Source organism: Sphingomonas sp. FARSPH (assembly GCF_003355005.1).
Taxonomy (GTDB): domain Bacteria; phylum Pseudomonadota; class Alphaproteobacteria; order Sphingomonadales; family Sphingomonadaceae; genus Sphingomonas.
Genome location: NZ_CP029985.1, coordinates 507,967 through 618,148 on the forward strand (window position 1 = coordinate 507,967; position 110,182 = coordinate 618,148).

116 protein-coding genes, 1 tRNA gene, 1 other RNA gene and 1 pseudogene (2 of these 119 running past the window's edge) are annotated in these 110,182 nt (G+C 67.9%); 68 read left to right on the forward strand and 51 right to left on the reverse strand.

All coding sequences use genetic code 11. The annotated features are described in order from the left end of the window. Window positions 1-614: the end of a DEAD/DEAH box helicase gene (locus tag DM480_RS02535; RefSeq protein WP_115377408.1), read on the forward strand. 775 nt of this gene lie to the left of the window's left edge; only the last 614 of its 1,389 coding nucleotides appear in the window; its start codon lies beyond the left edge, outside the window; the stop codon is at window positions 612-614. A gap of 56 nt (window positions 615-670) precedes the next feature. Next, window positions 671-937, forward strand: a complete 267-nt coding sequence (locus tag DM480_RS02540) for a hypothetical protein (protein ID WP_115377409.1) — start codon at window positions 671-673, stop codon at window positions 935-937. Window positions 938-989: 52 nt separating this feature from the next. On the opposite strand, the gene DM480_RS02545 is transcribed toward DM480_RS02540, so the two are convergent. Further along, complete coding sequence (locus tag DM480_RS02545; RefSeq protein ID WP_115377410.1) at window positions 990-1,772, reverse strand: crotonase/enoyl-CoA hydratase family protein; 783 nt, start codon at window positions 1,770-1,772, stop codon at window positions 990-992. Between the two features lie 160 nt (window positions 1,773-1,932). Here DM480_RS02545 and DM480_RS02550 point away from each other — a divergent pair, with 160 nt between their 5' ends. Both DM480_RS02550 and DM480_RS02555 read left to right on the forward strand, forming a co-directional pair. Next, window positions 1,933-2,358 carry a PaaI family thioesterase gene (locus tag DM480_RS02550; RefSeq protein ID WP_115377411.1) on the forward strand — a complete coding sequence of 142 codons (426 nt, stop codon included), beginning with the start codon at window positions 1,933-1,935 and terminating at the stop codon, window positions 2,356-2,358. Further along, on the forward strand, window positions 2,355-2,738 hold the full coding sequence (locus DM480_RS02555; RefSeq protein WP_115377412.1) for a PaaI family thioesterase: 384 nt from the start codon (window positions 2,355-2,357) through the stop codon (window positions 2,736-2,738). Before DM480_RS02550 ends, DM480_RS02555 begins: the two co-directional genes overlap by 4 nt. Window positions 2,739-2,803: 65 nt before the next feature. Here the strand turns inward: DM480_RS02555 and DM480_RS02560 are convergent, their stop codons facing one another. Beyond that, complete coding sequence (locus DM480_RS02560; protein ID WP_115377413.1) at window positions 2,804-4,057, reverse strand: PQQ-dependent sugar dehydrogenase; 1,254 nt, start codon at window positions 4,055-4,057, stop codon at window positions 2,804-2,806. A gap of 237 nt (window positions 4,058-4,294) precedes the next feature. On the opposite strand from DM480_RS02560, the gene rimP reads away from it, so the two are divergent. From rimP to rbfA, 6 genes are all read left to right on the forward strand, one after another. Continuing rightward, window positions 4,295-4,891: a ribosome maturation protein RimP gene (gene rimP, locus DM480_RS02565; RefSeq protein WP_115377414.1), complete on the forward strand. Its 597-nt coding sequence runs from the start codon at window positions 4,295-4,297 to the stop codon at window positions 4,889-4,891. Between the two features lies 1 nt (window position 4,892). Then, the gene (gene nusA / locus DM480_RS02570) at window positions 4,893-6,512 is read left to right on the forward strand and encodes a transcription termination factor NusA (protein WP_115377415.1); all 1,620 of its coding nucleotides are present in this window, start codon (window positions 4,893-4,895) and stop codon (window positions 6,510-6,512) included. Continuing rightward, complete coding sequence (locus DM480_RS02575; RefSeq protein ID WP_115377416.1) at window positions 6,512-6,748, forward strand: tautomerase family protein; 237 nt, start codon at window positions 6,512-6,514, stop codon at window positions 6,746-6,748. The genes nusA and DM480_RS02575 overlap by 1 nt, the downstream gene beginning before the upstream one ends. Before the next feature lie 162 nt (window positions 6,749-6,910). Next, window positions 6,911-7,618, forward strand: coding sequence for a DUF448 domain-containing protein (locus DM480_RS02580; protein ID WP_115377417.1), 708 nt, complete (start codon window positions 6,911-6,913; stop codon window positions 7,616-7,618). Then, the gene (gene infB, locus DM480_RS02585; protein ID WP_115377418.1) at window positions 7,615-10,434 is read left to right on the forward strand and encodes a translation initiation factor IF-2; all 2,820 of its coding nucleotides are present in this window, start codon (window positions 7,615-7,617) and stop codon (window positions 10,432-10,434) included. Before DM480_RS02580 ends, infB begins: the two co-directional genes overlap by 4 nt. Before the next feature lie 150 nt (window positions 10,435-10,584). Next, entirely contained in the window at window positions 10,585-10,971 is a 387-nt protein-coding gene (gene rbfA, locus DM480_RS02590; RefSeq protein ID WP_198665881.1) for a 30S ribosome-binding factor RbfA, read from the forward strand. A 360-nt stretch (window positions 10,972-11,331) separates the two neighbouring features. On the opposite strand, the gene DM480_RS17910 is transcribed toward rbfA, so the two are convergent. Next, the gene (locus DM480_RS17910; protein ID WP_157968758.1) at window positions 11,332-11,685 is read right to left on the reverse strand and encodes a hypothetical protein; all 354 of its coding nucleotides are present in this window, start codon (window positions 11,683-11,685) and stop codon (window positions 11,332-11,334) included. Window positions 11,686-11,713: 28 nt separating this feature from the next. Between DM480_RS17910 and DM480_RS02595 the strand changes: the two genes are divergently transcribed. The 6 genes from DM480_RS02595 to pnp all read left to right on the forward strand — a co-directional run bounded on the left by DM480_RS02595 (window position 11,714) and on the right by pnp (window position 17,284). Continuing rightward, window positions 11,714-12,292 carry a thymidine kinase gene (locus DM480_RS02595; protein WP_115380708.1) on the forward strand — a complete coding sequence of 193 codons (579 nt, stop codon included), beginning with the start codon at window positions 11,714-11,716 and terminating at the stop codon, window positions 12,290-12,292. Window positions 12,293-12,336: 44 nt separating this feature from the next. Then, window positions 12,337-13,029 (forward strand): site-2 protease family protein, encoded by a 693-nt coding sequence (locus DM480_RS02600; RefSeq protein WP_115377420.1) that lies wholly within the window; start codon window positions 12,337-12,339, stop codon window positions 13,027-13,029. A 69-nt stretch (window positions 13,030-13,098) separates the two neighbouring features. After that, window positions 13,099-13,506, forward strand: a complete 408-nt coding sequence (locus DM480_RS02605; RefSeq protein WP_115377421.1) for a hypothetical protein — start codon at window positions 13,099-13,101, stop codon at window positions 13,504-13,506. Between the two features lie 42 nt (window positions 13,507-13,548). Further along, window positions 13,549-14,430, forward strand: coding sequence for a tRNA pseudouridine(55) synthase TruB (gene truB / locus DM480_RS02610; protein WP_115377422.1), 882 nt, complete (start codon window positions 13,549-13,551; stop codon window positions 14,428-14,430). Window positions 14,431-14,446: 16 nt separating this feature from the next. Continuing rightward, window positions 14,447-14,716: a 30S ribosomal protein S15 gene (gene rpsO / locus DM480_RS02615; protein ID WP_115377423.1), complete on the forward strand. Its 270-nt coding sequence runs from the start codon at window positions 14,447-14,449 to the stop codon at window positions 14,714-14,716. Window positions 14,717-14,935: 219 nt separating this feature from the next. Then, window positions 14,936-17,284, forward strand: coding sequence for a polyribonucleotide nucleotidyltransferase (gene pnp / locus DM480_RS02620; protein ID WP_115377424.1), 2,349 nt, complete (start codon window positions 14,936-14,938; stop codon window positions 17,282-17,284). A gap of 344 nt (window positions 17,285-17,628) precedes the next feature. Here the strand turns inward: pnp and DM480_RS02625 are convergent, their stop codons facing one another. Next, the gene (locus tag DM480_RS02625) at window positions 17,629-18,003 is read right to left on the reverse strand and encodes a response regulator (RefSeq protein WP_115377425.1); all 375 of its coding nucleotides are present in this window, start codon (window positions 18,001-18,003) and stop codon (window positions 17,629-17,631) included. A gap of 111 nt (window positions 18,004-18,114) precedes the next feature. Between DM480_RS02625 and DM480_RS02630 the strand changes: the two genes are divergently transcribed. Further along, window positions 18,115-18,855, forward strand: a complete 741-nt coding sequence (locus DM480_RS02630; protein WP_115380710.1) for a Crp/Fnr family transcriptional regulator — start codon at window positions 18,115-18,117, stop codon at window positions 18,853-18,855. Next, window positions 18,848-19,825 carry a sensor histidine kinase gene (locus DM480_RS02635; RefSeq protein WP_115377426.1) on the forward strand — a complete coding sequence of 326 codons (978 nt, stop codon included), beginning with the start codon at window positions 18,848-18,850 and terminating at the stop codon, window positions 19,823-19,825. The genes DM480_RS02630 and DM480_RS02635 overlap by 8 nt, the downstream gene beginning before the upstream one ends. Before the next feature lie 41 nt (window positions 19,826-19,866). On the opposite strand, the gene DM480_RS02640 is transcribed toward DM480_RS02635, so the two are convergent. Then, window positions 19,867-20,655 carry a class II aldolase/adducin family protein gene (locus DM480_RS02640; RefSeq protein ID WP_115377427.1) on the reverse strand — a complete coding sequence of 263 codons (789 nt, stop codon included), beginning with the start codon at window positions 20,653-20,655 and terminating at the stop codon, window positions 19,867-19,869. A gap of 166 nt (window positions 20,656-20,821) precedes the next feature. On the opposite strand from DM480_RS02640, the gene DM480_RS02645 reads away from it, so the two are divergent. Further along, a complete protein-coding gene (locus DM480_RS02645) occupies window positions 20,822-21,019 on the forward strand; it encodes a hypothetical protein (protein ID WP_232834095.1) in 198 nt (65 codons plus the stop codon). 72 nt (window positions 21,020-21,091) lie between these two features. Here the strand turns inward: DM480_RS02645 and ssrA are convergent. Further along, window positions 21,092-21,468: a transfer-messenger RNA gene (gene ssrA / locus DM480_RS02650) on the reverse strand. Between the two features lie 62 nt (window positions 21,469-21,530). Here ssrA and DM480_RS02655 point away from each other — a divergent pair. Continuing rightward, the gene (locus DM480_RS02655; protein WP_115377429.1) at window positions 21,531-21,962 is read left to right on the forward strand and encodes an RrF2 family transcriptional regulator; all 432 of its coding nucleotides are present in this window, start codon (window positions 21,531-21,533) and stop codon (window positions 21,960-21,962) included. Between the two features lie 25 nt (window positions 21,963-21,987). Here the strand turns inward: DM480_RS02655 and mscL are convergent, their stop codons facing one another. Then, on the reverse strand, window positions 21,988-22,443 hold the full coding sequence (mscL, locus tag DM480_RS02660) for a large conductance mechanosensitive channel protein MscL (RefSeq protein ID WP_115377430.1): 456 nt from the start codon (window positions 22,441-22,443) through the stop codon (window positions 21,988-21,990). A 130-nt stretch (window positions 22,444-22,573) separates the two neighbouring features. On the opposite strand from mscL, the gene DM480_RS02665 reads away from it, so the two are divergent. From DM480_RS02665 to DM480_RS02690, 6 genes are all read left to right on the forward strand, one after another. Next, window positions 22,574-23,173: a LemA family protein gene (locus tag DM480_RS02665; RefSeq protein WP_405053301.1), complete on the forward strand. Its 600-nt coding sequence runs from the start codon at window positions 22,574-22,576 to the stop codon at window positions 23,171-23,173. A 5-nt stretch (window positions 23,174-23,178) separates the two neighbouring features. Further along, window positions 23,179-24,114 (forward strand): TPM domain-containing protein, encoded by a 936-nt coding sequence (locus DM480_RS02670; RefSeq protein WP_133297770.1) that lies wholly within the window; start codon window positions 23,179-23,181, stop codon window positions 24,112-24,114. Further along, window positions 24,114-24,785 (forward strand): TPM domain-containing protein, encoded by a 672-nt coding sequence (locus DM480_RS02675; protein WP_115377432.1) that lies wholly within the window; start codon window positions 24,114-24,116, stop codon window positions 24,783-24,785. Before DM480_RS02670 ends, DM480_RS02675 begins: the two co-directional genes overlap by 1 nt. Then, window positions 24,782-25,330, forward strand: coding sequence for an NUDIX hydrolase (locus DM480_RS02680; protein WP_115377433.1), 549 nt, complete (start codon window positions 24,782-24,784; stop codon window positions 25,328-25,330). Before DM480_RS02675 ends, DM480_RS02680 begins: the two co-directional genes overlap by 4 nt. Before the next feature lie 178 nt (window positions 25,331-25,508). Then, on the forward strand, window positions 25,509-26,231 hold the full coding sequence (locus DM480_RS02685) for an alpha/beta hydrolase (protein ID WP_115377434.1): 723 nt from the start codon (window positions 25,509-25,511) through the stop codon (window positions 26,229-26,231). Further along, window positions 26,228-27,067 carry a hypothetical protein gene (locus tag DM480_RS02690; RefSeq protein ID WP_115377435.1) on the forward strand — a complete coding sequence of 280 codons (840 nt, stop codon included), beginning with the start codon at window positions 26,228-26,230 and terminating at the stop codon, window positions 27,065-27,067. The genes DM480_RS02685 and DM480_RS02690 overlap by 4 nt, the downstream gene beginning before the upstream one ends. Window positions 27,068-27,187: 120 nt before the next feature. Here the strand turns inward: DM480_RS02690 and DM480_RS02695 are convergent, their stop codons facing one another. Then, on the reverse strand, window positions 27,188-27,913 hold the full coding sequence (locus tag DM480_RS02695) for an SIMPL domain-containing protein (RefSeq protein ID WP_115377436.1): 726 nt from the start codon (window positions 27,911-27,913) through the stop codon (window positions 27,188-27,190). 82 nt (window positions 27,914-27,995) lie between these two features. Between DM480_RS02695 and DM480_RS02700 the strand changes: the two genes are divergently transcribed. From DM480_RS02700 to DM480_RS02715, 4 genes are read left to right on the forward strand one after another with little or no spacing between them, the layout of a single operon-like run. After that, window positions 27,996-28,454, forward strand: a complete 459-nt coding sequence (locus DM480_RS02700; RefSeq protein ID WP_232834096.1) for a VOC family protein — start codon at window positions 27,996-27,998, stop codon at window positions 28,452-28,454. Between the two features lies 1 nt (window position 28,455). After that, on the forward strand, window positions 28,456-29,193 hold the full coding sequence (gene gloB, locus DM480_RS02705; RefSeq protein ID WP_115377437.1) for a hydroxyacylglutathione hydrolase: 738 nt from the start codon (window positions 28,456-28,458) through the stop codon (window positions 29,191-29,193). Between the two features lie 40 nt (window positions 29,194-29,233). Then, entirely contained in the window at window positions 29,234-29,635 is a 402-nt protein-coding gene (locus DM480_RS02710) for a hypothetical protein (RefSeq protein WP_125471451.1), read from the forward strand. Beyond that, on the forward strand, window positions 29,632-30,048 hold the full coding sequence (locus DM480_RS02715) for a hypothetical protein (protein WP_232834097.1): 417 nt from the start codon (window positions 29,632-29,634) through the stop codon (window positions 30,046-30,048). The genes DM480_RS02710 and DM480_RS02715 overlap by 4 nt, the downstream gene beginning before the upstream one ends. On the opposite strand, the gene hslU is transcribed toward DM480_RS02715, so the two are convergent. From hslU to DM480_RS02745, 6 genes are all read right to left on the reverse strand, one after another. Further along, window positions 30,029-31,321 (reverse strand): ATP-dependent protease ATPase subunit HslU, encoded by a 1,293-nt coding sequence (gene hslU / locus DM480_RS02720; protein WP_115377439.1) that lies wholly within the window; start codon window positions 31,319-31,321, stop codon window positions 30,029-30,031. The two genes, DM480_RS02715 and hslU, sit on opposite strands and share 20 nt — an antisense overlap. A 109-nt stretch (window positions 31,322-31,430) precedes the next feature. Further along, the gene (gene hslV / locus DM480_RS02725; RefSeq protein WP_115377440.1) at window positions 31,431-31,991 is read right to left on the reverse strand and encodes an ATP-dependent protease subunit HslV; all 561 of its coding nucleotides are present in this window, start codon (window positions 31,989-31,991) and stop codon (window positions 31,431-31,433) included. Between the two features lie 104 nt (window positions 31,992-32,095). Next, complete coding sequence (locus DM480_RS02730; RefSeq protein WP_115377441.1) at window positions 32,096-32,371, reverse strand: 3TM-type holin; 276 nt, start codon at window positions 32,369-32,371, stop codon at window positions 32,096-32,098. Next, a complete protein-coding gene (locus tag DM480_RS02735) occupies window positions 32,368-32,907 on the reverse strand; it encodes a glycoside hydrolase family 108 protein (RefSeq protein ID WP_115377442.1) in 540 nt (179 codons plus the stop codon). The genes DM480_RS02730 and DM480_RS02735 overlap by 4 nt, the downstream gene beginning before the upstream one ends. Before the next feature lie 160 nt (window positions 32,908-33,067). Beyond that, window positions 33,068-34,249, reverse strand: a complete 1,182-nt coding sequence (locus DM480_RS02740; RefSeq protein WP_115377443.1) for a M24 family metallopeptidase — start codon at window positions 34,247-34,249, stop codon at window positions 33,068-33,070. Beyond that, entirely contained in the window at window positions 34,246-35,484 is a 1,239-nt protein-coding gene (locus DM480_RS02745) for an NAD(P)/FAD-dependent oxidoreductase (protein WP_115377444.1), read from the reverse strand. The genes DM480_RS02740 and DM480_RS02745 overlap by 4 nt, the downstream gene beginning before the upstream one ends. A gap of 173 nt (window positions 35,485-35,657) precedes the next feature. Between DM480_RS02745 and DM480_RS02750 the strand changes: the two genes are divergently transcribed. The 4 genes from DM480_RS02750 to DM480_RS02765 all read left to right on the forward strand — a co-directional run bounded on the left by DM480_RS02750 (window position 35,658) and on the right by DM480_RS02765 (window position 40,754). Beyond that, the gene (locus DM480_RS02750) at window positions 35,658-36,308 is read left to right on the forward strand and encodes a GntR family transcriptional regulator (RefSeq protein WP_115377445.1); all 651 of its coding nucleotides are present in this window, start codon (window positions 35,658-35,660) and stop codon (window positions 36,306-36,308) included. Window positions 36,309-36,417: 109 nt separating this feature from the next. After that, window positions 36,418-36,975 carry a PAS domain-containing protein gene (locus tag DM480_RS02755; RefSeq protein WP_115377446.1) on the forward strand — a complete coding sequence of 186 codons (558 nt, stop codon included), beginning with the start codon at window positions 36,418-36,420 and terminating at the stop codon, window positions 36,973-36,975. Beyond that, entirely contained in the window at window positions 36,956-40,390 is a 3,435-nt protein-coding gene (locus DM480_RS02760) for a chemotaxis protein CheB (protein WP_115377447.1), read from the forward strand. Before DM480_RS02755 ends, DM480_RS02760 begins: the two co-directional genes overlap by 20 nt. Further along, window positions 40,383-40,754 carry a response regulator gene (locus DM480_RS02765; protein ID WP_115377448.1) on the forward strand — a complete coding sequence of 124 codons (372 nt, stop codon included), beginning with the start codon at window positions 40,383-40,385 and terminating at the stop codon, window positions 40,752-40,754. Before DM480_RS02760 ends, DM480_RS02765 begins: the two co-directional genes overlap by 8 nt. An 87-nt stretch (window positions 40,755-40,841) precedes the next feature. Here the strand turns inward: DM480_RS02765 and DM480_RS02770 are convergent. Then, window positions 40,842-40,918, reverse strand: a tRNA-Pro gene (locus tag DM480_RS02770). 201 nt (window positions 40,919-41,119) lie between these two features. Between DM480_RS02770 and yajC the strand changes: the two genes are divergently transcribed. From yajC to DM480_RS02790, 4 genes are read left to right on the forward strand one after another with little or no spacing between them, the layout of a single operon-like run. Further along, window positions 41,120-41,458 carry a preprotein translocase subunit YajC gene (gene yajC, locus DM480_RS02775; RefSeq protein WP_115377449.1) on the forward strand — a complete coding sequence of 113 codons (339 nt, stop codon included), beginning with the start codon at window positions 41,120-41,122 and terminating at the stop codon, window positions 41,456-41,458. Next, entirely contained in the window at window positions 41,458-43,050 is a 1,593-nt protein-coding gene (secD, locus tag DM480_RS02780) for a protein translocase subunit SecD (RefSeq protein ID WP_115377450.1), read from the forward strand. The genes yajC and secD overlap by 1 nt, the downstream gene beginning before the upstream one ends. A gap of 15 nt (window positions 43,051-43,065) precedes the next feature. Then, a complete protein-coding gene (gene secF / locus DM480_RS02785) occupies window positions 43,066-44,037 on the forward strand; it encodes a protein translocase subunit SecF (RefSeq protein WP_115377451.1) in 972 nt (323 codons plus the stop codon). 5 nt (window positions 44,038-44,042) lie between these two features. Next, on the forward strand, window positions 44,043-44,414 hold the full coding sequence (locus DM480_RS02790) for an Mth938-like domain-containing protein (RefSeq protein WP_198665882.1): 372 nt from the start codon (window positions 44,043-44,045) through the stop codon (window positions 44,412-44,414). On the opposite strand, the gene DM480_RS02795 is transcribed toward DM480_RS02790, so the two are convergent. Together DM480_RS02795 and DM480_RS02800 are read right to left on the reverse strand one after the other, a co-directional pair. Then, window positions 44,396-45,580: a glycosyltransferase gene (locus DM480_RS02795; protein ID WP_115377452.1), complete on the reverse strand. Its 1,185-nt coding sequence runs from the start codon at window positions 45,578-45,580 to the stop codon at window positions 44,396-44,398. The two genes, DM480_RS02790 and DM480_RS02795, sit on opposite strands and share 19 nt — an antisense overlap. 36 nt (window positions 45,581-45,616) lie before the next feature. Next, window positions 45,617-46,441: a class I mannose-6-phosphate isomerase gene (locus DM480_RS02800; RefSeq protein ID WP_115377453.1), complete on the reverse strand. Its 825-nt coding sequence runs from the start codon at window positions 46,439-46,441 to the stop codon at window positions 45,617-45,619. Window positions 46,442-46,536: 95 nt separating this feature from the next. On the opposite strand from DM480_RS02800, the gene DM480_RS02805 reads away from it, so the two are divergent. After that, complete coding sequence (locus DM480_RS02805; protein WP_115377454.1) at window positions 46,537-47,484, forward strand: outer membrane protein assembly factor BamD; 948 nt, start codon at window positions 46,537-46,539, stop codon at window positions 47,482-47,484. Between the two features lie 1,182 nt (window positions 47,485-48,666). Further along, on the forward strand, window positions 48,667-50,325 hold the full coding sequence (gene recN, locus DM480_RS02810) for a DNA repair protein RecN (RefSeq protein ID WP_115377455.1): 1,659 nt from the start codon (window positions 48,667-48,669) through the stop codon (window positions 50,323-50,325). Window positions 50,326-50,625: 300 nt separating this feature from the next. Here the strand turns inward: recN and DM480_RS02815 are convergent, their stop codons facing one another. Beyond that, on the reverse strand, window positions 50,626-51,603 hold the full coding sequence (locus DM480_RS02815) for an SDR family oxidoreductase (RefSeq protein ID WP_115380720.1): 978 nt from the start codon (window positions 51,601-51,603) through the stop codon (window positions 50,626-50,628). Window positions 51,604-51,725: 122 nt separating this feature from the next. On the opposite strand from DM480_RS02815, the gene DM480_RS02820 reads away from it, so the two are divergent. From DM480_RS02820 to DM480_RS02840, 5 genes are all read left to right on the forward strand, one after another. After that, a complete protein-coding gene (locus DM480_RS02820) occupies window positions 51,726-52,025 on the forward strand; it encodes a hypothetical protein (RefSeq protein WP_115377456.1) in 300 nt (99 codons plus the stop codon). A gap of 42 nt (window positions 52,026-52,067) precedes the next feature. Continuing rightward, complete coding sequence (ligA, locus tag DM480_RS02825) at window positions 52,068-54,215, forward strand: NAD-dependent DNA ligase LigA (protein WP_115377457.1); 2,148 nt, start codon at window positions 52,068-52,070, stop codon at window positions 54,213-54,215. Window positions 54,216-54,422: 207 nt separating this feature from the next. Beyond that, complete coding sequence (locus tag DM480_RS02830; RefSeq protein ID WP_115377458.1) at window positions 54,423-57,806, forward strand: TonB-dependent receptor; 3,384 nt, start codon at window positions 54,423-54,425, stop codon at window positions 57,804-57,806. Between the two features lie 110 nt (window positions 57,807-57,916). Beyond that, on the forward strand, window positions 57,917-59,029 hold the full coding sequence (locus DM480_RS02835) for a sensor histidine kinase (RefSeq protein WP_115377459.1): 1,113 nt from the start codon (window positions 57,917-57,919) through the stop codon (window positions 59,027-59,029). Continuing rightward, window positions 59,026-59,829: a LytR/AlgR family response regulator transcription factor gene (locus DM480_RS02840; RefSeq protein ID WP_115377460.1), complete on the forward strand. Its 804-nt coding sequence runs from the start codon at window positions 59,026-59,028 to the stop codon at window positions 59,827-59,829. The genes DM480_RS02835 and DM480_RS02840 overlap by 4 nt, the downstream gene beginning before the upstream one ends. Window positions 59,830-59,864: 35 nt before the next feature. Here the strand turns inward: DM480_RS02840 and DM480_RS02845 are convergent, their stop codons facing one another. From DM480_RS02845 to DM480_RS02895, 11 genes are all read right to left on the reverse strand, one after another. Further along, a complete protein-coding gene (locus DM480_RS02845) occupies window positions 59,865-60,227 on the reverse strand; it encodes a response regulator (RefSeq protein ID WP_115377461.1) in 363 nt (120 codons plus the stop codon). Between the two features lie 113 nt (window positions 60,228-60,340). After that, a complete protein-coding gene (locus DM480_RS02850) occupies window positions 60,341-60,487 on the reverse strand; it encodes a lmo0937 family membrane protein (protein WP_017978775.1) in 147 nt (48 codons plus the stop codon). Window positions 60,488-60,669: 182 nt separating this feature from the next. Further along, a complete protein-coding gene (locus tag DM480_RS02855; protein WP_115377462.1) occupies window positions 60,670-61,464 on the reverse strand; it encodes an inositol monophosphatase family protein in 795 nt (264 codons plus the stop codon). Continuing rightward, a complete protein-coding gene (locus tag DM480_RS02860) occupies window positions 61,457-62,806 on the reverse strand; it encodes a TldD/PmbA family protein (RefSeq protein ID WP_115377463.1) in 1,350 nt (449 codons plus the stop codon). The genes DM480_RS02855 and DM480_RS02860 overlap by 8 nt, the downstream gene beginning before the upstream one ends. A 99-nt stretch (window positions 62,807-62,905) precedes the next feature. Continuing rightward, window positions 62,906-63,259 (reverse strand): DUF3140 domain-containing protein, encoded by a 354-nt coding sequence (locus DM480_RS02865; RefSeq protein ID WP_232834098.1) that lies wholly within the window; start codon window positions 63,257-63,259, stop codon window positions 62,906-62,908. A gap of 64 nt (window positions 63,260-63,323) precedes the next feature. Further along, window positions 63,324-64,739: a hypothetical protein gene (locus tag DM480_RS02870; RefSeq protein ID WP_198665883.1), complete on the reverse strand. Its 1,416-nt coding sequence runs from the start codon at window positions 64,737-64,739 to the stop codon at window positions 63,324-63,326. A gap of 113 nt (window positions 64,740-64,852) precedes the next feature. After that, on the reverse strand, window positions 64,853-66,259 hold the full coding sequence (lpdA, locus tag DM480_RS02875) for a dihydrolipoyl dehydrogenase (protein WP_115377466.1): 1,407 nt from the start codon (window positions 66,257-66,259) through the stop codon (window positions 64,853-64,855). A 4-nt stretch (window positions 66,260-66,263) separates the two neighbouring features. Then, a complete protein-coding gene (locus DM480_RS02880; RefSeq protein WP_115377467.1) occupies window positions 66,264-66,704 on the reverse strand; it encodes a hypothetical protein in 441 nt (146 codons plus the stop codon). Next, entirely contained in the window at window positions 66,704-67,102 is a 399-nt protein-coding gene (locus tag DM480_RS02885; RefSeq protein WP_115377468.1) for an acyl-CoA thioesterase, read from the reverse strand. Before DM480_RS02885 ends, DM480_RS02880 begins: the two co-directional genes overlap by 1 nt. Window positions 67,103-67,106: 4 nt before the next feature. Continuing rightward, on the reverse strand, window positions 67,107-67,301 hold the full coding sequence (locus DM480_RS02890; RefSeq protein WP_115377469.1) for a hypothetical protein: 195 nt from the start codon (window positions 67,299-67,301) through the stop codon (window positions 67,107-67,109). Between the two features lie 22 nt (window positions 67,302-67,323). Next, window positions 67,324-68,670 carry a pyruvate dehydrogenase complex dihydrolipoamide acetyltransferase gene (locus DM480_RS02895; RefSeq protein WP_115377470.1) on the reverse strand — a complete coding sequence of 449 codons (1,347 nt, stop codon included), beginning with the start codon at window positions 68,668-68,670 and terminating at the stop codon, window positions 67,324-67,326. A gap of 109 nt (window positions 68,671-68,779) precedes the next feature. Here DM480_RS02895 and DM480_RS02900 point away from each other — a divergent pair, with 109 nt between their 5' ends. The 6 genes and pseudogenes from DM480_RS02900 (at window position 68,780) to DM480_RS18420 (ending at window position 71,792) form a co-directional block, all read left to right on the forward strand. Continuing rightward, a complete protein-coding gene (locus tag DM480_RS02900) occupies window positions 68,780-69,235 on the forward strand; it encodes a universal stress protein (RefSeq protein WP_115377471.1) in 456 nt (151 codons plus the stop codon). A 142-nt stretch (window positions 69,236-69,377) separates the two neighbouring features. Continuing rightward, complete coding sequence (locus DM480_RS18055) at window positions 69,378-69,542, forward strand: hypothetical protein (RefSeq protein WP_157968759.1); 165 nt, start codon at window positions 69,378-69,380, stop codon at window positions 69,540-69,542. Window positions 69,543-69,601: 59 nt separating this feature from the next. Continuing rightward, complete coding sequence (locus tag DM480_RS02905) at window positions 69,602-70,924, forward strand: M20/M25/M40 family metallo-hydrolase (RefSeq protein WP_115377472.1); 1,323 nt, start codon at window positions 69,602-69,604, stop codon at window positions 70,922-70,924. Between the two features lie 113 nt (window positions 70,925-71,037). After that, the gene (locus DM480_RS18680) at window positions 71,038-71,430 is read left to right on the forward strand and encodes a hypothetical protein (RefSeq protein WP_269801930.1); all 393 of its coding nucleotides are present in this window, start codon (window positions 71,038-71,040) and stop codon (window positions 71,428-71,430) included. A 73-nt stretch (window positions 71,431-71,503) separates the two neighbouring features. Further along, window positions 71,504-71,623 (forward strand): annotated as a pseudogene (locus DM480_RS18415) (histidine kinase); the annotation flags it as partial. Window positions 71,624-71,639: 16 nt separating this feature from the next. Beyond that, complete coding sequence (locus DM480_RS18420) at window positions 71,640-71,792, forward strand: hypothetical protein (RefSeq protein ID WP_232834219.1); 153 nt, start codon at window positions 71,640-71,642, stop codon at window positions 71,790-71,792. A 31-nt stretch (window positions 71,793-71,823) separates the two neighbouring features. On the opposite strand, the gene DM480_RS02915 is transcribed toward DM480_RS18420, so the two are convergent. The 5 genes from DM480_RS02915 to DM480_RS02935 form a co-directional block, all read right to left on the reverse strand. Then, window positions 71,824-72,126 carry a hypothetical protein gene (locus tag DM480_RS02915; RefSeq protein WP_115377473.1) on the reverse strand — a complete coding sequence of 101 codons (303 nt, stop codon included), beginning with the start codon at window positions 72,124-72,126 and terminating at the stop codon, window positions 71,824-71,826. A 205-nt stretch (window positions 72,127-72,331) separates the two neighbouring features. Continuing rightward, entirely contained in the window at window positions 72,332-73,438 is a 1,107-nt protein-coding gene (locus tag DM480_RS02920) for an RcnB family protein (protein ID WP_115377474.1), read from the reverse strand. A 152-nt stretch (window positions 73,439-73,590) separates the two neighbouring features. Beyond that, complete coding sequence (locus DM480_RS02925; protein WP_115377475.1) at window positions 73,591-74,073, reverse strand: GAF domain-containing protein; 483 nt, start codon at window positions 74,071-74,073, stop codon at window positions 73,591-73,593. 46 nt (window positions 74,074-74,119) lie between these two features. Beyond that, complete coding sequence (gene arfB / locus DM480_RS02930) at window positions 74,120-74,515, reverse strand: alternative ribosome rescue aminoacyl-tRNA hydrolase ArfB (protein WP_198665884.1); 396 nt, start codon at window positions 74,513-74,515, stop codon at window positions 74,120-74,122. Beyond that, window positions 74,515-75,162: an RluA family pseudouridine synthase gene (locus DM480_RS02935; protein WP_115377477.1), complete on the reverse strand. Its 648-nt coding sequence runs from the start codon at window positions 75,160-75,162 to the stop codon at window positions 74,515-74,517. Before DM480_RS02935 ends, arfB begins: the two co-directional genes overlap by 1 nt. A gap of 48 nt (window positions 75,163-75,210) precedes the next feature. Between DM480_RS02935 and DM480_RS02940 the strand changes: the two genes are divergently transcribed. Further along, a complete protein-coding gene (locus DM480_RS02940; RefSeq protein ID WP_115377478.1) occupies window positions 75,211-75,981 on the forward strand; it encodes a M15 family metallopeptidase in 771 nt (256 codons plus the stop codon). A gap of 134 nt (window positions 75,982-76,115) precedes the next feature. Here DM480_RS02940 and wrbA read toward each other — a convergent pair whose 3' ends face one another. After that, the gene (gene wrbA / locus DM480_RS02945; RefSeq protein WP_115377479.1) at window positions 76,116-76,718 is read right to left on the reverse strand and encodes an NAD(P)H:quinone oxidoreductase; all 603 of its coding nucleotides are present in this window, start codon (window positions 76,716-76,718) and stop codon (window positions 76,116-76,118) included. 64 nt (window positions 76,719-76,782) lie between these two features. Further along, a complete protein-coding gene (locus DM480_RS02950; RefSeq protein WP_115377480.1) occupies window positions 76,783-77,520 on the reverse strand; it encodes a pirin family protein in 738 nt (245 codons plus the stop codon). A 116-nt stretch (window positions 77,521-77,636) separates the two neighbouring features. On the opposite strand from DM480_RS02950, the gene DM480_RS02955 reads away from it, so the two are divergent. After that, complete coding sequence (locus DM480_RS02955) at window positions 77,637-78,560, forward strand: LysR family transcriptional regulator (protein WP_115377481.1); 924 nt, start codon at window positions 77,637-77,639, stop codon at window positions 78,558-78,560. A gap of 51 nt (window positions 78,561-78,611) precedes the next feature. On the opposite strand, the gene DM480_RS02960 is transcribed toward DM480_RS02955, so the two are convergent. Next, window positions 78,612-79,016, reverse strand: a complete 405-nt coding sequence (locus DM480_RS02960) for a hypothetical protein (protein WP_115377482.1) — start codon at window positions 79,014-79,016, stop codon at window positions 78,612-78,614. A gap of 449 nt (window positions 79,017-79,465) precedes the next feature. Here DM480_RS02960 and DM480_RS02970 point away from each other — a divergent pair, with 449 nt between their 5' ends. From DM480_RS02970 to DM480_RS02980, 3 genes are all read left to right on the forward strand, one after another. Then, window positions 79,466-80,575, forward strand: coding sequence for an AI-2E family transporter (locus tag DM480_RS02970; protein WP_115377484.1), 1,110 nt, complete (start codon window positions 79,466-79,468; stop codon window positions 80,573-80,575). Window positions 80,576-80,698: 123 nt separating this feature from the next. Continuing rightward, window positions 80,699-81,394: a response regulator transcription factor CtrA gene (ctrA, locus tag DM480_RS02975; protein WP_115377485.1), complete on the forward strand. Its 696-nt coding sequence runs from the start codon at window positions 80,699-80,701 to the stop codon at window positions 81,392-81,394. A gap of 107 nt (window positions 81,395-81,501) precedes the next feature. After that, window positions 81,502-82,185 carry a hypothetical protein gene (locus DM480_RS02980; protein ID WP_125471453.1) on the forward strand — a complete coding sequence of 228 codons (684 nt, stop codon included), beginning with the start codon at window positions 81,502-81,504 and terminating at the stop codon, window positions 82,183-82,185. 8 nt (window positions 82,186-82,193) lie between these two features. Here the strand turns inward: DM480_RS02980 and DM480_RS02985 are convergent, their stop codons facing one another. Beyond that, window positions 82,194-83,882 (reverse strand): amidohydrolase, encoded by a 1,689-nt coding sequence (locus DM480_RS02985; protein ID WP_115377487.1) that lies wholly within the window; start codon window positions 83,880-83,882, stop codon window positions 82,194-82,196. A 45-nt stretch (window positions 83,883-83,927) separates the two neighbouring features. Here DM480_RS02985 and DM480_RS02990 point away from each other — a divergent pair, with 45 nt between their 5' ends. Together DM480_RS02990 and DM480_RS02995 are read left to right on the forward strand one after the other, a co-directional pair. Further along, on the forward strand, window positions 83,928-84,629 hold the full coding sequence (locus DM480_RS02990; RefSeq protein WP_115377488.1) for a DUF4163 domain-containing protein: 702 nt from the start codon (window positions 83,928-83,930) through the stop codon (window positions 84,627-84,629). A 47-nt stretch (window positions 84,630-84,676) separates the two neighbouring features. Further along, the gene (locus DM480_RS02995; protein WP_115377489.1) at window positions 84,677-85,918 is read left to right on the forward strand and encodes a threonine ammonia-lyase; all 1,242 of its coding nucleotides are present in this window, start codon (window positions 84,677-84,679) and stop codon (window positions 85,916-85,918) included. Between the two features lie 88 nt (window positions 85,919-86,006). Here DM480_RS02995 and DM480_RS03000 read toward each other — a convergent pair whose 3' ends face one another. Then, entirely contained in the window at window positions 86,007-86,252 is a 246-nt protein-coding gene (locus DM480_RS03000; RefSeq protein ID WP_115377490.1) for a hypothetical protein, read from the reverse strand. 234 nt (window positions 86,253-86,486) lie between these two features. Here DM480_RS03000 and DM480_RS03005 point away from each other — a divergent pair, with 234 nt between their 5' ends. Further along, window positions 86,487-87,248, forward strand: a complete 762-nt coding sequence (locus DM480_RS03005; protein WP_115377491.1) for an arginyltransferase — start codon at window positions 86,487-86,489, stop codon at window positions 87,246-87,248. 63 nt (window positions 87,249-87,311) lie between these two features. Here the strand turns inward: DM480_RS03005 and DM480_RS03010 are convergent, their stop codons facing one another. Both DM480_RS03010 and DM480_RS03015 read right to left on the reverse strand, forming a co-directional pair. Beyond that, window positions 87,312-88,304 carry a cell wall hydrolase gene (locus tag DM480_RS03010; RefSeq protein WP_232834099.1) on the reverse strand — a complete coding sequence of 331 codons (993 nt, stop codon included), beginning with the start codon at window positions 88,302-88,304 and terminating at the stop codon, window positions 87,312-87,314. Window positions 88,305-88,419: 115 nt separating this feature from the next. After that, entirely contained in the window at window positions 88,420-90,447 is a 2,028-nt protein-coding gene (locus DM480_RS03015; protein ID WP_232834100.1) for a protein-disulfide reductase DsbD family protein, read from the reverse strand. A 72-nt stretch (window positions 90,448-90,519) separates the two neighbouring features. On the opposite strand from DM480_RS03015, the gene DM480_RS03020 reads away from it, so the two are divergent. Beyond that, window positions 90,520-92,226 carry an alkaline phosphatase family protein gene (locus DM480_RS03020; protein ID WP_115377493.1) on the forward strand — a complete coding sequence of 569 codons (1,707 nt, stop codon included), beginning with the start codon at window positions 90,520-90,522 and terminating at the stop codon, window positions 92,224-92,226. Between the two features lie 216 nt (window positions 92,227-92,442). Then, window positions 92,443-92,778: a hypothetical protein gene (locus DM480_RS03025; protein ID WP_115377494.1), complete on the forward strand. Its 336-nt coding sequence runs from the start codon at window positions 92,443-92,445 to the stop codon at window positions 92,776-92,778. 46 nt (window positions 92,779-92,824) lie between these two features. Here the strand turns inward: DM480_RS03025 and DM480_RS03030 are convergent, their stop codons facing one another. After that, window positions 92,825-93,766 carry a right-handed parallel beta-helix repeat-containing protein gene (locus tag DM480_RS03030; protein WP_115377495.1) on the reverse strand — a complete coding sequence of 314 codons (942 nt, stop codon included), beginning with the start codon at window positions 93,764-93,766 and terminating at the stop codon, window positions 92,825-92,827. Between the two features lie 169 nt (window positions 93,767-93,935). Here DM480_RS03030 and DM480_RS03035 point away from each other — a divergent pair, with 169 nt between their 5' ends. Beyond that, window positions 93,936-95,135: a cation:proton antiporter gene (locus tag DM480_RS03035; protein ID WP_405053280.1), complete on the forward strand. Its 1,200-nt coding sequence runs from the start codon at window positions 93,936-93,938 to the stop codon at window positions 95,133-95,135. 23 nt (window positions 95,136-95,158) lie between these two features. Here DM480_RS03035 and metH read toward each other — a convergent pair whose 3' ends face one another. The 4 genes from metH to DM480_RS03055 all read right to left on the reverse strand — a co-directional run bounded on the left by metH (window position 95,159) and on the right by DM480_RS03055 (window position 100,944). Next, window positions 95,159-97,759 carry a methionine synthase gene (gene metH, locus DM480_RS03040; RefSeq protein WP_115377497.1) on the reverse strand — a complete coding sequence of 867 codons (2,601 nt, stop codon included), beginning with the start codon at window positions 97,757-97,759 and terminating at the stop codon, window positions 95,159-95,161. A gap of 112 nt (window positions 97,760-97,871) precedes the next feature. After that, window positions 97,872-98,918 (reverse strand): homocysteine S-methyltransferase family protein, encoded by a 1,047-nt coding sequence (locus DM480_RS03045; RefSeq protein ID WP_115377498.1) that lies wholly within the window; start codon window positions 98,916-98,918, stop codon window positions 97,872-97,874. Between the two features lie 119 nt (window positions 98,919-99,037). Beyond that, window positions 99,038-99,979 carry a methylenetetrahydrofolate reductase [NAD(P)H] gene (gene metF / locus DM480_RS03050; RefSeq protein WP_115377499.1) on the reverse strand — a complete coding sequence of 314 codons (942 nt, stop codon included), beginning with the start codon at window positions 99,977-99,979 and terminating at the stop codon, window positions 99,038-99,040. Next, on the reverse strand, window positions 99,976-100,944 hold the full coding sequence (locus tag DM480_RS03055) for an ArsR/SmtB family transcription factor (protein ID WP_115377500.1): 969 nt from the start codon (window positions 100,942-100,944) through the stop codon (window positions 99,976-99,978). Before DM480_RS03055 ends, metF begins: the two co-directional genes overlap by 4 nt. Window positions 100,945-101,046: 102 nt before the next feature. Here DM480_RS03055 and DM480_RS03060 point away from each other — a divergent pair, with 102 nt between their 5' ends. From DM480_RS03060 to DM480_RS03075, 4 genes are all read left to right on the forward strand, one after another. Then, window positions 101,047-101,397, forward strand: a complete 351-nt coding sequence (locus DM480_RS03060; RefSeq protein ID WP_115377501.1) for a hypothetical protein — start codon at window positions 101,047-101,049, stop codon at window positions 101,395-101,397. An 89-nt stretch (window positions 101,398-101,486) separates the two neighbouring features. Then, complete coding sequence (locus DM480_RS03065) at window positions 101,487-101,693, forward strand: hypothetical protein (RefSeq protein ID WP_115377502.1); 207 nt, start codon at window positions 101,487-101,489, stop codon at window positions 101,691-101,693. Further along, window positions 101,690-102,643 (forward strand): aldo/keto reductase, encoded by a 954-nt coding sequence (locus DM480_RS03070; RefSeq protein WP_115377503.1) that lies wholly within the window; start codon window positions 101,690-101,692, stop codon window positions 102,641-102,643. Before DM480_RS03065 ends, DM480_RS03070 begins: the two co-directional genes overlap by 4 nt. Before the next feature lie 58 nt (window positions 102,644-102,701). Then, on the forward strand, window positions 102,702-103,769 hold the full coding sequence (locus DM480_RS03075; protein WP_115377504.1) for a GTP pyrophosphokinase: 1,068 nt from the start codon (window positions 102,702-102,704) through the stop codon (window positions 103,767-103,769). A 169-nt stretch (window positions 103,770-103,938) separates the two neighbouring features. Here the strand turns inward: DM480_RS03075 and DM480_RS03080 are convergent, their stop codons facing one another. From DM480_RS03080 to DM480_RS03095, 4 genes are all read right to left on the reverse strand, one after another. Further along, window positions 103,939-105,531 (reverse strand): isocitrate lyase, encoded by a 1,593-nt coding sequence (locus DM480_RS03080; RefSeq protein ID WP_115377505.1) that lies wholly within the window; start codon window positions 105,529-105,531, stop codon window positions 103,939-103,941. Window positions 105,532-105,666: 135 nt separating this feature from the next. Continuing rightward, window positions 105,667-107,058, reverse strand: coding sequence for a helix-turn-helix domain-containing protein (locus DM480_RS03085; protein WP_115377506.1), 1,392 nt, complete (start codon window positions 107,056-107,058; stop codon window positions 105,667-105,669). Between the two features lie 227 nt (window positions 107,059-107,285). Beyond that, window positions 107,286-107,675, reverse strand: a complete 390-nt coding sequence (locus DM480_RS03090; protein WP_115377507.1) for a type II toxin-antitoxin system death-on-curing family toxin — start codon at window positions 107,673-107,675, stop codon at window positions 107,286-107,288. Continuing rightward, on the reverse strand, window positions 107,672-107,899 hold the full coding sequence (locus tag DM480_RS03095; protein WP_115377508.1) for an AbrB/MazE/SpoVT family DNA-binding domain-containing protein: 228 nt from the start codon (window positions 107,897-107,899) through the stop codon (window positions 107,672-107,674). The genes DM480_RS03090 and DM480_RS03095 overlap by 4 nt, the downstream gene beginning before the upstream one ends. A 75-nt stretch (window positions 107,900-107,974) precedes the next feature. On the opposite strand from DM480_RS03095, the gene DM480_RS03100 reads away from it, so the two are divergent. Further along, complete coding sequence (locus DM480_RS03100; protein WP_115377509.1) at window positions 107,975-108,937, forward strand: cation diffusion facilitator family transporter; 963 nt, start codon at window positions 107,975-107,977, stop codon at window positions 108,935-108,937. Between the two features lie 32 nt (window positions 108,938-108,969). Further along, window positions 108,970-109,638, forward strand: coding sequence for a hypothetical protein (locus DM480_RS03105; protein WP_115377510.1), 669 nt, complete (start codon window positions 108,970-108,972; stop codon window positions 109,636-109,638). Window positions 109,639-109,679: 41 nt separating this feature from the next. On the opposite strand, the gene DM480_RS03110 is transcribed toward DM480_RS03105, so the two are convergent. Then, window positions 109,680-110,182, reverse strand: the 3' portion of a protein-coding gene (locus DM480_RS03110; RefSeq protein WP_115377511.1) for a 3-hydroxybutyrate dehydrogenase. 283 nt of this gene lie beyond the right edge of the window; 503 of the gene's 786 nt are visible here — the last part of the coding sequence; its start codon lies beyond the right edge, outside the window; the stop codon is at window positions 109,680-109,682.

Sequence of the window (110,182 nt, forward strand, 5' to 3'; positions counted from 1 at the left end):
GCGTCGTGAAGCTGCTCGCCGGCAACGGCATCGCGGCCAATGCGATCCATGGCAACAAGAGCCAGGGCCAGCGCGAGCGGGCACTCGGCGAGTTCAAGGACGGCAAGACCAAGGTGCTGGTCGCCACCGACATCGCGGCGCGCGGTATCGACGTTTCCGGCGTCAGCCACGTCGTCAACTTCGAACTGCCAAACGTCGCCGAACAATATGTCCACCGCATCGGGCGCACCGCGCGCGCGGGCAACAGCGGCATCGCCATCGCCTTCTGCGCCGATGACGAGCGACCGTATCTGAAGGACATTGAGAAGATCACGCGCCAGAAGGTGACGGTGCGCCCGCTGCCCGACAATTTCACCGGCCTCGCCAACGAGATCAAGGCCGCGCGCGTCAAGGCGATCGGCGCGGACCCCGCACCGCGCGCCGACCTGCCCCGCCAGCGCCAGCTGCCCAAGCCGCGCGCGACGCATGCGCCGACCTCGACGCGTGACTATGCCAACGCCAGCAGCCGCAACCGGCAGGGACGCGGCGGCAGCGGCGGTGGCGGCGGCCGTGGCGGTCGCGGGCGCGGCGGTCAGGGGCGCGGCGGCGGCGCCGGCGCGGGCGCGGCCCGCTGATCGGATGACGGACCCGGCCTCCCTCCTCGTGCATTGACGCCGCGAGGAGAGAGGCCATGGACATATCGACCACCCCCGTCGCCGAACGCATCGCCCGCGTGCTCGCCGGCCAGCGGATCAGCGCGAACGCCAACGGCGACGCCGAATCCGCCGCGCACGCGGTAGACGCGGCGTGGCGCGACTATCTGGGCGATGCCCGCGCGGTGCTACGCACGCTGCGCGAACCCGACCGGGCGATGGCCGCCGCCGGCGATCCTGCGGTGTGGGAGCGCATGGTGCTCGCCGCGATCGAGGAATCGAAGCCGGAAACGGTGGTGCTGTAGCGCGCCGTTCAATCCGTCACCTCGGCCTTGGAGCCGGGGGACAATCGCGGCGTCAGTCAACGAACATCGCCGCACGCTTTTGCATGTTCGCCATCACCTGCTCGATCTGGTTGGGCGTGCGGATCACCTTCAGCTGCTCGTCGCTTTCCGCGCGCAGCGCGCCGGCCGCATCCGTGTCCGCCGCCACATTGTACAACCGCTTCGCCCCGCGGATCGCGTGCGGATTCCGGCCTGCGATATCGCGCGCCAGCGCCATCGCCTCGCCCAGCGGGTCCTCGCTGAGCCGCGTCACCAATCCGAAGCCAGCCGCCTCCGCCGCATCGAATTCGCGCGCGGTATAGGTCAGCTCGCGCAGCACGTCGTCGCGCGCCAGCGTCCGCCACAGCGCGATGCCGCCCATGTCGGGCACGATCCCCCAATGCAATTCGCGGATCGACAGCCGCGTCGCCGGATGCGCCAGCCGCACGTCCGCGCCGCTCGCGATCTGCAGGCCGCCGCCCAGCGCGACGCCGTGCAGCGCGGCGATCACCGGCATCGGCAACTCGCGCCAGCCCCAGGCGACATATTGCGCCAGATTGGCGATGCCGTGCGTACGCGTGTCGAGGTCGATGCCCGATCCGCCGCTCGCCATCGCCGCCATGTCGAGCCCCGCGCAGAACGCACGCCCATCGCCCGACAGCACGACGCAGCGCACGTCGGTACGCGCCTTCAGGTCGTCGATCGTCGCGGCGAGCGCGGCGAACATCGCCGGGTCGAGCGCGTTCATCTTGTCCGGCCGCGCCAGGCGGACGTCGGCGACATGATCCGCGATGGTCACGGTTACGCGCTCGGACATGTGTTCCTCCCTTTTCCGTTCGCCCTGAGCTTGTCGAAGGGCTGCCCTTTCCTTTGCAGGGAAGAACACGGCTTCGACAAGCGCAGCCTGAACGACAGGGGGGAAATCCCTGCCCGTCCCCGCATTGCGCCACGGACCGCGCCGTGTAGAACGGGCGCGAATGAGCGGGTTCGACATCAAGCGGTTCACCGCGCGCGGCTTCGGCGGGCATATCGGCCGGCTGGGCATGGCCTATCACGACAGCGGCGACGACTGGGTGGCGCTGGCGCTGCCCTATGCCGACGATCTGATCGGCGATCCGGCGACCGGCGTTATCGCATCGGGGCCGATCGTGACGATGATGGACACCGCGACCAGCCTTGCGGTCTGGGTCAGGCTGGGCCGGTTCGTGCCGCAGGCGACGCTGGACCTGCGCGTCGACTATCTGCGCCCCGCGACACCCGGCCGCACGGTGATCGGCCGCGGCGAATGCGTGAAGCTGACGCGCTCGGTGGCGTTCGTCCGCGGCGTCGCCTACGACGCGGACATCGGCGACCCGCTCGCGCAGGTCGCGGGCACGTTCATGCTGATGGACAGCTGGTCATGAGCCTGCCGCCCTATGCGCGACTGCTCGGCGTGACGCTGGAGCCGCGGGGCGCCGCCGCCCCGCTCGTCGTCATGCCGTTCGGCGACGACGTGCTCGGCCGCCCCGGCTTCCTGCACGGCGGCGCGATCGCGGGGCTGCTGGAGATCGCGGCGATCGCCGCGCTGCGTCACGCGCTTGAGGCGGACGGCGGCGGCCGGATCAAGCCGATCGGCGTCACGGTCGACTATATGCGCGGCGGCCGCGACAAGCCGACCCGCGCGGAAGGCATCGTTACCCGGCTCGGCACGCGTATCGCCAATGTCGACGCGCTGGCGTGGCAGGACGATCGCGACAAGCCGATCGCGCGCGCGCAGATGAACTTCCTGATCGTGCGCGACTGACCGTTCCGGTGCGCTCCTGCGTATGCAGGAACACGGAGGGCCGTTTTCATCATTACGTGGGCTGTTTACCTGGCCGTCAACCGCAGCAACCGTCCACCCGATCCCTTGCCGCCATCCTCCAGCAGCCAGAGCGCGCCGTCCGGCGCCTGCGCGACGTCGCGGATGCGCGTGCCCATGTCCCACTGGTCCTTCGCCGTCGCCCTCGCGCCGTCCAGCGCAACGCGGATCAGCGACTTGTCGGACAGCGCGGCGATGAACAGCGACCCCCGGTATTGCGGGAACATCGCCCCCGAATAAGCGATCATCCCGCCCGGCGAGATCGACGGATTCCACCACAGAACCGGCGCCGCGAAATCGGGACGGCTGGGGTGATCGGGGATCGGCTGGCCCGAATAATTGTCGCCGTTCGACACCACCGGCCAGCCGTAATTGCGTCCCGGCTCGATCAGGTTGAGCTCGTCGCCCCCCTTCGGGCCCATCTCCTCTTCCCACAAACGGCCATCATCGGTGAAGACGAGGCCATAGGGATTGCGGTGGCCGCTGCTCCAGGTCATCGCCCGCACGCCACCTTTGGCATAAGCGGGATTGCCGGGCCACGCCTTGCCGTCGAGCGTCAGGCGCAGGATCTTGCCGAGCGCCTGTTCCGGATCCTGCGCGGGCGAGAATCGCTGCCGCTCGCCCGAAGTCAGGAACAACGACTTGCCGTCGGGCGCAAAGGCGATCGTCGCGCCATATTGGCCGCCAGGGCCGTCCGAACCCGCGCGCCAGATCACGGCGACGTCAGTGAGCGACGGCGCGGCGCGGTCGCCCGCGGTGTGCAGGATGCCGCGGGCGAGCGCCAGGCTGCTGCCGCCATTCGGGCGCGGCTCGGCGTAGGACAGGTAGATGGCGTGGCTGGTCGCGAAGTCCGGCGCGATCGCGACGTCGAGCAAGCCCCCCTGCCCCCCTTGCGCGACGACCGGAACGCCGCTGGCGGGAAAGGTTCGGCCATCGGCGAGCCGCAGCATCAGCCGGCCGACCTTTTCGGTGACCAGCAAATCGCCGCTGCCGGGAAGGAAAGCCATCGCGAACGGCGCGTCGAAACGGCCGATCTCAGCGACCGCGAACGGCGGCGGCGTCTTGGGCAGGTTCGCGCGCCCGGTCGTCGCGGGGACGTTGCGGATCGACGGATCGCGCGGCGCATTCGCCGGCACCGGATCGTTGGACCCGGCGGGCTGCGGCCCCTGCGGCCCCTGCATCGCGGCAGGCGCGGCCTGCCGCGGCTGGGCGGAACAGGCGGTGCCGATCATCAGCAGGGCGAGCAGGCTGGCACGGGTCATTCGCGGGTCTCCGACAGGACCAGAGAATAACTGCCCGCGCACGCATGAGTTGCCGGCCAAAGCCCGAGGGGCGTTGCCGGCTTGCGCCGGAGGGCGGGTCGGCGTATATGGCGCATGTCTTCTCTTACATCGTCAGGTGAAAGAGGCTGCGGGGCTCCCTCCGCGGCGCGGACAGCGCACATCCGTTACACGTCCAACCCCCATGTCCACCCCCCCCCCCGCCCAACCAAGGTCCTCATGGTCGATATCGCCCTTCTCACCCAGCTGATCGAGCCCGAAGCGAAGGCGCTCGGCTTCGACCTCGTGCGGGTGAAGATGTTCGGCGGCAAGTCCGACCCGACGTTGCAGGTGATGGCGGAACGGCCCGCGACCGGCCAGCTGACGATCGACGATTGCGCCGACCTGTCGCGCCGCATCTCGGACAAGCTCGACGCGCTGGAGGCCGAAGGCCGCGATCCGATCCCGGACGCCTATCGCCTCGAAGTCTCCTCGCCTGGCATCGACCGCCCGCTCACCCGCCCGCAGGATTACGCCAACTGGGCAGGGCACGAGGCGAAGCTGACGCTCGCCGAGAAGATCGACAACCGCAAGATCCTGACCGGCGACCTCGTCGGCATCGAGGGCGAGAACGTGACGATCGACGTGCGCGGCTATCGCCCGATGACCGTCGCGCTTGCGCAGATCGCCGACGCCAAGCTGACGATCACCGACCGGCTGATCGCCGCCACCGCGCCGCTTTCCACGGACGGCGCGGACGAATTCGAGGAGGCGTCCGACGACACGGACGCCGCCGACACCAACGACAATGATGCCCTCAAGGAAGGACACGCTTAAGATGGCCAGTGTTGCCACCGCCAACCGCGCGGAACTGATCGCGATCGCTAATTCGGTTGCGTCGGAGAAGATGATCGACAAGGCGATCGTCATCGAGGCGCTGGAAGAAGCGATCCAGCGCGCGGCCAAGACCCGCTACGGCATCGAGAACGACATTCGCGCCAAGCTCGATCCGCAGACCGGCGACCTGCGCCTGTGGCGCGTCGTCGAGGTGGTCGAGGCGGTCGACGACTTCTTCAAGCAGGTCGACGTCGCGCAGGCGCAGAAGCTGCAGAAGGGCGCGGCTGTCGGCGACTATATCGTCGATCCGCTGCCCCCGATCGAATTCGGCCGCATCCAGGCGCAGGCGTCGAAGCAGATCATTTTCCAGAAGGTCCGCGATGCCGAGCGCGACCGCCAGTATGAAGAATTCAAGGATCGCCAGGGCGAGATCATCACCGGCGTCGTCAAGCGCGTCGAGTTCGGCCACATCGTCGTCGACCTCGGTCGCGCCGAAGGTGTCATCCGCCGCGACCAGCAGATTCCGCGCGAAGTCGTGCGCGTCAACGACCGTATCCGCTCGCTGATCCTCAACGTCCGCCGCGAAAACCGGGGCCCGCAGATCTTCCTCAGCCGCGCGCACCCCGATTTCATGAAGAAGCTGTTCGCGCAGGAAGTGCCCGAAATCTACGACGGCATCATCACCATCCAGGCCGCCGCGCGTGATCCGGGCAGCCGCGCCAAGATCGGCGTCATCAGCCGCGATTCGTCGATCGACCCCGTCGGCGCCTGCGTCGGCATGAAGGGCAGCCGCGTCCAGGCCGTCGTGCAGGAAATGCAGGGCGAGAAGATCGACATCATCCCCTGGTCGCCCGATACGGCCACATTCGTTGTCAACGCGCTGCAGCCTGCGTCCGTCAGCCGCGTCGTGATCGACGAGGAAGAGGACCGGATCGAGGTGGTCGTGCCCGACGACCAGCTTTCCCTCGCGATCGGTCGCCGTGGCCAGAACGTCCGCCTCGCCAGCCAACTGACCGGCAAGGCGATCGACATCCTGACCGAGGCCGATGCCAGCGAGAAGCGCCAGAAGGAGTTCGTGCAGAATTCCGAGATGTTCCAGAACGAACTGGACGTCGACGAGACGCTGGCGCAGCTGCTGGTCGCCGAAGGCTTCGGCGCGCTCGAAGAGGTCGCCTATGTCGAGCTCGACGAGCTCGCCGCGATCGAGGGCTTCGACGAAGACCTCGCGCAGGAGCTGCAGAGCCGTGCGCAGGAAGCGCTGGAGCGTCGCGAAGCCGCGGCACGCGAAGAGCGTCGTGCGCTCGGCGTCGAGGACGCGCTCGCCGACATGCCGTATCTGACCGAGGCAATGCTGGTCACGCTGGGCAAGGCGGGGATCAAGACGCTCGACGATCTCGCCGATCTCGCCACCGACGAACTGGTCGAGAAGAAGCGTGTCGAGCCGCGCCGCCGCAACGAGGACGCGCCGAAGCGGCCGGAGCCGAAGGGCGGCATCCTCAGCGAATATGGCCTGTCCGACGAACAGGGCAACGAGATCATCATGGCCGCGCGCCAGCATTGGTTCGCGGACGAAGCGCCTGCGGCCATCGATGCGGACGTGTCGGAGGGTGAGGAAGCCTGATGCCCTTCGTCTCGATCCGGTTGGCCGGCTCCGCGACCCGGGAGCAGAAGGCAGGGGTCGTCGCGGACGTGACGGCGAGCCTCGTCGCGCGCCTCGGCAAGAACCCCGCCGCGGTCCAGATCGTAATCGAGGAGGTTTCGACCGAAAATTACGCGGCCGGCGGGAAATTGCTCGCCGACCGCGACGCGCCCAAGGCTCCATCGAGGGAGGACGCGCATGCGGTTCCCTCGCAATGAGGCGCTGACGGTACAGCAGGGCGGCACCCGCGCCCTCCCCTCGTCATTCCCGCGCAGGCGGGAATCCAGACTGGCTGACCGCGCGGCTCGTGCCATGCCCGTTGCGTCTCTGGATCCCCGCCTCCACGGGGATGACGACCTGTATGGAAGGGAGGCGCGCGCATGAGCGATCCCGTCCGCAAGTGCATCCTCAGCCAGGAACGCGACGCGCGCGATCATCTCGTGCGGCTCGCGCTCGCGCCCGATGGCCAGGTGCTACCCGATGTCCGTGCCAAGGCTCCGGGCCGCGGCGCGTGGATCGGCGTCACGCGCGCCGAGCTGGAAGAGGCGATCGCGAAGAAGCGCCTGCGCGGTGCGTTGCTGCGTGCGTTCAAAGGGGCCGAACTGGTCATCCCCGACGATCTGCCGCAGCGAATCGCCGATGCGCTGGAACGCAATGCGCTCGATCGCCTCGGCCTCGAATCGCGCAGCGGCACGCTGCTGACCGGGTCGGAACGGATCGAAACCGCGGCGCGATCCGGCCAGCTCCACGCGCTCTATCATGCCGCCGATGCCAGCGACGACGGGCGGCGCAAGCTGGCCCAGGCGTGGCGCGTCGGCTCCGATCGCGAAGGGTCCGACCTCAAGGGGTTGGCACTGCCGGTGCCCCGCCCCATATTGTCGTTGGCGCTTGGCCGCGAGAATGTGGTACACATCGGCCTGACCGACCGCGCTGCCGCCGCGCGGGTGAGCGATGCGCTCGACCGCTGGCTGCATTTTATCGAGTCTGAATCTGCCCCTGCGCCTTGCGAAACGGCCTCGCGAGGTTCATCGCCCTCCGGCTTTACCGGGGCGCTGCCGGCCGTAGACGTGAATGAGGAATCTGAGTGAGCGAGACCGACAACGAGAAGCCGAAGCTTGGCATGCGCGCGCCTCTGGGGCTGAAGCGCACGGTCGAGACCGGCCAGGTGAAGCAAAGCTTCAGCCACGGCCGCTCGAACACCGTGATCGTGGAGACGAAGCGTCGCCGTGTGCTCGGCCGTCCGGGCGAAGCGCCCGCCGCCGAGCCGACGCCGGTCGCCGCGCCCGCCCCCGCAGTCGAGACGGCCGCACCGCGTCCGGCCCCCCGCCCCGCCCCCGCGGGCGAGACGCCGCAGGAGCGCCAGGCGCGCATGCTGCGCGAGGCGGAAGACCAGCGGATGCACGCGCTCGAAGACGCGCGTCGCCGTGAGGAAAGCGAGCGCGCGCGTGCCGCCGAGGAAGAGCGCGCCCGCGCCGCCGAGCGTGCCGCGGCCGCCGCCCCCCCCGCCGCGCCGGAACCCGCGCCGCAGCCCGAGCCGGAGGCGCCCGCCCCGGTAGCGGAGCTTTCGGCCTCCGCCGCCACGACGCCGTCGGTATCGGTGCCGACGCCGGCCGGCCGTGGCTTCCGCCCGGTCGAGCGGCCCGCGCCGGAACCCGCCGCGGAACCTGCCCCCCAGCCGGAAGCGACGCCCGCACCCGCGCCGGTCGAAGCTGCACCGACGCCGGCCCCTGCCCCGGTCGCCGAGGCACCCGCGGCCGCGCCCGCGACGCTGTCGGTCGAGCTGGGCCGCGATCCGTCGCTGCCCGCGCCGCGCCGCTTCTCGCCGGTCGCGCGCCCGGAAATCCCGAAGCCGCAGCCCAAGCCCGCGCCGGCCCCCGCGCCCGCGCCGACCCAGGCGTCCACTTCGTCCACTTCCGCGGCCCCCAATCGTCCGCTGCCGTCCGGTCAGGCGACGCCGCGCAACGCCCCGCCCAGCCGTCCGCAGCAGCGCGACCGCAAGGGGGACGAGCGCCGTGGCGGCAAGCTGACCGTCAACCGCGCGCTCAACGAGGACGGCAGCGCGCGGGCGCGCAGCCTCGCCGCGCTGAAGCGTGCGCGCGAGAAGGAAAAGCGCGCGTTCGGCGGCCCGCGCGAGGCGCAGGTGAAGCAGGTCCGCGACGTGCAGGTGCCCGAGGCGATCACCGTCGCCGAGCTGGCGAACCGCATGGCGGAAAAGGGTGCGGACCTGGTCAAGGCGCTGTTCAAGATGGGCATGCCCGTCACGCTCAACGCGACGATCGACCAGGATACCGCCGAACTGCTCGTGACCGAATTCGGCCACAACATCGTGCGCGTCTCCGATTCGGACATCGACCTTGCCGTCGACACCACCGAGGATGCGGTCGAAAGCCTGAAGCCGCGTCCCCCGGTCGTCACCATCATGGGCCACGTCGACCACGGCAAGACCAGCCTGCTCGACGCGCTGCGCGGTACCGACGTGGTGCGCGGCGAGGCCGGCGGCATCACGCAGCATATCGGCGCCTATCAGGTCACGCTGAAGGACAAGTCGAAGGTCACTTTCCTCGACACGCCGGGCCACGAGGCGTTCACCGCCATGCGCGCGCGCGGCGCCGACGTCACCGACATCGTCGTGCTGGTGGTCGCCGCCGACGACGGGCTGATGCCGCAGACGATCGAGGCGATCAACCACACCAAGGCGGCCGGCAAGCCGATGATCGTCGCGATCAACAAGATCGACAAGTACGAGGCGAATCCGCAGCGCGTGCGCGAGCGTCTGCTCGAGCATGAGGTGGTGGTCGAGAGCATGGGCGGCGACGTCCAGGAGGTCGAGGTCTCCGCGCTCAAGAAGACGGGTCTCGACGAGCTGATCGAAAAGATCCAGCTGCAGGCCGAAATCCTCGAGCTGAAGGCGAACCCCGACCGCGCCGCCGAAGGCACCGTGGTCGAAGCGAAGCTGGACAAGGGCCGCGGCCCCGTCGCGACGGTGCTCGTCACCCGCGGCACGCTGAAGGTCGGCGACGTCTTCGTCGTCGGCGCGGAAAGCGGCAAGGTGCGCGCGCTGATCGACGACAAGGGTCGTCAGATCAAGAGCGCCGATCCGTCGATGCCGGTCGAGATCCTCGGTATTTCCGGCGTGCCGTCGGCGGGCGATCCGCTTCAGGTCGTCGAGAGCGAGGCGCGTGCCCGCGAGGTCGCCGAATACCGCCAGGGCGTGCTGACACAGAAGCGCACGACGGCGGCGCCGGCGAGCCTGGAGAGCATGTTCTCCGCGCTGAAGGCCAATCAGGCGATCGAATATCCGGTCGTCGTCAAGGCCGACACGCAAGGGACGGTCGAGGCGATCGTCGCCTCGCTCAACAAGCTGTCGACCGACGACATCCGCGTGCGCATCCTGCATTCGGGCGTTGGCGGCATTACGGAAAGCGACGTCAACGTCGGCGCGGCCTCGGGCGCGCCGATCATCGGCTTCAACGTCCGTGCCAACGCCAATGCGCGCCAGATCGCCGACCGGCACAAGGTCGCGTTGAAGTACTACGACGTCATCTACGACCTGATCGACGAGATCCGCGCCGGCATGGCGGGCGAGCTCGGGCCGGAAGCGTTCGAGACCGTGGTCGGCCGTGCGGAAATCCGCGAGGTCTTCTCGGCGGGCAAGCATGGTAAGGCTGCCGGTCTGCTGGTCGTCGAAGGCGCGATCCGCAAGGCGCTCAAGGCGCGCATCACGCGCAACGACGTCATCGTCTACGTCGGCGAGATCGCGAGCCTGCGGCGGTTCAAGGACGACGTGCCGGAAGTGCGCGCTGGCCTGGAATGCGGCGTCACCTTCTCGAACAACTTCATCGATATCCGCTCCGGCGATTTCCTGGAGACGTTCGAGGTCGAGCTGCGCGAACGCACGCTGTAACCTTTATCCCTCTCCCGTCCGGGAGAGGGAGGGAGCCGGCGAAGCCGGCGGAAGGGTGAGGGCCGCCGGTGCTTCCACCCTCACCCTCCCACCCGGCTGACGCCGGGCGGACCCCTCCCTCTCCCGGCGGGAGAGGGGCTTGGACCCATCATGAACAAAGACCCCCAGGAAAAATCGGTCCGCACCCTGCGCGTCGGCGAACAGGTGCGCCACGTCCTGTCCGAAATCCTCCAGCGCGGCGACGTGCACGACGAGACGCTGGCGAAGCACATGGTCAGCATCACCGAGGTGCGCATGTCCCCCGACCTGCGCCACGCGACCGTGTTCGTGAAGCCGCTGCTCGGCAAGGACGAGGAGGCGGTGCTGAAAGCGCTGCGCACCAACACCGCCTATCTCCAGCGCGAGGTCGCGCACCGCGTGCAGAACAAATACGCCGCGAAGCTCAAGTTCCTGGCGGACGAAAGCTTCGACGAAGGCAGCCACATCGACGCGATCCTGCGCAAGCCGGAGGTAGCGCGCGATCTGGGCGAGGATTGACCTGTAAGATGGCGATCCTCGTCAGCAACGCGACAGATGCAGCGCTGACGGTCTGGATCGAGCCTTGGTGTGACGAATTGGAGCTACCAGTCCGGGGGGGTACTGACGCTGGAAGTGTCCACGGAGGATGGCGACGTCGCCGAGCTTGAGTTTGTGGACGACCGGTTGGTCGTTTGGGCAATGACGCCCGGACCGCTTGTCGCTTCTATCGATGGCGTTGAGCAAGACACCGGAAGTCGTACGATCGCGCTTCCCGCTGAAATGCTGAGCCTCCCTGTGAAGAGCTTTGTGAAGCTAGTTTTTGAGGGCCAACCCGGAGCACGCCCAGCAGGTGCGCCATCGCCCCAACGTCTCCCTGGGCTATGGCTTAGACTGATGCGATGGACGAAAGCTCTCACGCCAACGTGGGTCCGCTTCGATCGGCGGCGGTGACCATTCGTCACTGTCGGCTCCGACTTGCTCTATCAAATTCGCAACTGCAACGTCCGGGGTATTGCCCGCAGCGATCCATGGCGGCGCATAACCCCAGAATACGCTTGCCGTGACGTCATCGCTACCAGGGCCATATTCTACGAGCCATGCGATACGGGTCATGCCTTCCAAAAGCATGTCGGATTGGGCGACAGCCCACCAACGCCCGCTCGAATAGACCCCTTGATAACGGTCCTCGATAACCGCGATGGGGTATAAGTCGGGCGTCACTTCACTGGACATGCGATCGATCCTGCGGTCTGACGCGGTGATGGCCAAGCTCTATTTCTACTATGCCTCGATGAACGCGGGGAAGTCGACGACGCTGCTCCAGGCGGACTTCAACTATCGCGAGCGGGGGATGGCGACGATGCTGTTCACTGCGGCGATCGATGATCGCTTCGCGAAGGGCACGATCACCAGCCGCATCGGGCTGGAGGCACCGGCGACGCCGTTCGACGTGGGTACCGACCTTGCCGCCTGCGTCGCCGAACGACACGCGGAGGGCCCCCTCGCCTGCGTGCTGGTCGACGAGGCACAGTTCCTGTCGGCGGCCCAGGTAGACCAGCTCGCGCGCATCTGCGACGTGATGAACGTGCCCGTGCTCGCCTATGGCCTGCGCACCGATTTCCGCGGCGCCCTGTTCGAAGGATCGGCGCGGCTGCTCGCGCTCGCCGACGCCTTGATCGAGATCAAATCGGTGTGCGTGTGCGGACGCAAGGCGACGATGAACCTGCGCGTCGATGCCGAAGGCCTGGCCATCGCGGAAGGGCAGCAGACGGAGATCGGCGGCAACGATCGCTATGTCGCATTGTGCCGCCGCCATTTTGTCGAAGCGCTGGGCGACTGAGCCCGCCTCTGGCGCTTTGCCCCCGCGGCGGCCATATCCCAGCCATGAACTCCGAAAGCATCGTCTGGCGCACCGCCGTCTGGATCATACCGCTGGTCGTCGCGATCGTCTTTCATGAGGTCGCGCACGGCTGGATGGCGAAATGGCTGGGCGATCCGACCGCCGCAGAACGGCGACGGCTGAGCTTCAATCCGGTGCGTCATATTGATCCCGTCGGCACGGTGATCCTGCCGCTCGGCCTTGCGATCGCGGGGGCGCCCGTGTTCGGCTGGGCGAAGCCCGTGCCCGTCGTCGCGGAGCGGCTGCACAATCCGCGCTGGGGCATGGTCGCGGTGGCGCTCGCCGGGCCGGGGATGAACCTCGCGCTCGCGCTGCTGACCGCGATCGCGCTCGGGATCGCGGGCCTGACGACGCACGGGATTCAGCCCGCCAGCATCGCCGCTTTCATCGTCGACAATCTGTTCAACTTTCTGGTGGTCAACGTCTTCCTCGCGCTGTTCAACCTGCTGCCGATCCCCCCGTTCGACGGCAGCCATGTCGTCGAGGGCGTGCTGCCGCGCCCGCTCGCCGCGCGCTACGCACGGATCGGCCAGTTCGGCATGCTGCTGCTGATCGGCCTCATCGTCGTTCTGCCGATGCTGTCGCCGCGGCTGGACATCGTCGGGCGGCTGGTCGCACCGCCGGCGCAAATGGTGATCAGCTGGTTTCTGCACCTCGCGGCCGCGATCGGCGGATAGCCACCACAGCCGGCGGAACCGCGTGGCGCGATTTTCCGTTGATAACGGACACATTGAGGAGATCTGTCCATGAGACGCCTGTTCGTTCCGGCCCTCGTCGTCGCCCTCCTTCCCGCCGCGGTCACCGCGCAGACACCGGCGGCCACCGACACCGGCAAGGAAACCAGCATTCCCTTCGCCAGCAACGGTGGCCTCATCAACTGGCAGTCGGGGCCGCCCGACAGCGGCATCATCTACGTGCAGGACCGCACCTTGCGCTGGTACAAGGTGACGCTGAGCGGCCCCTGCGGCCAAGGGGCCATCGACCCGCTCGGCCTCACCTACACGACCGACCCGACCGGCACGTTCGACCAATTCTCGCAGGTGCGCATCGGCCGCTTCCCCGATCAGACATGTGGGGTGGCGAGTATCCGCACCAGCGGGGCCCCGCCGGGACAGCCGGGCGCCGCCAAGGGTGCCAAGCCCGCCGACCGCTAACATCGCTTGCATCGCCGGCCGCCGTCGCTAGGCGGCGGGGCGATGCACGGATGGATCATTCTCGACAAGCCGCTCGGACTCGGCTCGACGCAGGCGGTGTCCGCGGTCAAGCGCGCGCTGCGACAGGGCGGCTACGGCAAGGCGAAGGTCGGCCATGGCGGCACGCTCGACCCGCTGGCGACGGGCGTGCTGCCGATCGCGGTCGGCGAGGCGACGAAGCTTGCCGGGCGCATGCTCGACAGCGACAAGGCGTATGCCTTTACGATCCGGTTCGGCGAACAGACCGACACGCTGGATGCCGAAGGGTCGGTGGTCGCGACCTCGCCGGTGCGCCCGACGATGGCGCAGATCGACGGCGTGCTGCCGCGCTTCACCGGCCCGATATCGCAGGTGCCCCCTGCCTATTCCGCGCTGAAGGTGGATGGGACCCGCGCCTACGACCTGGCGCGGGCAGGCGAAGAGGTGGTGCTGAAGAGCCGCGACGTCACGGTCCACGCGCTTCACGTCGCGGCTGACGGCGCTGGAGAGGTAACGCTGGAGGCCCATGTCTCCAAGGGGACGTACATCCGCTCCCTCGCCCGCGACATCGCGCTGGCACTCGGCAGCGTCGGCCACGTCACGATGCTGCGCCGGCTGAAGGCGGGGCCCTTCGACCTTGCCCATGCGATATCGCTGGACAAATTGAGCCAAGCCGGTATGGCGCGCGAGCTTGAACAGATACTCCTGCCGCTGAGGGCGGGGCTGGACGACATCCCGGCTCTGTCCCTCTCCCCCGATCAGGCAGGGGCGCTCCGCCAGGGACGCGTTCTGATCGGGATCGCCGCAGACGATGGCCCGTATTTCGCGTGCGAGGGGGACACCCCGGTCGCGCTGGTATCGGTCGAGGGCCACGAGGCTCGCGTCGTCCGCGGTTTCAACCTGTGATGTCGAGGATATACGCATGACCATTACCGCAGAGCGCAAGGCCGAAGTCGTCAAGGAACACGCCCGCCAGGAAGGCGACACGGGTTCGCCCGAAGTGCAGGTGGCGATCCTGTCGGAGCGCATCCGCAACCTGACCGAGCATTTCAAGGGCCACGCCAAGGACAACCATTCGCGTCGCGGTCTGCTGATGCTGGTCAACAAGCGTCGCAGTCTGCTCGACTATCTCCGCCACAAGGATGGCGACCGGTATCTCGCGCTGATCGCGAAGCTCGGCCTTCGCAAGTAAACGAAAAGGCGGCCTTCGGGTCGCCTTTTTCTCATCCCGGCTGTATGCCGGGCACGGCGCGCAGCGGTGCATCGGCATCGCGCACGTCTTTCAGACTGGACCCCGGCCGTTGCCGGGGCGGTAAACGGGGTCAGGCAATCCGGTCGGCCCCACCGAGCCAATCACGGCTCTCTCATAGGCCCCCGCCGCATAGGGCGCGCGGGAGTGAAGGAAATACCAATGTTCGATACCAAGAAGGTGGAAATCGAGTGGGGCGGCAAGACGCTGACGCTCGAAACGGGCCGCGTTGCCCGCCAGGCCGACGGCGCGGTGCTCGCGACCCTCGGCGAAACGGTCGTGCTGTGCGCCGTCACCGCTGCGAAGAGCGTCAAGGAAGGCCAGGACTTCTTCCCGCTGACCGTCCACTATCAGGAAAAGTATTCCGCGGCCGGCCGCATCCCCGGCGGCTTCTTCAAGCGCGAGCGCGGCGCCACCGAGCGTGAGACGCTGATCAGCCGCCTGATCGACCGTCCCGTCCGCCCGCTGTTCCCCGAAGGCTTCTACAACGAGATCAACTGCATCGCGCAGGTCCTCTCGTACGACGGCGAGAACGAGCCCGACATCCTCGCGATGATCGCCGCCTCCGCCGCGCTCACCATCTCGGGCGTCCCCTTCATGGGTCCGATCGGCTGCGCGCGCGTCGGCTACAAGGATGGCGAATACCAGCTGAACCCGACCGACGGCGAAGTCGCCACGGGTGAGCTCGACCTGGTCGTCGCCGCGACGCACGACGCCGTGATGATGGTCGAATCGGAAGCCAAGGAGCTGTCCGAAGACGTAATGCTGGGCGCGGTCATGTTCGCGCACCGGGCGTCGCAGCAGGTCATCGACGCGATCATCGACCTTGCCGAAAAGTCGGCGAAGGATCCGTGGGACGTCGACATCACCGATCCCACCAAGGCGTGGGTGGAAAAGCTGCGCCCGACCTTCGCCAAGAAGATCGGCGCCGCGTACAAGAACGTGAAGAAGGCGGAACGCCAGGCCGCGCTGACCGCGCTCAAGGCCGAGCTGAAGACGATGACCGCCGACGAGGCGCCGGTCGAGGCGCTGAAGGCGAGCAAGGCGTTCAAGAAGCTGGAAGCCGAAGTCGTCCGCACCGCCATCCTGAAGGACGGCCGCCGCATCGACGGCCGCGACACCAAGACGGTGCGCCCGATCGCGGCGGAGGTCCACTTCCTGCCGCGCGCGCATGGGTCCGCGCTGTTCACCCGCGGCGAGACGCAGACGATCGCGACGACGACGCTGGGCACCCGCGACGCGGAACAGATGGTCGACGGCCTCGGTGGCCTGACCTACCAGCATTTCATGCTGCACTATAACTTCCCGCCCTATTCGGTCGGCGAAGTCGGCCGCTTCGGCGCGCCGGGGCGCCGCGAGATCGGTCACGGCAAGCTGGCGTGGCGTGCGCTGCACCCGGTGCTGCCGACGAAGGAGGAATTCCCCTACACGATCCGCGTCACCAGCGACATCACCGAGTCGAACGGCTCGTCGTCGATGGCCAGCGTCTGCGGCGGTTCGCTGTCGATGATGGACGCGGGCGTGCCGCTGAAGCGCCCCGTATCGGGTATCGCGATGGGCCTGATCCTGGAGGGCAAGGACTTCGCCGTCCTGTCCGACATCCTGGGTGACGAGGATCATCTGGGCGACATGGACTTCAAGGTCGCCGGCACCAGCGAGGGCATCACCAGCCTTCAGATGGACATCAAGATCGCCGGCATCACCGAGGAGATCATGAAGGTCGCGTTGCGCCAAGCGCACGAAGGCCGCGCGCACATCCTCGCCGAGATGAACAAGGCGCTGGGCGAGACCCGCTCGGAGCTGTCGGCCCATGCGCCGCGCATCGAGACCTTCACGATCGACAAGTCGAAGATCCGCGAAGTGATCGGCACCGGCGGCAAGGTGATCCGCGAGATCGTCGCCACCACCGGCGCCAAGGTCGACATCGACGACGAGGGCGTCATCAAGGTCTCCTCGTCCGACCCGTCGCAGATCGAAGCCGCGATCAAGTGGATCAAGGGCCTCGTCGAGGAAGCCGAAGTCGGCAAGGTCTATGACGGCAAGGTCGTCAACCTCGTCGATTTCGGTGCGTTCGTGAATTTCATGGGTGGCAAGGACGGCCTCGTCCACGTCTCCGAGATCAAGAACGAGCGTGTCGAGAAGGTGTCCGACGTCCTTTCGGAAGGCCAGGCCGTGAAGGTCAAGGTCCTCGAGATCGATCCGCGCGGCAAGGTGCGCCTGTCGATGCGCGTCGTCGATCAGGAGACTGGCGCCGAGCTGGAAGACACCCGTCCGGCGCGTGCGCCGCGTGAGGGTGGCGACCGTGGCCCCCGCGGTGATCGTGGCGGCGATCGCGGCCCGCGTCGCGACGGCGGCGACCGTGACGGTCGCGGCCCGCGCCGTGACCGCGGCGATCGGGGCGGCGACCGCGGCCCGCGCCGCGAGCGTGGCGAAGGCGGCAACGGCGGTGGCAACGACGACGGCCCCGCCCCCGACTTCGCGCCGGCCTTCCTGACCGGCGATCGCGACTGATCGTCGGCGTAATGCCAAAGGAGAAGGCCCGGTGGCGACACCGGGCCTTTTTTTATGCCGTCCGCGGAGCCTTTACGGCGCGTGTCCGTCGCCGCCGCTACGGCCGGATCAAACGCCGGAACGGGATACATCGAGACGGCCCCTCCCATTTGTCATGCCGGACTCGTTCCGGCACGGTTCCGCAAGCGATCACCGGTCGGTCGTGCGGCGGAGTGGATGCCGGAACGAGTCCGACATGACGAAATAAGGCCCCAGCCTGCTCCGGCGCACGGAGGCACGCACAGCCGAAGAGCGCGTATGCGACCTCGGGCTCCAGCCTGCCCGAAAGCTCGGCCAAACCGCCCCTAGCGCCACAACCTTTCGGTCGCGAGCCGCAGCCCCCGGGGCGACACCGGCTTTTCGCAGCGCGGCAGATGGTGGTAGATTTCGGGAATCACCATCTCGTCATAACCGCTGGTCAGCAGGACCGGCACGCCCTCGTCGAGCAACATGTCGATCAGCGGATAGACCATCGTCTCGCGCAGATTGATGTCTAGCACCGCCGCGTCGACCGTATCGGGTCCGCTCGCCAGTCGCAGGCCCTGCGATAGCGATGCGGCCGGGCCCAGCACGCATGCGCCCGCGATCCGGAGCTCGCGCGCGATGTCGTCGGCGATCAGATACTCGTCCTCGACGACGAGAATGTGTTTTCCGACGAGTGGCCCAGGCATCGCCGTCATTCGCTTACTCCCTGTGACATAAGGGATACCCCCAAACGTCTCAATCGAGCGCTAACATGGGTGAGCGATACCGTACCGAAGTTGATGCCATGGTCGGACATGCCGGATGTCATGCCTAATCCCCTGATCGCGCGCCTCGGTCGTTACGTCCGGCTCTCGCCGGAGGAGCGCGCGCTGGTCGAGCGGGCGGTTGCGGGGCCGGACATCCTCGTGCGCCAGCGCCGCGACCTGATCCGCGAGGGCGATCCACCGCGCGGGGCATCGCTGATCCTCGAAGGCTGGGCGTTCCGGTATAAGACGCTGGAGGATGGCCGCCGCCAGATCGTCGCGCTACACCTACCAGGCGACCTGTGTGACCTGCACGGCTACATCCTCAACGAAATGGACCATTCGGTAGGCGCGCTGACCAACGTGCGCTACGTGGAGATCGGCCGCAACCGGATCGAGGAACTCGCCACGCACAGCCCGCGGCTGACGCACGCATTCTGGTGGGACACGCTGACCAAGTCGGCGATCCTGCGCGAATGGATCGTCAATTTGGGTCAGCGCGACGCGCTGGAACGGCTGGCGCATCTGTTCTGCGAACTCTTCTATCGCCTGCGCGCGGTCGGGCTGGCGGAAGGCAACCGATGCGATATCCCGCTGACGCAGACCGATCTGGCCGAAACCACAGGCATGACTCCCGTCCATGTCAACCGCATGGTGCAGGAACTGCGCGCGCGGGGGCTGATCCGCTGGAAGAGCGGCGTGTTCGAGGCGCTCGATCTCGACGGGCTGTGCGAAGTGGCGATGTTCAACGCGGGCTATCTGCACCTCGACCAGGAGGGCCGAACGCTGGACGCCGATGATTGACCGCGCCGAGCCCCCTTTCCCTGAGACGCCCGGCCTCTGCGCGGGCTGGCGCGGCACGCCGGACGGGCGCTGCCTGTGGATCGCGCCGTGCTGGGCGACGCTGACCGGCCAGAGCGAGGGAGCGTGGCTCGACCTCGGCTGGCTGGAGCGTATCCACCCCGACGATCGCGGGGCGCTACGCGGCATGTGGGCGGATGCGCAGGCGCGTGGCAGCGGCATGGTCGATCTGCGCGTTCTCCTTGCGGGCGAGAGCGGCTATCGCTGGCTGCGCATCCAGGCGATGCGCGAAGCTGAGGCGGACGGCGGGCAATGGATAGCGACCGCAGTCGACGTCGACGATCTGTATCGCGCGCTGGACGGCGAACGGATGCGGCGGCTGGCGTTGCAGCACCGCGTACGCAACACGCTGGCGGTGATCCGCTCGATCGCGCGGCGCACCGCGGAAACCAGCGACACGGTGGAGGCGTATCGCGCGCGCTTCGACGGCCGGATCGCCGCCTTCGCCCGTGTGCAGGGCCATGTGATTCGTGCCGGCGGCCGTGGCATCGACCTTGAGTCGCTGCTCGCGGACGAACTGCTCGCGCACCGCATCGGCCCGCGCCATCGCGTCGATTACGGCGGCACCGACGTACGGCTGTCGCCCCGCCTCGCCGACCAATTGGGCTTGGCATTGCACGAACTGATCGCCAATGCCGGCCAGTTCGGGGCGCTCGGCGACGCCGACGGGCGGTTGACGATCCGCTGGTGGATGCAGGAAACGCAGCCGGTCCCGGTGCTGCACCTCGACTGGCGCGAGGACCTGACCGGCACGACAATCGCGGCGCCCGACCATGAGGGGTTCGGGCTGGAACTGCTGACCCGCAGCCTGCGCTACGAGATCGACGCCGAGGTCACGCTCGATTTCCGGCCGGAGGGGCTGCACGCGGTCCTGCGCATCCCGTTGGTGGCCGCTCACGCGACGGCCGGCTGAACCCTGCCGCAGGCCGGCGCCGGCGGCGGCGATCGCGCCTCTTACTGGCGATAGCCGGGATCGATCCGATCGAGCTTGCGCAGCAGCGCCGGCCAGGCGAGCGCCTGCGCCAGCATGCCCATGCCCTTGGGGCTGGACTGTTGCGCGACCTTCGCCTCGACGCCCTGCGGCGGCGCGTTGAGATGCTCCTTGCCCGCCGACAGCATCAGCACCTGCGCCTCGCATGCGCGCTCGAGGAAATAGAGCCGCACGAAACACGCGCCCACCGTCTCGCCGACCGCCAGCGTGCCGTGGTTGCGCAGGATCATCGCGTTGCGCGTGCCGAGGTCGGCGACCAGCCGTTCGCGCTCATCGAGGTCGGTCGCGATCCCCTCGTAATCGTGATAGGCGACGTCGTGGCTCGCGATCATCGCGGTCTGCGTATGCGGCAACAGGCCGAATTCCATCGCGCTCACCGCCTGTCCGTGCGGCGTATGGAGGTGCATCACCGCCGCGGCATCCTCGCGCGCCATGTGGATCGCGGAATGGATGGTGAAGCCCGCCGGGTTGACCGGGTGGCTGCTCGGGCCCACCGGCGCGCCGTTGACGTCGATCTTCACCAGGCTCGACGCGGTGATCTCCTCGAACATCATGTCGTACGGGTTGATGAGGAAATGGTGCTCCGGCCCCGGCACACGCGCCGACAAATGCGTGAAGATGAGGTCGTCCCACCCGTATAGCGCGACCAGCCGATAGGCGGCGGCAAGGTCGACACGCGCCTGCCATTCCTCGGGGCTCATCGTCGTGGGCGTGTCCGCAGGGGACGGCGCAGGGGCGATCGCAGTGGCCATGGCATCTCTCCGATTGTTCTTTGCCACCGATGCTATCGCGTCGCGCGCCGCTCCGCAATCGCAGGGCGCGCCGGCCCACTGATGCAGGTAAACGCATTTTGCCCGAAAATATCGTATGAAGACATGGTGTTGGCCAAACCGTGCCGATGTTGCGACGGAGAGAACCATGCCTGTCACACCGATGACCGACGCTGAACGTCATCAGCTCTATTACGAACGCCGCGAGGAGCAGGAGCGCCATCTGGCGACTCATGCCGGATCACCGGAAGGGCGGATCGTCCATCTGGAACTGGCGGATCGCTATGCCGCGCTCGCGCAGGATCGCGGCTCGGACCGACGCTCGCGGCTGACGATCCGCGTCTGACGGAATCGCCGCGGCGGTAACCTGTGGAAAGGGTCCGGGGGGTTCTGTTGCCCGGCCCCCCCGGCGGCCGCTGGAGTCCCCTTCTGTTGCCCGGTGGGGTCCGACCGCGCTATCTTGGTGTAACCTTAGGCCGCGAGGCCCTCAGTTACGCCGCAATCGCGAGTGCTTCGTTATCGTTGGCACTTGTGTAATGGGCCGTTGCGGTGGTCCCATTCCGAGCGAAAACAGCGCCTTTCAACACACGTCGATCCTGGTTCGGCCCCATCAGCGAAGCTGAGTCGCCCGGCGACACGCTTCATGCGTGGCGCCATGCGGATCAGCTGCGATGGTGGAGCCGCCGGGTACTGCCCCCGGGTCCGCTGCGCCTATTTCACGCCGCAGTTTATCGCCATAGCCGGCTGGAAGCCGACGATCCGGATATAGGCGCGCCCAACCGTCGCCGCAATGGCCGTGGCGCGATGCGGCGACACGCCTTTCGCTCGCCACAATAAACGCGCATAGGGCGGCGATCATGTTGACCCAGCGTTCCCGCTATGCGCTGCGCGCGATGCTGTTCCTCGCCGACGCGCCGCCCGCCAGCCCGCCGATCCCGATGACGCGCATCGCCGCCGAGGCGAACGTGCCGCGCAAGTTCCTGGAACTGATCCTCGCCGACCTGCGCGACGCCGGCCTGCTGCACAGCCATCGCGGCAAGATGGGCGGCTACGTCCTCGCGCGCGCCAGCCACCTCATCTCGCTCGGCGACGTCATCCGTACGATCGAGGGGCCGCTCGCGCTCGTCCCCTGCGTCAGCCGCACCGCCTATCGCCCGTGCAAGGATTGCAAGAGCGAGGCGGATTGCGCGATCCGCCATGCGATGATGCGCGTGCGCGACGAGACGGCGCGCATCCTCGACGGCACCAGCCTCGCCGACGCGACCGCCGAGGATCTGGCGGCCGCGTAACGGGCTGGTGGGATGACGGGTCGGCTCAGACCCGCGGTCGCGCCTTCAGTTCGTCGCGGATCTCGCGCAGCAGTGCGATCTCCGCCGCTTCGGGTGCAGGCACCGCGGCGGCATCCGCCTTGTCGCGTTCGAGGACGCCGGTCGCGCGGTTCACGGCGCGCACGATCAGGAAGATGATGAACGCGACGATCAGGAAATTGACCAGCTGCGTCACGAATTCGCCGTAGCCGAGCAGCGGCACCCCCGCCTTCTTCAGCGCGGCATAATCGGTCAGCGACCCTTTGTACGTCGCCGGCACGGGCCCCAGCTGGATGAAATAGCTCGAGAAATCGAGCCCGCCGAAGATCTTGCCGATGATCGGCATCAGCACGTCCTCGGTCAGCGCGGTGACGATCTTGCCGAACGCCGCACCGATGATCACCGCCACCGCCAGGTCGAGCACGTTGCCGCGCGCGATGAAGGCCCTGAATTCCTTGAGCATCCTGCCACCCCTTCGGTCGTTTCCACGGTCGGACGCGAAACTAGGCGGCAATTTCCGCTTCGCCAAGCGTTACGGCTGTCCTATATGACTAGGACAGGGCCATAGGGTCCGAATCCTTTGGAGGATGTTCATGCCGTCGCTTCGTTCCCTCACCGCCCCGCTCGCCAGCGTCGTCCTCGTCGCCAGCCTGTCCGGCTGCGGCATCAATTCGGTGCCGACCGCGGAAGAGACCGTGAAGGCCCGCTGGGCCGACGTCCAGAACGACTATCAGCGCCGCGCCGACCTGATCCCCAATCTCGTCGCGACGGTGAAGGCCGCGGGCGCGCAGGAAAAGGACATCCTGGTCCAGGTGACGCAGGCACGTGCCGCCGCCAACCAGGTGCAGGTATCGGGCGAACAGCTGACCGACCCTGCCAAGGTGCAGCAGTTCGAGCGCGCGCAGAATGCCGTGACCATGTCGTTGCAGCGGCTGCAGGAGGCGTATCCCGAGCTCAAGAGCCAGGGCAATTACACCACGCTGATGAGCCAGCTGGAGGGCACCGAGAACCGCATCGCGATCGCGCGGCGCGATTACAACGAGGCGGTGCAGCAGTATAACACGCGCATCCGCACCTTCCCCGACGCGATCGGCGCGCGCATCTTCTACGGCGCGAAGCCGGTGACGCCGTTCGCGGCGACGACGCCGGGCGCGGATCGCGCACCGACCGTCAACTTCGGGAATGCGAGCTGACGGCGATGCGCCGGCTGATCGCCAGCCTGTCGGCGGCGTGGCTCGCCTTTGCGGGCGCGCTGCTGCTCGGCCTCGCGTCGGGCAGCGCGGTGGCGCAGACCCCGTCCAAGCCTAACCTGCCCCAATTCACCGGGCTGGTCGTCGACGCCGCCAACGTGCTGCCGCCGCAGACGAAGGCGGATCTGACCGCCAAGCTGGAGGCGTTGCAGCGCGACACCAAGCGCCAGCTCGTCGTCGCGACGATCCCCGATCTGCAGGGCTATCCGCTCGAGGATTACGGCAATCGCCTGATCCGCGGCTGGGGTGTTGGCCTGAAGGGCGTCGACAACGGCGCGATCCTGTTCATCGCGCCCAACGAGCCGCCCGGGCATCGCGGTCCGCGGGTCGAGGTCGGATACGGGCTGGAACCCGTGCTGACCGATGCGCTGTCCAGCGTCATCATCAACCAGGATATGATGCCCAAACTCAAGGCGGGCGACATTGCGGGTGCGATGACCGCGGGCACCGACGCGCTGATCCAACAGCTGCGCGCCAACCCCGACGAGGCGAAGGCGCGCACCGACGCGGCGATCAAGCAGTTTGATGCGACGCATCGCCGTTCGACCGGCTCGCGCGGCGGCGGGGTGCCGATCGGCCTGATCTTCTGGGGCGTCATCCTGCTGTTCGTCGTCGTGCCGCTTGTCATCGGCCGTCGCCGGCAGTCCGGGCCATGGGGCCGCCGCTATGACGGCGATGGCGGCGGCAGCGGGATGCTGCCGATCGTCCTGTGGTCGATCGCGAACGAGATCGGCCGCGCCGCGAGCGACCGCGACGACGATGATCGTGGCGGCGGCTGGGGTGGTGGCGGCGGCGGCGGCTCCGACGGCAGCTGGGGCGGTGGCGGCTTCACCGGCGGCGGCGGCGGGTCGGGCGGAGGCGGCGGCGCCTCGGGGAGTTGGTGATGCGGCTGAGCGAGGCGGACCGGACGCGCGTGTCGGAGGCAGTGACCGCCGCCGAGCGCGATACCGCGGGCGAGATCGTCACCGTCGTCACCGATCGCTCCGACGCCTATCATGACGTCGGCCTGCACTGGGCGGTGCTGGCGATGCTGCTCGCCCTGGCGTTGCTCGCGTGGCGACCGGAGGCGGCGGTATGGCTGCACGGTCTCGTCGCCGATCCCTGGGCAGGTGCGCCCTCGCCCGGCGGCCTGTTCGCGGTCGCGCTGGTCGTGCTCGCGCTCGTCTTCCTCGTCGTGCGGGTCGGTCTGGCGTGGATGCCGCTGCGCCTCGCGCTGACGCCCGCGTCGACCAAGGCGCGCCGCGTCCATGCCCGTGCGCTGACCTTGTTCCGCGCCGCGGCGGAAGCGCGCACGCGCGATGCGACGGGCGTGCTCATCTACCTCTCGCTCGACGAACATCGTGCGGAAATCATCGCCGATCGCGCGATCCATGCGCGCGTCGCGCCCGACGTGTGGGGCGCGGCGATGGCGGCGCTGATCCGCGAGGTCCGCGACGGCCGCACCGGCGAAGGCATGGCCGCCGCGGTGACGCAGGTCGGCCGCGTCCTCGCCGAACATTTTCCGCCGCGCGCGGACGACACCAACGAACTGCCGGATCGCCTGATCGAGCTATGACCGCCAACACGACGCGCGACGCCGCCGCCCGCACGATGTGGGAGGGCAAGTATCTGGCCGTCCGCCAGCAAGGCACGTGGGAATTCGCCGAGCGCCGCGGCGCGATCGACGCCGCGGTGATCGTCGCGCTCGACGGCGCCGGGCAGTTGCTCCTCGTCGAGCAACATCGCGTGCCGATCGGCCGCGCCTGCCTCGAACTGCCCGCCGGCCTCGTCGGCGACGAGGAGGCGGGCGAGAGCATCGCCGACGCCGCGCGCCGCGAGCTGGAGGAGGAAACCGGCTACCGCGCCGCGATCGTCGAGGAGCGCGGCCTTTTCTACTCGTCGCCCGGCATGACGTCGGAGGCGTTCACGCTGATCCTCGCGACGGGCCTCACCCGCACCGGCGACGGCGGCGGCGACCATGACGAGAACATCACCGTCCATCGCGTGCCGCTCGACGGCGTCGCCGGCTTCGTCGCGCAGAAGCGTCGCGAGGGGATCGGCATCGACGCTAAATTGCTGCTCGTGCTGGGCGGCGGGTTGCTCGACGAACTGCGCGGCTAAGGCTCTCTTTCGATCACCCTCACCCTTCCCATCGCCTGCGGCGATGGGCCCCTTCCCTCTCCCGGCGGGAGAGGGAAGGGGCGGCGAAGCCGCGGAGGGGAGAGGGTGAGCGCCAGGCACAACGCCCCGACGCGCGCCCCCTTGCCGCTCCCGCCCCGCCGCGCCTAGAGCCGGCCGCATGACCGACACCCCGCGCCCCCGCCTCGCCTATCACCACACGCCGGGCGCCGGCCCGACGATTATCTTCCTGCCCGGCTACGCCTCCGACATGACGGGGACGAAGGCGGTCGCGCTGGAGGCATGGGCGAAGGACACCGGCCGCGCCTTCCTGCGCTTCGACTATGCCGGCTGCGGCCAGAGCGAGGGCGCGTTCGAGGACCAGACGCTCGCCGGCTGGCGCGACGACGTGCTCGCGATGGTCGACGAGGTCGCGGGCGGCGACGTCGTGCTGGTCGGATCGTCGATGGGCGGCTGGCTGATGCTGCTCGCCGCGCGGATGCGGCCCGACCGGGTCAGGGGCCTGGTCGGCATCGCGCCCGCACCCGACTTCACCGACTGGGGCTTCTCGATGGACGAGAAGATGGCGATGCTGCAGACCGGCCGCCTCGAACGCGCCAACCCCTATGGCCCCGAGCCGACGGTCTACACGCGCGGCTTCTTCACCTCGGGCGAGGCGAACCGGCTGATGTTCGGCGAGATCGCGATCGACGGCCCCGTCCGGCTGGTGCAGGGCCAGCGCGATCCCGACGTGCCGTGGCATCGCACCTGCCGCCTTGCCGAGCTGATCCGTTCAGCGGACGTGCAGACGTGGCTGGTCAAGGACGGCGACCACCGCCTGTCGCGCGATACCGACATCGCGCTGATCGTCCGCGCGGTCGAGGACGTGCTGCACCGTTTATGATCCCGCTCCTGCTCGCCGCCGCCCCGCTTCAGGCCGCTGCGCCGCCCAAGTCCCCACTCACCGTCCGGCTCGGCGCGAAGGCGCCCGGCGCGCGACCGGAGGATTCGCGCGAGGCGCGCTACCAGCGCTGCGTCGTTCTGGCGGAAAGCGATCCTGCGGCGGCGCGGGCGGAGGCGCTGCGCTGGGCGGCGGCGGACGGCCATTGGTTCGCGCAGCAATGCGCGGGCCTCGCCTATGCGCAGGAACGCAACTGGCCCGCCGCGGCGGGCGCGTTCGAGGCGGCGGGCAAGGCGGCCGAACTCGGCCACGACAAGCGCGCCGCCAACTACTGGTCGCAGGCGGGCAACGCGTGGCTCGCGGCAGGCAATGCCGCAAAGGCACGCGCCGCGCTCGACACCGCGCTGATCGCCGGCACGCTGACCGGCCTCGCGCTCGGCGAGACCCAGCTCGACCATGCGCGCGCCTTGGTCGCCGCGGGCGATACGGAGGCGGCGCGGCGAGACATCGACATGGCGTTGACGACCGCCGGTGCGGACCCGCTCGCCTGGCTGCTGTCGGCGACGCTCGCCCGGCGCGACGGCGACATTCCCCGCGCGAAGAAGGACATCGCGGAAGCGCTGAAGCGCTCGCCCGACGATGCGTCGGTGCAGCTGGAGGCGGGCAACATCGCCGCGCTCGCCCGCGACGAAGCCGGCGCCCGCGCCGCCTGGGCAGAGGCCGCACGCCTCGCCCCAAACACGCCGGTTGCGGCGCACGCGCTGGCGGCGCTCAAGCAGTTCGACGGGGAAGCCTCCCCCGCCGCAAAGCCCGCAAACCCCGCGCCGGCGGGCCGCTAGCAACGCCCCACCCCCGTTCGCCCTGAGCCTGTCGAAGGGCGTTTTCCTGGCGCGTCGCACGGCGCACGTGCTTCGACAGGCTCTGCACGAACGGACGAGGCTTCCGCATCCCCCGCCCCGCTATTCCAGGTAGAATTCCACCGTCGTCACGACGCGCACCTTCTTGAAGGGCGTATCGGCGCTGCCATAGCCACCGCCCTGCTCCCCGTCGCGGGCCTCGACCGAGAAATAGCCCTGCGTCGCGCTCTTGATCCCGCCGACGCCGGTGCCGCTGTCCTTGGCGAACTGCTCCGCCGATGCGCGCGCGTCGCGCGTCGCCGCCGCGACCATCGCGGGCTTGATGTCGTTGAGCTTGGTGAAGCTGTACGTCATCCCCGATCCTTCCTGCAGCCGCACGCCCTGGCGGACGAGGTCGAACTGCCGCGCCGCCGCGGCCCGCGCCCTCGCGATGTCGGTGGTGCGCAGTTGCAGGCGCTGGCTGATCGTCACCGTCTGCACGCCGTTGACGAAATTTTGGTTCACCCCCGCCCCGGTCGGCGTCAGCGCGCTTGCCGGAAAGCCGAGGGCGGCGAAGAACCGCCGCACCGTCGCGGTGTCGCGCTCGATGTCCGCCTGCACCGCGCCGGTGTCGGTGCCCTGTTCCGAATAGTTGAGCGTCCATACCGCCAGGTCCGCCGTGACGTTGCGTTCGGCGAGCCCGCGCACCGTCACCGCGCGATCGGCATGTTTCGCGCGCAGCAGCCCGTCGCCCAATAGATAGCCGCCCAGCACGATGCCCACCGCCAGGATCAGCGCCGCGATCCACAGACCCGTATTGCGCGCGCGCGTCGAAACCCCGCTTTCCATCCCGTCCTCCGCTCCCATATAGCCGGTCGAGAGCCTGACCTCTTGCCGATGAACCGTGACTTTACGGCGATGAACGGAGTAGATGATGTCGACCCAATATCTCCACACCATGATCCGCGTCACCGATCCCGACGCGACGATCCGCTTTTTCGGCCTGCTCGGGCTGAAGGAAGTGCGCAGGATGGAGAATGAGGCAGGCCGCTTCACGCTCATCTTCCTCGCCACCGAGGACGATGCGAAGATCGGCGCGCGCCGGGGCGAGGTGGAACTGACCTACAACTGGCCCGCCGAGGACGGCAGCGAGTCGGAAGGCTATACCGGCGGCCGCAATTTCGGCCACCTCGCCTATCGTGTCGAGAACATCTACGACATGTGCGCGGCGTTGCAGGACGCGGGCATGACGATCAACCGCCCGCCGCGCGACGGCCATATGGCGTTCGTCAAGACGCCCGACGGCATCTCGATCGAACTGCTTCAGGCCGGCGAGCCGCTCGCGCCCGCCGAACCGTGGCGGTCGATGCCCAACACCGGGACCTGGTAAGATGACCGCCGCCCCGATCGAGATCGTCCGCGTCCCCGTCCTCGCCGACAATTACGCCTGGCTGATCCACGATCCCGCCAGCGGCGAGACGGTCGCGGTCGATCCGGGCGAGGCGCAGCCGCTGCTCGACGTCGCCGCGCAGCGCGGCTGGACGATCGGCCAGGTGTGGACGACGCACTGGCACCCCGACCACACCGGCGGCAATGCCGCGATGCGCGACGCCGGCGCGCGGATCACCGGCCCCGCAGCGGAGGCGGCGAAAATCCCGACGCTCGATGCGACGGTGGACGAGGGCGACACGGTGCGCATCGGCGATCACGTCGCGCACGTGCTCCACGTCCCCGGCCATACCGCCGGCCACATCGCCTTCCATCTCGCCGAGGACGAGGCGATCTTCACCGGCGACACGCTGTTCGCGATGGGCTGCGGCCGCTTGTTCGAGGGTGATGCGGGCCAGATGTTCGCCAACATGCGCCGCTATGCCGCTTTGCCCGATGCGACGCGCGTCTATTGCGGGCACGAATATACGCAATCGAACGGTCGCTTCGCCCGCGCCGCGGAGCCGGCCAATGATGCGATCGCCGCGCGGATGGCGGACGTCGACGCCGCCCGCGCGCGCGGCGAGGCGACGGTGCCGACGACGATCGGCCTCGAGCGCGCCACCAATCCCTTTCTACGCGCCGGATCGGCGGAGGAGCTTGCCCGGTTGCGCGCCGAAAAGGATGCGTTTCGCGGCTGACTTGCCGGGAGCGCGAAAAGGCGCGATGCGTTGTAGCGCGATGATCCGTGCGCTCTGCCTCGCAACCTTGGTGCCGCTGGCGATGGCGGGCTGCACCGGCTCGCCTGCCACGCCACAGATGACGGCCGCCGCGGCGGCCGGGCTGGACAAGGAACTCGCCGGCCTCACCCCGCACGGCACGACCAGCTGCATCAACCTCTACGGCATGCAGCAGACGCACGGCTACGGCCCGACCATCGTCTACGTCGCGAGCCAGCGCCTGAAATACCGGAGCGACACCACCGGCGGATGCGAGGGGATCGGCCGCGGCGACGTGCTCGTCACGCGCACGCCCAGCACGCAATTGTGCCAGGGCGACATCGCGACGACGGTCGACGCGGCAAGCCGCTCGTTCACCGGCAGCTGCGCGTTCGGTCCGTTTACGAAATACAGCGACCGATGATGCGCCGTCTCGCCATCGTGCCGCTCGCGGCGCTGGCGCTCGTCGCGGCAAAGGACGATCCGCTCGCCGGGCGCGTCGCGGGCGAGCCGCAACAGTGCATCGACCTGCCGTCGACGGGCGGGCCAATGATCGTCGACGCCCACACCATCCTGTTTCGCGAAGGTGCAGGCCGCCGCCTGTGGAAAACGTCGCCGGTCGGCGCCTGCCCGGCGCTCCGCCCGCTCGTCACCCTCGTCACCCGGCCCGGCGCAGGATCGCAATTGTGCCGCAACGACCGTTTCCAGGTGATCGAGCCCGGCATGAGCATCCCGTCGGCCTATTGCCGCTTCACCGACTTCACGCCCTACACGCTGTCCAAGAAATGGTCCCCGGCGGCGCGCGGGGCAGCGCGCGTCACAGCACGAAGCGGCTGAGGTCGGTGTTGCGCGCGATCCCCGCCAGCTGCGCCTCGACATAGGCCGCGTCGACGACGACGGGGTCCTTGCGATCCTCCGCGTCGAAGCTGACGTCCTCGAGCAATTTCTCCATCACCGTCTGCAGCCGCCGCGCGCCGATATTCTCGACCTGGCCGTTCACCTCGGCGGCGATGCGCGCGATCGCCGCGATGCCGTCGGCCGCGAAGTCCACTGCGACGCCCTCCGTCGCCAGCAACGCCTTGTATTGCGCGGGCAGCGACGCCTTGGTGTCCGACAGGATGGCGATGAAATCCGCCTCGCTCAGCCCCTTCAGCTCGACACGGATCGGCAGGCGCCCCTGCAACTCGGGCAACAGGTCGCTCGGCTTGGCGACGTGGAACGCGCCCGACGCGATGAACAGGATATGGTCCGTCTTCATCGGCCCGTATTTGGTCGCCACCGTCGTGCCCTCGATCAGCGGCAAGAGGTCGCGCTGCACGCCCTCGCGGCTTACCGACCCGCCACGCACGTCGGACACGGCGATCTTGTCGATCTCGTCGAGAAAGACGATGCCGTTCGCCTCCGCATCCGCCAGCGCGGTGCGGTTGACGTCGTCCTGGTCGAGGCGCTTGTCCGCCTCTTCCTCGATCAATTTCTCCCACGCCGCGCGCACCGTCAGCTTGCGGCGCTTAAGCGGCTGGCCGCCGGAGAAGGACTTCATCATTTCCGACAGGTTGATCATCTGCGCGCCGGCGCCGGGGATGTCGAAGGGCGCAGCGGCCGCCTGCTCCACCTCGATCTCGATCTCCGACGCATCGAGGTGCCTGTCGGCGAACCGCTGGCGAAAGCTCTCGCGCGTCGCCTGGCTCGCATCCTTGCCGACCAAAGCGTCGAGCAGCCGCTTCATCGCCGCCTCTTCCGCCTTGTCCTTCACCGCGACGCGGCGGCGCTCCTTCTCCAGCCGGATCGCCTCCTCGACCAGGTCGCGCGCGATCTGTTCGACGTCGCGGCCGACATAGCCGACCTCGGTGAATTTGGTCGCCTCGACCTTGACGAAGGGGGCGTCGGCGAGCTTCGCGAGCCGCCGGCTTATCTCGGTCTTGCCGCAGCCGGTCGGCCCGATCATCAGGATGTTCTTGGGCGTCACCTCGTCGCGCAGGTCCGGCGACAGCTGCTGGCGCCGCCAGCGGTTGCGCAGCGCGACCGCGACGGCGCGCTTGGCGTCGCGCTGGCCGACGATATGCGCATCGAGCGCGGCGACGATCGTCTTGGGGGTGAGGTTCTGGTTCATTTTTCTCTTCCCCCCTCCCGCTTGCGGGAGGGGTCGGGGGTGGGCCTGTCACGGGCGAACCGGGGGCGGACGAGCCCACCACCAGCCCCTCCCGCAAGCGGGAGGGGAGTTAGGCCGCGCTGTCCAGCGTCTCCACCGTCACGCGATCGTTGGTATAGACGCAAACGTCCGCGGCGATCTGCATCGCCTTGCGACAGATCGTCTCGGCATCGCCCTCGTAATCGACCAGCGCGCGGGCCGCGGCGAGCGCGTAATTGCCGCCCGATCCGATCGCGGCGATGCCGTTCTCCGGCTCCAGCACGTCGCCGTTGCCGGTCAGGATCAGCGTCACGTCCTTGTCGGCGACGATCATCATCGCCTCCAGGTTGCGCAGATATTTGTCGGTGCGCCAGTCCTTGGCCAGCTCTACCGCGGCGCGCATCAGCTGCCCCTGGTGCCGCTCCAGTTTCGCCTCCAGCCGCTCGAACAATGTGAAGGCGTCCGCCGTCGCGCCGGCGAAGCCGCCGATCACCTGCCCCTTGCCATCCGGCCCATCCGCGCCCAGCCGCCGCACCTTGCGCGCATTGGGCTTCATCACGGTCTGGCCCATGGAAACCTGGCCGTCGCCGATCACGACGACCTTGCCGCCGCGACGGACCGAAAGGATGGTGGTGCCATGCCACACCGGCATGGCGTGAGGATCGTTCCCGCTCATGGGGCGCATGTAGGGAGCGCAGGCGGCAGATGCCAAGGCCACGACCCACTATCCTCCCCGGCGCGGGGAGGATGGCAGGCTCATTCCACCCCCCGCGCCTTCCCCCAGCTGCGCGCCACCGTATAGCCGACATAGCCCGTGCCGAAGAGTGCGTAGAGCGGCTCCGGGATCGCGCGCAGATAGGCCGCCATGCCCGCCGCCATCGCCGCCGCCGCATCCGGCCGCACCGCCGCGAGCAACCCCATCGGGATCGCCCACAGCAGCAACGCATACATGACGTACAGGAACATCGGCCGCGCGCGCCGCACCCAGGGATCGGTATCGGGCGCCGCGCCGCCCGCCCCTTCGCCGCTCATCCGATGCGCCCCGCCAGCCAGCCATAGACGAACGCCTCGTTCGCCGGGCGCCGCTCGGCAAGGCGGATATACCGTTCGCCCTGCAACGCCTCGACCGCGCGCACCAGCACCGTCTCGCCCGCCTTGCCGCGCCGCGCCAGAAATGCATCGAGCGCGGCGAGCGTCCGCCCGCCGATCGCGCCGTCGACGGCCAGGTCGGGATAATCCTGCGCCCCACGGTTCAGCGCGTTGAGCGCGCGTTGCAGAAACACCGCCGCGGTCGCGACGCCCATGTTGACGCCGGTGTCGAACAGCTCGGCCGCCAGCCGTGGCGCGCGGATCGCCAAAGCGGGCAGCCCCGCCGCCTCCCAATAAAGCCGCCGATAGATCACCGCCGCGACGCCGCGTGGCAGCGCGGCGATCGGCCCGTCATAGCCTTCCGCCCGCGCGACTGCCGCGGTGATACCCCACCGCGTCGCCCTGCCGCGATCCGCCGGATGATCGACAAAGCCCCCCTCGCGCGCGATCACCGCATCGATCAGTGCGTCCACGTCCATAGCTCTTGCCCCCGCCACCATACCAACCATTTAGGTTATAACTGGGCGACTGCAAGCTCCTCCAGACACTTTCTTCGTCATGCCGGACTCGCTCCGGCATGACGAAGGGGCACGTCAGCCTCCCGTCATCCCCATTCCAGACGATGACAGCCCAGCCCGCTCACCCGAAAGGCTGCATCAACGACACCTGCGGCTCGGTGAACCACGCCGCGCCATCGTCGGTCACGTGGAAATGGTCCTCCAACCGCACGCCGAAACGCTCCGGCACGACGATCATCGGCTCGTTCGAAAAGCACATCCCCGGCGCCAGCGGCGTGGTGTCGCCACGAACCAGATAGGCTGGCTCGTGGATCGACATGCCGATGCCGTGCCCGGTGCGGTGCGGCAGGCCGGGCAGGCGATAGTCCGGCCCCAGCCCCGCCGCCGCGATGACGCCGCGCGCCGCCGCATCGACCGCCTCGCACGACACGCCCGGCGCCGCCGCCGCGAACGCCGCCGCCTGCGCCGCCTTTTCCAGATGCCAGATGTCCTCGACCTCGGCGCCGACGGCGCCGAACGCATAGGTGCGCGTGATGTCGGAATGATAGCCGCCGACGGTGGTGCCGGTGTCGATCAGCACCAGTTGGTCGTCTTCCAGATATTGCTCTCCGGGCAGCCCGTGCGGAAAGGCGGTCGCGCGGCCGAACTGGACGATGCAGAAATAGCTGCCCGTACCGCCGGTGATCGCGCGATGCGCCGCGTCGATGAAGCGCACCACCTCGCCCGCCGCGATACCGGGACGCAGGATGCGCGCGGCACGGGCCTGCACCTCCAGCGTCATCGCCTTCGCCTCGGCGAGCAGCGCGAGCTCGGCCGCCGATTTGACCATCCGGCATCCGTCGATCGCCGCCGCGCCATTGATCGCGTCCAGCCCCAGCCGCCGCAGCTTCTCGCCCCAGGCAAAGGGGAACAGCGGATCGATCGCCACCTTGGCCCCGCGCGGCAACGCATCGGCGACCAGCGCCGCGGGGTCCTCGTCCTCCTCCCAAAGCCGCAGGTCGGCATCGATCGTCAGGTCCGCGCGCAACGTCCCTTCCTCGAACCGCGGGCAGACGATCGACGGCGCACCGCGCACCGGCAGCAGCAACGCGACCATCCGCTCGCTCGCGCCCCACGGCACCCCGGTGAAATAGCGCAGCGACGCCCCCGTATGGACGACCAGCGCGTCCGCACCCAGCGCCGCGGTCAGGCCGCGCGCCTTGTCCAGCCGCGCGACATATTCGGCGGCGGTGATCGCCGGCGCGCGCGTTTCCGGCGGGCGGATCGCGGCGATTTCGGTCGCGGCGTCGGATGTGGCGATCATTTCAGGCGTCCCGTCAGGCGTTCGAGGGCAAAAGGGGAAAGGTCGATGGCGGGCGTCTCCCCGGCAATCGCCTGCGCCAGCACTTCCCCGGTCACCGGCCCCAGCGTCAAGCCCAGATGCTGGTGACCGAAGGCGTAGAACAGATTGTCGACCCCGTCCGCGCGCCCGATCGCGGGCAGATAATCGGGCAAGGTCGGCCGCGCGCCCATCCAGCGGCTCTGCACCGGTCCGACCGGCAGGCGGAGCGCGGCGACATGCGCCTCCAGCCGCTGCCACTTGCGCGGGTCGGCGGGTGCGTCAGCGTGGCCGAACTCGACGAAACCCGCCGCCTGCACGCTGTCGGCATAGCGCGTGACGATCATCGACCGGTCCTCGAACACCAACGGCACGCGATCCGCCGGCCAGTCGCCGGGTGCGAAGCGGACGTGATAGCCGCGCTCGGCGATCATCGGTACGCGCCAGCCGACCGGCGCGAGCAGATCGCGCGAACCGATCCCCGCCGCGACGACGATCCGCTCCGCCGCGACGCCGTCGCACGCGATCCGCCGCCCGTCGCGTCGCAGCCGCGCGGCCGCCTGCACCCGCGCGACGCCGGCGCGGGCCAGCGCCGCGTCGAGCGCGGCGGCGAGCTGGTCGAGATCGGCGATCCGCCCCGTGCCGGTAAATCCGATCGCATCGACCACCGCCGGGCACAATTGCCGCAGCCGCGCATGGCCCGCGGCGTCGAGGTCGCGCGGGCGGGCGGTGCCGGTGTCGGCGTTCGCCCAGGCGCGCCGGCCGGCATCGGCGCTGCGCGCGCTTTCCCACGCCACCTCATGCCCGTCGAGCGCGACGAGGTCGGGCGCATCGATCGCCGCAGCCAGCCGCTGCCACGCCGGCGCCGCTTCGGCAAGCAGGCCGCGCAGCGCGCGTGTTCCCGCCGCGAATCGCTGCGGCCGGCTCGCCAGCGCCAGCCGCGCCGCGAACGGCAGCCACGCGCCCGCCATCCGCGGCGGCAGCGCGACCGGCCCGCCGCGCAGGAACAGGCGCCGCGGAAACGCGCGTAGCGTCGCCGGCGATGCGAGCGGCGCGACCTGTTCGGTCGCGATATGCCCCGCATTGCCCCACGACGCCGCCCCCGCCGCGCCGCGATCGACCAGCGCCACCGAAAAACCCCGCATCGCCAGGTGCAGCGCGATGCTGCGCCCGACGATGCCGCCGCCGACCACCGCTATGTCCGTCCTGCTTTCGCCCATCAGGTCGACCTATCGTATACGAAAAGTCGCCGCAAGCGCTGCGGCATTCGAGCAACTTGCGGCCGAAATCGATCGGTTGCGGCGATCAGGGCGATTGATCCCGCGCCGCCGTTCTGAAATGTCTGTTTCTTTGACGGGCGCAATGTCCGCTTCTTTTCGGGGCTTACGCTTCCATGACCATCGTCGTTCGCACCTTGTCCGATCAGGTGTTCGAGATCGTGCTCGAACGGATCGTCTCGGGCGAGATTCCCACCGGCGCGCCGATCCGCCAGGATGCGCTCGCCGCCGACCTGGGCGTCAGCAAAATCCCGCTGCGCGAGGCGCTGGCCCGGCTGGAACAGGAGGGCCTGCTCGTCAGCCAGGCGAACCGCGGCTATACCGTCCGGCCGATGTCCGCGGAGCAGGCGGACGAAATCTACGCGCTGCGCCTCGCGATCGAGCCTGCCGCCGCGGCGCGCGCCGCGCGCGAGGCGAGCGTGCGGGAGCAGGCGGAGGCGGAAGCCGCTTTCCACGCGCTCGACACCGCCGCCGCGGAGAATCTGACCGAGGTCGCGGTGCGTAACCGCGATTTTCACACCGCACTCGTCCGCCCCGGGGGCCGTGTGCTGACGACGCAACTCGTCGAACGGCTCGCGGTGCTCGCGGAACGCTATGTCATCGCGCATCTCCAGCCCGCGGGCCGCGAGGATCGCGCGCATCTGGAACACCGCCAGATGCTCGATGCCTGGCTGCGGCGCGACGGCGCCGCGGTCGAGTCGCTGCTTGTCGGCCACCTGTCGGCGACCCGCGACGACCTGCGCGCGCAATTCTCCGCCGCCGCCTGACGCTGCCGACGGATTTGGGCACCGCGCCGGACCTTAAGTACGCTGTCGCACGTAATTGACGGATTGCCACCGGCCGCACGTTGCTGCTTAGTCGATATGAAAGCCCTATGTGACCAGCGACGTACCCCAGCATCTGCGCGACTTCTTCGACCGGTCGCACATCGCCCTCGCGTTGGCGGCGGCGGAGGGCGATCATCCGCTGCTGCTCGTCAACGGCCCGTTTCGCGCGCTGACCGGTTACGACGACCAGGACGTGATCGGCCGCAACTGCCGGATGTTGCAGGGCGATGCCACCAACGATGAACCGCGCGCCCGCATTCACGCTTTCCTCGGCAAGGATGGGGACGCGAGCGTGCGCACCCTGCTGGTCAATTTCCGCAAGGACGGCTCGCCCTTCGTCAACCTGCTCTACATGTCGAAGCTGCGCGCGCTCGGCGGCGGCGTGCGCTACGTCTTCGCCTCGCAGTTCGACGTCAGCCGGTCGCAACCCGACCTGCTTGCCGATTATGACGCGACGCTCGGCCAGACGCTGCGCACCCTCACCCCCGTGCTCGCGGAAAGCGGCATCGTCCTCGAAGGATCGCTGATGACGATCGCCAACACCGCCGCCACCGTTGCCCAGGCCAAGCTGACCCTGTCGGATCTCGATGCCTCCGCATTCGGCTGATCCGGCCGCGCAGGCCGCAGACCTGCCGATCGTCGGCATCGGCGCGTCCGCGGGTGGGCTGGAGGCGCTGCGCGACATGCTCGCCGCCGCCCATGCGCCGACGGGCATGGCGTTCGTCGTCGTCCAGCATCTCGACCCCAATCACGAAAGCATGCTCGCGCAATTGCTCGACCGGCACACCAGCCTGGAAGTGCTGCAGAGCGAGGGCGGCGAGCGGCTGGAGGCGGACCGCGTCTACATCATCCCGCCCGGCCATGGCCTCGCGATCCGCGACGGCGTCCTCCACCTCACCGATTTCGCGCAGCCGCGCGGCCTGCGCCGGCCGATCGACGATTTCTTCGTGTCGCTCGCCACGGATCAGCAGGCGAACGCCGCCTGCGTCATCCTGTCGGGCACCGGCGCGGACGGCACCACGGGCCTTCGCGCGATCAAGGAACATGGCGGCGTCTGCGTCGTGCAACAGCCGGAAACCGCGCGGTACGACGGCATGCCGCTGTCCGCGGTCGGCACCGGCCTCGTCGATTTCGTCAAGACGCCCGGGGACATCCTCGGCTGCCTCACCGCCTTCTTCACGCGGGCGTCCGGCGCGGGTGAGGCGGATGCCGCGCAGGCGAGCGTCGTCGCCGACCATGTCGACGAATTGTGCCGCGTGCTGCGCACCGCGATCGGCCACGACTTTTCGGGTTACAAGCGCTCGACGCTGATCCGCCGCGTCGAACGGCGCATGCACGTGCTCGGCATCGAGACGGGTCGCGCCTATCTGGATCGCGTGCGCCGCGACAGCGACGAATGCGAGGCGCTGTTCCGCGATCTGCTCATCAACGTCACGCGCTTCTTCCGCGACGCCGAATTCTTCGAAACGCTGCGCATCAAGGCGGTCGAGCCATTGCTGCGCGACCGCGCGCCCGACGAGGACGTGCGCGTCTGGATCCCCGGCTGTTCCAGCGGCGAGGAAGCGTACAGTATCGCCATGCTGTTCGCGGAAGCCGCGCGCACCAGCGGACAACCGCTAGCGGTGCAGATTTTCGCGACCGATATCGACGAACAGATGCTCGCGATCGCGCGCGAGGGCACCTATCCCGCCGCTGCGCTCGCCGACATTCCGATGCCGCTGCGCGAACGCTACACGATCCTGCACGCGGACCGCTTCACGATCGTGCCGCACATCCGCGACATGATCCGCTTCTCGAACCATAGCCTGGTCAAGGATCCGCCCTTCTCGCGGATCGATCTGCTGTCGTGCCGTAACCTCCTGATCTATTTCGACGACCGGCTGCAGCAATCGATCATGCCGCTGTTCCATTATGCGGTGCGGCCGGGCGGCTTCCTGTTCCTCGGCCCGTCGGAAAGCGTCGGCCGGTTCGACCATCTCTTCCCTGCGATCGACCAGCAGGCGCGGTTGTTCCAGCGCTCGCCCGGCGCGCCGAGCTATCCGATCGACCTGCCAGGATCGCTGCGGCACCGCACGCCGCGCCGCGAGCGCGAGGATCGCGGCGTCGGCGGCATCGGCGACGAAAGCGCCGTCGTGCGCCGCCTCGTCGACCGCTACGCGCCGCCCGCGCTGCTGCTCGACCAGGACGGCGGCATCCTCGCCGCCTTCGGCAAGCTTGGCCGCTATTTCGAATTTCCCGTGACGCGCACCGGCGGATCGAGCGCGGTGACGCTCGCGCGGCCGGGCCTGCGCAACGTGCTCGGCCCCCTGCTGCGCCAGGCGCGCGACGAGAAGAAGCGCCACGTCGCCCGCGACGTCGCGGTCGAGGGCGATTTCGGCACGCAGACGGTCGAGGTGATCTGCGACCCCCTCGCCGACGGCACGTTGCTGTTCGTGTTCCGCGAGAACGGCCCCTTCCGGCCTGCGCAGGACCGCGACCTCGCCGATCTCGAACCCGGCGACGACCATGTCGAGGCGCTGGAGGACGAACTGCGCCTGACGCGCCACCGCCTGCGCTCCGCGGTCGAGGAACTGGAGACCGCGAACGAGGAGCTGAAGAGCTCCAACGAAGAAATGATGTCGATGAACGAGGAACTCCAGTCGACGAACGAGGAGCTGTCCACCGTCAACGACGAGCTGAAGGGCAAGGTCGACCAGCTCACCATCGCCAATTCGGACCTCAGGAATTTCTTCGAGACGACCAGCCTCGCGATGATCGTCGTCGACGCCGATCTGCGCATCCGCAGCTTTACCGAGGCGGCGACCGCGATCTTTCCGCTGAAGCCGACCGATCGCGGCCGCCCGCTCACCGACGTGACGACGCGGCTCGCCACCACCGACTATCTCGACGACGCGCGCAAGGTCGCCGCTGGCGTCGAACCGACGCAGCGCCGCGTCGTCAGCCGCGACGGGCGCCACGTCTTCTCGCTGCGCGTCCTGCCCTATCGCACGCCGGCGGGCGGCATCGACGGCGCGACCCTGCTGCTCACCGACATCACCGACGCGCTTGCGCTGGAACGCCAGCTCGCCTCGGAACGCGAGCGGCTCGACCTCGCGGTCAAGGCGGGCGGTATCGGCGTGTGGGAATATTGCCCGGAAACCGGCGAGACGATCCTCGACGGCGCGGAACGCCGCCTGTTCGGCGTCGGCGATACCGATCCGACGCACATGGACGATCTGGTCGCGCGGATCGACGAACAGGACCGCGGCCATGTCGAGGAGGCGCTGCGCCGCACCGCATCGGGCACCGGCGATTTCGAGGCGAGCTTCCGCGTCCGCCTGCCCGACAACGAAATCCGCTGGATCAAGGGCTTCGGCCGCCTCGTCGCGGACAGCCGGCCGGCGCGGCTGGTCGGCGTGTCGATCGACGTCACGCCCGAATATGCCGTCGCCGAAACGCGCGAGCTGATGCTGCGCGAAATGAACCACCGCGTGAAGAACCTGTTCGCCATCGTCGGCGGCATGGTCACCGCGGCCTCGCGCAGCCACGACGACGTGCGCACCTTCGCCAACGACCTGCGCGAACGCATCGCCGCGCTGGGCCGCGCGCATTCGCTCGCCTCGCCGACCGGCGAGCAGCAGGCGATCTCGCTTGCCGGCCTCGTTGATGCGACGCTCGCGCCCTACCGCGACCATGCCGGGATCGAAATGACCGGACCGAACGTTCTTGTGTCGCGGGATTGCCTCTCCCCCCTCGCGCTGATGCTGCACGAATGGGCGACCAATTCCGTCAAATACGGCGCGTTGGGCGTCGGGCCGGACGGTCGTTTGACGATCGGCTGGCATCTGGAGGACGATGCGCTGGTGCTGGAATGGAACGAAAGCCGCCGGGCCGGCACGCAGATCACGCCCGGCAAGGGGTTCGGCACGTTGCTCGTCGACACCTCGGCGCGGCAACTCGGCGCATCGGTGACGCGCGAGATCGCCGACGACCATTATCGCCTGTCGCTTTCCCTCCCGCGCGACGTCACCGTCGATGGCTGACCGGGTGATGCTGGTCGAGGACGAATTGTTCGTCGCGCTCGATGTCCAGATGACCGTGGAGGACGCCGGGCTCGAGGTCGAGGGGCCATACACCTCGCTCGCCGAGGCAGAGGCTGCGCTCGCCCGGCTCGATCCGCACCGCCTGCTCTGCGCGATCCTCGACGTGCGGCTGCGCGACGGAGAGGTGTTTCCCGCCGCAGACCGGCTGAAGGCGGCGGGCGTGCCGATCATCTTCCATTCCGGCCACGCCGACCAGCAGGCCTTGCAAAGCCGCTACCCCGGCGCGCTCGTCTGCGGCAAGCCCTGCTCGCCCGGCACCTTGCGCAGCAGCATCCAGTCGATCGCCCAGCACGCGGCGGAATAAGGCCGGGTCGAACCGGCGCACCGCCTTGTCTCCTCCCCGCGAGCGGGGACACACACCGATAACCTCGGCGACGTCGAAAAATCGAAATGGTCGGGGCGACAGGATTCGAACCTGCGACCCCCACACCCCCAGTGTGATGCGCTACCAGGCTGCGCTACGCCCCGACCGATAGGTCCCGCCACTTTGGATGCGCGGCCGGACCCGAGCGGCGGCCTGTAGGCGGCTCCGCGCGGCAACGCAACCGTCTTGTCGTCCGGTCGCGATCGCGGGCGCAAAGATTGCGTGTTCGCCCAAGCAATGCTAGCCCGCGGCGCTTCCTGTGCGGGGAAATCTTTTCCGCCGCCGATCAGTCATGCACGGACCAGATGATCATCTCTCCCGCTTATGCCCAGGCCGCCGGCGGCGCCGCTGAATCGGGCGGCCTCGCCTCGTTCATCAGCCTCGCGCCGCTGTTCCTCGTCTTCATCGTCTTCTACTTCCTGATGATTCGCCCGCAGCAGAAGCGCGTGAAGCTACTGCAGCAGGCGGTCGAGGCGGTGAAGAAGAACGACACCGTCGTCACCGCCGGCGGCATCGTCGGCAAGGTGACCAAGGTCGAGGATCGCTTCGTCGAGGTCGAGATTGCGCCGACCGTGCGCGTCCGCGTCGTCAAGGCGACGCTGACCGAGGTAACCAGCGCCAATTCGAAGCCGGCGAACGACTGATGCTGGACTTCCCCCGCTGGAAGGTCACCGCGATCTGGGCGTTGCTCGCGGTGCTCTGCGCGCTCGCCATCCCGAGCTTCTTCTCGGAAGAGCAGACGAAGGGCTGGCCGGTCCACCCGCGCATCAATCTGGGCCTCGACCTTGCCGGCGGCAGCTATCTGCTGCTCGAGGCGGATACGCAGGATCTCGCCAACAGCCGCATCGAGTCGATGCGCGACCAGATCCAGGGGGCGATGCGCAACGGCACGCCGCCGATCGCGATCGGCGACATCTCGACGCGCGGCGGCCAGATCAGTTTCATGCTGCGCGACCCGACGCAGGTCGACGCCGCGCGCGAGCGGCTGCTCGGCATCACCGGCACCGGCGCCGGCATGACCGGCCAGCGCGAATGGGACATCCAGGTCGTCGACACCAGCCGCTTCGTCGTCACGCCGACCAAGGCAGGGCTCGACCAGGCGGTGAAGACCGCGATGGACGACACCACCGACGTCGTACGCAAGCGTATCGACGCGCTCGGCACGCGCGAACCGACGATCGTGCGCCAGGGCGACAACCGCATCGTCGTGCAGGTCCCCGGCCTCGACAATCCGCAGGCGCTGAAGGATCTGCTCGGCAAGACCGCGAAGCTCGAATTCAAGCTTGTCGACACCACCGCCAATCCGGCGGACGTCGCAAAGGGCATCGCACCGATCGGCAGCCAGGTGCTGCCCTATGCGACGCCCGGCCTGCCGCCGATCGCGGTCAAGCGCCAGGTCATCATATCGGGCGACATGCTCGCCGACGCGCGCCAGGCGTTCGACCAGCAGACCAACCAGCCCAACGTCCAGATCACCTTCAACGCCGCCGGCGGCAACCGCTTCGCGCGCATCACGCAGCAGAATGTCGGCAAGCCGTTCGCGATCATCGTCGATAACAAGGTGATCTCCGCGCCGAACATCAACGAACCCATCCTCGGCGGCTCCGCGGTCATCAACGGCGGCTTCACCGTCGATGGCGCGAACCAGCTCGCGATCGCGCTGCGCTCGGGCAAATTGTCGATCAACCTCAAGGTGATCGAGGAATCGACGATCTCGGCGAGCCTCGGCAAGGATTCGATTCACGCCGGCATCATCGCCTGCGCGGTCGCGGTGGCGCTCGTCGTCGCCTTCATGTTCCTGACCTATGGCCGCTTCGGCCTCTACGCCAACCTCGCCGTCGTCATCAACGTGTTCGTCATCCTCGGCGTGCTCGCCGTGCTGCACGGCACGCTGACGCTGCCGGGCATCGCGGGCTTCGTGCTGACGATCGGCACCGCGGTCGACGCCAACGTGCTGATCAACGAGCGTATCCGCGAGGAACGCCGCCGCGGGCGCAGCGTCGTGCAGGCGGTGGAATTGGGCTACAAGGAAGCCAGCCGCACGATCTTCGAGGCGAACGTCACGCACGCCATTTCCGGCGTCATCATGTTCGTGCTCGGCTCCGGCCCGGTGAAGGGCTTCGCGGTCGTGCTGCTGATCGGCATCTGCACGTCGGTGTTCACCGCCGTCACCTTCACGCGCATGCTCGTCGCGCTGTGGATCCGGCGCAACAAGCCCAAGACGATCAACATCTGATCGGGGACCAGACACATGAAACTCCTCAAAATCGTCCCCGACAACACCAACATCGACTTCGTGCGCCTGCGCGGCTGGGCCTTCGGGCTTACCCTGCTGCTCAGCGTGCTCGCGGTCGGCGTCACCTTGGTGAAGGGCCTAAACTTCGGCGTCGATTTCGCCGGCGGCCTCTCGATCGAGGAACGCTTCGTCACGCCGCCCGCGGAGGACAAGGTACGCAGCGTCGTCAACGGCCTGGGCGTCGGCGAAGCCTCGCTCCAGCAGCTCGCCGATCCGCGGTCGCTCACCATCCTGCTCCCCGTGCAGGATGGCGCGGACGAAGGCGCGACCAACGCCGTCGTCAAGAAGGTCGAGACCGCGCTGGCGCAGGCCTTCCCCGGCGCGACCTTCTCGCGCTATTCGACCGTGTCGGGCAAGGTGTCGGGCGAGTTGATCCGCCACGGCGTGCTCGCGGTCGTGCTCGCGATCATCGGCATCGGCCTGTTCGCGATCTTCCGCTTCGAATGGCAGTTCGGCGTGTCGACGATCGTCGCGATCGTCCACGATCTGCTGATGACGCTCGGCTTCTTCGCGATCACGCGGTTCGAATTCGACCTCAACATCGTCGCCGCGGTGCTGACCATCATCGGCTATTCGATCAACGACAAGATCGTCATCGACGACCGCATCCGCGAGAACATGCGCCGCTATCGCAAGATGGAGATGCGCGAGATCATCAACCTGTCGGTCAACGAGACCCTTCCCCGGACAGTGATGACCTCGGTCACCATCCTGCTCGCGCTCGTCGCGATGCTGCTGCTCGGCGGCCACGTGCTGCGCGGCTTCACCGCGGCGATGATCCTGGGCATCGTCGTCGGCACCTATTCGTCGATCTACGTGTCGTCGTCGCTGCTCATCACGCTCGGCCTGCGCGCCGATCCGCGCGCCGACAAGCCGTCGCAGAGCCCGATCGACAACGCCGAGCGCGTCGGCCCGCGCGACCGCTGACGCCGATGAAGATGGCGCGCGAGGGGCAGGCCGGCGGGCCGATCGTCCGCGGTTTCGCCGGCAACGGCTTTCGGGTCGAGGACACCGCCTATCGCGCGCTGCTGATGACCGTCGAGCGCGCGGCGGACTGGTCGCCGCCCGCGCTTGCCGACCTCGACGAGGCGGCGCTCGCGCCGCTGCTCGATCCCGCGCCGGAATTCGTCCTGATCGGCACCGGCGCGGCGCTGGTGCGCCCGCCGGTCGCGCTTGTCGCCGCGCTCGAGGCGCGCGGCATCGGGGTGGAGGCGATGGACAGCCGCGCCGCCGCGCGCGCCTGGGGCGTGCTGCGCAGCGAGGGCCGGCGGATCGCCGCGGCGCTCTACCCGCTCGACGCCTGACCGGCGCGCGCGACCAGGTCGCGCAGATGCGCGGCCAGCGCCGCGCCGTTCGCCGCCCAGCTGAACCCCGCCGCCGTCTGCGCCACCGCGTCCGGCGCGGGCGGGTCGTCCAGGATCGCGCCGATCGCCGCCGCGAAGGCCTGCGCATCGCGCGCGACGATCCGCCCCGCCGCCGGGCGCGTCACCACCTCGCGCGCGCCGCCCGCATCGGGTATGACGATGGGCGTCCCGCAGGCGATCGATTCGACCCAGGCGTTCGCCAGACCTTCCGACGACGACGCCAGCGCCATCACGTCCGCCGCCGCGAGCAGGTCGGGCAAGGCGTCATGCGCCACACCCCCCAGCAGCGTCACGCGATCCGCCACCCCCAGCCGCGCGGCGTGCGCCGCCAGCCGCGCCGCCTCCGGCCCCTCTCCCGCGATGCGCAGCGCAACGGCGGGTAGCCGCGCGACCGCGTCGATGACGATGTCGTGCCCCTTGCGCGGGATCAGCGCGCCGAGCGACACGACGAGCGGGCCGTCGACGCCCAGCCCGGCCTTCAGCGCCGCGCGGTCGCCGGGCCTGAACCGATCGGCGTCGATGCCGGTATGGTGCACGCGGATGCGCGCCGCCGGCATCCCGATCGCCGCCATGTCGTCGCGCATCGCGCCGCACACCGCGAGCAGCCCGTCCGCCGCTGCGCCCGCACCGCGCACCTGCGCGGCGGTCGCCGGGGCATGCCCCCAGTGATGGATGTCCGCGCCGCGCGCCTTGATCGACACCGGCACGCCGTATCGCCTGCCCAGCGCCACCGCGGCCGGCCCGTCGGGAAAGAAGAAGGAGGCGTCGATCACGTCGAACGCGAAGTCGCGCCGCACCGCGTCCAGCACCGGCACGAGTGCGCGCGTTAGCGCCGCGGCATGCCACCGCCCGCCCGTCCCCGGCAGCGTCGTGAAGCGCGGCCGCCGCACGTCGAGGTCTGCCCACGTCTCATGGTTCGGCAACGCCGCCAGCGCGGGGTGCGTAAAGCGCGCCAGCGCCCACGGGGGCAACCCGACCGGCGCGACGACGCGCACCGCGACATCGGGCTGCGCCGCCAGCGCCGCGGTCTGCTTCGCGACGAACTGCCCGAAATTCGGCCGGCTCGCATCGGGAAACAGCGTGGAAAGCGTCAGCACGCGTAGCATGAAGCTCTCCCTACCCTGCTGCCGGTTAACGGTGCGTCATGCCAGCCGCTTCGTCCCCGGATAGGCGAACAGCATGTCCGCCTCGCCCTCCGCCGCGATCGTCTCGCTGCCCGTCACCGTCACACACTCGCCCGCCTTGAACGCGACGTCGGCGACGACCCCCGATCCGCTGATCGGTACCAGCCAGCCCGTCGTGCCTTCCGGCAGATCGACCGCGCGGCCACCCGTCCAGCGCTCCAGCACGAACTTCGGCCCTTCGACCAGGATCGTGCGGCCCGGCTCCACCTCGCCCGGCGACGTGATTGGCTGGTACGGCTCCAGATGCGCGACGTCGACACCGTCCTTCAGATGCAGTTCGCGGTCGCTGCCGTAATCGTACAGGCGATATGTCGTCTCCGAATTCTGCTGCACCTCGATCAGCGTCAGCCCGCCGCCGATCGCGTGGATCGTGCCCGATGGCGCGTAATAGAAATCGCCCGCCTTCACCGGCACCCAGTCGAGGTCCGATTCGATCGTCCCGTCCTTCGCATCGGCGCGAAGCGTCTCCTTGTCGATCGGCGCCTTGGGACCCAGCGCGATCGTCGAATCGGGCCGCGCCGCCAGGATCGTCCAGCATTCGTCCTTGCCCCGCGGCAGCCCACGCGCATGCGCCTGTTCGTCGTCGGGATGCACCTGCACCGACAGTTTCTGCCCGGTGAACAGATATTTGATCAGCAGCTCGGGCGTCGTGTCGCCCGGCTCCTGAAACCAGATCTCGCCCACCGGCTCGCCGCCCTCGGGCGCGTCGGCGAAACCGAATCCCAGGTCGTGGCGCCCCCACGGCTTCTCGACGCGGTGGGTGTGGAGCAACGTGGCGGGCATCTGGGGTCCTTTCGAAAGGCGTAAAAATCGCGGGCTGCAACGAACGAGGATAGGGATTGTTCGCTGGCTCCCGCTTACGCTAAGAGCCGTAGCCGATGCGTATCCCCCAGTCCAAGGCGCTTGCCGCCGCGCTCATCGTCGCCCTCGCCCTTCCGATGGCGGGGTGCGCGCGCAATCGCGCCAAGAACGACCTGCCCTATGTCGCGCGCGACGTCGGCACGCTCTATTCGACCGCGAAGCGCCGGCTCGACCAGGGCCGCTACAAGGAGGCCGCGCAGCTGTTCGACGAGGTGGAGCGCCAGCACCCCTATTCGATCTGGGCCCGCCGCGCGCAGCTGATGAGCGCGTTCAGCTATTATCTCGACCGCGACTACACCAAGTCGATCCAGTCGGCGCAGCGCTTCATCTCCGTCCACCCGGGCAACCGCGACGCGCCCTACGCCTATTATCTCGTCGCGCTGAGCTATTACGAACAGATCCGCGACGTCACGCGCGACCAGAAGATCACGCGCCAGGCGCTCGACGCGCTGGGCGAACTGACCCGCCGCTATCCCAACACGCGCTACGCGTCCGACGCGCGGCTGAAGATGGACCTCGTCATCGACCATCTCGCCGGCAAGGAGATGGAGGTCGGCCGTTTCTACGAGGTGCGCGGCCAGTGGCTCGCCGCGACGCTGCGCTTCCGCACCGTCGTCGACAAATACCAGACGACGACGCACATCCCCGAAGCGCTGATGCGCCTCACCGAAAGCTATCTCGCCATGGGCCTGCCCGGCGAGGCGCAAAAGGCGACCGCGGTGCTCGGCGCCAATTATCCCGGCACCGACTGGTACCAGCACGCCTACAAGCTGATGGAAGAGCATCCGTACAAGCCGACCGCGGCGGTCGCCGCGGGCCAGCCGATCGTGCCCGTCGGCACGCCGGGCGCCTCCCCCACGATGCCCGGCGAATCGCGAAAGGCCGGCGCCCCCAGCGCGACCAGCGCCGGCCCCAGCCCGGTCGGCCCGGCGGGCAGCACCAGCGCGGGACGCCCGACGAACTGAGCGAGCGATGACGAAGCATCGCGTCGCTAGAAGATAGCAGCCACATCCGCCGACAAGCTCGTCGCCGTCCTAATTCCATACGCGTACATGGCCGAGCGGGGTCGCCATAAAGTTTATTTATATCGCCGGATCGATTTACTAATGGCCTTCTTTATAGGCTCGAGACGCGCGAAATTGGGCATTGAGTGCGCCCAGTGGGCCAAATTTAGCTTGGCCACCACTCTTCAAAGGAGATCATAATTTTACATGCGACTAGCAGTAACGCGAATACTGTCATTTGCTCTTCTAATGGTCACCAGAAGCTCTAGGTTGATTTCGATTCTCAGAAACCCAATGCTCGCGCTATTCGCCTGTTACTAGGGTACACGCTCCCGACGATAGATGGAGTAAGGGCCGTTTAGCCACAAAGGTTGAATGCCTTCAAACTGGTCCAGTTCTCCAGTTGACCGCAAGCTGCGGATTTATAATCTCGTAGAGAGGCCAATTCACACGAACAACCCCATAGGCCTCCGGGAGATCGATAATGCTCCTATTAACGCTTGCTCTGCTCGCTCCAGCCCCGCTCCAGACAAATCCGGCAGAGCGACAATGTTATAATGAGGTTCTTCCCCCGTGGTGGAATAACTCAGATTTTCCGGACTGGGACTGCGACCCCATGGGAGAGCCACCACCGCCACCACCGCCGCCGCCGCCGCCGCCGCCGCCCAACAATTAAACGCAGGTCCGCGAAGACTGCCCTTCGCGGACCACCCTAAACGTCGTTCATTTCATGCGTATCGCAACTAAGCATTTTAGGTCAAAAATTGACTTATTATAAGTAATAATTGCAAGGTATCTTTATAATCTCGCTGAACGATACTTGGATCTGGAATATTCTCACTATGCGCAAAAAACTAAACATTCATATTATTTATGCCATTGGGAAGCTCATTTAGCCGAAAGCCTGCTTTCCGGCGCGGCGAACGCGTGAATTTGCGCCCATTTACTACCGCATCGTCTACACCGTGCTGAACCTCGGTAAAATCCCATACGACCACCCTGAAGGGATTGATGAATCCAAGGACCTGTTTGTAAGGTTTGGACCCGCAGGCTTGGGCGCACGCGCCGCCAACCCCACCCCAACCAAAAAACAGAACATTTAAGGATCAACATCGCCCCCTACCCGCGCTATATCGGCGCGCGATGCTGACTGCGCTCTCCATTCGCGACGTGGTGCTGATCGAGGCGCTCGACCTCGAATTCGGGGCCGGGCTCGACGTGCTGACCGGAGAGACCGGGGCGGGCAAGTCGATCCTGCTCGATGCGCTCGGCCTCGCGCTCGGCGGGCGCGGCGACAGCGGCCTCGTCCGCCACGGCGCGGCGCAGGCGACCGTCACCGCGACCTTCGACCCGCCCACCGGCGCCTTGCGCGCGCTGCTCGACGACAATGGCATCGACGTGGAGCCGAGAGAACCGCTCATCGTCCGCCGCCTCGTCAAGGCGGATGGCGGCAGCCGCGGTTTCGTCAACAACCAGCCCGCCGGCGCCGCGCTGCTGCGCGAGATGGCGCCGATGCTGGTCGAGATCCACGGCCAGCACGACGATCGCGGCCTGCTCAACCCGCGCGGCCACCGCGCGCTGCTCGACGCGTTCGGCCGCGTCGACGCCGCCGACACCGCGCTCGCCTGGGCCGCCTATCGCGATGCGGAGAGCAAACTCGCCGCCGCGCGCGCCGAAATCGAAAGCGCGGCGCGCGACCGCGAATGGCTGGAACACGCCGTCGCCGAACTCGCCGCGCTCGCCGCCGAACCCGGCGAGGAGGAAGCGCTCGCCGACAAGCGCCGCGGCATGCAGCGCGCGGAGAAGATCGCCGGCGAACTCGCCGCGATCGACGATTATCTCGACGGATCGGACGGTGCGCTGTCGCGCCTGCGCCAGGCGGCGCGCGTGCTGGAACGGATCGCGGAGGATCACCCTGCGCTCGCCGAGGCGCTCGCCGCGATCGACCGCGCGGTGATCGAGGCGTCGGTGGCGGAGGACCGCCTGCGCGAGGCGCATGGCGCGCTCGCCTTCGACCCGCGCTCGCTGGAAGAGGACGAGGCGCGATTGTTCGACCTGCGCGGCATGGCGAGGAAGCATCGCGTCCAGCCCGACGACCTGCCCGCGCTCGCCGCCGAGCTGTGCGAGCGGCTCGACCGGCTGGAGGCGGGCGAGGGCGGCATCGCATTGCTCGAGGCCGCGGTCGCCGCCGCCCGCGCGGATTATGAAGCCGCCGCCGACATCCTCTCGGCGCGCCGTCATGCTGCCGCCGAGCGGCTCGACGCCGCGGTCGCGGGCGAACTCGCGCCCTTGAAGCTCGACGCCGCGCGCTTCCGCACCGTGGTACAGACCTTAGGTGCGGAGGGCTGGGCCGCGCACGGCAAGGACCGCGTCGAGTTCGAGATCGCGACCAACCCCGGCGCGCCCTTCGCACCGCTGGCGAAGATCGCATCGGGCGGCGAATTGTCGCGCTTCATTCTCGCGCTCAAGGTTGCGCTGGCGGAGGAAGGCGGCGCGGCGACGATGATCTTCGACGAGATCGATCGCGGCGTCGGCGGCGCGGTGGCGAGCGCGATCGGCGAACGCCTCGCGCGGCTCGCCGAACACACGCAATTGCTCGTCGTCACCCATTCGCCGCAGGTCGCGGCGCGCGGCGCCGAGCATCTGCTCATCGCCAAGAGCCACGATGGCACCGTCACCCGCACCGGCGTGCGCGTGCTCGGCGAGGCCGAACGCCGCGAGGAGATCGCGCGCATGTTGTCCGGCGCGACGGTGACCGACGAGGCGCGCGCCCAGGCCGAACGGTTGCTGGAAACCGCCTGAACCATTTTCCTACATCGGTTCGTTATGCTATGACGGGCGAACCGGATTGGTTCTTTCTCAGCATTGATCGTATCGTGCGCATACCCGCAAGGACATTGCGCGAGTTGGTGTCAATTTTGTCAAGACTCGCCGATTTGCGAAGATAATCCAGTCACTTGACCCAATGCCATGCCCAAGCCCCGGGCACGACATGGCTCCCCTCCCGCTCGCGGGAGGGGCCGGGGGTGGGCCCAAACCTCGTAGAGACACAGCTTGCGGCCACCCGTAATCCCTCCCGCAAGCGAAAAGGGGAACGTCCGCTCAGATCGCGCCCGTGCCGCCATTCGCGCCGAACACGCTTCCGGTCGTGAAGCTCACCGTCGGATCGGCCAGCGTCACGTACAGCGCCGCCAGTTCCGCCGGCTGGCCCGCCCGGCCGAGCGGCGTGTCCTGCCCGAATTCGCCGAGCTTGCCGGGCAGTTGCCCGCCCGCGACCTGCAACGGCGTCCACACCGGCCCCGGCGCGACCGCGTTGACGCGGATGCCCTTGCCCGCCAGCTGCTTCGCCAGTCCCTTGGTGAAGATCAGGATGCCGCCCTTCGTCGTCGCATAGTCGAGCAGTTCCTCGCCCGGGTTGACCGAATTGACCGACGCGGTGTTGATGATCGCCGCCCCCGGCTTCATCAACGGCACCACCGCCTTCGACAGGTGGAACATCGCATACAGGTTGGTCTTCATCGTGCGGTCGAACTGCTCGGCCGAAATGTCGAGGATCGACGCCTTCGACTGCTGATAGGCGGCGTTGTTGACCAGGATGTCGAGACCGCCGAGTTCGCGATGCGCGCGGGCGATGAGGTCGCGGCAGAATTTCTCGTCGGTCAGGTCGCCGGGGATCAGCGCGACCTTGCGCCCCTCGCCGCGCAGCAACCGCGCGACGTCCTGCGCATCGGGCTCCTCGCTGGGATGATAATTGAGCGCGACGTCCGCGCCCTCCCGGGAAAAGGCGATCGCGGCGGCGCGGCCGATCCCCGAATCGCCGCCGGTGACCAGAGCCTTGCGCCCCGCCAGCCGCCCCGACCCGCGATAGCTCGTCTCGCCGCAATCGGGCACCGGGTGCATGTCGCGCTGGAGCGCGGGCCACGCCTGGCGCTGCTCGGGAAACGGCTCGCTGGTGTAGCGGGTCTTGGGGTCTGCCTGCGCCGGGGCGCTGCCCTGCGCCAGCGTGGGCGCCGCGGCGGCGGCAAGCCCCGTGGCGGCGGCGCCCTTGAACACGTCGCGGCGGTTGGTCTGGTCGGTCACGCGGCTATCTCCCGGAAATATCGAAAGGAACAGCGCGCCGCGCCGCGCATGGTTCATCGCGGGTCAGGATTATTCGGCGCGCCGCCCTTGCGCGCCGCAGCGGGGAGCGCGACGACGAGGGCATGGCCGGCCGGGACCTCGAATCGCGTATCGCGCTGGCGATGCTGCCGCTGGGCGTCGTGCTCGCGCTCGCTTCGGCGATCGGCTTCATCGCGGTGGCCGTGCTGGCGGTCGACATGCTCTTTCACCCGCGCGACGATGCGCGCTGGTGGCTCGGCTGGTGCCTCGTCGCCGCGGTTGGCGCGGCGTGGAACACGCGCCGGGCGCTGGAGGTGATGGCGACGTTCGACTGGCGCGTCGCGCTGCCCGTCGTCGCGCTCTCCGCCGCGATCCTCGCCGCCTATCCCGGCTGGTGGCTGTAGCCGCTTGCCGGACCGGACCGCCCTATCCTAGGCCGCCTGCCCATGACCGACGCGAAATCCGCCGACCTGCCCGCCACCGACCAGGAAGCCGCCGCCCAGCTGGAGTCGCTCGCCGCCGAGATCGCGCACCACAATCGCCGCTATCACGCGGAGGATGCGCCCGAGATCAGCGACGCGGCCTATGACGCGCTCGTCCGTCGCAATGCCGCGATCGAGGCCGCCTTCCCGCACCTGATCCGTGCCGATTCGCCCGGCCGGCTCGTCGGCGCCGCGCCATCGGGACACCTCGCCAAGGTCGCGCACGCGCGGCCGATGATGAGCCTCGACAACGCCTTCTCCGATGAGGAGGTCGCCGAATTCGTCGCCCGCGTGCGCCGCTTCCTGCGCCTCGCCGACGACGAGGCCGTCGCGCTGACCGCGGAGACGAAGATCGACGGCCTGTCCTGCTCGCTGCGCTACGAGGGGCGGCGGCTGGTGCAGGCGCTGACCCGCGGCGACGGCGCGGTCGGCGAGGACGTGACGGAGAATGTCCGCACGATTGCCGACATCCCCGCAACGCTTCCCGCCGACGCCCCCGACGTGTTCGAGATCCGCGGCGAGGTCTATATGGCCAAGGCCGACTTCGCCGCGCTCAACCGCCGCCTTTCGGAAGAAGCCGCAGCGACGGGCAGGGAGGCGCGCCAGTTCGCCAACCCGCGCAACGCCGCCGCCGGCTCGCTGCGCCAGAAGGACGCCGCCGTCACCGCCAGCCGGCCGCTCAAGTTCTTCGCGCACGGCTGGGGCGAGGTATCCGCGCTCCCCGCCGACACGCAGAGCAGCGTCGTCGCCGCGATCCGCCGCTGGGGCCTGCCGATCGCCGACGGCTTCACCTGCGCTGTGACGGTCGAGGACGCGCTCGCCGCCTATCGCGCGATCGAGGCGCAGCGCGCCGACCTGCCCTTCGACATCGACGGCGTCGTCTATAAGGTCGACCGGCTCGACTGGCAGCAGCGCCTCGGCCAGGTCGCGCGCGCGCCGCGCTGGGCGATCGCGCACAAATTCCCTGCCGAACGCGCGCAGACGACGCTTAATGCGATCGACATCCAGGTCGGCCGCACCGGCAAGCTCACCCCCGTCGCACGGCTGGAGCCCGTCACCGTCGGCGGCGTCGTCGTCACCAACGCGACGCTGCACAATGCCGACGAGATCGGCCGGCTGGGCGTCCACCCCGGCGACCGCGTCGTGTTGCAGCGTGCGGGCGACGTCATCCCGCAGATCGTCGACAATCTGTCGCGCGACGACACGCGCCAACCCTGGCCCTTCCCCACCCATTGCCCCGAATGCGGATCGGCGGCGGAACGCGCACCCGGCGAGGTCGACTTCCGCTGTTCGGGCGGCCTCATCTGTCCCGCGCAACGCGTCGAGCGGCTGCGCCATTTCGTCTCGCGCCACGCGCTCGATATCGAGGGGCTGGGCATCACCAATATCGAAAGCTTCTTCCGCGATTCGCTGATCCAGACGCCCGCCGACATCTTCCGCCTGACCGAGGAGACATTGCTCGCGCGCGAGCGCTGGGCGGCGGTGTCGGCGCGCAACCTGATCGCCGCGATCGACGCGAAGCGCGCGCCGCCGCTCGACCGTTTCCTGTTCGCGCTCGGCATCCGCCACGTCGGCGAGGTGACGGCGCGCGACCTTGCCCGCCGCTGGACGAGCTGGGCGGCGCTCATGGAGATGATCGACCGCGCGATCGCGCTGCGCGACGCGACGCCGCCCGCGATCGGCGAGGGCGAGGACAAGCATCTCGCGCGCGTCGCGAAAGCGCTGGCCGGCGTCGTCGACACGAAGCAGGTCGGGCCGGAGGTCGCGCTCGCGCTCGTCGACTTCTTCGCCGAACCGCACAATCGCGACGCGGTCGGCGATCTGCTGCGCGAGGTCACGCCCGCCGATGTCGTCTGGCAGACGCGCGAATCGCCGGTCAGCGGCAAGACGATCGTGTTCACCGGCAAGCTCGAAACGCTCAGCCGCGACGAGGCGAAGGCACAGGCCGAGGCGCTCGGCGCGCGCGTCGCGGGCTCGGTGTCGGCGAAGACCGACCTCGTCGTCGCGGGCGCGGATGCGGGCTCGAAGCTGAAGAAGGCGGCCGACCTGGGCGTGACGGTGATGAGTGAGGCGGAGTGGAACGCAATGGTGCTGGAGAGCGACGGCTCCTAAGCCTGCGCGTACGCTTTGCGGCCGATGCGACCCCATTGGTTAGCGAAGCGTTGCGTTTTTGCAACGCAAAACGACCAACATGACGGGATCGACACGCGCGACTCGCCATTGTCACAGAACAGAAATATCCCCGGCGCAAGGGCGCGAGCGACGGCAAACATGCTGGCCGCGATTCCGAGCACAAAGCTCAAAAGGGGACATTCTTCGATGCGAAACAACCTTTTCCTGGGTGTGGCTGCGGTCGCGCTCATCGCACCGGCGGCCGCGTCCGCGCAGGAGACGACGTCGGTCGTCCGCGGCACCGTGACCGTCGCCGGCGCGCCGGTCGCCGGCGCGACGGTGGTGACCACGAACACCGCCACCGGCGCACGCACCGAAACGACGACGGCAACGGACGGCAGCTTCAGCCAGGCGGGCCTCGCCCCCGGCGGCCCCTACAGCGTCGAGATCACCAGCCCGCAGGGTTCGACCACGGTCACCGACATCAACCTGGTGGCGCAGCAGGCGTTCGATCTGCCGGTCGAACTGGCCGCGGCCGGTGGCGATCAGGGCGGCGACATCGTCGTGCGCGCCTCGTCGATTGCGGGCGCCGGCAATATCTCGGGCGGGCTGCGTACCGTTCTGACCGCCACCGACATTCGCAAGGTCGCTTCGGTCAACCGTGACGTCCGTGACCTTGAGCGCCGCGATCCGCTCGCCACGCTCGACCTGTCGAACAGCCGCGCGGTCAGCTTCGCCGGCGTCAATCCGCGCTTCAACCGCTTCACCATCAACGGCGTGCAGATTGGTGACAACTTTGGCCTGAACTCCGATGCCAATCCGACCGGCCGCGGCCCCGTGCCGTTTGACGGCATCAGCCAGTTTTCGGTCTCGATTGCGCCGGCCGACATCCGCCAAGGCAATTTCCAGGGCGGCGCGATCGACACAGTGCTCAAGTCGGGCACCAACGAGTTCCACGGCACTGGCTTTTATTCGGAAAGCCGCGATACGATGCAGGGCGACCGCATCGGGTCAAACCTGTTCGTCAAGCCAAAGTACAACTCAAAGACCTACGGCGTCGAACTCGACGGTCCGCTGATCGCCGACAAATTGTTCTTCATGGTCGCCGCGGAGCGCAACACCGATCCGCGTGCGCTCGCTGTTTCGAGCATCGGCCAGGTCCCCGGTCTGACCGCCGCGCAGGTGGCGCAGGTGCAGAGCATTGCGCAGAACGTCTACAACTACAACGCCGGTGGCGTCGTCTCGCTCAACCAGCAGAAGGACGAGAAGATCGTCGGTCGGATCGACTGGAACATTACGACCGGCCAGCGACTGTCGCTGTCGTATATCAATGCGTACGAATCCAGCACCAACGCGCCGAACAACAGCATCTCGAATACCAGCCCGTCGCTTGGGCTCGCGTCGAACGACTACCAGCGTAGCGTCCTTCTGCGCGCCGGTATCGCGCAGCTAAACTCCGACTGGACGGACCAGTTCTCGACAGAAGCGCGCTTCCTCTACAAGTCCAACCTCGTCACGCAGGCGCCGCTCAACGGTCTCGGCTTCGCCCAGTTCCGCGTCTGCACCGACCCTACCAGCGTCAATGCCACTGTCGGCGGCGTTGCCAACAGCATCACGAACTGCGGCAACAATCCAGTCGTTGTATTCGGCCCAGACAACAGCCGCCAATCGAACGAGTTGTTCTTTGATACGTGGGGCGGCTCGATCCAGGCGCGCTACAATACTGCTGGTCATGACGTGAAGATCCTGGCGGAATACAACCGCAACCGGACCACCAACTTCTTCCTGCAGAATTCGGCGGGCAATTATTATTTCGACTCCCTCGCCGACTTCCAGAACCGCAACGCCGCCAGCCTGTCCTACGCCAACGCCGTGTCGCTGAACACGCGCGATGTCACGTCCAACTTCAAGTATGACCAGTGGACGTTCGGTATCCAGGACACGTGGTCGATCACCGACACCCTCGATTTCACCTATGGCGTGCGGTACGACCTGTATGGCATGCGCTCGGCCGTCGCTGCGAATAATGCTTATTTCTCGCGCTTCGGCTTCTACAACACGCAGACCTACAAGGGCCTCGACAACTTCCAGCCGCGCCTGAGCTTCAACTGGAAGCCTGACACGCATCTGCGCGTCCGCGGCACGGCAGCGGTCTTTGGCGGCGGTTCGCCTGATATCTATCTGTCAAACAGCTATTCGAACACCGGCGTGCTCTCGAACGGCTTCACGATCAACCGTTCGCTCGCCCTCCCGACGGCGGCCAACGGCGGCTTCACCACGCTGGGCTGCGCCGCGCCGTTCAACACCGCGACGGGCAATCCGTCGGGCACCTCGGTCTGCACCACCGCGCTCAACGGCGTGACCGGCACAAGCATTCCGGGCGTCGTCAACACCTATCTGTCGACCAACACCGGGTCGCTGCTCACCGCCTCGACCTCGTCCTTGTCGCAGAACTTCCGCCCGCCGTCGGTGATGAAGCTCAACCTGTCGGCCGACTACACCCTGGCCGGCTTCACCTTCGGCCTCGATTATCTGCACACCAAGACGATCCAGGGCGTCAGCTTCACCGACCTGCGCTCGCGCGTCGTTGGCGTGCTGCCCGATGGGCGTCCGCGCTACACGTTCGTGACCACACCTGGTGCCGGTACGCAGACGGCGGACAACAACGCCGACTACCTGCTGTACAACGACAGCCGCGGTGTTTCGAACATCCTCGTGGCGCGCTTCGACAAGCAGTTCGACTGGGGCCTGTCGTTCGGCGGCAGCTACGCCCGCCAGTGGGTTAAGGACGTCAGCCCGGCGACCTCGTCGACCCCGGGTTCGCTCTATTCGAACGCGGCGAAGGCCGATCCGAACTTCCCGGCCTATGGCACGTCGAACGACGAGACGACCTGGGCGTTCAAGTACAACCTCGGCTTCGACCACGCCTTCTTCGGCGACTACAAGACCACGTTCCAGCTGTTCGGCGAAACCCGCGCGGGCCGTCGCTATAGCTACACGATGATCGACACGGCGCCTCCGGGCGTCAGCAATTGTAACCGCACCTGCACCTTCGGCACGACTGGCAACAACAACGCCTTCCTGCTGTACGTGCCGACCGGTGCGGCCGACAGCCGCGTCGTCTATGATAGCGTTGCGACGCAGACCGCGCTCGAAGGCCTGATCACCGGTTCCGTGCTGAAGGACTATCGCGGCAAGGTCGCGCCGAAGAACATCGCCCGCAGCCGTGCGTTCACGCGCATCGATCTGCACGTCGAACAGGAACTGCCGACCTTCATCGGCAAGTCGCGCCTGTCGATCTTCGGCGACATCGAGAACCTGCCGAACCTGATCAACCACAATTGGGGCGGCCTGCGCCAGCTCGGCTTCCCCTACACGGCCTCGGTGATCCGCGTGCAGTGCCTCCAGGCGGCAGCGGCGGCGACCAACGGCGTCGAGAATGCCGCGGCTGCCAATGCGGCCTACTCGACCTCGGCGGCGACGCAGTGCGCACAGTATCGGTACAGCTCGTACCAGGCACCGCAGGATCAGGTGGTGAACACCGCCAACTCGCTCTACCTGATCCGCGTCGGCGCGCGCTTCTCGTTCTAAGCATCGCCTGACGACCGATCCGGTCGAAAGCTCGGGGCCGCCGTTCCATCCGGAACGGCGGCCCTTCTGTTTTGCGAACCGGCCCGCGCCGGTGTAGAGGGCTGCGCGACATGGCGACCCTTCCCGCCCCGCAGCGCCCCGCGCTCAACGTACGCCCCTTCTTCGAGGACAAGGCCCGCGCCTTCTGGACGCTGCAGGCGGCCGGGTGGACCGGCTATCTGCTGCTGCGCGGTGCCTCGACGCTGTCGAACCTGTCGGTGAAGGCGGTGATCCCTGTCATCGTCGAGGCGATCGTCGGCTATTGCATCACGCTGCTGCTCTCGACGCTCTACGGCTATTACCGCTCGCTGCCGCGATTGGGCGGTGTGCTGCTCACCGTGCTCACCCTGCTCGGCGCGGTCGTCTTCTACGCGCTGATCGTGTCGATCGCCTTTTCGCTGGTACGCGACGACCGTGCGGCGGTGACGATCGTCGGGCTGTTCGGCGCGATCTTTGTCGCGTTCATCGTGCTCACCGGTTGGTCGGCGCTGTATTTCGGCATCAATTTCTACCTGATCGTCGAACAGCAGATCGACGAGATGCACATATTGGAGAACCAGGCATCCTTGGCGCAGCTCGCGATGCTGCGCTACCAGCTCAATCCGCATTTCCTATTCAACACGCTCAATTCGATTTCGACGCTCGTCCTGCTCAAGCAGACGGAGCGTGCGAACGCGATGTTGAGCCGTTTGTCGTCCTTCCTGCGTTATACGCTCGCCAACGAGCCCACCGCCCATGTCACGGTCGCGCAGGAGGTCGAAACGTTGAAGCTGTACCTCGAGATCGAGAAGATGCGCTTCGAAGAGCGTCTGCGCCCGATCTTCGACATCGATCCGCGCGCCGAACGCGCGCGCCTGCCCTCGCTGCTGCTCCAGCCTTTGGTCGAAAATGCGATCAAATATGCCGTCACACCGCAGGAGGAAGGTGCCGAAATCTGCGTGCGCGTGCGACTGGCCGGGGACCGGGTGCAGATCGGCGTATCCGACACCGGGCCGGGCTTGCACGAAACGCGCGTGATGCCCAGCCTTTCAACCGGCGTGGGTCTCACCAATATCAGGGAGAGGCTGGTGCAGGCCTATGGCCCGGACCACCGCTTCGAGACGCGTACCACGCCGGCTGGCGGGTTCTCGGTGGATATCGAGATTCCCTTTCAGCTCGACGATGTCAGTAGAGAGGCCGCATGACGATCAGAACGATCCTGGTGGACGACGAACCGCTCGCGATCCAGGGATTGGAGCTCCGGCTCCAAGCGCACGATGATGTCGAGATCATCGAGAAATGCTCCAACGGACGCGAGGCGATCCGGGCGATCAAGACGCACAAGCCCGACCTCGTCTTCCTCGATATCCAGATGCCCGGCTTCGACGGCTTTTCCGTCGTCCAGGGCCTGATGGAGGTTGAACCGCCACTGTTCGTGTTCGTGACCGCCTATTCCGACCACGCGCTGCGTGCGTTCGAGGCGCAGGCGGTCGATTACCTCATGAAACCTGTCGAGGAAGCCCGCCTCGCCGACACGCTCGACCGCGTCCGCCAGCGGCTTTCGGAAAAGCGCGGCGTCGAGGAGGTCGAGAAGCTGAAGGAAGTGCTGGCGGAGCACGCGCCCGAAGCCGCGGCGGACATCGCCGACGGCGGGAGTGACGGCGTCGCGGCGAACCGGTTCGAAAAGCTCATCAACATCAAGGATCGCGGCCAGATCTTCCGCGTCGACGTCGACACGATCGAGCGGATCGATGCGGCGGGCGATTACATGTGCATCTACACCGGCGACAACACGCTGATCCTGCGCGAGACGATGAAGGATCTCGAAAAGCGGCTCGACCCGCGCCGGTTCCAGCGCGTTCACCGCTCGACGATCGTCAATCTCGACCTGGTCAAGCAGGTGAAGCCGCATACCAACGGTGAATGCTTCCTGGTGCTCGATTCCGGCGCCAGTGTGAAGGTCAGCCGCAGCTATCGCGACGTCGTCGCGCGCTTCGTCCACTGATTGCGCGAGCGGGGCGGACTCGCCCCGCCGCCTCCTCAGCGCTCGCCGAGCACCCGCGTGATCTGCGCCGCGGTATAGGGCTTGGCGACGAACACGCCGCCCGGCGGCAGATCGGCGTCCGGGATGCGGCAGGCCCCCGATGTCACGACGATCTTGAGTTCCGGCCGATCCGCCCGCAGCCTGTGTGCCAGAGCCAGCCCGTCGACGTCACCCGGCATCCGCACGTCGGTAAACACCGCCACTACCTTTGGCTCGCGTTCGAGCAGGTCGAGCGCCTCCTGCGCGTCGGATGCCTCGAGGACGGCAAAGCCCGCCTCTTCGAGCGCGAGATTGGCATGGACCCGGAGCAGGGCCTGATCGTCGACAACGAGTATGCGGGGACGGGGGGCAGTGGTCATGGCAATACAACCATTCTGACCAAAATCACGTTCCGATCCGCTTATCGTTATCGTCCTCAACCGGTCGTTAACTGCGATGGCCCGCCTTGCGCGCGGGCCATCGTCGTCACGGGTCAAAGCGCGCGTCGGCCGGTGAACAACTGGATCAGACCGACGATGATCGCGATCACGAGCAGAATGTGGATCAGCCCGCCCGCGATGTGCAGCGAAAAGCCCAGCAGCCACAGGATGAGCAGGATGACGGCGATCGTCCAGAGCATGGTTCAGGTCCCCTTCCAACATGCGACGACGTCTACCGCCCTCGCGTGGCAACAAAACGTTACGCATCCGTGCTATGTTCCGCGACGATTGCTAAACCTCGGTTAGCTTTGGGTTTTTGCGCGACATCGCCGGCGATTCTGGATCGGAGGCGGTGCCGGCACGTTCCCACGTCAGCAGAAGATTACGCAGGATCGCCCAGCAATGTCCTGGCGCGCGCGGCGAGGCGATCGACCGCGGCGTCGTGGATGCCGGGCGCCGCGGCGAGTACGCCGAACGCGCGGGCATCCGCCGTGTTGAACCGCAACGGCATGCCCAAGGCATCGCCGATGCCCGCCCCCGCCTCTGCCGCGATCAGCGCCGCGGCGGCAATGTCCCATTCGTTGCCCCAGCGCAACGTCGCGACGAGGTCGGCCTCGTCCGCCGCGACCATCGCGATGCGCAGCGCGATCGAATTGGGCTTGTGCACCGGCGTCAGGTCGCGATCCGCCTTGGGCAGCGCATCCGTCGGCACGCGGGCGCCGGGCAGCGACGTGCGCGTGCCGGCCCGCAATCGCACGCCGTTGCGCCAGGCCCCCGTTCCGACGGTCGCGCACCAGCGTTCGCGCCGGGCGGGCGCGTCGAGTACGCCGATCGTCGCCTGCCCGTCCTCGACCAGCGCGACCGACACCGCCCAGCCGTCGCGACCGCGGATATAGTCGCGCGTCCCGTCGATCGGATCGACCACCCAGACGCGCGCGCAGCCCAGGCGATCGGCATTGTCCACGCTTTCTTCCGATAGCCAGCCGGCGTCGGGCAGCAACGCGGCGAGGCGCACGCGCAGCATCGCATCGACGTCGAGGTCGACCTCGCAGACCGGGCTGCCCGGCGTCTTTTCCCAACGCCGGAAATCGGTCCGCCACCGGGCGAGCGCCATCTGCCCCGCCTCTGCGGCGACGTTCGCGACGGCGCGCGTCAGGTCGGCGCGGGCATCAGCCACCCGCGACCATCATCCCGTCGACCCGCAACGTCGGTACGTTGGTGCCGTAGCGGAACTCCAGATCGTTCGCCGGCGTCAGCGCCAGGAACATGTCCCGAAGGTTGCCGGCGATCGTGAATTCGGCGATCGGGGTCGTCACGACGCCGTTTTCGATGCGGAAACCGGCCGCGCCGCGGCTGTAATCGCCGGTCACCGGATTGACGCCCTGCCCGATCAGTTCGGTGACGTAGACGCCGCTCGCGATGTCCTCGATCAGCGTCGCCGGCGGCAGCGCACCGGCCGCGATATACAGGTTGCTCGGCGAGACGCCCGGCCCGCCGCCGACACCCCGCGCCGCGTGGCCGGTCGGCTCCAGACCCAGCTGGCGCGCCGATGCGCTGTCGAGCAGCCACGTTTCCAGCATGCCGTCCGCGACCAATTGCATCGGCGAGACGGGCAGCCCCTCGCCATCGAACGGGCGCGAGCGCAGCCCGTGCGGGCGATGCGGGTCGTCGCAGATCGTCACGCCGTCGGCGAAGACGCGCGTGCCGAGCGCGTCGAGCAGGAAGCTCGTGCGCCGCGTGATCGCCTGCCCGGCGATCGCGCCGGAGAAATGGCCAAGCAGCGACGCGCCGACGCGGGGATCGAACACCACCGGCATCGCCCCGCTCGCGGCGCGACCCGGATTGACGCGCGCGACAACGCGGTCCCCTGCCCGTCGGCCGATCTCGCGCGCGGGCTCCAGATGCCGGCGATGGCGCGCGATATGGTGCGCATGGTCGCGCACCATGCCGCCCGCGACGTCGCCTGCCAGCACGCTCGCGGAGACGCTGTACGCGGTGGTCGCATAGGCGCCGGCGAACCCGGCGCTGGTGGCGAGCGCCCAGACGGAGCGCGAAGCGCTCGCGCCGGCGCCTTCGCTGTTGGTGACGCCCGCGACGCCGCGGGCGGCATCCTCCGCCTCGAGCGCGAGCGCCTTCAGGTCCGCTGGCCCCGCTGCACCGCCGTCGTCCAGATCGAGCAAAGGCGGCGCGCCATGCATCAACCGTTCGGCGGGGGCGAGCCCGGCCCAGCGATCCTCGGGCGCCTCGCGCGCCATCGCGACCGCCCGCTCGACCAGCGTCGCGATCGCGTCGGCGGAAAGGTCGGTCGTCGACACGCTTGCCGTGCGCTGCCCGACGAAGACCCTGAGCCCCATTTCCTCGCTTTCGGAGCGGCCGACATCCTCGACCGCACCAAGGCGCACCGACACGTCGAGCGAGGCATCGGCGGCAAAGACGGCATCCGCCGCATCGGCGCCGGCGGAGCGGGCACGGGCAACGATATCTGCGGCGCGTTCGCGCGCCTGGTCGGGGGTCAGCATGCGGTACGACTTAAGCGCGTGGTAGGGCGGATGCTAGGCCGCCGTGCATGCATAAAGGGCGGCCGCGCGATGCGGGATCGGGGCGCTTGGCCATGCCGCTCAATCCTTCAGCGGGTCGTGGCCCCAATTCATCAGCGAATAGCGCCAGTCGCTATGCGCGACGTCCTGCTTCGGTCCGCCCTGCGCCAGATGGCGCCGGACGTAGCCGACCACCTTCTTCATATGCGCATAATCGTCGTCGGTCAGATCGGCCTTATGCTTGTGCTTGATCGCGACGATGCGCCGGCCGGATTTGTGGCCGACGCTCTCGCCGCCCCCGTCGCCATCCTCGCCCTTCCAGCCGACCCGCTTGCTGTCGTTGGTCTCGAGAAAGCGTTCGAGCGCCGTCGGCGCCATGTTCACCGCGTCGCGGAAGTCGCGATAGATGTCGTCGTGCTGGTCGGTTTCGGTCACGCGTGTCTCTCCAGATGGATGTTCGCGGGGAAACGCCGGCCAGGACGATGCGGTTGCCGGGGCGTCAGCCGAGCATCCCGGCATAGCTTTGCGGCGGTACGGGCAGGACCAGCCGTGCCGCGACGCCCGCTAGCAGCACGAGCGCGAGCAGCACGACCATCGCCGGCCGCCAGCGCATGCGCCCGAGCAACACGCAACCGATCGCCGTCGCGACCATCGACCACAGATGATAGCGAAGGTCGGACGCGATGCTGAGCATTGCGAAACTGCCCTCCAGCGCCAGCGCGGACACGAACAGCGCGGCGGCGAGACGTCCCGCGCCGTCGTCGCGCCGCAACGCCGGCACCAGCCCGGCGAGCGCGACGACGATCCACACGACCGGCCAGCCGGGCGGCAGGTCGGTCAATGCCGCCGCCAGCCGCTGCCAGCGCTGCGCCGCCTCGCCGGGCTCCTCGAGGCCGAGCGTATTGGGTTCGTTCGAGGCGGGCGGCTCCGCACCGGGCCAGCGATGCGGCACCAGCCAGCGATCGGTGGAATCGAGGTGCGCGAGGCGGTGCGCGGCATAGGCGAGCGGGTGATGCACCGCGGCGAGCGCCCAACGCGCATAGAGCGTCGCCGGCGACAGCGCCGCAAGGCCTGCGACGTCACCCTGGCAGCGACGCTCCTCGCCTAGCGGATCCCAGAAATACGCACGCACGCACGCTTTGCGCCGCAGCGCGGCGATCGACCGGGGCGACAGGCCGGCATCGGTCGCGCCGCTCCTCACCGCGATCCCCGCCAGATCGTAGGTCGGCTGCGTCCGCTCGACGCCGCTGCGCGAGGCGCCGAGCAGATCGTGGTTGATCGGGGACGACAGGCCGATGGCGATCAGGATCGCCAGCAAGCTTCCCGCCACACCCAAGATCGCGTTTCGCGCACGCGGCACCCCCGTCTGCCGCCGCGCGAGCATCGCGGCGAACGGCACCACCGCGAACACGGCATTGGCGCGCACCAGCACCGCATAGCCGAGCAGGATGGCGACCGCCGCCCATGCCGCCTTGGGTAGCGGCTGTGCGCGCAGCCGCCACCAGCCGACGAGGCCCGTCGCCGCCAGCATCGCGCCCAGCATCTGCGTGTCCTTGAGCACCACCGGCTGCCAGCCGAGCAGCGGCGGCCACAAGGCGATCGCGAGCAGCGCCAGTGCGGCGCGCCGCCGCCCGGTCGCGGCGAGCGCGACGATCAGCGCGCCGAAGCCGATCCAATAGCCGGCCAGCTGCACCAGCATCATCGGCGCCTGCCCATGCGGACCGAACGCCGCCCACAGATGCGCCATGACCGGCGGATGCCAGTCCTCGTAACTGCCCGACAGCGCCTGTCTATACTGGCCGAGACTGTCGTATTGAACGTAGCCCGGCCAGAATAGCGCGATGCTGGCGAGGAAGAGCAGGGCCATGCCTGCCGCGATCCGCGCGGTGCCGGCGGTGAAGCGGGGAAGGCTCATGCACGCAACACGCATCGGCGCGCCCTGCCCTCACCCTTCCCATCGGGAAAGGGAGGGAGCGGCGGAGCCGCGGAAGGGTGAGGACGGTCCGACACCCGCGACTGCTCCCCGCCCTAGAAGTGCAGCGCGCGGCCGTAGGCGCTGAGCACGCTCTCGTGCATCATCTCGGACAAGGTCGGGTGCGCGAACACCGTTTCCATCAGCTCGTGTTCGGTCGTCTCGAGCTGGCGCGCGACGACATAGCCCTGGATCAGCTCGGTCACTTCCGCGCCGACCATGTGCGCACCGAGCAATTCGCCGGTCTTGGCGTCGAACACCGTCTTGATGAAGCCTTCCGCTTCGCCGAGCGCGATCGCCTTGCCGTTGCCGATGAAGGGGAATTTGCCGACCTTCACCTCGTGGCCGGCGTCCTTGGCCTTCGCCTCGGTCAGGCCGACGGAGGCGACCTGCGGGCGGCTGTAGGTGCAGCCAGGGATGTTCCACGTCTCGAACGGATGCGGGTCCTCGCCCGCGATCTTCTCGACGCACACGATGCCTTCGTGGCTCGCCTTGTGGGCCAGCCACGGCGCGCCGGTGACGTCGCCGATCGCGTAGATACCCTCCACGTTCGTGCGACCGAAACCGTCGACCTTGATATGGCCGCGATCCGTCTCGACGCCCAGCGCCTCCAGCCCGATATTCTCGGTGTTGGGCACGATGCCGATCGCGACGATCGCATGGCTGAACTCGGTCGAGGTGACCTTGCCGTCCGCGCCTTTGATCGCGGCGGTGACGCCGTTCGAACCGGGCTCCAGCTTCTCGAGACCCGACTTGGTCAGAATCTTGATGCCCTGCTTGGTCAGCGCCTTGGTCATGAACTCGCTGACTTCGGCGTCCTCGACGGGCAGGATGCGGTCGAGCATCTCGACGATCGTCACGTCGGCGCCCATGTCGTTGTAGAAGCTCGCGAATTCAACGCCGATCGCGCCCGATCCGATGACCAGCAGCTTGGTCGGCATCACCGGCGGCACCATCGCGTGGCGATACGTCCAGATGCGATTCCCATCCGTCTTGGCGAAGGGCAGGTCGCGCGCGCGCGCGCCAGTGGCGATCAGGATGTGCTTGGCAGCGAGATCGACCGTCTTGTCGCCCTGCTTGACCGACAGCGTGCCCCCGGACTTACCAGCGCCCGTCACCGTGCCAAAGCCTTCGACCACGGTCACCTTGTTCTTCTTCATCAGCCCCTTGACGCCGGCGTTGAGCTGGCCGGCCACCTTGCGGCTGCGATCGACGATCCTGCCGAGGTCAAACCCGACATTGTCCGCCTTCAACCCGTACGCGTCGGCGTGGGTCATATAATGGTAGATTTCCGACGTGCGCAGCAACGCCTTGGTCGGGATGCAGCCCCAGTTGAGGCAGATGCCGCCGAGCCGCTCGCGCTCGACGATCGCGACCTTCAGCCCGAGCTGGCTGGCGCGGATCGCCGCGACATAGCCGCCGGGGCCGGAGCCGAGGACGATGAGGTCATAGGTGTCAGCCATGAAACTATTCCCAAGATAGCCCGCGGCGACGCGCGAGCGGTTTCAGTACAAGCACGTGCCAGCAGGCCGCGAAACTCAGTCCGCAGATGCCGCCACACGCCAAAAGGACAGGGAAGATCGCACCAACCTCATCGGACGATATCGACAGGGCGCCAATAGGGCTGACCAATGCTGCCACGCTCCCAACCGCCAGGGCGAGCAGGTAATATACTCGCGGCGTGATTGGCTTTCGGCCGGCCCGGTGCGTGACGATCGGCAGGAAGATGAGTACCGCGATCACCCAACCCGGCGCCGTTGCGATCGCTCCCATCACGGGCATGGCTAAGAGCAGCTTCGGCAACCTCACGATGCCGAGATCGCCATTCAGCACCAAAAACATCGCCGAACCTGCGAAGGCCGCGACGATCAGGCTTGCGATCAGCGCGAAGGCCGCACGCATCGTCATCAGGCCTGCGGCGGCACGGGCCGCGGCTGGCGATGGTCGTCGATCGCGACGAAGGTGAAGCGTGCCTCGGTCACCTTGCGCACCTCTTCGCCATGGCGGTCGCGCGCCCAGCTTTCGACGGCGATCGCCATCGAGGTGCGACCGACCTTGAGCAGGCGCGCATAGACCGAGACCTCGTCGCCGACATGGACCGGAGCGTGGAACTGCATGCCGTCCATCGCGATCGTCACCGCACGCCCCTGCGCGCGGCGCGCGGCGACGAGGCCCGCGGCCGAATCCATCAGGCTCATCAGCCAGCCGCCGAAGATGTCGCCATAGGCATTGGCGTCCGCCGGCATCGCCGAGACGCGGATCGTCGGCGCGTCGGCCGGCAGCGCGGCGGGAATGGGGTCGGTCATGCTGTCACCGTTTCCTGTCGACCGCGCGCGCGCGGCGCAGCGGCTTGATACCCATGACGAGCGTCACCGCCATCGCGCCGGCCCCGCACCACCAGATCACCTCGCGCCCCAGCGGATAGGCCCAGGCCGCCGCCGCCGTGATGAAGGCCGCGGCCATCAGCCCGGCGAGGATGTGGAGGAGCTCGACGAGGGTGCGCATCCGCGCCGCCAGCCTATCCGGGTCAGGCGAGCATGCCGAGCGGACGCTCGACCAGCTCCTTGAACACCTTCATCAGCTCGGCACCGTCCGCGCCGTCGATCGCGCGATGGTCGAAGCTGCCCGTCGCCGACATCACGGTCGCCACCGCCAGCTCGCCATTGACGACGTACGGGCGCTTCTCGCCCGCGCCGATCGCCATGATCATCCCCTGCGGCGGGTTGATGACCGCTTCGAACTGTTTGATGCCGAACATGCCCATGTTGCTGATCGACGCGGTGCCGCCCTGGAATTCGTGCGGCGCCAGCTTGTTCTCCTTGGCGCGTGCGGCCAGGTCCTTCACCTCGGTGGAGATCGCCGACAGGCTCTTCGTATCGGCGCCGACGACGATCGGCGTGATCAGGCCCGATGGCGTCGACACTGCAACCGAAATGTCGGCGCGCTTGAAGCGGATCAACTGGTCGGGCGTGAACATGACATTGCACTTGGGCACCGCGATCAGCGCCTGCGCCAGCGCCTTCACCAGCATGTCGTTGACCGACAGCTTGACGCCGCGGCTCTCCAGCGACGCATTCAATTCGCCACGCAGCTTGAGCAGCGCATCGAGCTGGATATCCACCGTCAGGTAGATGTGCGGCACGGTCTGCTTCGATTCGGTCAGGCGGCGCGCGATCGTCTTGCGCATGTTCGACAGCTTCGTCGCCTCGTGCGGGATGTCCGGCACAGCGGCGGGCTTTGCGGCCGACGCAGGCGCAGCAGGGGCGGCGGCGGGCGCCGCGCTTTCGACCCTAGCGGTCGGAGCGGCGGCACCGGGCTTGGCGCCCTCGACGTCGGCCTTGACGATGCGGCCATTGGGCCCGGAGCCGGCGATGCCGCCGAGGTCGATGCCCTTGTCGGCGGCGATGCGGCGCGCGAGCGGCGACGCCTTGACGCGGTCGCCCGATGCCGGCGAACCCGTTTGCGCCGCGGGGCGGCCATGATCCTCCGCCTCGGCCACATTGCGCTCGGCGGGCTTCGCCTCGCTGCCCGTCTTGTTCGGATCGGCCGGGTCGGGGCTGCCCTTGAAAGCGGGGTCGACGGGCTGCGGCGTCTCACTCTTCGTCGGCGCCTCGACGGCGGACGCATCCTCGCCCTCTTCGGCCAAGATCGCGATCACCGCGCCGACCTTGACGTTATCGGTGCCCTCGGCGACCAGGATCTTCGCGATCGTGCCTTCGTCGACCGCCTCGAACTCCATCGTCGCCTTGTCGGTCTCGATCTCGGCCATGATGTCGCCGGACTTGACGGTATCGCCTTCCTTGACGAGCCATTTGGCGAGCGTGCCCTCCTCCATCGTCGGCGACAGCGCGGGCATCTTGATCTCGATCGACATGCAGGTCCTCTTGCCTGGGGAGTGGAGGCTCCTTTGCGCCCCTGACGCGCAGGGTCAACCCTTGCACTCGCCCGACCCAAGCGTCACGTAACGGAAAACGGGGGGCGAGATGCGCATCTATCTGGTGGTGATCGACGAAAGCCCCGAAGCGGAGATCGCGCTGCGCTTCGCCGCGCGCCGTGCGGTGAAGACCGGCGGCGGCGTCGAAATCCTGACGCTGATCCCACCGCAGGAATTCATCGCCTTCGGCGGCGTGCAGGCGACGATCGAGGAAGAGGCACGGCTACATGCCGAGGGCCTCGTCAGCACGGCGGCCGGCACGCTGATGACGGAATCGGGGCTGAAGCCGGCGATCACCGTGCGTGAGGGCGATGGGCCAAAGATCATCCGCGAGATCATCGCCGCCAATCCGGACGTCGCGGCTTTGGTGCTCGGCGCAGCGGCGAGCGGCGCACCGGGCAAGCTTGTCAGCCATTTCGCGGGCACCGATGCCGGCACCCTGCCCGTGCCGGTCATGATCGTTCCCGGCTCCCTCAGTCCCGAGGCGATCGACCGGCTGAGCTGATTGACAGCACCAACCCGAAAGATACCTGTTGCCGTAAGTACTTAACATAGATTAGTGCGAATGGGTCGACGGTGCCAGAGTGTACCCTTGTCGAGCGCGCGGCTTTCGGCTAATATATACTATTACTTAATAAGAAGGCGTTATGATCTGCCCCGCCATGCAGCCTCATCAACACGCTCACCTGCTCGCCCTGCTCGGCGAGGCTCTCGATTTGCTTGACCTGCTCGGAGCAAGCGTCCCCGCTGCGCAGATTTGCGGGGTCATTGAACAGTTGCAGGGCGTGCCGCACGACGTCTGCGTCCACTGACTGATCGCAACCCGCCTTGCGGCTTGAGCTGACGGGGAAATCCGGTCATGCCTTGAGGCATGATCGCCATCCTTTTATTCGCCGCCGCCGTCGCTCACCCGCTACCCTCCGCCGCAGATCGCGCGGTTGATCGCGCCGCTGCGCCGGATCGCCCCAGCCCCACCCGCCTGAAGGCGAGCGTCGCATCGCTGGTCGGCTTCGGCACGCGCCACACCCTGTCGTCGGCGACCGATCCGAAGCGCGGCATCGGCGCGGCGCGCACATGGGCGGCCCAGCAATTCGAGGCGATCGGCCGCGATTGCGGCGGATGCATCACCGTCGAGCGGATCGAACGCCGCTTCACGGGACCACGTGCGCCGGCAGGCGTCGTCGTCCAGGATGTGCTCGGGATCCAGCGCGGCCGCGATCCCAACCGCGTCGTCATCGTCGGCGGCCATATCGACAGCCGCGTCACCGACGTGATGAACGCGACCAGCGACGCGCCCGGCGCCAACGACGATGCATCCGGCGTCGCGCTCGTTCTGGAGGCGGCGCGCCTGTTGTCGAAACGCCGGTTCGATGCGACGATCGTCTACGTCGCCTTCTCCGCGGAGGAACAGGGCCTGTGGGGGGCGGAACTGCTTGCCGACACCGCGCAACAGCGCGGCTGGCGCATCACCGCGATGCTCAACAACGACATCGTCGGCAACACAATTGGCCAGGGCGGCGTGGTCGACGCGGGCCGCGTGCGCGTCTTCTCGGAAGGGATCCGCGCGGTCGAGGACCTGCCGCAACAGATGCGCCGGCGCGGTGATGGCGGCGAGGACGATGGCCCCAGCCGCGCACTCGCCAAGGCGATCGACGGTATCGCGACCGGCATCCCCGGCGGCCTCGACGTCGTCGTCGACCGGCGGCCGGACCGGTTCGGCCGCGGCGGCGATCACGAACCGTTCCTGAAGCGCGGCTATCCCGCGGTACGCTTTTCGGTGGGCGCGGAAAATTGGGACGCCCAGCATCAGGATCTGCGCACCGAAAAGGGGGTTGTCTACGGCGACACGATCGACCGGATGGACTTCGCCTATCTGGCCAAGGTGACCGCGATCAACGTCGCGACGATCGCCCGCCTCGCGGCCGCCCCCGCCGCGCCGGATACGGTGACGCTGTCGGGCGACCTGTCGCGCGATACTGAGGTGTCGTGGCCTGCGGTACCGGGCGCGGTCCGCTACCGCGTCCATTGGCGGCCCAACGACAGTGCGACGTGGAGCAATGCGCGCGACGTGACGGGAACGCAGACGACGCTGACGCAGGTGCCTGTCGACGACAGTTTCATCGGCGTGTCCGCGGTCGGCGCCGACGGGTCGGAAAGTCTGGTGACCTTCGGCGGCCGGGCGACCCGACGATAAGGGCGGGCCGCCATCGTCCGCTTCCCGACAATCCCATCGTGTTCGCCAATGCCGCCTTTGCATCGCTGACCTGATTCGCCGTCGGCGAGGTCGTCGGGCGCAATGGCGGCTTCATGCAGGGGCCGCTCACCGATCCCGCCGACATCGACCGCATCCGCGACGCGATCGCACGGCGCGAGCAACTCGACGTGCCGCTGGAACGGCAGTGGTTGCGCGAGCAGATCGAGGATCGCGAGGCGCTGGCGGTGAAGATCGCGGAGCGCGAGGCGCGGCTGACCATGGCGTTGAAGGCCGGCGGCTTCGGCACGTGGACGCTCGACCTGCCCGCGGTGCGGCGACCGCCTCGGCCAGCTGCCTGCGCAATTTCTGGCGCCCGGAGGACGAGGATTTCCCGCACGAGAAACTCCTGGCCGCACGGGACCCCGACGATGTGGCGCGCGTCCGGGCCGCGATCGCCGACACGATCGAAAACGACGCGCTCTACGACATCGAATATCGCCTCCTGACCCCGCGGGCGAACAGCGCCGGATGCACATCCAGGCCCGGTTGCAGCGGTGCGCGGACGGCACGCCGCTGGCGATGTCGGGTTTTCCGACCGACATTTCCGCCCGCAAATTCGCGGAGGAACATCGCGCGGTGCTGGCGCGCAAGCTGACGCATCGGGTCAAGAACCTGCTCGCGACGGTCGGTGCGGTGGTCAACCAGAGGTTGCGCGATGCCGATACGCTGGCCGATGCGCGCGGCGATCACCGGTCGCATCGCCAGCCTGCGCGCGGCGCACGAACTGCTGGTGCGCGACGAGGTGGCGAGCGCGGCGATCGCCTATCTGCCCGAAGGGGTGGTGTTCAGGATCGAGGCGCCGATCTGACGCCCCGCGTCACGCCCGGCCTGGTCGCGCCTCAGCTTTCGAGGAAGCGCGCCAGTCGGCGCTGGATATAGGCGCGATGGTCGGGCGTGAGCTTGCCGCCGTCGCGCGCCTGCAACGCCATCGCTTCCGCCTTGAGCGCGACGATCCAGCCGATCCGTTGCCGCCGGGTCGTCGGCGTATCGCGCGTGTCCGGCGCCACACCCGGCAACCAGGAACGATCGGTGGACGGCAGGCCGTGCGACGTCAGATCGACCGGCCGGCTCGGCGTCGGCAGGGCCTGCGTAAGAGCGGTGCCGGGAAAGGCAAGACAGAAGCCCAGTATCAAGGCGCGCATGCGATGTCTCCCTTGTCTGACGAGCTACAAGATCATCGCGCTTCGACGCATGCAAGCATGAAAAGGTCCATATCGAGCGTTAACCGGCACGCGGCGGCGTGAGCGAGTGCCGCGGCAACGCCGAAAACCGAAAAGGCCGCCCCATCACGGCAGGACGGCCTCTTTGGCGACGGTGGCGCGGCGCCCATCGCGCCGACGCTGCGGGTCAATGGCAGCGACAGCTTGGCGCCGGGCGCCAGACGCGCTTGATCTTGCCGCGCGCCACCACGCGCCGACGCGGATAGACGACGGCATCCTCGTACGTTTCGGTCGTCGTCGTGGTCACGACCGGCTGCGTCTGCACGACGACGGTCGTCGTGCTCGCCCCCGGATAATAATAGCCGCCGCTGGCGTATCCGCCGCCGCTTGTCGTGGTCACGGTCGTGGTGCCGTCGGGGGAACGCCACGCCGGCGGCGGAGGCGGTGCGTAGGCAATAGGCGGCGGCGTATAGGCACGCGGTGGCGGCGGCGGCGCATAGGCAACAGGTGGCGGCGCGTAGGCGCCCGGAGGCGGAGGCGGCGGATAGTCCGGCGCGACCGGAATGCGGCCCGGCCGGCCATAGCGCGCGCCATAATCGCCGCGACCGCGATCGTCCGCCCGGTCGATCGCATAGCCCGCCGCCGCGCCGACGCCCGCGCCGATCAGCGTGCCGCCCAGGCGGTTGCCGCGGCCGGCGATGAGGTTGCCTGCAACGCCGCCGACGACGGCACCCGCCACAGCGCCACCGACGCCATTGTCGCGACGATAGCCGCGCGCGTCGTAATGGCGCCCATAATAGCCTTCCTGGCCGCCGTCATCGGCATAGACCGCGGCGTCCTGCGGGTAACCGCCCGCATCGTAGCGGTCCCAGTCGACGCCATCGACGCTATCGTAGACGGCTCCGCGCCCGTCGACGAGAACCGCGTCGTCGTAATAGCGGACCCACGTATAGCCCTGCGGCGGCTGGGCCAGACCGTACGTCGACCAGTCGCTGACGTAGAAGCGCGGCGCATGCCAGTAAGCGGGCAGCATCCAGCCGCGCACCGGCCGGCGATAGGCGCTCCAGCCACCGGGCGCATTGACGCCGCCCCACCAGCGGCCGCCCACCTTGCTGCCCCACCGCCCGGTATAGCCGACGCGCGGCGGCGGCGGAACCATTGTCGGCGGCACCGCACCCGGAACGGCCATACCGGGCGCTATGCCCGGACGATGCACGATCACGCCCTGCTGCGCGCCCGCAACGCCTGTCGCGACCATCGCCAGCATCCCGCCCGCGAGCACCACCCTCAGCATCCCCGTTCTCCCTGTCGCACGTCCAGCACCGCCGATTCGACGTTACGCCTGCGCAACGCCGCAACCCTTAACGGGTTGCTTACCAAGGCGGGTCCTCCGGCGGAAGCGCGCGGGCTGTCCCGTTCCGGGTCAGCGTCTTGGCCGACGGACGATCAGGCGATGCGCGCGGCCAATCGCTGCATCAGCACCTCGCACCCCGCCGCATCCTCCGCGTCGAACCGGTCGGGCACCGGACTGTCGAGGTCGAGCACACCGATCAGGCGCCCGTCATGGACGATCGGCACGACCAGTTCGGAACGGCTCGCCGCGTCGCAGGCGATGTGGCCGGGAAAGGCGTGGACGTCGGCGACGACCTGCGTCGTCCGGCTCTGCGCCGCGGTGCCGCACACGCCCTTTCCGAACGGGATGCGGATGCACGCCGCCTTGCCCTGGAACGGGCCGAGCACCAGCTCGTCCGCGACATTGCGATAGAATCCGGCCCAGTTGAGGTCGGGCAGATATTGCCAGATCAGCGCGGCAGCGTTCGCCATATTGGCGATCGCATCGGGCTCGTCCGCGGTCAGCGCGTCCAGCGCGGCGGCGAGATCGTGGTAGAGCGCGGCCTTGCTGCCGGCGGCGATGTCGAACTGGTACATACGTGGCGATGTAGGCGGGACCGCGACCAAATCCCAGAGGCGTCCGTCAGTCGATCCGCACCTTCGCGCGCGCCGCTTTCACAACCCCGCGGCCCTTCTTGGTATCGACGCGTTTCGCCTTCGCGCTCTTCGACGGCTTGGTCTTCACCCGCCGCGCCTCGCGCTCCTCCGCCTTGGCGAGCATCTCCATCAGCCGCGCGCGCGCATCGGCGCGGTTCGCCTCCTGCGTGCGATATCGGCGCGCGGTGATGACGAGCTGGCCGTTGCTCGCCAGTCGGCTGCCCGCGATCACCTTCAGCCGCCGCCACGTCTCGGGATGCAGCCCCAGCTTGAGCACGTCGCAGCGCAGCTGGCACGCGGTCGCGACCTTGTTGACGTTCTGGCCGCCGGGGCCGGAGGCGGCGAGGAAACGTTCCTCGATCGCCTCCTCCGGCACCTGCATCACAACGCCCAGTCGCCGAACCGCGCGGGCAGCGGCGCCTCGGCGCGGATGGGGTCCTTGCTGCCGCGGGGCACGACCAGCTCGGCGGCGTGGAGCAGCATGCCCCCCGCCTCGCCCGCGCCATACACCAGATCCCCGACCACCGGCACGCCCAGCCCGGTCGCGGCATGGACGCGGATCTGGTGCGTGCGCCCCGTCGCCGGGCGGAACTCGACGAGCGCGCGCCCCGCCGCGTCCGTCGCGATCACGCGCCAGTCGGTGCGCGCCGCCTTCCCCTTGGGATCGGCGACCATCCGCCAGCCGTTCTCGCGCGTCGACACCTTGCCCAGCGGCAGGTCGATCGTCCCCGATTGACCCTGCGGCACACCGGCGAGCACCGCGAGATAGCGTTTCTCGACCAGCCCCTGCTCGAACGCCTGCTGGAAGCGCGCATGCGCCTTCGGATTGCGCGACAGCAACAGGCAACCGCTGGTGTCGCGGTCCAGCCGGTGCACCGCCTGCGGCCAGCGCTGGAACCCGAAACGCAGCGATTCCAGATGGTTTTCGAGGCTTAGGCTGCCGTCGCGCGGCGGATCGACGGGCAATCCGGCGGGCTTGTCGATGACCAGCGCTTCGCCGTCGATGAAAAGAACCTTGTCGCCATGCATGCGCGAGCCCTTGCCATCACGGGCCGCTTCGCGCCAGAGCCGCCAGCAATGCGATTTCCGTATATTCCGGTCTTATTCGCCGCGGTGCTGCTCGGCGCGCCCGCCGACGCGCAGATATGTGCCGCGGCGCAGACGCAGCTTTCCGCCAGCGGACGCGTCTTCGGTCATCTGTCGTACGGCGATGCGCCGCCGGACGATCTGGTGCCGGTTCCGGTCGACTATGCCGTGCGCGGCTGCCGCGTGCACAAGGACATGCTGCCCGACCTCGAGCGCATGATCGCCGCGGCACAGAACGATCCGGCGGTGAAGGGGCGCATCCTCGCCTTATCCTGCCACCGCTCGGTGCTGCGCCAGGCGGAGGTCTTCTGCCGCGGCGGCACGCAGAACGCCGCCGAACGCGCGATCTCCGTCGCGCCGCCTGGCCACAGCGAGCATGCGACGGGCTATGCGATCGATTTCGCGGTGCGGCCCGCGAACGGCTGCCCCGATGCGGAAGCGTGCATGGCCGTGACGCCGGCCGCGCGCTGGCTGCTCACGCATGCGCCGCGCTTCGGATTCGAACTATCCTTCCCCGGCGGCAATCGGCAGCAGGTGAAGTGGGAGCCGTGGCACTGGCGCTGGGTCGGCGCGACCGCCGCGACGCCGGGCGCGGCGCGCGCACGCTTCGTCTTCACCAAAGCGCGCGACCTGTTTCCGGCCGATCCCGCGATCGACCCGACCATCGTGATCGATCGGGTGACCCCAGTGGCGTTCGTGACGGTGCCGGTCTGGGTGGCGCCGAAGGCGACCGGGGATAAGAAGACCCGCCGGAAACGATAACCAACTCCCTCCCGCTCGCGGGAGATATTAAGGGGGTGGGCCCGTCCGGGAAGTACGGCCAGGACCCTCAGGGCGTTACCGCATCAGGACGGGCCCACCCCCTGCCCTCCCGCTCACGGGAGGGAGATCGGGCCTCAGCCCTTCAGCTTCGCCGCCGTCTCGGCAATCCGCTTGCCCTGATAGCGCGCGCCGTCCAGGTCGACCTGGCTCGGCTGGCGGCTGCCGTCACCGTCCGCCAGCGTCGATGCGCCATAAGGCGTGCCGCCATGGACTTCCTTGACGCCCATCTGCCCCTGATAGCCATAGTCGAGCCCGACGATCGTCATGCCGTGGTGGAGCAGGTTGGTCAGGATCGAGAAGATCGTCGTCTCCTGCCCGCCATGCTGGCTCGCGGTCGAGGTGAAGGCGCCGCCGACCTTGCCGACGAGCCCCCCGCGCATCCACACGCCACCAGTCGTGTCCCAGAACGCCGCCATCTGGCTCGGCATCCGACCGTAACGCGTCGGCGCACCGACGATGATCGCGTCATATTGGGTGAGCGCGTCCGGCCCTTCGATCTCCGGGTGCGCGGTGTCGGTCTTGAAGTGCGCGGCGGCGACGACTTCCGGAGGCGCGGTTTCGGCGACGCGGCGGATGTCCACCTCGGCGCCGCCGGCGCGCGCGCCCTCCGCCATGGCATCCGCCATCTTCTCGATATGGCCGTAGGACGAATAATACAGGACGAGGACCTTGGTCATCGGGCGTTACTCCAGCTTGGTATGATGCGCGTGCCCGGCGAGAACCGGGCACGCGCGTGAAGGTTCAGTTGGCGTCGACGAGGACGATCTCCGCCTCGTCGATCGCGGTGATCGTCACGGTCTGGCCGCCGGACAGCGCGGCGCCGTCGCGCGCGTCGAAACGCACGCCTTCGATCTCGATCGCGCCCGTGGCAGGAACGAGATAGACGTGCCGGCCTTCGCCGATCGTGTGCGTCGCGCTCTGCCCGGCGTTCAGCGTCGCCGCCATCACCCGCGCCTCCGCGCGGATCGGCAGCGCGTCGGTGTCCTCCGCGAAACCACTGGCGAGCGTCACGAACTGGCCCGACCGCTCGCCCTTGGGGAAGGGCTTGGCGCCCCAGCTCGGTGCACCGCCGGTACGCGTTGGCTCAATCCAGATCTGGAACAGCGTCGTCGTCTCGTTCTCCAGATTGTATTCGGCATGGCGAACGCCGGAGCCCGCGCTCATCACCTGCACGTCGCCCGCCTCGGTACGCCCCTGGTTGCCCATCGAATCCTGGTGCGTGATCGCGCCCGAGCGGACGTAGGTGATGATCTCCATGTCGCGATGCGGATGCGGCGGAAAGCCGGTCTGTGGCGCGATGGCATCGTCGTTCCACACGCGGATCGCGCCCCAGCTCATCCGGGCGGGATCGTAGTAATTGGCGAAACTGAAATGATGGCGCGCATCCAGCCAGCCGTGATCGGCATGGCCCAGGCTGGCGAAGGGACGGCGTTCGATTCCGGTGGTGATCCCGGTGGTCCTGGTATCGGTAGCGAGCATGGCTGCCTCCTGTATGTTGGCGCCAAGATGGGATGGAAGCGGGATCGCGTAAACGGAAACGCTGGAAACCTATCGTTTCCCCGATTACGACACGATCGCGGGACGAGGGACGAACGATGCGCTTACCCGATCTGGAAGCCTGGGCGATCTTCGCCGCGGTTGTCGAGCATCGCTCGTTCAGCGGCGCGGCCGACGCGATCGGCCTGAGCAAGGCGACGGTCAGCAAGGCGATCACCCGGCTGGAGTCGCACATCGGCCAGTCGCTGTTCCACCGCACCTCGCGCCGGCTCGCGCTGACCGAGGCGGGCAAACCGCTCGCCGACCATGCCGCGCGCATCCTCGCTGAGGCGCGCGCGGCGGAGGAGACCGCGCGCGACGCCGCCAGCGCACCGACGGGGCGCGTCCGCCTCGCCGCGCCGATGAGCTTCGGCATCGGCAACGTCGCGCCGCTCGTCGCCGAATTCCTTGCGACGCATCCGGGGATCGAGATCGACCTGCATTGCTCGGACGCGCGCATCGACATCGTCGCGGAGGGCTTCGACGTCGCATTGCGCATCGCCGACCTGCCCGATTCGAGCCTGCGCGCGCGCCGGCTGTGCGGCATCCGCATGCACATCGTGGCCGCGCCCGCCTATCTCGCGCGCCACGGCGAACCGACGCACGCCGGCCAGCTCGGCGAGCATCGCCTGCTCGGCTATGCCAACGTGCCCGGCCCATGGCGCTTTCGCGGCCCGGGCGGCGCGGAGGTGTCGGTGAAGCAAGAAGGCCCGCTCGTCGCCAATTCCGGCGAGGCCTTGGTCCCGGCACTCGTCGCCGGCCTCGGCATCGCGCGGTTGCCGGGCTTCATCATCGGCCCTGCCCTCGCGCAGGGAAAGGTCGTCGAAATCCTCGCGGACTGGGCGCCGCCCCCCGTCGGGCTTCACCTCCTCACCCCGCCCAGCCCCTTGCGCCCGGCCCGCGTCGAGGCGCTGATCGCCTTCCTCGCCGCGCGGCTCAGGGACCCCTGCGAAGGCGGGCATGGCCTGGGCGACAGAGGCTGAAGTCGCCCAAGAGCGGACATTGGCGCCGGGAGCGTCTCCAAGGCTGCGCAACTAAAGGGTGAGGGCTTCGCACTGCATTGAGGTTTGGCTGTGCCCCGCCTTGCGGGGTGGTGTGTGAACCACAGACCATCCCTCTTTCGTGCGGGCAAACCGAGCAACACAGGTCAGCTTGTCGGGCGCCGTTTCGCCAAGCACCATTGTGGGGCCTCCGTCCCGAACAAGCTCGAAGGAGCAACGCTGCCCTGAACGGCCCTGCAAACACCTAAGCTCTACGATGTGGAGGTCGGGAGCCGTGCCGCTTCCGGCGTCATACCAGAGCGAGGCAAGCCAGTTGCCGCTGCCTATCATGCCGTTCAGTTGAAGGTCTGCCCAAATTGCGGATTGGAGCTGCTTTTTCAACGGCTCCGATGGCGGCGCGAGCGAAGCGGCGGCCGCGGCAAGGAAGATAGCCAGCATCCCTGATCGTAACAGCCCGCTGGTCCGCTATCTAGATCGACCTGGCGGCGCGCAATGTCCGCTTCCCACGAAAAGCGGACGTTCCGCTTCCGCCCAGTTGCGGACATTCGCTGACGGAGTAGGATTGCTCATGGTCGCCGCGTTGAAGCTGCTGGTTATAGCCCAAACCGCTTTCTGGGCATGGGCCAGTTGGAAGACATTCGCGCGAGTGAGGGCGATCACCGCGGAGGCCTCCCCTAGCAGACCCCTGTCATATGTTGCCGGGCATTGGCTCCTAGTGGCGCTCTTCGCAGCTTTTGCGGTCGGCAGTTTACTGGCATTGCTCGGCTTTGGTTAAACGTCCGCTCCCTCCAACAGCGGACATCCCACCGGCCTCCCCCGTATCCATTCCGGGAGCAAAACCACCGGTCGCACATTGAGCACGCCATGCCGATCCGCGCCCTCCCCGCATGAACCGCCTTGCCCCCGACGATGCCGATGCGCGCTTCATGCGACGCGTCCTCTACGTCCTCGTCATCGTCGGGATCGCCGCGGCGCTGCTCAAGGCGGGCAATCTGCTCATCCTCGCCTTCGGATCGATGCTCGGCGCGATCGCGATCCATGCGATCGCGGACCTTTATCGCGACCACCTGCGCGTGCCGGAGCGCGCCGCGCTGCCGCTCGGCATGGCGACCGCGCTCGGCATCGTCGTCTTCCTCGCCTGGCTGTTCGGCGTGCAGTTCCGCGAACAGGTCAACGTGCTCGTCACGCGCCTGCCCGGCCTGCTCGACCAGCTTGCCGCCTGGGCGTCGCAAAGCCCGGTCGGCGCGAAGATCGTCGATGCGGTGCGCCAGGCCTATGCCGGGTCGCAGGCCGCGCGCGACGTCGGCGGGCTCGTCACCGGCGCGGGCGAGCTGTTGCTCAACTGCATCCTGCTGCTCGTCGGCGCCCTGTTCTTCGCCGCCGATCCCGGCATCTACCAGCGTGGCTTCCTGTTCCTGATCCCGCCCTCGAAGCGCCCGGCGATCGAGGATGCGCTGTTCGACGTCGGCTCGACCTTGCGACTGTGGCTGCGCTCGTCGCTGATCCTGATGACGACGATGGGCGTGCTGATCGGCATCGGTCTGTGGATATCGGGCGTGCCGTCCGCCGCCGCGCTCGGCCTGCTCGCGGGCCTCAGCGAGTTCATCCCCTATGTCGGGCCGACCGCGGCGATGATCCCCGCGCTCGGCCTCGCCGCGACGCAGGGCAACGGCCCGCTGATCGGCGCGCTCGCCACCTATGCGATCGTGCGGCTGATCCAGACCAATTTCATCACTCCCTACGTCCAGGCGCGCGTCGTCTCGATCCCGCCGGCGATCACCGTCTTTGCGATCATCGGCATCGGCATCGTGTTCGGCATCTTCGGCCTGTTCTTTTCCGCGGCCTTGCTCGTCGTGATCTTCACGCTCGTGCGCAGCCTGTACCTGCGCGAGGTGCTGGGCGAGGATATTCCGCGCAGCCGCCATCAGACGCTGCTCGGCCCGGATCTGACCCCGATCGACCCGGACGAGGGTGATTCGCCGCGCGACTCGCGGTAATCGCGGGCTTAATTCCCTTTAAGCGCAAATTAACCTTTGTCCTTCAGATGTCGTTTGGTTAATGAATCCGGGCCGTCCGGGCACGTCAGGGAGTGCCCGTCCGCGCCAACAGGGGATGACGCGATGCGGGTGCTGCTGATCGAGGACGAGCCGACGACGGCCAAGGCCATCGAACTGATGCTCGGGACGGAAGGCTTCAACGTCTACACGACCGATTTGGGCGAAGAGGGCTTGGACCTCGGCAAGCTCTACGACTACGACATCATCCTGCTCGACCTCAACCTGCCGGACATGCACGGCTACGACGTGCTGAAGAAGCTGCGCGTGGCGCGCGTCGCGACGCCCGTTCTGATCCTGTCGGGCATCAGCGAAATGGACAGCAAGGTGCGCAGCTTCGGCTTCGGCGCCGACGATTACGTCACCAAGCCGTTCCACCGCGAGGAACTGATCGCGCGCATCCACGCCGTCGTCCGCCGGTCGAAGGGGCATAGCCAGTCGGTCATCCGCACCGGCAAGTTGGCCGTCAACCTCGACGCCAAGACCGTCGAAGTCGATGGCGCGCGCGTGCACCTGACCGGCAAGGAATATGCGATGCTCGAGCTGCTCAGCCTGCGCAAGGGCACCACGCTGACCAAGGAAATGTTCCTCAATCACCTGTACGGCGGCATGGACGAGCCGGAACTGAAGATCATCGACGTCTTCATCTGCAAGCTGCGCAAGAAGCTCAGCGTGGCATGCGAGGGCGACAATTACATCGAGACCGTCTGGGGCCGCGGCTATGTGCTGCGCGAACCCGAAGAGGTCGTCGCGGTCGCCTGAACACACCAGCTTCGTCATTCCCGCACAGGCGGGAAACCAGACACGCTGCCGTAGCTGATTCAACCCGACGTTCATGCTTCTGAATCCCCGCCTTCGCGGGGATGACGATGGGCATTGAAGGAAGTGGTCAGGCCAGCCAATCTGCGGCAGTGACCAATGGCTCCCCCTCCCACGCCAGGCCCGGCATCGCTGAAGCGTTGCAAGCGGTCTACGAAGCGTTCGCGAGCGCACCGCCACCCACAATTGATGGATGTCCCTGCTGCATCTCGACGCGCGGCACCGACGTGCTGTTGACGACGCCCTTGCGCCAAATCCCCGGTCTGGCGCTTTGGCGCTATGTGTCCGGCGCTTTTTTGACGGTCGGTGACACACGAGATTTCCGCTATCTTCTCCCCCGGATTCTGGAAGTGTCCGTATGCGATCCCGGCAATGCCAACGACCCGGAAATCGTACTGGGAAAGCTGGCGCTCGCCGACTGGCGATCATGGTCGCAGCAGGAGCAGCGCGTGATCGAGGATCTCGTCGACGCTTGGTTCGAACAAACGCTTGCAAATGACCTGGCCGAGGCCGCGGAGGGCTGGCTCATGGGCGAGGTAGAGCACATCCTGTGCGGGGCGGCGCGCGCCGGCATGTCCTTACGCCCGTGGCTCGTCCGCCTTTCCGAAGCCGACGCAGCGCCCGTTCTCGCCTATCTGGAGGAGCAGTTCCCGACCGACATGTCGCCATTCTGGGAATTTGCACCCCACGGCCTGCAGGAGCTAACGACGATACTTACGGTCGGACGCGCCTAGCCTCGCCCCTATTTCCGCTCCCAGACCTTCTGCGCGCCGATCCACGTCTCCAGCACCTTCGTCCCCCGCAACTCCGTCGGGCTCGCGTTCATCGGATCGCGGTCGACGACGACGAAGTCGGCCTTCTGGCCCGGCTGCAACGATCCGAAATCCTTTTCCGCGAACCCGGCATAGGCCGCCCCGCCGGTATAGGCCCACCACGCCTGTTCGCGTGTCACCGCTTCCTGCGGCTGCCACCCGCCGAACGGCTGGCCGTCGGGGCCCTGCCGCGTGATCGCCGCGGCCCAGCCGGCCCAGGGATCGGGCGCCTCGACCGGATAGTCGGAGCCGAAGGCGAGGCCCGCGCCGTTCCGCAGCATCGATGCCCAGGCATAGGCGCCCCCCAGCCGCTGCGGCCCCAGCCGTGCCTCCGCCATCACCCGGTCGCTCGTCTCGTGCACCGGCTGCATCGAGGCGATGATGCCGTGCCGGCCGAAGCGCGGCAGGTCGACGGGGTCGACGATCTGCGCATGCTCGATCCGCCAGCGCCGGTCGCCCTTGTACGTGTCCGACAGTTCCTCGATCGCGCCGAGCACCTGTGCGTTCGCCCGGTCGCCGATCGCGTGGACGGCGACCTGGTAATTGTCCATCGCCGCGCGGCTCATCAGGTTGCGGATCAGCGTGTCGGACATGAAGCCCGCCCCCGACTGGCCCGGTGCATCGGCGTATGGCGCCTTCAGCCATGCGCCACGCGACCCCAGCGCGCCATCGGCATAGAGCTTGACGCCGACCAGCCGCAGCCGCCCGTCGTACAGCCACGGACTGGGGCCGGTGCCGCCGATCTGCACCGCGGTATCGACGCCCATGCCATAGCTCATGATGCGCACGCGCAGGTCGCCGCGGTCGCCGATCCGGCGATAGGTCAGCCAGTCGTCGAGGCTGGTGCCCATGTCCGCGGCCGCGGTGACGCCGTTCGACAACAGGATGTCCTGCGCGCGGATGAAGGCGGCGTTGCGATCCTTGCCCAGCGGCTGCGGCACCACCTTGCGCACCAGGTCCATCGCCGCATCGACGAAGACGCCCGACGGACGCCCGCCGACCTTTTCGATCCGCCCGCCCGCGGGGGTCGGCGTCGCGGCGGTGACGCCCGCCGCCTTCATCGCCGCGCTGTTCGCCCAGGCGGCATGGCCGTCGGCACGCGCCAGCCAGACAGGGAGGTCGCCCGTCACCGCATCCAGCTCCGCCGCGGTCGGGAAGCGGCCAAGGCCCCAGACCTCCTGGTTCCAACCCCCGCCGACGATCCAGCGCCGGTCGGGATTGGCCTTGATATAGGCGGCGATCTTCGCCTGCGCCTCGGCCAGGCTCTTCGTGTCGGACAGGTCGAGTTCGAGCGCGCGGAAGCCCAGCTCCATGATGTGGCCGTGCGCATCGATCATGCCGGGCACGAGCGTGCGGCCCTTCAGGTCGGCGCGCCAGTCGTAGCGCGGGCCCGGGTTCTTGCGCGTCGGCTCGGGCGTCTTCTCGCCGACCGGGATCAGGCGCACGACGCGTCCCTGCGCATCGATCACCATCGCGCGAAAGCGCACGACGCGCTTGTTCGCATCCAGCGTGACGCCGCTGACGTTGTCGATCAACGCATCGGCGCCCGCGACGGTGGGCACCGACAGGGTCGCGAGGATCGCGGCGGCAATGCGAAAGCGCGCTTGGGACTTGGCCATGGCCTTGCCATATGGCGGCGACACCGACTTGGCGAGAGGACAGATATGCCGATCCTGCTGCCCCTGATCGTCGCCGCCGCCGCGCCTGCCCCGGCGGCGCAGGCGGGCGATCTCGATTTCGCCTATTCCTATCCCGCGAACGCCGGGCGGATCGCGCCACTGAAGGCGTGGTTGGACGCCGATCGGGCGGCCTTGCGCACCCGCTACGCCCGCATGGCGGCCCGCGCGAAGGCCGATGCGCGCACGTCCGGTTTCCCCTATCGCCGCTATCAGGTCAGCAAGACGTGGAAGGTGGTGACGGATACCCCGCGCCTGCTCAGCCTGTCGGTCGACACTTACGTTTTCACCGGCGGCGCACACGGCAACCCGGCGACGGGGTCCTTGGTGTGGGACAAGGCGGCGCGGCGACGGTTGCGCCCCCTCGACCTGTTCATCTCCCCCGCCGCGGCCGATGTCGCGATCCGCGCGCCGTATTGCGCGGCGCTCAATCACGAACAGGCGAAGCGGCGCGGCGCCCCGGTCGCGGTGAAGGCGGACGATCCCTTCTCACAATGTCCGCCGCTGAAGGACCTCGTGCTGCTGCTCGGCTCCACCGACCGGCAACGGATCGACCGCGTCGGGCTGGTCGCCGATCCGTATGTCGCGGGGCCTTATGCGGAAGGACGCTACGACATCACGCTGCCGGTGACGGCGCGCCTGCTGGCGGCCGTCCGCCCCGCCTGGCGCACCGCCTTCGCCGCGCGATGACGCGCGCCGGTGTTCCCCCGGCCGCCGTTATCGTCTAGCCGGGACGGATGGCCACCGTCAGCGTCGAACCCTTCGCCCCGCCCGTTTCCATCGAGGACGTCCACACCGCGCATGCGCGCATTCGCGATGCGATCGTGCGCACGCCGACGCTGATCAGCCGCACGCTGTCGCAGATGACCGGCGCGCAGGTCTATCTGAAGTTCGAGAACCTGCAGTTCACCGCCGCCTACAAGGAGCGCGGCGCCCTGAACACCTTGCTGCAACTGTCCGATGCCGCGCGCGCGAAGGGCGTCATAGCCGCCTCCGCCGGCAATCACGCGCAGGGCGTCGCCTATCACGCCAACCGGCTGGGCATCCCCGCGACGATCGTCATGCCGCGCACCACGCCGACGGTGAAGGTCGTGCAGACCGAAGGGCACGGCGCGACCGTCGTGCTGGAAGGCGACACGTTCGACGCGGCCTATGCCCATGCGCGCGTGCTGGAGGGCGAGCGCGGCTACACCTTCGTCCACCCGTTCGACGACCCGCGCGTTATCGCCGGCCAGGGCACCGTCGCGCTCGAGATGTTCGAGGACGTGCCGCAACTCGACACGCTGATCGTGCCGATCGGCGGCGGCGGCCTCATCTCCGGCATGGCGACCGTCGCGCGCGGGCGCGACCACGATGTCGAGGTGGTGGGCGTGCAGGCGGAGCTGTTCCCGTCGATGTACAACCGTATCCGCGGCACACACCTGCCCTGCGCCGGCGACACGCTGGCGGAAGGCATCGCGGTCAAGGAGCCGGGCGGCATCACCTCGGCGATGGTCGCCGCACTGGTCGACGACATCGTCCTCGTCGGCGAACGCAATCTGGAAGAGGCGGTCAGCCTGCTGCTCCAGATCGAGAAGACGGTGGTCGAGGGCGCGGGCGCCGCGGGTCTCGCCGCGCTGCTCGCCTATCCGGAACGGTTCGCGGGCAAATGCGTCGGCGTCGTGCTGTGCGGCGGCAACATCGACACGCGCCTGCTCGCCAACGTCCTTTTGCGCGACCTCGCCCGCTCCGGCCGGCTGGCGCGATTGCGCATCCGTCTACAGGACCAGCCCGGCGCGCTCTACCACGTCGCGCGCATTTTCGATCAGCAGCGCGTCAATATCATCGAAGTCTATCACCAGCGCATCTTCACCTCCTTGCCGGCGAAGGGCCTGATTACCGACATCGAGTGCGAGGCGCGCGATCGCGATCACCTCAACCGGCTGATCGCCGCGCTGCGCGAGGGCGGCTACGAAACCAGCCTGGTCGAACAGGCCTGATCCGAGCGAAGCGGAGGTTCAAGCCCGCGTACGAAAAGGGGCGCCGCGACCGATGTCGCGACGCCCCGATCCGGTCTTGCAACGCCGATCAGTTGCTGTCGGAATTGCTGTCGTTCACGATCGCGACGACGCCGATCGCCACGACACCCGCCGCGATGATCGCGGCAAGGAAGCCGCCACCGCCGCCGAGCTTGCTCTTGCCCGCGGTCGGTGCACCCGCACGAACCGACGGCGAGATCGACAGCGACGCCGCCGGATTGGCGGGAGCAGCGAAAGCGGGCGCCGACGCGAGCAGCGACAGCGCGGCGACGGAACCGGTCAGAAACTTGGCCATGATACACCTCTTACTCGAACCCTGGAGTGCCAGCAGCGATCGGTCGCCGACAAGGTTCCCGCACCGCAGCATAAAATGCGACGGACCGAGTGAGGGAAATGGTTCGAAACGGATTAACCCACTTTCATGGTAAAGCCGCTTTGCAAACATGCATGGGGTGATTCATATACCGATGGGGCCTATGGTCCGGCCCGATCCGATCGACAGGATCATTCGACAGGGGGCATTCCGGCGGTGACAGCGCCATTCCGTTTTCCGCGCTTCTTCGTCACCAGCCCTGCGCCCTGCCCCTATCTGCCCGGGCGGCAGGAGCGGAAGGTGTTCACCGAGCTGACCGGCCCCCATGCCGCGGAGCTGAACGACGCGCTCGGCCGCATCGGCTTCCGCCGGTCGCAGGGCGTCGCCTATCGCCCCTCTTGCGCCAGTTGCGCCGCGTGTCTGTCGGTGCGCGTCGTCACGCAGGATTTCGAGCCCAATGCGACGCAGCGCAAGCTGCTCAAACGGCACGGCGACATCGCGGTCACCGCATGCCGCCCCTGGGCGACCGACGAGCAGTTCCAGCTGCTGCGCCGCTATCTGTCGGCGCGCCACCCCGGCGGCGGCATGGCGGGGATGGACGAGGACGATTACGCCGACATGGTCGAGCATTCGCCCGTCAATTCGCTCGTCATCGAATATCGCCTGCCCGCGATGGACGGCGGGCGCGGGCGACTGGTCGGCGCCTGCCTGACCGACCAGCAGGCGGACGGCCTGTCGATGATCTACAGCTTCTTCGACGCCGGCGAGGATGCGCCCGCGGGCCTCGGCAATTTCATCATCATGGACCACATCCTGCGCGCACGCGATGCGGGCCTGCCCTACGTCTACCTCGGCTATTGGGTGAAGGGGTCGCAGCGGATGGCGTACAAGACGCGCTATCGCCCGATCGAAGTGCTGGGCCCGACCGGTTGGCGCCGGATGGAGGATGAAGACGAGGCCGACGTCGCCGCCGCCTGACTGGTTGCAGACGGGGCATGGGCACATTGGGAGTGCCGGCCGGCTCCGCCTTTAAACGCGCGCCTAGATCGGGTCGCTCTCCGCCTCGATCACCACGCCGTCCGCCGTCACCTCGCGCGCCGGGGCGATCCGCCCGAAATGCACGCGCACGCCGCCGCTGGTCAGCATCTTCGGCCGCAACGCGGGCGCCGACGCGCTGGTGGCCGCGGCGCTCGCGACGGTCGGCGCGGTCGTGCGGCCGCGGTGGACGGTAACGCCGATGTCATCGCTCGCGTCGCGATAGAAAGCGGCGGTCGTCGTCCCCGCGGCTAGGCCGAGCCGCGGCGCAGGCATCCCCGGCTCAACCCCGGCATACTCCGCGCGAAAGCTCAGCGCGCGTTCCATTGCGCCGCGCCAGCGATAGAAGATGTGCGCGCCGACCGATCCGATCCGCGTCAGGCTGCCTGCCCACCACGGCATGACATAATTGGCGTGATAGAAGGTCGCCGACCCGACCGGCGCATAGACATTGCCGGCGAGTGCCGCGGCGGCGACCGCGGCGGCGCGTGCCCAGGCGGCGGGATCGCGGCGATAGGCCATCGATCCGTCGCAGGTGAAGGAGAATTGGCAGCCGGTGCGCCGCTCCGCCCCCTGATAGACGACGCCGCACACGCTGTGCGGGAAGGCGCGGTCGCGCACGCGGTTGAGCACGACCTGCGCCACCGCGCGCTGGCCGTCGATGGGCTCCGAACGCGCCTCATAATAGACGGCGGCGGTCAGGCATTCGGCGGCGCGGCGTGCATCCTCGTCGCTGCGCGCGCCGGCGAGGAAGCCCGGCGCGGCCTGGACGAAGGCGGGCGCGGCATCGTCCTGCGGCTCCAGCCCCAATGCGCGCGGCAGGTCGCCGGGCGCGGGAACATTGAGCGCGAGGTCGCGGAGCAACTGGCGCGGGCTGGCGGGCGGCACCGCCTGCGACGTGCGCACGCGGGGCGCCTTGGGCGGCACGCACGATGAGGCGGCAAGCAATGTCAGGCCCAGCAGCAGCTGGCCGAGGATCGAGATGCGAAGGCGCCCCACGATCCCGGGGGCTACGCCATCGCCCTTGCGATACGGTTAATCCGCGCGATCCCGCGGAATGCCTTGCAGCGGCACCGCATCGAAACGCGCGCTCCCGCGCGTTTCCGAACAAGCCTCACTGCAGTTCGGCGAGCATCCCCGGCGTCAGCACCTGCGGCAACACGCGCGGGCCCGCCGCGCCTGGCGCGTAATAGAGGTAGAGCGGCACGCCCGCGCGATTGTGCGCCTGGATGAACCGGCCGAGCACCGGATCGCCATCGGTCCAGTCGCCGACCAGCACCGCCACCTTGTGCCGGGCGAAACCGGCGCGCGCCGTATCGGTGTCGATCGCTGCGCGTTCGTTGACCTTGCACGTCAGGCACCAGTCCGCGGTGAAATAGGCGAAGACGGGCCGCCCCTGTCGCCGCAGCTCGGCGAGCTTCGCCTCGCTGAACGCATCCGCGCGCGCCGCGGCATGCACGCTGCCGACCCCGGTCAGCGCCACCGCGGCGAGCGCCGGCAACGCGACCGCCGCCAGCCCCAGCGGCGCACCGAAGCTTTGCCCGCGCCGCTGCCGCCGCCCGCCGGCGACGATCACCGCGGTCACCAGCAGCGCCGCGGCGAGGCCCGCGGCGAGGCCGGCCAGCCCCGCCTGCCGCCACACCAGCCACAGCAACGCCGCTGTCGTCAGCAGCATCGGCACCGCGAGGATGCGGCGCATCCGCTCCATCCACATCCCCGGCCGCGGCAGCATCCGGCGCAGCGCGGGGACGAAGCCGATCGCGAGGAACGGCAGCGCGAGGCCGAGGCCGAGGCCGCCGAACACCGCCAGCGCCGCCGGCCACGGCAGCACCAGCGCCGCGCCCAGCGCCGCGCCCATGAACGGACCCGTGCACGGCGTCGCGACAAAGGCGGCGAGCGCGCCCGTCGCGATCGACCCCATCGCGCCGCCATGCGTCGCAAATTGCGGCGTCGGCACCTCGAACCGGCCGAGCAGGTTGAGGCCGATCGCCAACGTCAGCGCGACGAGCAGCACGATGACGCGCGGGTCCTGCAACTGGAATGCCCAGCCGATCGCCGATCCGCCGGCGCGCAGCGCGAGGATCGCGCCGCCCAGCGCGACGCAGGTCAGCACCGCGCCGATCGTATAGCCGAGCGCGTCGACCCGCGCCGTCCGCTCGTCCGCGCCGCCCTTCGCCAGGTGCAGTGCCTTGAGGCTCAGGATAGGGAACACGCACGGCATGACGTTGAGGATCAGGCCGCCGAGCAAGGCGCCGGCAAAGGCGACCAGCACCGCGCCCCACGCCGCGCCATCACCGCCGCCGCCGTCACCCGTCGCCGCGGGGACGACGCCCGGCGCGGCGCGGATGGAAAGGCCCAGCCCCTTGCCGATCCGCAGCACGCCCTCGATTCGCCCGGTCGGCGTCCCTTGCGTCGCGATCACCAGCCGGTCGCCGTCGCGCGCCACGCTCTGCGGCGCGGCATATTTCAGGCTGCCCGGGGTGCCGGCGAAGAAATAGGCGTCCTCCACCTTCGCGGTTGCCGGCAACGGAATGCCGATGCGCACCGTGCCGCCATCGACCTGGTACGTCGCCGCCGCGTCGAGCGGCTTGGGGATCGCCGCGCGCCAGCGGTCGAACGCCGCGCCGTCCGCTGGCGCGCCGTCGCCGATCTTCAGGCTGGTCGCGACATCCTGTTGCTCGGGCACGCAGATCGTGTCGGTGCAGACGAGGTAATTGACGTGGACCCGGATCGGCAGCGGCGTTCCCACCGCCAGCCCTGCCGGGACGTGCACCGTGAACAGGGGGGCATAGGGGGTGGCATAGACGAAGTTCATCAGGCCGGCGACGACCAATGTCTCGGGCACCGGCCATTGCGCGCCGTCGATCGTGACGCCCTTTGGCAGGGTCCAGTCGAACGACGGCGCGAAGCCCGCATCGCCCGGATTGCGCCAATAGCCGTGCCAGCCCTTTTCGGGTCGCGTGTCGAGCGCCAGCGTCATCGTCTGGCCGGCGCGCGGCGCATTCGTGTCCGCGACGAGCGTCATCGGCAGATGCGGCGCGCCGCCGGCCGGCGGCAGGCTGTCGGCACGCGCCGCGTTGGGAACAAGCCCCAACATCGCCAGCGCGATTAACGTCATCACCGCGCCATACAGCGCGCGCATTGCGGTCGTTGCCCGTCCCATCGCTTGCGAGCATAGCGGGCTTGTCAGTCCAGTATAAGGTTGATCTTGACGATGAAGGCCCTGTTCGCCGCCGTCCTGTTGCCGAGCGCCGCCGCGCTCGCCGCCGTCCCCGCCCCCGCCTCCGCCGCCGCGCAGCAGGGCTCGCCGCCGACGACCGACGTCGCCCCGCCCCCTCCCGCCGCCGCGCCGACTCCGGAAACGCCGCTGTTCCCGCGCACGCCGCCGAAACTGATCGTCGCGATCTCGGTCGACCAATTCTCCGCCGACCTGTTCCAGCAATATCGCAACCATTTTACCGGCGGCTTTGCGCGGCTGCTGACCGGTGCGGTCTTCCCGTCGGGCTATCAGAGCCATGCCGCGACGGAAACCTGCCCGGGCCATTCGACGATCCTCACCGGCATGCGCCCCGCGCACACCGGCATCGTCGCCAACAACTGGATCGACCAGGCCGCGCCCCGCGCCGACAAGACCGTCTATTGCGCGGAGGACGAAAGCGTCCCCGGCATGACTCACGACACCTACACCGTCTCGGACAAGCATCTGAAGGTGCCGACTTTGGGCGAGATGATGAAGGCCGCCGACCCGCGTACCCGCGTCGTCTCGGTCGCGGGCAAGGATCGCGCCGCGGTGATGATGGGCGGCCACAAGGTCGACGAATTGTGGTGGTGGGACGGCAAGAGCTACACCAGCTACGCCGGCCGTGCCGTGCCGCGCGCGGTGCAGCGTGGGCGCGACGCGGTCGCCGCACTGATCGCCAAGCCACAGGCGCCGTTGCCGCTGCCCGGCTTTTGCAAGCCGCTCGACCGGCCGATCACCGTCGCGGGCCGCGCCTATGGCCAGGGCCGTTTCGAGCGTGCCGCGGGCGATCTCAAGGCCTTCCGCGCCTCGCCCGCCAGCGACGCGGCGGTCTTCGCCATCGCCGCCGGGCTGATCCAGGACATGGGGCTGGGCAAGGGGCCTGAGACCGACATCATCGACATCGGCGCATCGGCGACCGACTATATCGGCCACTCGCTGGGCACGCAGGGCACCGAAATGTGCATCCAGATGGACCAGCTCGACCGGACGATCGGCAGCTTCCTCGACACGCTCGACAGTTTCGGCGTGGATTACGAGGTGATGCTGACCGCGGACCACGGCGCGCACGACATGACCGAACGCCAGCAGCAGCGCGCGATGCCGATGGAACAGCATGTCTCCGCCGACGCCTCGATCAAGGCGGTCGCCGCCGGAATCGCGCGCGATCTCGGGCTGAAGGGGCCGATGCTTCTGGGCGCGGAAGGCGACGTCTACATCGATCGCGATCTGCCCCCCGCGGTGCGTGCGCGCGTGCTGAAGGAAGCGCAGCGCCGCTTCGCCGCCCTGCCGCAGGTCGCCGCCGCGCTGACCCGGGACCAGATCGCCGCGACGCCGTTCGCCACCACCCCGCCCGAAAGCTGGACGCTCACGGAGCGCGCGCGCGCCTCGTTCGATCCGGCGGTGTCGGGCGATCTGCTCGTCCTGCTGAAGCCGCGCGTCACGACGATCGAGGCACCGGCGCCCGGCTATGTCGAAACGCATGGCAGCCCGTGGGATTACGACCGGCGCGTGCCGATCCTGTTCTGGCGGCGCGGCATGACCGGCTTCGAACAGCCGCTGTCGGTCGAAACGGTCGACATCGCGCCGACGCTGGCGGCGACGATCGCGTTGCCGGTGCATGGCCTCGACGGCCGCTGCCTCGATCTCGACCCCGGTGCGACCTCGACCTGCCCGAACTGAAACGGCGGGACGGCGGGCTGTCCTACAGGCGGGCGATCTGCTATGGTCGCCCGCGATATTTGAGGCTCTTTCTCAACGTTGAAATAAAACGTCGCACGGGAGCCGATAGATTGCGCGTTCAGGTGTCAATTCTGTCAAGACTCGCGCGTAGGCCGAGCCTGCGCCCCGCGCCGCGGCCGGTTCAATTTTGCGAGGCGCGCCGCTAGAGGCGAAATCATGCGCGCTTCACCCCTGGCCCTTCTCCTGCTCCTCGCCGCCTGCGACCGCGGCGCCCCTGCCCCCGAACGGCGCGACGACGGCGCACGCCGCAGCGCGGAGGCGCAGGAGCAGAAGGCGATCGACGGCATCGAAACGGACGTGCGCATCAAGGCGCTGCAGAATCGGGTCGACGCGCTGCAGGCCGAGGTCGCGGAGATGAAGGACGGCAAGCAGGCGCTCGACACGAAGCTGCTCGAACAAAGACTCGCGACGCTCGAACAGCGCACCTACGCCGGCGACGCGCCCCAGCCGAAACCGAGTGGGACGCCCAAGCCAGACCCGACGGATAAGTAGAGCCGCAGAAAAGCCCCCCGAGGGGAGGTGAGCGCGGGACCGCCGCTCACCGCGTCTCGAACGGCCGGATCCCCGCCCCCAGCCGGTTCGCGCCGATCGCCAACCGCTGGTGCGTGAAATCCGCGACGAACGCCGGATTGCCCGGCGCGCCGGGCGCCATCCGCGCATCATTGTCCGCGATGACGAGGCCGGTCGCGCTAAACGTCTTCGCCTCCGCCGCGATGACGATCAGCGCGGAGCCATTCTCCTTGCCCTTCCCCTGCACGAAGACGTTGCGCTCGATCGCGCCCGTGCCGCCTTCGGACAGGTCGATCATGTAATTGGTCTTTCGCCCGCCCGTGTCGTCGAAGCTGTTGTCGGTGATCGTCGCGCGCGGCACGCGCAGCTTGACGTAATGGCCACCGGTGCCCTTCTCGAACCGCGAATGCGTCACCGTCACGCTGCCGCGATTGGCGAGATAGATGGCGTGCGAGCAATTGACCGTCTGGTCGCACTGGCCGAGGCCCGAGAAGGTCGAATGGTCGATGACGATGCGCTGGTTGGTCGGCTCGCCGCCCAATATGCCTTCCTGGCTGTCGAGGAACATCGAATTGGTGACGGTGAGGTCGCCCATCTCGGTGCGGATGCCCGCACCGTTGCCGTCGGACACGCTGTAGCCGCGAAAGACCAGGCCATCGACGGTCGATCCCTGCCCACGCAGCACCAGCGCCGCCTTGTCCTCGCACGCTTCCTTCTCGAAGATCGCGGTGCCCGGCTGCACCGCCTTGAAGGTGATGCGCCCACCCTGCTGCACCGCACACTGGCGATAGACGCCCGGTTTGATCAGGATCGTGCCCGTCCCCATGCGGATCGACGACACCGCCTCCTGCAGGTCGCCGAACCCCTGCCCCGTCTCCGCGATGGTAAAGGGCGCACTCGGTTCGGCTGCGATAGCAGGACCGGGGGCGGGAACAGCGAGGGCGATCAGCAACGGGACGGCGGCGCGCATGGGCAACTCCTTTGCGGGCTTACTGCCCCCGGACGGGCCCGCACGCCAAGCCGCATTTGCGGTTAATGCCCCGCCTGTCCGCGAACGGGACGCCGCGCGTCGTCGGTTGCGCGCCGGGCCCGAGCCGCGGTACGGGGCTGGCCGGGGAGAGGGACGTAGATTCATGCACATGTCGCCGACGGAAATATTCCTGCTCGCGGTCCTCATCATCTTCACCGTCCCCTATCTGGTGTGGCGGCTGGGGCGGACGGACTATTGGGCGCCCCTCGTCGTGGTGCAGATCATCGGCGGGATACTGCTCGGGCCCGGCATCCTCGGCGCGGTCTTCCCGGACTATTACGCGTTCGTCTTCACGCCGCAGACGATGGGTGCCCTAAACGGCATCGCCTGGTGGGCAGTGATGCTGTTCGTCTGGGTCGCGGGGCTTGAACTCGACGTCGGCGAGGCGTGGAAGCGGCGGCGCGAGACGGGGATCACCGCCGGCCTCGCGCTCGGCATGCCGCTCGTCGCGGGCAGCATCGCCGCGGTCGTACTGCTGCGCTTCCCCGGCTGGCGCGGGCCCGAGGGCGCGACGTGGCAGGTGGTGCTGGGCATCGGCATGGCCTGCGCGGTCACCGCGCTCCCCATCCTCGTCCTGCTCATGGAGAAACTCAGCATCCTGCGCAGCCCGCTCGGCCAGCGCGTTTTGCGCTACGCCAGCCTCGACGATATCGCGATCTGGGGCGTGCTCGCGCTGATCCTGCTCGACTGGGAACGCGTCGGGCGGCAGGCGGGGTTCCTGGCCGGCTTCGCGCTTGCGACCTGGGCGGTGCGCCGCCTGCTGCGCGCGATCCCCGAAAACGACCGCTGGTATGTCGGCCTGATCTGGCTGGCGGGGTGCGGGTTCGCGGCGGACTGGGCGGGGCTGCACTTCATGGTCGGCGCGTTCCTGGCGGGTGCGGTGCTCGACGCGCACTGGTTCGGCGAGGCGCGGATGGACCGGTTCCGCCAGACGATCCTGCTCGCGGTGATGCCCGTCTTCTTCCTGTCGACCGGGCTGAAAACGCAATGGGGCGTGGGCGGCCCCGCGGTCTTCGCCGCCGCCGCGCTGCTGCTCGTCGCCAGCGTCGGCGGCAAGCTCGGCGGCCTCGCGCTGGCGGGTCGCATCCTCAAATGGCCGAAGGGCGAGGCGCGGGCGATCGGCTGGCTGCTGCAGACCAAGGCGCTCATCATGATCATCTTCGCCAACATCCTGCTCGACAAGCAGATCATCACCAAAGAGACGTTCACCGCATTGCTGCTGATGGCGGTCGCGAGCACGATGCTGACCATCCCCATGGTCGCGCCGATGCTGCGCCGAAACCCCGGCATGGCGAAGCGGGCGGTCTGAGCCCCGGCCCCGTCGGTATCCGCTCAATCCAGGTTGGGGCGCAGCCAGCGTGTCGCCTGCGCGACGTCGACACCGCGGCGTGCGGCATAGTCGGCGACCTGATCCTCGCCGATCCGCGCGACGCCGAAATATTCGGCCTGCGCGTGGCCGAAGTAGAAACCGCTCACCGCCGCGGTCGGCAGCATCGCAAAACTCTCGGTCAGTTCGATGCCGACCGCGGCCTCCGCGTCGAGCAGGTCGAACAGCGTCCGCTTCAGGCTGTGTTCCGGGCAGGCGGGATAGCCGGGCGCCGGGCGGATACCGCGATATTGCTCGCGGATCAGCGCCTCGTTGGTCAGTTGCTCGCCCTCGGCATAACCCCACAAGTCGGTGCGCACATGCGCATGCAGACGTTCGGCAAAAGCCTCCGCCAGGCGGTCCGCGAGCGCCTTCAGCAGGATGTCGTTGTAATCGTCGTGCGCGGCCTTGAACGTCGCGAGGTGCGGCTCGATTCCGTGGATGCCGACCGCGAAGCCGCCGATCCAGTCGCCCGCCGGATCGATGAAATCGGCAAGGCACATGTTGGCGCGTCCCTCGCGCTTGGCGATCTGCTGGCGCAGGAAGGGCAGGCGCGCACCCTCATCAAGCACGACGTCATCCCCGTCGCGCCGGCACGGCCACAGTGCCGCGACACCCCGCGCAGTCAGCCACTTCTCCGCGACGATCCGGTCGAGCATGTCCTGCGCATCGGCATAGAGCGACCGCGCGCTCTCGCCGACGACCGCGTCGTCGAGGATGGCGGGGAAATTGCCCGCCAGCTCCCACGCGCGGAAGAAGGGCGTCCAGTCGATATAGTGGCGCAACTCCTCAAGGTTCCAGTCGTCGAACACGTGCACGCCCGGCTGCTTCGGATCGGGGGCCTTCAGCATCATGTCCGCGGCGAAACCCCGCGCGCGCGCCTCGGCGAGCGGCAGCAGGTCGTTCTGCCCCTTGCCCGCACGCGCATCGCGCACCTTCTGATAATCCGCGGCGACCCCGGCGACGTAAGGATCGCGCTGCGTTTCCGATACCAAAGTCGTCGCGACGCCGACCGCGCGGCTCGCGTCGAGCACGTGCACCACCGGCCCTTCGTAGGCGGGCGCGATACGCAGCGCGGTATGCACCTTGGACGTCGTCGCCCCGCCGATCAGCAGCGGCATGCGCATCTGCGCGCGCTGCATCTCTTCGGCCACCGTCACCATCTCGTCGAGGCTGGGGGTGATGAGGCCCGACAGGCCGATCATGTCCGCGTCATTCTCGTTCGCCGCGGCGATGATCTTCGTCCACGGCACCATGACGCCGAGGTCGACGACCTCGAAGCCGTTGCACTGCAGCACGACGCCGACGATGTTCTTGCCGATATCGTGCACGTCGCCCTTGACGGTCGCCATGATGACGCGGCCCTTAGCGCGCGATCCCGCCGCCTTCTCCGCCTCGATGAAGGGCAGCAAATGCGCCACCGCCTTCTTCATCACGCGCGCTGATTTCACCACCTGCGGCAGGAACATCTTGCCGCTGCCGAACAGGTCGCCGACGACGTTCATGCCGTCCATCAGCGGGCCTTCGATGACCTCGATCGGGCGGCCGCCGCGCGCAGCGATCGCGGCGCGCGCTTCCTCGGTATCGTCGACGACATGCGCGTCGATCCCCTTGACCAGCGCATATTCCAGCCGCTTGGTGACATCGAGGCTGCGCCATTCCGCCGCCTGCTTCTCCGCGACGGCATCGGTGCCGCGGAATTTCTCGGCGAGCGCGACCAGCCGGTCGCCCGCGTCCGGATCGCGGTTTAGGATTACGTCCTCGCACGCGGTGCGCAGCACGGGGTCGATCGTGTCGTAGACGTCCAGCTGGCCGGCGTTGACGATGCCCATGTCCATCCCGGCGGGGATGGCGTGGTATAGGAACACGGAGTGCATCGCGCGGCGCACCGGCTCGTTGCCGCGGAACGAGAAGGACAGGTTCGACAGGCCGCCCGAGATATGGACGTGCGGGCAACGCGCCTTGATCTCGCGGCACGCCTCGATGAAGTCGACGCCGTAATTGTTATGCTCCTCGATCCCCGTCGCCACCGCGAAGACGTTGGGGTCGAAGATGATGTCCTCCGGCGGAAAGCCGATGCCCATCAGCAATTTGTAGGCCCGCTCGCAGATTTCGACCTTGCGCGCCTGCGTGTCCGCCTGCCCCACCTCGTCGAACGCCATGACGACGACCGCGGCGCCGTAGGCCATGCAGAGGCGCGCCTGTTCCAGGAACTGCGCCTCGCCTTCCTTCATGCTGATCGAATTGACGATCGGCTTGCCGGACACGCACTTCAGCCCCGCCTCGATCACGCTCCACTTGGAGCTGTCGATCATGATCGGCACGCGCGCGATGTCGGGTTCGGCGGCAATCAGCTTGAGGAAGGTCGTCATCGCATAATGCGCGTCGAGCAGGCCTTCGTCCATGTTGACGTCGACAACCTGCGCGCCGTTTTCCACCTGCTGGCGCGCGACCTCGACCGCGCGGGCATAATCGCCCGCCATGATCATCTTCTTGAACGCCGCCGATCCGGTGACGTTGGTCCGCTCGCCGATGTTGACGAACTGGGTGGAGGCGTTGGTGGTCATCGGTTCTTCTTCTCCCCTCCCGGTTGCGGGAGGGGTCGGGGGAGGGAAGGTCGGCAGGCGGGACGCAGGAGGACAGGCCCTCCCCTCACCCCTCCCGCAAGCGGGAGGGGAATTACGCCGCCATCGTGAACGGCTCCAGCCCGGCCAGCCGCGTGCGCACCGGCGGCGTCGGGATGGCGCGCGGGGGAACGCCCCGCACCCGCTCGGCGATCGCGGCGATATGCGCTGGCGTCGAGCCGCAGCATCCGCCCAGTACGTTGACCTGCCCTGCGCCCGCCCATTCGTAGACCAGCCCAGCGGTGGTCGCCGGCGCCTCGTCATACGCGCCCAGTTCGTTGGGCAAGCCGGCATTGGGATAGACCATGATCAGCGTGTCGCAGATCTCGCTCAGCGTGCGCACGTGCGGGCGCAGCTGCTCCGCCCCGAACGAGCAATTGAGCCCGATCGTCAATGGCCTGGCATGGCGTACCGCATGCCAGAACGCCTCGACCGTATGGCCCGACAGGTTACGTCCCGACAGATCGGTCAGCGTCATCGACAGCATGATCGGCACGTCGTGGCCACGATCGCGCGCCGCATCCAGCGCCGCCATGATCCCCGCCTTGGCGTTGAGCGTATCGAACACCGTCTCGATCAGGATGAAGTCCGCGCCCCCATCCAGCAGCGCGTCGGTCTGTTCGCGGTAGACGCCCTTGAGGTAGTCGAAATCGATCTCGCGATAGCCCGGATCGTTGACGTCAGGGCTGAGCGACAGCGTCTTGTTGGTCGGCCCGATCGCGCCCGCGACGAAGCGCGGGCGGCCATCCTTCGCGGTGAATTCGTCGGCGATCGAACGGGCGAGTTTCGCGCTTTCCACGTTGATCTCGCGCACCAGATGCTCGGCGCCATAATCGGCCTGGCTGATGCTGTTCGCGGAGAAAGTGTTCGTCTCCGCGATGTCGGCCCCCGCCTCGAAATAGGCGCGATGGATCGCGGCCGGCACCTCGGGCTTGGTCAGCGCGAGGATGTCGTTGTTGCCCTTCTGGTCATGGGTCAGGCCAAGGTCGCCGGCATAATCGGCCTCGGAGAGTTTCCAGTTCTGGATCTCGGTGCCGAACGCGCCATCGGTGATCAGGATGCGCTTGGCGGCTTCGGCCAGGAAAGTGTCGCGTGTGGTCATGTCGTTTCCTTAAGGCCCCTCCCCTTCAGGGGAGGGGATGGGGAGAGCCTCGCAGAGACCTGCACATGCGGCGTCCCCCACCCCAACCCCTCCCCTGAAGGGGAGGGGCTCGATTCACGTTACGCCGCCGCCTCGACGGCTCGGTCCTTCGCGCGCACGCCGAGCAGGTGGCAGATCGCAAAGGCAAGCTCCGCACGGTTGAGCGTATAGAAATGCAGCGCCGTCACCCCGCCCGCATACAGCTTGCGGCTGAGTTCCGCCGCCAGCGTCGCGGCGACAAGCTGGCGCGCGGCGGGATGATCGTCGAGCCCCTCGAACAATCGTGCCATCCACGCCGGCACGTCGGTGCCGCACATCGCGCTCATCCGCTGGACGCTGGCGAAATTGGCGACGGGCATGATTCCCGGCACGATCTCCGCGGTGATCCCCGCCGCGGCGACGGCGTCGCGGTAGCGGAAGAAGGTTTCGGGCTCGAAGAAGAACTGCGTGATCGCACGCGTCGCGCCCGCATCGATCTTGCGCTTCAGATTGTCGAGGTCGGCCGCCGGATCGGGCGAATCCGGATGCGATTCGGGATAGGCCGCGACCGAAATCTCGAACGGGTGCAGCCGCTTCAGCCCCGCGACCAGCGCGGCGGCATTCTCATATCCGCCCGGATGGCTCTGGAACCGCGTGCCCGCCGCGGGCGGATCGCCGCGCAGCGCGACGATATGGCGGACGCCCGCCGCCCAATATCCTCTCGCGACCTGGTCGATCTCCTCGCGCGTCGCCTCGACGCAGGTGAGGTGCGCCGCCGCCGCCAGGCTGGTCTCGCGCTGGATGCGCGCGACGGTCGCGTGCGTCCGCTCGCGCGTCGACCCGCCCGCGCCATAGGTCACCGACACGAAGCTCGGGCCCAGCGGCTCCAGCGTCCGGATCGCCTCCCACAATTGCGCGTCCATCTTTTCCGTCTTGGGCGGGAAGAACTCGAACGACACGTCGAGGTCGCCCGCCACGTCGGCATAGAGGGGCGCCTTGAGCGCGATCTGCGCCTCTTCCAGCTGGTTCACCGAAATCGTCATGCCGCTTCAACCCTTTTCACAGGTACCTCACGCAGTCGCGCGCCGGGCTTCGCACCCAGCCACAAGGTCACCGTCAATTCGCCGCCTTCAAGCGTCCGTGTCTCCGCCAGCGATAGCCCGGCCTTGCCGAACCAGCCCGCGATCTGCGCATCCGCAAAGCCGAGGCGCGTGTGCGCGTCGCGCGTGCGCAGCTCCTCGCGATCGTGCGGCGCGAAATCCGCGATCAACAGCCGGCCGCCCGGCCCCAGCACGCGCGCCGCCTCGCCGATCGCGGCCCCGGGCTGCTGCGCGAAATGAAGGACGTGATGAAGGATCGCGACATCCGCCGCGCCGTCGCCGAGCGGGAGGGCATACAGGTCCGCCTGCCGCAATTCGGTGTTCGACCGGTCGTGCAGCTTGGCGCGCGCCAAGCGCAGCATCTCTGACGAGCGATCGATGCCCAGCGCCGCCGCCGCCTGGCCGGCGAACAGTTCGAGCATCCGGCCGGTACCCGTGCCGATGTCGATCAGCTGGCCGATCGGCGCGGGGCCGATCAGCGTCGCCATCGCCGCCTCGACCTGCTCCTCGGCGATGTACAGCGATCGCATCGCGTCCCAGTCGCGGGCATGACCTTCGAACCATTGCGCTGCGCTCGCCGCGCGATCGGCGCGCACCGCGGCAAGGCGCGCGGCGTCGGCCACCGCCCAGTGATCGGGCTGGTCGGCATGCCACTGGTCGAGCGCGGTCGCGACGGGCGCGGTCGCCGCCGCCTTGCCAAGCGCTACGAACACCCAGCTGCCCTCCTTGCGTCGCTCGGCGAGGCCGGCGTCGCAGAGGATCTTCACGTGCCGCGACACGCGCGGCTGGCTCTGCCCCAGCACCTGCGCCAGTTCGCCGACGGACAATTCCATCGAGCGCAGCAGCGAGAAGATGCGCAGGCGCGTCGCATCGGCAAGGGCGCGGAATATGTCGAGGGCGTGGCTCACGGCATCAACATATAAAGAAATCTTTATATGTGGTCAACGCGGAGCCGAAACGGCCCGGCGGCGTTGCGCTTCACACTTGGATCAACTGACAGGGAGTTCATCATGAAGCGGATCGTCCTTCTCGCCGCCGTCCCCGCCCTCGCGCTGGGCGCATGCAGCCAGAATGCGCAGGATCAGACCGCGCAGGCCGGCAACGCCATCGCCGCCGACGCGCGCGCGACCGCGGACAATGCCGCCGCCGACGTTTCCGCCGCCACCGACAATGCCTTCGGTAAGGCGGAACGCAGCCTCGATCGTGCCGGTGACCATATCTCGAACGCCGCCGATCGCGCCGGTCGCGACATCGATCACGGCGCCGACAAGGCGGGCGCGGCGATCAGCAACACCGCGGACCGTGCCGCCGACGCCACCGGCAACGCGCTTGAGCGCGCCGGCCGCGCGATCAAGGACTGACCCCAGCGTGCGCACCTGCCGACCCGGCGCCGCGCCGGGTCGGCAGGTAACGGCTTGCCTAACGCACAGGATCGCGGAAGACATCGGCCATGACGCGCTTGCTTCCCGCCCTCGCCATGACGCTGCTTTTCACGATCGCCGCCTGCTCGCGGGGCCCAGACGACCAGCCCGGCACGGTGACCGCGGACGAGGCACGTCAACTCAACGAAGCAGCCGAAATGCTGGACGCTAACAGTGTCGACCTCAACGCGATCGACCCCGGCGACACGCCCGACAACGAAAGCGACCCCATATGACCGCACAGCTTCGCCGTCTCGGCGCGACCGACCTGCGCATCACCCCGCTCGTACTGGGCGGCAACGTCTTCGGATGGACCGCGGATCGCGCCGCTAGTTTCGCGGTGCTTGATGCCTTCGTCGAGGGTGGCGGCACGATGATCGATACTGCGGACGTCTATTCAGCGTGGGTCGACGGCCATCGCGGCGGCGAATCCGAAACGATGATCGGCGAATGGCTGAAGGCAAGCGGCAAGCGCAATCACGTGCTGATCGCGACCAAGGTCGGCATGCTGCCCGGCGAGGGCGGCGAAAAGCTCGCGCCGGCGCGGATCACCGCCGCCGCGGAAGCCTCGCTGCGCCGGCTCGGCACCGATCGCATCGACCTCTATTACGCGCATCAGGACGACGACAGCGTCCCGCAGGAGGCGGTGCTGGAGGTGTTTGGCAAGCTGATCGACGCGGGCAAGGTGCGCGTCATCGGCGCGTCCAATTTCCACGCCGCCCGGCTCAAGTCGGCGAACGACGCCGCCACGGCGAACGGCCTGCCACGCTATCACGTCCTGCAACCCGAATATAACCTCGTCAGCCGGCATAAATACGAAGGCGAGTTGGAGGATTATTGCATCGCCGAGAACATCGGCGTGCTGCCCTACTACGGCCTCGCCTCTGGCTTCCTGACGGGCAAATATCGCGGCCGCGACGATCTATCGAAGAGCGTGCGCGGCAATCGTATGGGCGATCTGCTCGAAGGCAAGGGCGCGAGCGTGCTTGCGGTAATGGACGAAATCGCGGGTGAAACCGGCGCGACGCTCGCGCAGATCGCGCTCGCCTGGCTGATCGCGCAGGAAGGCGTCACCGCGCCGATCGCCAGTGCGACCAGCGTCGACCAGCTACACGATCTGCTGCCCGCGATGACGCTCGCGCTCAGCAAGGACCAGATCGGCCGCCTCGACGCCGCCGGGAGTTGATCGGGAACGGAGCATTCTGCGCTTGGCGGTGTGGGGGCCGCCACCCAGACTGGCGGGGATGACCGAACCACGCTCGCCCCTCACCCAGGCCTATGCCGCCGTCCGCCCGACCTATGTGGCGTTCACCGCTAGCCTGTCCGGCGTAATCAGCACCATCGCGAAGGCAAAAGGTGTCGAGGTTCATCAAATCGAGCAGCGCACCAAAGAGCTCGACAGCTTCGACGACAAGGTCAATCGCGAGGACAAGCTCGGCAAATACGCCGACTTCACGGATGTCACCGATCTCAGCGGTATCCGCATCATCACATATCTCCCGAGCGAGGTCGACCTACTCATCCGGCATTTGCGTGAATCGATGGATGTCGATGAGGCCAATTCGCGCGTGGTCAGCGACGAGATGGAAACCGACCGCTTCGGCTATCAGTCGACGCATCTCGTCCTGTCCTATTCGGCCGAACGACTCGCACTGCCCGACTTCGCGCGGTTCGCCGACATGAAGGCGGAAATTCAGGTGCGCACCGTGTTGCAGCATGCCTGGGCGGCGATTGACTGGAAGCTTCGCTACAAGAATGAGCATGAAACGCCGCGCCCGCTTCGTCGCCGCCTCTTCCGGATCAGTGCGCTGCTCGAATCGGTCGACGACGACTTCACCTTCCTCAACGAGAGGATTTCGGAACTCCGCGAGCAATACGAAAACGAGATCAAGGCGGGGGCGCTCGACATCGAGCTGAATCTCGAATCGATCCAGACCTATCTCAACGCCGAAACCTCCGATCGCCCGGCAATCAAGCGCTTGATCGGGATCGTCGACGATATTCCCAATATCCAATTTTCCGAACAGGAAGGATCAACACAGAGGCTTATCACGCAGCTTGATGAGTTAGGTATCAAAACCATCATTCAACTTGATAAGCTCATCATAGATTCTCTTAATAAGAATTATGATGATATAAAGAAGATATATCGGGAATGGGCATCTCTCTTGAGCGTCGGCAAAACCGACCTGAATACGCTAACCCGAATGGTTCTACTGCTGAGCGAGCCGAAAGAGGTACAGAGCAAGAAGATCGCCAACATGTTTTCGGTAAAATTCCGTGAAGTCGCCAAGAGCGTCCTCGGCATTTAAGGCGGCATCCAGTCATTTTTGAATGCGCGGCGTTCCTGCGTTCGCAGGAACCCGGAGCCATCCGAGACAGCGTGTGCGACTTTGGGCTCCCCCAACGCGTGAGCACTAGGGAGGCCCGTCGGAAAACGGCTGACCACCCCGCCGCAGGCGGAGTAGCCAGCCGCCGCTGTTATGCCGCGAACTGGTTCATCGTGTTGTGCGCGCCGCCGGCCTTCAGCGCGGCCTCGCCGGCGAAATAGTCCTTGTGGTCGTCGCCGATGTCGCTGCCGGACATGTTCTGGTGCTTCACGCAGGCGATGCCTTCGCGGATTTCGCGGCGCTGGACGTTCTTGACGTAGCCCAGCATCCCCGCCTCGCCGAAATATTCGCGCGCCAGATTGTCCGTGCTGAGCGCCGCCGTGTGATAGGTCGGCAGCGTGATGAGATGGTGGAAGATGCCCGCCCGCGCGCTCGCATCCTTCTGGAACGTGCGGATACGCTCGTCCGCCTCCACCGCCAGCGCGCTGTCGTCATAGTCCGCGCTCATCAGACGCGCCCGGTCATAGGCCGCAACGTCGCGCCCCTCGTCCGCCCAGGCATCATAGACCTGCTGGCGGAAGTTCAGCGTCCAGTTGAAACTGGGCGAATTGTTGTAGACGAGCTTGGCATTGGGCACGACCGCGCGGATGCGATCGACCATCGAGGCGATCTGCTCGATATGCGGTTTTTCCGTCTCGATCCACAACAGGTCGGCGCCGTTCTGCAGGCTGGTGATGCAATCGAGCACGCAGCGGTCCGCCCCCGTCCCCTCGCGGAACTGATACAGGTTCGACGGCAGCCGCTTCGGGCGGAGCAGCTTGCCCTCGCGCGTGATGACGACGTCGCCGTTGCCGATCTGGGAGACGTCGACCTCGTCGCAATCGAGGAACGCGTTATACTGGTCGCCCAGATCGCCGGCCTTTGTCGAATAGGCGATCTGCTTGGTCAGCCCCGCGCCCAGCGAATCGGTGCGCGTGACGATGATCCCGTCTTCAACGCCGAGTTCGAGAAAGGCGTAGCGGCAGGCGCGGACCTTTTGCAGGAAATCCTCGTGCGGCACGGTGACCTTGCCGTCCTGATGCCCGCACTGTTTCTCGTCGCTGACCTGGTTTTCGATCTGCAGCGCGCAGGCGCCCGCCTCGATCATCTTCTTCGCCAGCAGATACGTCGCCTCCGCATTGCCGAACCCTGCGTCGATGTCGGCGATGATCGGCACGACATGCGTCTCGTGCGCATCGATCTTGTGCAACAGACGATGGGTATTAACCACGTCACCCGCCGCCTTGGCCGCGTCAAGTTCCCGGAACAGCAACGACAGCTCGCGTGCATCCGCCTGGCGGAGGAACGTGTAGAGCTCCTCGATCAGCGCAGGCACGCTCGTCTTCTCATGCATCGACTGGTCGGGCAGCGGGCCGAATTCGCTGCGTAGCGCCGCGACCATCCAGCCGGACAGATAGAGGTAACGTCCCTTGGTCGTGCCGAAATGTTTCTTGATCGCGATCATCTTCTGCTGGCCGATGAAGCCGTGCCAGCAGCCCAGCGACTGCGTATAGGCCGCCGGGTCCGCGTCATAGGCTGCCATGTCGCGGCGCATGATCGCGGCGGTGTAGCGCGCGATGTCCAGCCCGGTGCGGAAACGGTTCTGCAGGCGCATCCGCGCCACTGCCTCGGCATCGATCCCCGCCCAGGTGGGCTGGCCTCCGATCGTTTGATGCGCGGTTCCGATGGTCTGCTGGTACGTCATGGCACTGCCTCGCTGCAAAATGATGCAATGCAATGTACAACGATTTACAGCCGATCGGCCGGTTTTACCATTTTTTGCAGCGTCGTTCGGTCAATCTCGCGTACACTAATTTGTAATTATGTCATCTTATTCACATCAATCACCGGCGAAGGCGAAACCCGACACGCCTCTGTCCCGATCGCTGATCAGCAGCGGCCGACCCGTCGGCGGGGCGGAGCGTTGCGGGCAATCGGCGCGGTGACAGGCACTACAGCCAAGCCCGATCGGCGTCGCATCGCCTTTCAGGTCGATACCGCGCGCGACCGCCAGGCCACCGGCCATATCCGCCGGCACGCCCAGGCCGATCGCGAATTCCGCGACCACCGCTCCATAGCGCCGCCGCTGCGGCGTCACCGTTCGCGACACGGTCAGCCAGCGCGCGCCATCCTCCAGTTCGACGAGCTGGATCGCGAGGTCGCCGGGCCGGTCGAACGCATGGTGGATGCGCCAGAGCGGGCAGCGGCCCTTCGCCTCGGCAAGCGGCGACGCGCTCGATCCGGCGAAGCGCTTGGAACATTGCCCGGCGCGGTCGACGCGGATCAGGAAGAACGGCAGCCCACGCGCGCCGACGCGGTGCAGCGTCGTCAGTCGGTGCGCCACCTGTTCGAACCCCGCACCGAAGCGGCGCTGCAGCAGCTCGAAGTCATAACCGGTCGATTCGCATGCGCGCAGGAACCGGGCATAGGGCATCATCACCGCAGCCGCGAAATAGCTGGCCAGATGTCGGCGGAACAGACGCTCCGCCGCGCGATCGGCGAACCCGGCCCCCTTGGCGAGCGCATCGATCTCGCCGCGCGCCTCGATCAGCGCGAGCTGATAGGCAGCGGCGAAGCTGCGCGAGGCGGGGTCGAGCGTTTCGCTGAGCTGCAGCTGGCGCGCATGCAGGTCGAGCCGGTGGAGCAGGTCGGGCATTACCTCGAACGGCAGGATGCGGATCGTCAGCTGGTGCTTGACGCGCAACCGCTCGGCGATCGCGCCGTACAGATCGCCCGCGCCCATGCGCAGTTCGTCGGCCAGATTCTCAGCGATGCCATCGAGGTCGGGAAAATGCCCCCGCCACCGCTCGATCTCGCGCCGCACCTCGCCGACGGGATCGACACCCTCCGCCGCGATGCCGCTGCCCCCGCCCGCGCCCAGCCGATCATAGACACGCGCAAACGCCTCCGCGCCGCCGGGCGCGCCCGCAATCCACTCGGCCAGTTCGTTGCGATCGATCTCGAGGTCCGCGAACATCGGATCGGCGAGCCTGCGCCGCAACGCCGCCTCGCCGCCGCCCGGCTCACCCGCGGTCAGTGCGCGCGGATCGAAGTCGTAGGATTCGGCGAGCTTAACGAGCAGCGCCGCCGACAGCGGCCGCTGGTTACGCTCGACGAGATTGAGGTAGCTCGGCGAGATCGCCATCGCCTCCGCCATCGCCGCTTGGGTCAGCCCGGCCTGCCGTCGCAGCCGCCGCACCGCATGCCCCGCGAACAATTTGCGCTCCGCCATCGATCCTCCTTGTCGAGCGACAGAGGTCATCGACCCAGCAAACTTTGTCAATTCATTACAGATACACGAAACCCAGCTCAGATGCCGTACACATCATGACCGCGGCCGCCGGCAGCGAACGGCTGGCCGGTGGAAAACCCTGCGGTATCAGGGTCGTCGAAAGTTTCCTGGGGAGGAAAGGTGCCCGCTGGCGTCATCGCCGGCGGGCATTCCAGTTTATAGGTGGCCTATTCCACCACCACTCGCGTTTGAAACCAGGCTGCCAAGGCGTTTTCCGGACATTCGCCCGCTGCCAGCGCCAGCACCACCTCGATCGCATCCACCTTTTCAAAGATGATCTCGACTGCGTTCAGCTTGAGGAAAAGACGCGCGATCACCCACGCCGTTCGTTTGTTACCATCAACGAATGGATGGTTGCGCGCGATGCCATAGGCGTAAGCCGCTGCCAGCGCGCATAGATCCTCCTCGCCATGGGCATGTTTGTTGACCGGTCGCGCCATCGCCGACTCGAGCAGCCCCATGTCTTTCACACCCGCCGGGCCGCCATGTTCGGCGAGTTGGCGATCGTGGACGGCGATTGCGATATCCGCGGAAAGAAATCGCGGCAGCGCGGTCATGTGGCAAGCACGGCAAGGATGTCGCGGTCCTCGCGCATGATCGCTTCGGCCGCCTTCATCGCCTCGACGAAATCCGGGTCATGCGCGCGTATCCCGTAGCCGCCGGGTTGTTCGGGCAGAAAAACCTTATCGCCAACGGCAAGACGCAGCTTGGCCAGCACTTCCTTGCTTAGGATGATGCCCTGCGAATTGCCGATTTTGATGATCTTCGTCTCGATGCTCATACGAGCGTTATAACATACTCGCGGCGTCATCGCCATCCCACGGCACCAGCGCGACGACCCTGCGTTGAGCCGCGCATGACCCATGGCTTGGCCGCGCGTATCCGCGAGAATATCGTTCTGTACGGCGCGCTGGCCGCCAATCTTGGGATCGGCGTCGCGAAATTCATCGCGGCCGCGATCACCGGTTCCTCGTCGATGCTGACCGAAGGCGTGCATAGCTGCGTCGACAGCGGCAATCAGATCCTGCTGCTCTACGGCCAGCACCGTGCGAAGCGGCCGCCCGATGAAATCCATCCGTTCGGCTATGGCCGCGAACTCTATTTCTGGGCGTTCGTCGTCGCGATCCTGATCTTTGCGGTGGGCGCCGGCGTGTCGGTGTACGAAGGATATCTGCATATCATCGAGCCGGAGGAGCTGGTCGATCCGCTGGTCAATTACATCGTCCTTGCCATCGCGATGGTCCTTGAAGGCTCGTCATGGTTCCTTGCGATGCGCGAATTCCGCCGCGCGAAGGGCGAGCTTGGCTGGTGGCAGGCGGTGCGGCGATCGAAGGACCCGGCCGGCTTCATCGTGCTGTTCGAAGATTCCGCCGCGCTCGCCGGCCTCGTCATCGCCGGGCTCGGCGTCTGGGCGAGCCATGCGTTCAACGATCCGCGCATCGATGGCGTCGCGTCGATTCTGATCGGCCTGATCCTCGGCCTGGTCGCGGTGCTACTGGCGCGCGAGGCGAAGGGTCTGTTGATCGGCGAGCGCGCCGATCCGCAGGTGGTCGAGACGGTGCGCGGCATCGTCGCCGCCCATCCCGCCATCGCCCACGTCAACCACGTCCGCACCATCCACACCGCCCCCGATTCGATCTTCGTCGCGGTCAGCGCCGATTTCCAGGATGCGATCACGATGGGAGAGGGCGAGGCGCTTATCGAGATGCTGGAAGACAGATTGCGCGCCGCCGTGCCGACGCTGAGTTCGATCTACATTCGCCCCGAAGCCCGCGAAAATGCGATACTGAGCACTGCAGACCGCGGCCTGGACGGCTGACGCTTCCCAGAAAATCAGATAGGCTGCCGACCATGCCACGCTTTATCCTGCGCCCGTTGCTCGCCCTGATGATGACGTTCGTCGCGCTGCTCGGCGCGACGCCAGCCTGGGCCGCGGTGACAATCACCTTTTGGAGCCACGAATTCGGCAACAGCTTCCCGCACGCCTTCTTTACATTGCGCGGCGTACCGGATGCGGGCGGCGCGCCTGTCGACGCCAATTACGGCTTCACCGCGAAGGCGGTGACGCCCGCGCTGTTGATGGGCACCGTGCCCGGCCGGCTCGACATCTCCAAGCCGACCTACATCCAGGGCAGCGACGCGCAATTCTCCGTGACGCTCACCGACGCGCAATATGCCGAGGTGCTGAAACTGATCGCGGCGTGGGACGACAAGACCGGCGATGGGCATTACAACCTCAACAGCCGCAATTGCATCCATTTCGTCAAGGAAGCCGCGCGGATCGCCGGGCTGACCGGGCTCGACCAGCCCAAGCTGATGAAAAAGCCGCGCTCGTATCTTCAGGCGGTCGCCGCCGCCAATGTCGGGCACATCCAGCCGGTGAACATGCACGGCAAGGCCTATCTCGCCGCGCTGCCGCCGCTTACGAGCGCGCCGATCGTCGCTGCCCCCGGCCCGGCCGGCCCCGCTGCGGTCGTGCCGCCGGCCCCGGCGACGGTACAGCCGCTACCCGCGCAATAGCGGCCGCGCCGCCGCCCCATCCATTGGCGCGGCGGGGGCGATCACATCGCGGTCCAGCCGCCGTCGACCGACAGGTTCGCGCCGGTGATCGCCTTCGCTGCGTCGCCGCACAGGAACAGCGCGAGCGCGGCGACCTGTTCGGGCGTCACGAATTCCTTGGTCGGCTGCGCGGCGAGAAGCACGTCGTTCATCACCTGCTCGCGGGTGAGGCCGCGCGCCTTCATCGTGTCGGGAATCTGCGCCTCGACCAGCGGCGTCCAGACATAGCCGGGCGAGATGCAATTGGCGGTGATGCCCTGCGTTGCGGTCTCGATCGCCACGGTCTTGGTCAGCCCGACGAGGCCGTGCTTCGCCATCACATAGGCGGACTTGTTCGGGCTCGCGACCAGGCTGTGCGCGGAGGCGGTGGAGATGATCCGTCCCCATCCCTTCGCCTTCATGTGCGGCACGGCCGCCTGCATCGCATACCAGGCGCTCGTCATGTTGATCGCGACGATCGCCTCCATCTTCTCGGCCGGGAACTGGTCGATCGGCGCGACGTGCT

Excerpts from the sequence above, each read along its gene's own strand:
- DM480_RS03045 (WP_115377498.1), bottom strand. The coding sequence starts at position 98,918 with ATGACCACACGCGACACTTTCCTGGCCGAAGCCGCCAAGCGCATCCTG.
- DM480_RS02920 (WP_115377474.1), bottom strand. The coding sequence starts at position 73,438 with ATGCTGAGGGTGGTGCTCGCGGGCGGGATGCTGGCGATGGTCGCGACA.
- DM480_RS02940 (WP_115377478.1), top strand. The coding sequence starts at position 75,211 with ATGCGATTTCCGTATATTCCGGTCTTATTCGCCGCGGTGCTGCTCGGC.
- DM480_RS02990 (WP_115377488.1), top strand. The coding sequence starts at position 83,928 with ATGCCGATCCTGCTGCCCCTGATCGTCGCCGCCGCCGCGCCTGCCCCG.
- DM480_RS02765 (WP_115377448.1), top strand. The coding sequence starts at position 40,383 with ATGGCTGACCGGGTGATGCTGGTCGAGGACGAATTGTTCGTCGCGCTC.
- DM480_RS02880 (WP_115377467.1), bottom strand. The coding sequence starts at position 66,704 with ATGACGATGCGTGCGGCCTTCGCGCTGATCGCAAGCCTGATCGTCGCG.
- DM480_RS18680 (WP_269801930.1), top strand. The coding sequence starts at position 71,038 with ATGCAGGGGCCGCTCACCGATCCCGCCGACATCGACCGCATCCGCGAC.
- DM480_RS02840 (WP_115377460.1), top strand. The coding sequence starts at position 59,026 with ATGACGATCAGAACGATCCTGGTGGACGACGAACCGCTCGCGATCCAG.
- DM480_RS03090 (WP_115377507.1), bottom strand. The coding sequence starts at position 107,675 with ATGACCGCGCTGCCGCGATTTCTTTCCGCGGATATCGCAATCGCCGTC.
- wrbA (WP_115377479.1), bottom strand. The coding sequence starts at position 76,718 with ATGACCAAGGTCCTCGTCCTGTATTATTCGTCCTACGGCCATATCGAG.
- pnp (WP_115377424.1), top strand. The coding sequence starts at position 14,936 with ATGTTCGATACCAAGAAGGTGGAAATCGAGTGGGGCGGCAAGACGCTG.
- DM480_RS02820 (WP_115377456.1), top strand. The coding sequence starts at position 51,726 with ATGGCCGGCCGGGACCTCGAATCGCGTATCGCGCTGGCGATGCTGCCG.
- DM480_RS03025 (WP_115377494.1), top strand. The coding sequence starts at position 92,443 with ATGCGCGCTTCACCCCTGGCCCTTCTCCTGCTCCTCGCCGCCTGCGAC.
- DM480_RS02540 (WP_115377409.1), top strand. The coding sequence starts at position 671 with ATGGACATATCGACCACCCCCGTCGCCGAACGCATCGCCCGCGTGCTC.
- DM480_RS02935 (WP_115377477.1), bottom strand. The coding sequence starts at position 75,162 with ATGCATGGCGACAAGGTTCTTTTCATCGACGGCGAAGCGCTGGTCATC.
- DM480_RS03065 (WP_115377502.1), top strand. The coding sequence starts at position 101,487 with ATGACGCGCTTGCTTCCCGCCCTCGCCATGACGCTGCTTTTCACGATC.
- DM480_RS18420 (WP_232834219.1), top strand. The coding sequence starts at position 71,640 with ATGCCGATACGCTGGCCGATGCGCGCGGCGATCACCGGTCGCATCGCC.
- DM480_RS03105 (WP_115377510.1), top strand. The coding sequence starts at position 108,970 with ATGCCACGCTTTATCCTGCGCCCGTTGCTCGCCCTGATGATGACGTTC.
- DM480_RS03000 (WP_115377490.1), bottom strand. The coding sequence starts at position 86,252 with ATGGCCAAGTTTCTGACCGGTTCCGTCGCCGCGCTGTCGCTGCTCGCG.
- DM480_RS02735 (WP_115377442.1), bottom strand. The coding sequence starts at position 32,907 with ATGGACGTGGACGCACTGATCGATGCGGTGATCGCGCGCGAGGGGGGC.
- DM480_RS02680 (WP_115377433.1), top strand. The coding sequence starts at position 24,782 with ATGACCGCCAACACGACGCGCGACGCCGCCGCCCGCACGATGTGGGAG.
- hslU (WP_115377439.1), bottom strand. The coding sequence starts at position 31,321 with ATGAACCAGAACCTCACCCCCAAGACGATCGTCGCCGCGCTCGATGCG.
- DM480_RS02715 (WP_232834097.1), top strand. The coding sequence starts at position 29,632 with ATGATGCGCCGTCTCGCCATCGTGCCGCTCGCGGCGCTGGCGCTCGTC.
- DM480_RS02605 (WP_115377421.1), top strand. The coding sequence starts at position 13,099 with ATGAGACGCCTGTTCGTTCCGGCCCTCGTCGTCGCCCTCCTTCCCGCC.
- DM480_RS03075 (WP_115377504.1), top strand. The coding sequence starts at position 102,702 with ATGACCGAACCACGCTCGCCCCTCACCCAGGCCTATGCCGCCGTCCGC.
- nusA (WP_115377415.1), top strand. The coding sequence starts at position 4,893 with ATGGCCAGTGTTGCCACCGCCAACCGCGCGGAACTGATCGCGATCGCT.
- DM480_RS02560 (WP_115377413.1), bottom strand. The coding sequence starts at position 4,057 with ATGACCCGTGCCAGCCTGCTCGCCCTGCTGATGATCGGCACCGCCTGT.
- DM480_RS02670 (WP_133297770.1), top strand. The coding sequence starts at position 23,179 with ATGCGCCGGCTGATCGCCAGCCTGTCGGCGGCGTGGCTCGCCTTTGCG.
- DM480_RS02870 (WP_198665883.1), bottom strand. The coding sequence starts at position 64,739 with ATGAGCCTTCCCCGCTTCACCGCCGGCACCGCGCGGATCGCGGCAGGC.
- secF (WP_115377451.1), top strand. The coding sequence starts at position 43,066 with ATGAAACTCCTCAAAATCGTCCCCGACAACACCAACATCGACTTCGTG.
- DM480_RS02905 (WP_115377472.1), top strand. The coding sequence starts at position 69,602 with ATGATCGCCATCCTTTTATTCGCCGCCGCCGTCGCTCACCCGCTACCC.
- DM480_RS02790 (WP_198665882.1), top strand. The coding sequence starts at position 44,043 with ATGAAGATGGCGCGCGAGGGGCAGGCCGGCGGGCCGATCGTCCGCGGT.
- DM480_RS02685 (WP_115377434.1), top strand. The coding sequence starts at position 25,509 with ATGACCGACACCCCGCGCCCCCGCCTCGCCTATCACCACACGCCGGGC.
- DM480_RS02600 (WP_115377420.1), top strand. The coding sequence starts at position 12,337 with ATGAACTCCGAAAGCATCGTCTGGCGCACCGCCGTCTGGATCATACCG.
- DM480_RS02665 (WP_405053301.1), top strand. The coding sequence starts at position 22,574 with ATGCCGTCGCTTCGTTCCCTCACCGCCCCGCTCGCCAGCGTCGTCCTC.
- DM480_RS02555 (WP_115377412.1), top strand. The coding sequence starts at position 2,355 with ATGAGCCTGCCGCCCTATGCGCGACTGCTCGGCGTGACGCTGGAGCCG.
- DM480_RS03020 (WP_115377493.1), top strand. The coding sequence starts at position 90,520 with ATGAAGGCCCTGTTCGCCGCCGTCCTGTTGCCGAGCGCCGCCGCGCTC.
- DM480_RS02900 (WP_115377471.1), top strand. The coding sequence starts at position 68,780 with ATGCGCATCTATCTGGTGGTGATCGACGAAAGCCCCGAAGCGGAGATC.
- DM480_RS02890 (WP_115377469.1), bottom strand. The coding sequence starts at position 67,301 with ATGCGCACCCTCGTCGAGCTCCTCCACATCCTCGCCGGGCTGATGGCC.
- ligA (WP_115377457.1), top strand. The coding sequence starts at position 52,068 with ATGACCGACGCGAAATCCGCCGACCTGCCCGCCACCGACCAGGAAGCC.
- lpdA (WP_115377466.1), bottom strand. The coding sequence starts at position 66,259 with ATGGCTGACACCTATGACCTCATCGTCCTCGGCTCCGGCCCCGGCGGC.
- DM480_RS03035 (WP_405053280.1), top strand. The coding sequence starts at position 93,936 with ATGTCGCCGACGGAAATATTCCTGCTCGCGGTCCTCATCATCTTCACC.
- DM480_RS02795 (WP_115377452.1), bottom strand. The coding sequence starts at position 45,580 with ATGCTACGCGTGCTGACGCTTTCCACGCTGTTTCCCGATGCGAGCCGG.
- DM480_RS02625 (WP_115377425.1), bottom strand. The coding sequence starts at position 18,003 with ATGACGGCGATGCCTGGGCCACTCGTCGGAAAACACATTCTCGTCGTC.
- DM480_RS02845 (WP_115377461.1), bottom strand. The coding sequence starts at position 60,227 with ATGACCACTGCCCCCCGTCCCCGCATACTCGTTGTCGACGATCAGGCC.
- hslV (WP_115377440.1), bottom strand. The coding sequence starts at position 31,991 with ATGCCGGTGTGGCATGGCACCACCATCCTTTCGGTCCGTCGCGGCGGC.
- DM480_RS03085 (WP_115377506.1), bottom strand. The coding sequence starts at position 107,058 with ATGGCGGAGCGCAAATTGTTCGCGGGGCATGCGGTGCGGCGGCTGCGA.
- DM480_RS02985 (WP_115377487.1), bottom strand. The coding sequence starts at position 83,882 with ATGGCCAAGTCCCAAGCGCGCTTTCGCATTGCCGCCGCGATCCTCGCG.
- DM480_RS02580 (WP_115377417.1), top strand. The coding sequence starts at position 6,911 with ATGAGCGATCCCGTCCGCAAGTGCATCCTCAGCCAGGAACGCGACGCG.
- DM480_RS17910 (WP_157968758.1), bottom strand. The coding sequence starts at position 11,685 with ATGTCCAGTGAAGTGACGCCCGACTTATACCCCATCGCGGTTATCGAG.
- truB (WP_115377422.1), top strand. The coding sequence starts at position 13,549 with ATGCACGGATGGATCATTCTCGACAAGCCGCTCGGACTCGGCTCGACG.
- DM480_RS02690 (WP_115377435.1), top strand. The coding sequence starts at position 26,228 with ATGATCCCGCTCCTGCTCGCCGCCGCCCCGCTTCAGGCCGCTGCGCCG.
- ctrA (WP_115377485.1), top strand. The coding sequence starts at position 80,699 with ATGCGGGTGCTGCTGATCGAGGACGAGCCGACGACGGCCAAGGCCATC.
- DM480_RS02805 (WP_115377454.1), top strand. The coding sequence starts at position 46,537 with ATGCGTATCCCCCAGTCCAAGGCGCTTGCCGCCGCGCTCATCGTCGCC.
- DM480_RS02955 (WP_115377481.1), top strand. The coding sequence starts at position 77,637 with ATGCGCTTACCCGATCTGGAAGCCTGGGCGATCTTCGCCGCGGTTGTC.
- DM480_RS02835 (WP_115377459.1), top strand. The coding sequence starts at position 57,917 with ATGGCGACCCTTCCCGCCCCGCAGCGCCCCGCGCTCAACGTACGCCCC.
- DM480_RS02925 (WP_115377475.1), bottom strand. The coding sequence starts at position 74,073 with ATGTACCAGTTCGACATCGCCGCCGGCAGCAAGGCCGCGCTCTACCAC.
- DM480_RS03080 (WP_115377505.1), bottom strand. The coding sequence starts at position 105,531 with ATGACGTACCAGCAGACCATCGGAACCGCGCATCAAACGATCGGAGGC.
- DM480_RS03060 (WP_115377501.1), top strand. The coding sequence starts at position 101,047 with ATGAAGCGGATCGTCCTTCTCGCCGCCGTCCCCGCCCTCGCGCTGGGC.
- DM480_RS02655 (WP_115377429.1), top strand. The coding sequence starts at position 21,531 with ATGTTGACCCAGCGTTCCCGCTATGCGCTGCGCGCGATGCTGTTCCTC.
- mscL (WP_115377430.1), bottom strand. The coding sequence starts at position 22,443 with ATGCTCAAGGAATTCAGGGCCTTCATCGCGCGCGGCAACGTGCTCGAC.
- DM480_RS02995 (WP_115377489.1), top strand. The coding sequence starts at position 84,677 with ATGGCCACCGTCAGCGTCGAACCCTTCGCCCCGCCCGTTTCCATCGAG.
- DM480_RS02595 (WP_115380708.1), top strand. The coding sequence starts at position 11,714 with ATGGCCAAGCTCTATTTCTACTATGCCTCGATGAACGCGGGGAAGTCG.
- DM480_RS02630 (WP_115380710.1), top strand. The coding sequence starts at position 18,115 with ATGCCTAATCCCCTGATCGCGCGCCTCGGTCGTTACGTCCGGCTCTCG.
- DM480_RS03070 (WP_115377503.1), top strand. The coding sequence starts at position 101,690 with ATGACCGCACAGCTTCGCCGTCTCGGCGCGACCGACCTGCGCATCACC.
- rbfA (WP_198665881.1), top strand. The coding sequence starts at position 10,585 with ATGAACAAAGACCCCCAGGAAAAATCGGTCCGCACCCTGCGCGTCGGC.
- DM480_RS02710 (WP_125471451.1), top strand. The coding sequence starts at position 29,234 with ATGATCCGTGCGCTCTGCCTCGCAACCTTGGTGCCGCTGGCGATGGCG.
- DM480_RS02545 (WP_115377410.1), bottom strand. The coding sequence starts at position 1,772 with ATGTCCGAGCGCGTAACCGTGACCATCGCGGATCATGTCGCCGACGTC.
- DM480_RS02745 (WP_115377444.1), bottom strand. The coding sequence starts at position 35,484 with ATGGGCGAAAGCAGGACGGACATAGCGGTGGTCGGCGGCGGCATCGTC.
- DM480_RS02950 (WP_115377480.1), bottom strand. The coding sequence starts at position 77,520 with ATGCTCGCTACCGATACCAGGACCACCGGGATCACCACCGGAATCGAA.
- DM480_RS02860 (WP_115377463.1), bottom strand. The coding sequence starts at position 62,806 with ATGCTGACCCCCGACCAGGCGCGCGAACGCGCCGCAGATATCGTTGCC.
- DM480_RS02830 (WP_115377458.1), top strand. The coding sequence starts at position 54,423 with ATGCGAAACAACCTTTTCCTGGGTGTGGCTGCGGTCGCGCTCATCGCA.
- DM480_RS02885 (WP_115377468.1), bottom strand. The coding sequence starts at position 67,102 with ATGACCGACCCCATTCCCGCCGCGCTGCCGGCCGACGCGCCGACGATC.
- DM480_RS02700 (WP_232834096.1), top strand. The coding sequence starts at position 27,996 with ATGATGTCGACCCAATATCTCCACACCATGATCCGCGTCACCGATCCC.
- DM480_RS02635 (WP_115377426.1), top strand. The coding sequence starts at position 18,848 with ATGATTGACCGCGCCGAGCCCCCTTTCCCTGAGACGCCCGGCCTCTGC.
- DM480_RS02760 (WP_115377447.1), top strand. The coding sequence starts at position 36,956 with ATGCCTCCGCATTCGGCTGATCCGGCCGCGCAGGCCGCAGACCTGCCG.
- DM480_RS02850 (WP_017978775.1), bottom strand. The coding sequence starts at position 60,487 with ATGCTCTGGACGATCGCCGTCATCCTGCTCATCCTGTGGCTGCTGGGC.
- yajC (WP_115377449.1), top strand. The coding sequence starts at position 41,120 with ATGATCATCTCTCCCGCTTATGCCCAGGCCGCCGGCGGCGCCGCTGAA.
- DM480_RS02980 (WP_125471453.1), top strand. The coding sequence starts at position 81,502 with ATGGGCATTGAAGGAAGTGGTCAGGCCAGCCAATCTGCGGCAGTGACC.
- DM480_RS02550 (WP_115377411.1), top strand. The coding sequence starts at position 1,933 with ATGAGCGGGTTCGACATCAAGCGGTTCACCGCGCGCGGCTTCGGCGGG.
- metH (WP_115377497.1), bottom strand. The coding sequence starts at position 97,759 with ATGACCACCAACGCCTCCACCCAGTTCGTCAACATCGGCGAGCGGACC.
- DM480_RS02730 (WP_115377441.1), bottom strand. The coding sequence starts at position 32,371 with ATGAGCGGCGAAGGGGCGGGCGGCGCGGCGCCCGATACCGATCCCTGG.
- DM480_RS02645 (WP_232834095.1), top strand. The coding sequence starts at position 20,822 with ATGCCTGTCACACCGATGACCGACGCTGAACGTCATCAGCTCTATTAC.
- DM480_RS02895 (WP_115377470.1), bottom strand. The coding sequence starts at position 68,670 with ATGTCGATCGAGATCAAGATGCCCGCGCTGTCGCCGACGATGGAGGAG.
- recN (WP_115377455.1), top strand. The coding sequence starts at position 48,667 with ATGCTGACTGCGCTCTCCATTCGCGACGTGGTGCTGATCGAGGCGCTC.
- DM480_RS02915 (WP_115377473.1), bottom strand. The coding sequence starts at position 72,126 with ATGCGCGCCTTGATACTGGGCTTCTGTCTTGCCTTTCCCGGCACCGCT.
- gloB (WP_115377437.1), top strand. The coding sequence starts at position 28,456 with ATGACCGCCGCCCCGATCGAGATCGTCCGCGTCCCCGTCCTCGCCGAC.
- DM480_RS03015 (WP_232834100.1), bottom strand. The coding sequence starts at position 90,447 with ATGCGCGCGCTGTATGGCGCGGTGATGACGTTAATCGCGCTGGCGATG.
- DM480_RS03030 (WP_115377495.1), bottom strand. The coding sequence starts at position 93,766 with ATGCGCGCCGCCGTCCCGTTGCTGATCGCCCTCGCTGTTCCCGCCCCC.
- DM480_RS02960 (WP_115377482.1), bottom strand. The coding sequence starts at position 79,016 with ATGCTGGCTATCTTCCTTGCCGCGGCCGCCGCTTCGCTCGCGCCGCCA.
- DM480_RS02970 (WP_115377484.1), top strand. The coding sequence starts at position 79,466 with ATGAACCGCCTTGCCCCCGACGATGCCGATGCGCGCTTCATGCGACGC.
- DM480_RS18055 (WP_157968759.1), top strand. The coding sequence starts at position 69,378 with ATGATCTGCCCCGCCATGCAGCCTCATCAACACGCTCACCTGCTCGCC.
- DM480_RS02695 (WP_115377436.1), bottom strand. The coding sequence starts at position 27,913 with ATGGAAAGCGGGGTTTCGACGCGCGCGCGCAATACGGGTCTGTGGATC.
- DM480_RS02800 (WP_115377453.1), bottom strand. The coding sequence starts at position 46,441 with ATGCCCGCCACGTTGCTCCACACCCACCGCGTCGAGAAGCCGTGGGGG.
- DM480_RS03095 (WP_115377508.1), bottom strand. The coding sequence starts at position 107,899 with ATGAGCATCGAGACGAAGATCATCAAAATCGGCAATTCGCAGGGCATC.
- arfB (WP_198665884.1), bottom strand. The coding sequence starts at position 74,515 with ATGCAGGTGCCGGAGGAGGCGATCGAGGAACGTTTCCTCGCCGCCTCC.
- DM480_RS02750 (WP_115377445.1), top strand. The coding sequence starts at position 35,658 with ATGACCATCGTCGTTCGCACCTTGTCCGATCAGGTGTTCGAGATCGTG.
- rimP (WP_115377414.1), top strand. The coding sequence starts at position 4,295 with ATGGTCGATATCGCCCTTCTCACCCAGCTGATCGAGCCCGAAGCGAAG.
- DM480_RS02740 (WP_115377443.1), bottom strand. The coding sequence starts at position 34,249 with ATGATCGCCACATCCGACGCCGCGACCGAAATCGCCGCGATCCGCCCG.
- metF (WP_115377499.1), bottom strand. The coding sequence starts at position 99,979 with ATGACGATTTCGGTGAACCAGCTGGAAGAGGCGCAGATCGCGCTCAAG.
- DM480_RS03100 (WP_115377509.1), top strand. The coding sequence starts at position 107,975 with ATGACCCATGGCTTGGCCGCGCGTATCCGCGAGAATATCGTTCTGTAC.
- secD (WP_115377450.1), top strand. The coding sequence starts at position 41,458 with ATGCTGGACTTCCCCCGCTGGAAGGTCACCGCGATCTGGGCGTTGCTC.
- DM480_RS02640 (WP_115377427.1), bottom strand. The coding sequence starts at position 20,655 with ATGGCCACTGCGATCGCCCCTGCGCCGTCCCCTGCGGACACGCCCACG.
- DM480_RS02675 (WP_115377432.1), top strand. The coding sequence starts at position 24,114 with ATGCGGCTGAGCGAGGCGGACCGGACGCGCGTGTCGGAGGCAGTGACC.
- DM480_RS02575 (WP_115377416.1), top strand. The coding sequence starts at position 6,512 with ATGCCCTTCGTCTCGATCCGGTTGGCCGGCTCCGCGACCCGGGAGCAG.
- rpsO (WP_115377423.1), top strand. The coding sequence starts at position 14,447 with ATGACCATTACCGCAGAGCGCAAGGCCGAAGTCGTCAAGGAACACGCC.